The sequence below is a fragment of the Bradyrhizobium sp. UBA2491 genome (assembly GCF_002341725.1).
Taxonomy (GTDB): Bacteria; Pseudomonadota; Alphaproteobacteria; order Rhizobiales; family Xanthobacteraceae; genus Bradyrhizobium.
In genome coordinates, this window is record NZ_DDOP01000066.1 from 166,937 (window position 1) to 265,578 (window position 98,642).

A 98,642-nucleotide genomic window follows, 5' to 3' on the forward strand; every position below is an offset into this window, starting at 1 on the left:
CGCGGCCGACTGGGCGGCACCGCGGCTCCTCCGATGGTACAATGTCCAATAACAAGACGAGGAAACGCCATGAGCCAGACAGTTGCAGCGATCCGCGAAGTCCGTGCGCGAAGCGTCGTCGTGCCGCTCAAGCGCCCCGTGAAGAACGCCTTCGGCGTAATCGATTCCGGCCCGCTGATCCTGATCGATGTCGAGACCGATCAAGGCGTTACCGGCCATAGCTACATCTTCGCCTACAGCAAGCTCACACTTAAGCCACTGGCGTATCTGATCGAGGAGATCGGCCGCGAACTGGTCGGCAAGCCGGTCGCGCCGTTCGATCTGATGAAGGCGATGGATGCCAAATTCCGCCTGCTCGGCTGGCAGGGCCTGGTCGGCATGGCGGTCTCAGGTCTCGACATGGCCTATTGGGACGTGCTCGGCCAGTTCGCCGGCCGTCCGCTGGTCGAATTGCTCGGCGGCTCGGCGAAGCCGATCAAGGCCTATGACAGCTACGGCGTGGTCGACCCTGCCACCGATGAGCGCGCGCTGCGCCGTTCGCTCGACCAGGGCTTTCGCGGCATCAAGATCAAGGGCGGCGACGGCGACGCCGCCAATGACGAGCGCGTCGTGAAGGGCGTACGCGCCCTGCTCGGCCCCGACATCGCGCTGATGATCGACTTCAACCAATCGCTCGATCCGGCGGAAGCGACCCGCCGCATCGCGCGGCTTGCGCCTTACGACCTGCACTGGATCGAAGAGCCGGTGCCGCAGGAGAGCCTGTCCGGACACGCCAAGGTCCGCGAGACCTCGCCGACGCCGATCCAGGCCGGCGAGAACTGGTGGTTCCCGCGCGGCTTCGCCGAAGCCATCGCGGCGGGCGCGTCCGACTTCATCATGCCCGACGTCATGAAGGTCGGCGGCGTCACCGGCTGGATGCAGGTCGCCGGACAGGCCGACGCCGCATCGATCCCGATGTCGAGCCATTTGTTCGCGGAGGTCAGCGCGCATCTGCTCGCGGTGACGCCGACCGCGCATTGGCTCGAATTCCTCGACTTCGCCGGCGCGATCCTGGCGCAGCCCGCAGAGATCAAAGACGGCGCGGTGACCGCCCGCGGTCCCGGCCTCGGCATCACCTGGAACGAGCCTGCGATCGCGAAATACCTGGTGAGCTAGCGCGCTTCACCTTTGCGACGCGTTCATGTAGTCGTCGGGACATCGGAGCGCGCAATGTCCAACAGCAACAAACTGACCCTCAAATTTCGCTGTCCGGCGGAGCTTGAGGGCCTGCTTCCGCCGCCGGTGCCGGCGGCCCAGGGCGTCCCCGACTGGCTCAAGACGATGCCGGCGACGTCCTTCAGCTCGATCAACCAGCACGACGACGACACCATCAAGCGCTGCCCCCCCTTCGTCGATGCGATGACCTGCGGGTTCTTGCTGCCGCTGGTATGCGATCTGAGAATCGAGAATGGCGAGATCACCTGGGACCAGGACCTGCCGCCGGGAGGCACGCCCGAATTTCCGCGTTCACCGATCGGCTTTCACGATCCGGGTCAGGTCAGCGGCACGCCGCTGTTTGAGGCCGGCCGCTTCTTTCTCAAATTCCACAATTTGTGGACCGTCGAAGCCCCGGAAGGCTACGCGATCTACTTCACACATCCGATCAACCGCTTCGACCTGCCCTTCACCACGCTCACCGGCCTGGTCAATTCCGACCTTTATTCCGAGAACTGGGTGCACTTCCCCGCATACTGGCACGACAGGAATTTCAACGGCGTGCTTCCCAGGGGGACGCCGATCGCACAATGCTTTCCGGTCAAGCGCGAGGGCTGGATCGCGCAGGCATCGCCCTTCACGGCGGAAGAGGCCAAACGCGTCGATGAATTCCGCGCCGAGCTGAAACGGCAGCCCAGTCTCTACCGGAGAAATTTCCGGGCCTGACCACGCGGGCTGATCACGGGCGCACCTGCATCGGCCTGCCCCCGCTCATCCGGATTCCACGCCGAAGAATTTCGCCGCCGCATTCTGGTCGAAGAAGAAGCGGCCATGCGACGATGCGGCCATCACGACCGCGGCGCGGCCCAGCAGTTGAGGTTGGCCGCGTGCGACCGCGCGCAGCGCGGCCTCACCGGCATCACGCTCTCCCTGCTCGAGAAGGCTGGTGGCGAGTTGGGCGCGGACCGAGCGATCGTCCGGATACTGCGCGAGCACCTTGCGGAACGCGTCCGAGGCCGCGGCGTAATCCCCGTGGAGGATCAGGATGCGGCCGAGCTCATTGAGCACGTCGGGACGATTCGGTGCGCCGTCACGCGCGCTGGTCAGCGCGACCAGCGCCTTTGCGATGTCGCCGTTCCCATGCAACAGGCGGCCGAGGCTGAGCTTGAGATCGACGTCGCTGGGGGCTAGCGCAAGGCCGGCCTCGATGATCCTGATCGCTTCCTCGCGCTGGCCGGCCTTGGCCAATTGCCCCGCCAGCTCGTGAAAGGCGGGAAAGTAAGGCGGACGACGCGCGGCAGTGCGGCGAAGCTGCGCGATGCCGTCGGCGACGCGCTCGGCACCGCACAGCAACGCGCCGAGCAGGGTCTCGACCTCGCCGTCATCGCCGCGGCGTGCGATCTTTTCCAGCGGCGCAATCGCCTCGCTTCCCCGACCCTGCCCCATCAGGGCATGCGCCAGCAGCAGCGCGGCGTTCCGGTCGGTGCGGTTCGATTTCAGGATGCCGGCTGCGATCTGCTCCGCCTGCGCGAACTGCCGCGCCCGCAATGCCGACACGCCCTGTTGCAGCGCCTGAGCGAAGAAATTGTTCTGCTTGCCACTCACGAGAAAGCTTTTGAAGGAGCGAAAGAATATCGCGGGCCGTAGCCCGACGGGTCACCGGGCGTCCAGCAACAGTCTCGTGAAAACGTGGCGGCAGGTCAACTGGCCGGGTCCTCGTCGCATCCTTCACCTGCTCGACCCAGATGCGCATCGAAATCGCGATGCGAGGCCCGTCAGTGCGAGACAAGCGCAACGGGTGATGTATTGTCGGAGCTGATCGGCATGCGGCCGAACCAACCTGACACCATGTGACTCAGAGCGGAGAACCGGGATGGCGCAGTGCATCGTGATCGTTCAATTCGATCTTCCGAAGCGAACCGAAGAACAGGCCATCAAGGGCGGCATGGCGACCGCCCCGACCTATCGAAATCTCGCGACAAAGGGCCTGATCCGCAAGGACTACCTCAACGGAGAGGCCGGCACCGGAGGTGTCTATCTCTGGGAGAGCCGCGCGGCAGCCGAGGCATGGTTCAGCGACGCCAAGATGGCCGAGCTCACCGAACGGTTCGGAGCCCCGCCGCGGCTGACCTGGTACGACACCTATGTCACCGTCGATAACTTGGCGGGCGAGACCCGCGTGAACCAGACCGCGCTGAGCTCGGCCGCGGAATAGAACAGCCTTGCGGCAATAAAACGTAACGTGCCGACTGGTCCGAAGTGCTCCAAACTGCCGCGATCGGCTGACGATACGGCAAGGAAGAGCTTTCGAATGTCTCGAACCCCAATCATCACGTTCTGTCTCTCGCTGCTCACGCTGTCGGCATGGGCCACCGGTCCGGCCATAGCGCGAGGAGGCTTCAACCCCAATTGCCACGTGCCCAGGATCAGTCTCTGTCCGGGCTGTACGATCACGGCCAAGATCGTCGTGTTGCAGGATCACGAGTGCCGGATCAATTATGGTTCGCTGGGCCCGATGCGCCCGCAAACAATTCTGGTCAGCGCCAAGCATGGGAAGTATCGGGCGGACAACGAAACCAGCACCGCTTACACCCCGAACAAGGGCTTCCTCGGTGACGACTATTTTGAGACGCGGTTTTCCTACGAACTGATGAATGGTTCAGCGGCTTCAGCGGTGCTCAAGGCCAGCGTCGAAGTGGTGCCGAAGCTGTAGCGGACCGAAGTGAGGATATCCGTGATTTTCGACGTCACGTCTTTTGCGATCGTTGCCGCACGCCGCTTGCCCGGGCAGCCAGTTTCGTCTCCTCCCGGATCATGTCGACAAAGGCACGAAGCCCGGCCGTCATGTGGCGATGCCGCGGATAGTACAGACGCAGGCCGGGAAATGGCGGCGTCCAGGCGTCCAGCACCGCTCGCAACGTTCCGGCGGCGAGATGCCCGGTCACCCAGAAGTCGCTGACGAACGCAAGCCCCACGCCCTCGAGGGCGGCTTCGACCATCAGGCTGTCATTGTCGAGGGTCAGCCTGCCCGGCACATCCAGCGCCATCTGCTCGCCGCCGCGCTTCTCGAACTCCCAGTGATAGAGCTTGCCGCTCGGCATTCGTCTGCGAATGCATTCGTGGGCGAGCAGATCGAGCGGAGACCGCGGCACCGACGAGCGCGCGAAATAGCCGGGCGCGCCGACGACGATGAAGCGCGTGTCCGGACCGCAGGGAATCGCGACCATATCCTGCGGCACGGCTTCGGCGAGCCGGATGCCGGCATCGAACCCTTCCGCGACAATATCGATGGGGCGTCCTTCCATCGTCAACTCGACATTCATGTCGGGATAGCGCCGCATGAATTTCGCAACAACCGGGCGGAGGATCTGGTGCGCTGCGCGTTCCTTCAGGTTGATGCGCAGCGTTCCTGCCGGCGTGTCGCGAAATTCGTTCACATCCTCCATCGCGCCGGCAATCTCGCGCAGCGCGGGACTAACCCTGGCGAGGAAACGCTCCCCCGCTTCCGACAACGCGACGCTGCGCGTCGTCCGATTGATGAGACGCACGCCAAGCCGCTTTTCCAGCCCGGCAATGGCGTGGCTCAACGCCGAGGGTGAGATGCCGAGCTCAGTCGCCGCGGCGCGAAAGCTGCGATGCGTCGCGATCGCGACGACGGCGTTCAACTCGAAAAGGCCAGCATGTTGCATTGTGCGATTATCTGCATCAGGTCATGTCATTTTATGCCGATTATTGCACCAATCAAGCCGACTATATCGAGCCCGCGATCTGGATCGCCAACTTGGATCTGAAGGACATCTCCTATGGCAAAGACTTTCCTCATCACGGGCGTCTCGTCCGGCTTCGGCCGCGCGTTGGCCGAAGCCGCGTTGCGTGACGGCCACGCCGTCGCGGGCACCGTGCGCAACGAGAGCGACAGGCGGAGCTTCGAAGCGCTCGGCGAAGGCGCGCACGCGATCATTCTCGATGTCACCAACTTCGCGGCGATCGCGCCCGCCGTCACCGAGGTCGAGAATACGGTCGGCGCGATCGACGTTCTCGTCAACAATGCCGGCTATGGTCACGAGGGCATTCTGGAAGAATCGTCAATCGACGACCTGCGACGCCAGTTCGAGGTCAACGTCTTCGGCGCGGTGGCGATGATTCAGGCGGTGCTGCCTCACATGCGCAAGCGGCGCGCCGGGCATATCCTCAACATCACATCGATGGGCGGGATCATCACGATGCCCGGCCTTAGCTATTATCACGGCAGCAAATTCGCGCTGGAGGGAATCTCCGAAACCCTTGGCAAGGAAGTCAATGACCTCGGCATCAAGGTCACGGCGGTCGAGCCCGGCAGCTTCCGCACCGACTGGGCCGGACGATCGATGGTGCGGGCAGAACGATCGATTACAGACTATGACGCCCTCATCGAACCGATCCGCAAACGCCGCATGGAAATGAGTGGCCGGCAGCTTGGCGATCCCACGAAGGCCGCGCAGGCCATGCTGAAACTCGCACTGTCGGCCGATCCGCCCGCGCACCTGCTGCTCGGCAGCGATGCTGTTCGGCTGGTCGAAGACAAGATGAAACTGTTGCAAGCCGAATTCGCTGCGTGGAAGAGCGTTTCGCTTTCCACCGACATTGCCTGAGTAGCATCGGTCGACGCGGCGGTCCGTCATGGCAGGCGGACCGCCGCGTCTCGACGTTAGCTCGCAACCACTCGGGTCCAGAGATAGCGCACGTCCGGCTCCCGCTCCTCGTTGCGACTGCCATCGGTCTGCTCGACCGCGACAAAGCCGCGCGCCTCGTAGAAGCGGCGCGCCCGTGCGTTGCGCTGGAAGGTCCAGAGTTGCCGCCGGTCCGCGAGCCCGGGCGGCGCATGATCGAACGCGGCGCGATGCACCCTTGCAGCGACGTCCATGTCGGCCAGCGCGAGCCGCCTAATACTCAATGCCGAACTCGTCATAGAGCCGGCGGAACACGGCCGGCAGCACCTCGGTGAGGTCCTCGGCGATCAGACCGGGCCCGGCCTCGCTGGCGCCCTCGCCATGCAGCCAGACGCCGATGCTGGCCGCCTCGAACGCCGCGACGCCCTGCGCCAGGAAGCCCGCGATGATGCCTGACAGCACGTCGCCGGCGCCGGCGGTGGCGAGCCAGGGCGGTGCATTGGCGGCGATGGTGGCGCGGCCGTCGGGCGAGGCGATCACCGTATCGGCGCCCTTCAGCAGCACCACCGCGCCGGAACGCTCCGCCGCCGCGCGCACGCGCTCAAGCTTGGAGCGGCCGGGATATTTGTTGGAGATATCGCTGAACAGCCGCGGAAACTCGCCCTCATGCGGGGTGAGCACCACCCCGAGACCGTCGAATGCCTTGATCGCCTCGAACAGCCGGTCCGGCGAGCCGGCAAAGCTCGTCAGCGCATCGGCGTCGAGCACCAGATGTCGCTGCGCCGTGAGCGCAGTGTGGACGAAGTCGCGGGTGCGCGCGCTGACGCCGGCACCGGGGCCGATCACGCAGGCATTGAGGCGCTTGTCGTCGAGTAGCTCGGCAAATTGGATCGGGTTGTCGACCGGGCGCACCATCACCGCGGTCAGCGCCGCCGCGTTGACCGCAAGCGCATCGCGCGGCGAGACCAGCGTCACGAGACCTGCGCCGGCGCGCAGCGCCGCCCGCGCCGCGAGCCGGGCCGCCCCGGTCGAGGCGAGATCGCCAGACACCACGACAGCGTGACCCCTTGCATATTTGTGGCCATCGATCCGCGGCACCGGGAACGACCAGCGCCAAGCCTGCGGCAGGTTCTCCGTGGTCAGGGGCTTGATCTCGTCGAGCACCTGCGGATCGATGCCGATATCGGCGACGCGCACCCGGCCGCAATAGATCCGGCCCGGCAGCAGCAGATGCGCGGGCTTCTTGCGGAAGAAGGTGACGGTTTCGGTCGCCTGCACGGCCGCGCCCATGACAGCACCTGACGTACCGTTGACGCCGCTCGGCAGGTCGACCGCCAGCACCGGCGTACCGTTGGTGTTGATGGCCGCGATCATCTCCAGCGGGTCGCCCTTCACCGGACGATTGAGGCCGGCACCGAACAGCGCGTCGATGATCAGCGCCGGCTTGCCGAGCGCCTGCGGGTTGAACGGCAGCACCGGATATTTCCAGCCCTTCGCCGCGAGCGCCGCATCGCCCTGTAGGCTGTCGCGCTCGCAGAGCAGGATCACCGAGACCTCCCGACCGCGTGCGGCGAGCTCGGCGGCAGCGACAAAGCCGTCACCGCCATTGTTGCCGCGGCCGGCGACCACGACGATCGGCCCCTCCTCGACCAGGTCCATCGCGGCTTCAGCGACCGCCTGACCCGCGCTCATCATCAATGCGAAGCCCGGCGTGCCGGCTGCGATGGTCAGCCGGTCGGCACGCTCCATCTCGGTGGTGGTCAGAACGTCCATGCCGAATCCTCAATCGCTTCGCCTTTTCGAGAGGCAATTCCTGTGACGTTCGCAGAGTTTGTACTGGCCGACTGCATACGGATTGATCTATTTGCCTATTTGTTGGGCGTGGATATCATAGCCTATCTGGTTCGATATCAGCCGACTGCCTGTTAAAAGGCTGATAACATTCCAAAATCGGGGACCTTAACAACTTGGCATAGACCCTGCTTTTGAGGAAGCCGCGCACAACGACCCTCCATGCGACCGTTGCGCGTGTGTCCGGCCCGTCGCCGGAAGGCTTACGACCAAACCAGACTGCGCCCCACGCGCATCGAATTCGACCCTGCAAACTGCAATGCCCGGGAGGCGCTCAGTGAAGAAGATTGAAGCCATCATCAAGCCCTTCAAGCTCGACGAGGTCAAAGAAGCGCTCCAGGAAGTCGGACTGCAAGGCATCACCGTGACCGAGGCCAAGGGATTTGGCCGCCAGAAGGGCCACGCCGAACTCTATCGCGGTGCAGAATACATCGTCGACTTCCTGCCCAAGGTGAAGATCGAGATCGTGATCGGCGACGACCTGGTTGAGAAGGCGATCGACGCGATCCGCCGCGCCGCCCAGACCGGACGGATCGGCGACGGCAAGATCTTCGTCTCCAACATCGAGGAAGCCATCCGCATCCGGACCGGAGAATCCGGGCTGGACGCTATTTGAGGGCGGTGCTATCCGGATTTTCTGACGGCAAAAGAGAAAAAAGGCTGCTTCGGCAGCCTGATTTCGTTTGAGTAGTCACACGAACCCGCCAAAAGCGGGAATAACGTCGCCCACCGCCGGAAACCGACCCGCACATCCATAAGGGGTATTCATGAAGACCGCCAAAGACGTCCTGAAATCGATCAAGGACAACGACGTCAAATACGTCGACCTGCGCTTCACCGATCCGCGCGGCAAGTGGCAGCACGTCACCTTCGACGTCAGTATGATCGACGACGAGATCTTCGCCGAGGGCACGATGTTCGACGGCTCGTCGATCGCCGGCTGGAAGGCGATCAATGAATCCGACATGTGCCTGATGCCCGACCCGGTCACCGCGACGATCGACCCGTTCTTCGCCGAGACCACCATGGTCATCACCTGCGACGTGCTCGAGCCGACCACCGGCGAGCCCTACAACCGCGATCCCCGCGGCATCGCCAAGAAGGCCGAGGCGATGGTGAAGTCGATGGGTGTGGGCGACACCGTGTTCGTCGGCCCCGAGGCCGAGTTCTTCGTGTTCGACGACGTGCGCTATTCGGCCGACCCCTACAACACCGGCTTCCGCCTCGACTCCTCTGAGCTGCCGATCAACTCCTCGACCGAGTATGAAGGCGGCAATCTCGGCCACCGCATCCGCACCAAGGCCGGCTACTTCCCGGTGCCGCCGCAGGACAGCGTGCAGGACATGCGTTCCGAGATGCTCGGCGCGATGGCCAAGATGGGCGTCAAGGTCGAGAAGCACCACCACGAAGTGGCATCCGCCCAGCACGAGCTCGGCATGAAGTTCGACACGCTGACGCTGATGGCCGACCAGATGCAGGTCTACAAATACTGCATCCACCAGGTCGCCCACATCTACGGCAAGACCGCCACCTTCATGCCGAAGCCGGTCTATGGCGACAACGGCTCGGGCATGCACGTGCACCAGTCGATCTGGAAGGACGGCAAGCCGACCTTCGCCGGCAACAAGTATGCCGACCTGTCGGAGACCTGCCTGCACTACATCGGCGGCATCATCAAGCACGCCAAGGCGATCAACGCCTTCACCAACCCGTCGACCAACTCCTACAAGCGTCTGGTCCCGGGCTATGAGGCGCCGGTGCTGCTCGCCTACTCCGCGCGCAACCGTTCGGCCTCCTGCCGCATCCCCTACACCGCGAACCCGAAGGCCAAGCGCGTCGAGGTGCGTTTCCCCGACCCGATGGCCAATCCCTATCTCGGCTTCGCCGCGATGCTGATGGCCGGCCTCGACGGCATCAAGAACAAGATCGATCCGGGTCCGGCGATGGACAAGGATCTCTACGACCTGCCGAAGGAAGAGCTGAAGCAGATCCCGACCGTCTGTGGTTCGCTGCGTGAGGCGCTCGAGAGCCTCGACAAGGACCGTGCCTTCCTCAAGAACGGCGGCGTGTTCGATGACGACTTCATCGACGCCTATATCGAGCTGAAGATGACCGAGGTCGCCCGTTTCGAAATGACCCCGCACCCGGTCGAGTTCGAGATGTACTACTCGCTGTAAGCTCAACGGCACTCACGAATGCGAAAGGCGCTTCCACCGGAAGCGCCTTTCGTTTTTGTGCTGGCATATCTGTAGGATGGGTAGAGCGCAGCGAAACCCATCATCTCTGACCTTGCACTGGGCGATGGGTTTCGCTGCGCTCTACCCATCCTACGAAGGTCTTCCTCTGCGACCGTCGCGGCTACACCTTGGCCTTCGCGACCCGTCGGCCGCCGGCGTCGAGTGCACCGAATTTGCCCGCGATCATGTCCGGCGTCGGCATCATGCCGCCGAGCGACCAGCTCGCCGGCTCGCCTTCCTCGATCTTGACCCAGACGTTGCGGCGGAAGTCCGGGTCCCCCTGGCCCTCGACCTCGACCATGAGATCGGTGACGCGTTCGAGCAGTTTCTTCTTCTGTGCCACGTCGAAGATGCCGCGGACGGTGGAAATGGTGATGTAAGGCATGGTCTCTCTCCATTGCTGAGGTGGTGACAACGCAGCGAAGATGGACCAGCGCGGGGCGATCAGGCAGTGGCCGATCAGACAGAGATCGGGCAATATCCGCCATGGCCTGATCGCGCCGATCGGGTAGGATGACGGCAACATCAGGAGGTCCCATGAAGCTTGCGATCCTCGCGCTGGAAGGCTGCATGCAATCGGCAGTCGCCGGCATCGCCGACATCCTCACCCTCGGCAACCATGTGATGGCGCTGCGCGGCGGCAAGGCACGCTTCAGCTGGCAGACGCTCTCGCTCGACGGCAAGGTGGTGCGCGCGGGCGGCGGCAAGCTCGTCGCCGTCGATGGCGCCATCAGCAGGCGGACGAGCTTCGACGCGATCATCGTGCCGGGCAGCCTGGTCGATCACCTCACCGCCGAGCGCCTGCAACCGCAATATGACCGCGCCGGCGCCTGGCTGCGCCAGCAGCACGCCAGCGGCCGGCTGATCGGCGCGTTCTGCAGCGGCGTGCTGCTGCTCGCCAATGCCGGGCTGCTCGACGGCCGCCGCGCCACCATCACCTGGTGGCTGCAAAGCGAACTGCGCCGCCGCCACCCGAGGATCGATCTCGCCAGCGACGCCGTCATCACCCAGGCCGACCGCCTGGTCTGCGCCGCCGGCCCGATGTCGTGGGTCGATCTGCTGCTGCGGCTCATCGAGCTGGTCGAAGGCCCCGAGGTCGCGAAGGTCTGCGCCGACTATGCCGTGATCGACACCGCGCAGCGCACCCAGGCGATCTTCATGCCGCTCGGTTACATGCTCGCGCAGGACCCGCTGCTGATCAAGGCGGACATGCTGGTACGCCGCACCGGCAAGGCGCCGATCACGGTGCGTAGCCTCGCGCACGCGCTGGGCCTCAGCGAACGCACGCTGAACCGCCGCTTCCGCGAATTGACCCACGAGCCGCCGCAGGCCTTCATCACGCGCCGCCGCGTCGAGCACGCCCGCACGCTGCTGGAGACGACGACGCAGCCGATCAAGACGATCGCCCGCGCCACCGGCTACGAGGACGAGAGCAGCTTTCGCAAGGCCTTTCGCAAGCTCACGCTGACATCGCCGCAAGCCTACCGCGCGCAGCGATCAATGCGCGCGGCGTGAGGGCGCGAGATGAGGATCGCGTAGGATGGGTGAGCGCAGCGAAACCCATCGTCTTCGCTTCGCGATGCCTGGCTGATGGGTTTCGCTGCGCTCTACCCATCCTGCAGTTCAGCACTACACCCGAAACAGCTTCGCGTACTTCGCCTTGATCTCCTCGCTCTGCGCCTGCACCTGGGCCGGATCGGCCTTCAGCATTTTCAGCTTGTCGAGCGGCACGTGGCCGGCTTTCTCCTTCACCTTGGCGTGGAACGAGCGGTGCGCGAACTCGTCGGCCAGCATCTGCTGGGTCTCGGCACTGAAGAAGAAGCTCTGGAACAGCCGCGCCGCGTTCGGGTTCGGCGCGTTCTTGAAGACGCCGCTCGGCACGATGATCAGCGGCGCGCCCTCTGCCGGATACACCACCTCGACCGGCTTGCCCTGGTCCTTGGCCAGTATGAGGTTGTAGTCGTTGCCATCGGCCATGACGGCCCGCTCGCCGAGCAGGATCTTCTTCGGTGGATCGGCGGCCGACTGCACCTGCATCACCCGCTGCTGCGACAGCTTTTCCAGGTACGGCCAGCCGAGATCGCGCGCCAGCACGAAGGTCGCGGTCATGATCGCGCCGGAATAGCCCGGATGACCCTTGACGATCTTGCCACGCCATTTCGGATCGAGCAGGTCGGCGTAGCTCCGCGGCGCCTCCTCGCGCTTCACCTGCTCGGTGTTGTAGCCGATCACCTCGAACCAGGCGCAGGATGTCGCCGACATGCCGTCGGGATCGATCTGGTCGGCGGGAAAATGCTTCGCAACCTCTTCGGGCAGGTAGGCCGCGAGCCAGTCGTTCTTCTTCCAGTCGAGATAATGCGCCGGATCGGTCGAGTTGGCGACGTCGACGGCGTTGATGCCACTGCCCTGCTCCTGCGCGATGCGCTGGAAAATCCGTTCGGCGCCGGAGCGCTCGACGCGAACGCTGATGCCCGGATATTTCTGCTCGAAGTCACGCGCCAGACGCTCGGCCGTATTCAGCTCCAGCGCGCTGTAGAACGAGATCTTGCCTTCCTTCTTGGCGGCCGCGATCAGCTCCGGCGTCACGGTTTCGGCAGGCGGCGCCGCGGCGCGCAGCGGTTCGGCGAATACCATGCCGGCTGCGGTCGCGGCCGTCACCTTGAGCCAGTCGCGTCGCGACCATTTGCGGTCCTGCATTCAAAACTCCCTGCCATCGGGCCGTTGACCGGCCGCGCCATTGTTGCGCCAGCATAGCGCGCAGGATCGACCGAGCCAACGGACTGCGACCAATCACCGCCAGCTTTGGCGCAGCATTCGCATCCAGTTGTCGAAGGCGATCTTGCGCAACGTGGCCTCATCGAAGCCGTGCGCGCGCAACGCCTGGATCAGGTTCTGGAGCTGGCTTGCATCCCTGAGCGGGTGCGGCATCGTCGCGCCATCGAAGTCCGATCCCAGAGCGACGTGATCGTCACCCATCCGTTCGACCAGATAGCCGAGATGCGCGACGACCGTCTCGATCGGAATGTCCGGATCGCGGTGTCCGTCCGGGCGCACCTCGGACACGCTGAAATTGAAGCCGACGACGCCACCCGATGCCTTGACGGCATCGAGCTGCCGGTCGGTCAGGTTGCGGGTCGCGGGGCAGATCGCATGCGCGCAGGCGTGAGTGGCCACGATGGGCGCGGTGCTGATCGCTACCAGATCCCAGAAGCCGCGTTCGTTGAGGTGGGCTGCGTCCACCATGATCCCGAGTTCGTTGCAGGTCTTCACCAGCGCCTTCCCGGCATCGGTCAGGCCGGGGCCGGTGTCCGGCGACCGCGGATAGGCGAACGGCACGCCGTGACCGAAGATGTTGGGCCGGCTCCACACCGGACCGAGCGAACGCAGGCCGCGCGAATGGAGCCGCGCCAGCCCGTCCAGATCGGCGTCGATCGCCTCGGCGCCCTCGAGATGCAGCACGATTGCAAACGCCGCATCGCGCCGCGCCGCCTCGATCTCGTCCACGGTCGTCGCAAAGCGAATCCGTCCGTTGGCGCGTCCAACCAGGCGTTCCAGCGCGCTCAACTGGGCATCGATGGTGCGGCGGGCGTAGGCCGCATCGAGCGGCTCGGCAAGTCGCACCTCGTATCCATCGGCAGTTTGCGTGAAGTCGCCTTGTCGCGCATGTTCTGCCTTGGCGTACATCGCGAACAGGCCACCGACCATGCCGCCTTCCCGTGCGCGCGGCAGATCGAGATGGCCCTCCTCGGAGCGCACGAGAAAATCGCGGCCGCCCTCGCGGTATTCAACAAGGTGCTGGGCCACGTCATTGTGCCCGTCGAAGATCGCGACTTTACTGCCTTCCTGCATCACGTCGTTCTCTTATCGCAGCCAGTAGCACGGGTAGAGCACAGCGAAACCGATCATTTTCACCACAGAAAGATTTGATGGGTTTCGCTGCGCTCTACCCATCCTACACAGCCTGTAAGCACCGCCCTCAGTCTGATTTCGCGGTGTTGACCGCCAATTGCGCCGCGAATGCCCGCTGGTAGGCGGGCCGCGCTTCGCCACGGCCGACATAGGCAGCGAGCTTCGGATGCCCGTTGAGCATGCCCGAAGGCTTCAGCCGCAGCAGCACCGACGCCATCATCAGGTCGCCGGCGCTGAACGCACCATCGAGCCAATCGGCATCGCCGAGACGCTCCGAAAGCTGGTCCAACCGCTGCCGGACGCGATCCTTGACCAGCAGCAGGCGCGCCTCGTGCCACGACTTGTCGCGCTCGAACAGCCACGCGGTCGAGAATTCGAGGATCGGCGGCTCCACCGTGTTGAGCGCGGCAAACATCCATGCGATCGCGCGTGCCCGGGCATTCGCATCGTCAGGGAGCAAGCCTTTGTGGCGCTCGGCGAGATGGAGCACGATCGCCCCCGTCTCGAACAGCGCGAGGTCGTCCTCTTGATAGGTGGGGATCTGGCCGAACGGATGAATCGCCAGATGCGCGGGCTCCTTCATCGCGGCAAACGATACGAGACGCACCTCGTAAGGCAGGCCGAGTTCTTCAAGCGCCCACCGCACCCGCGTATCCCGCGCCAATCCCTTGCCGCCATCCGGCGACCGCTCAAAGGCGGTGATGGTGATGGTCATGATTGGCCTCCCGGCGAACTCATTGGCTGCGCCACAACGGCCGCGGTCGGGATGATCGCCGCCTGCGCTTGTCAGTGAGTCCCGATGCTAGCTTTTTTCCGGCGGATTCTCGCGCAGAAAACGTTCGAGATCGGGCTGCACGGAGTAAGGCTGCGGAACCGGGTCGCCCTGGAAGTCGACCTGAAGATCAAGGCAGCGCCGCAGCATCCGCGCCAGCTCGCTGCGCCGATAGGGCTTGGTCAGCAGCGGAATGCCATGACCGGCACGCCCCTGCTGCACCGGCAGGACGCCATCGCTGTAGCCTGAGGTGAACAGCACCCGCAGCGCCGGGTGCCCGGCCATCAGCGTCTCGGCCAACTGCCGGCCATTCATGCTGCCCGGCATCACGATGTCGGTGAACAGAAGGTCAAACGCGGCACCACCATTGACGATCGCAAGGGCGGCATCGGCGTTCGCCGCCACCAACACCTTGTAGCCGAGGCTTTCGAGCTGGCCGGTGACATAGTCACGGATCGTGGCGTCGTCCTCGACGCACAGGATGGTCTCGTTGCCGCCCCGGACCGGCTGATCATCCTCCTCGGCTGCGCCTGGCGCGGTGCCGTCCGCCTTGGGAAGATAGATCCTGAACACGGAGCCGCGCCCCTGCTCGCTCTTGACCTCGATCCCGCCGCCGCTCTGCTTGACGAAGCCGAACACCATGCTGAGCCCGAGCCCGGTGCCTTGCCCGACCTCCTTGGTGGAGAAGAACGGATCGAAGATCTTCTCCAGATGCGACGGCGAGATTCCGGTCCCGGTATCGGTCACCTCGATCACCAGATGGTCGCCGGCCCGTTCGACGCCACGCGCCACCGCCTCGGGAATCCCGAGCTGGACGTTGCGGGTCGCAAAGGTCAGCGTCCCGCCGTCCGGCATGGCATCGCGCGCATTGATGGCGAGATTGACCAGCGCGGCACCAAGCTGGCTGCGGTCGACGAACGCGAGCCAGGCGTCGCGGCCGAGTTCCGTCCGGATCTCGGTCTGCGAGCCCAGCGTCTGCGACAGCAGCCGCACCACCTCACCGATCAGGTCGTTGACATCGGTCCCGCCGGGCTGCAACGGCTGCTTGCGCGCGAATGCCAGCAGGCTCGAGGTGAGTTGCGCGCCGCGATCGGCGGCATCGCTGATCAGCTTGGCGATCCCGGCAAGCTGCGGGTTGTCCTTGACGCCGTCGGCGAGGATTTCGATGGTCCCGGTGATCACCGTCAGCATGTTGTTGAAGTCGTGCGCGATGCCGCCGGTCAGGCGCCCCAGCGATTCCGTCTTCTGCGCCTGGATCAGCTGTTCTTCGGCGATCCGCCGCTGGGTGACGTCCCGGACGAACGCATTGATGACGTAGCCGTCGCCGCGGCGCAGCGCGTTCAGCGAAACCTCGGCGAAGAACCTGTGGCCGTCGCGATGCACCGATTCGGTTTCATAGCGCATGCCCATACCGCCGGCCGCGGTCTCCTGAAGGAAGCGGGCGACCCTCTGGCGGTGCGCAAGGCGAAGCTCCTCCGGAAACACCAGTTCCACCACCCGCTGACCGATCGCCTCGGAGCGGGTCCAGCCGGTCAGCGCCTCGGCCTGCGGACTCCAGTCCAGCACGATGCCGTCCTGGTCGGTCTGAACGAACGCATCGAGCGCGGTCCTGACGATGGCCTGCGCCATCTGCTCGCTCTCGACCAGCGCCTGATGCGCGCGCCGCTGCGCGGTGACGTCATGCAGCACCGTAACGGCGCCGCGCAGATGGCCCGCCTCATCGCGCAGCGGGCGGGCGTTGACGATGAAGCAGACATCCTCGGCCGGCGGTTGGGGCCTGACGTTCAGTTCGAAATCATCGACGCTCTCGCCGTACAGCGCGCACACCAATGGCGATTTCGAAATCGGCATGATGGTCACGCCGTCGGCGTAATAGCATGTGAAAGCCCGCACGTCGGTTACGCTGTTGAAGCCAATCTCGACCCCGAGCAGCCGCCGCGCCGCGACGTTGGCGATGACGACCGTGCCGTGCTCGTCGGCGACCACGACGGGATCGCGGATGCTCTCGACGGTGTTCTCCAGCAGGTTCTGCCGGCTGCCCAATTGCGCTGACAACTCGGCGAGCGCCGCGGCGAGCCGCGTGGCCTCGTCGTTGCCGCTGCTGCCCCGGCTGATCGGCACCTGCTCGCCGCGCGCCAGGCCGTCGGCCACCCGCATCAACTGGGCCGGCTTCGAAAGCAGTCTCGCAATCGTCTCCGCAGTCATCAACACCATCGCAACGGCGCCGCCTGCAAGCAGAATGCCCGGCCAGCTGACGCCATGGACAAATCCCAAGGCTAACAGGAGCAGGACCACGGGAAACAGCATCCCGATCGCCAGACGGCCCGACAAATTCATCCCGACCAACTCATCCTGAGCAGTTGCACCAGAAAACCGATAAGGAAAACAATATCGGAAAGGATTGTCGGCCGGGGCAATATCGGGGGCTCGCGCCTTGTTGCTTAGCCGAGTCCGGTCCGGCGATCCGCCACTTTTGTATACGTATAAATACGGAGAATATTGCGTTCCCCGGCGCCGATCGATCCGGATCGGGCGCCGGATAGTCCAAGCCTCAGGTGAGTGGCTGGCCTATCCTGATGCCGACGCCGCATGCCGGGGAGGCATCGTTGCAGATCAACATCGTCTACGACAGCAGCGCGAACAGCGCTCCGGCCGCCTTCAAGACCGCGGTCGCTTATGTCGTGAACCTGCTCGACGCAGCCTTCACCAACAACGTCACCCTCAACATCCATGTCGGCTGGGGCGAGGTCAACGGCTCGCCGATCACTTCCAATGATCTCGGCGAAAGCGAGGAAGCCGAGGCGCCGCGCTACGGCTATGCGACGATCCGCGACGCGTTGATCGCTAACGGCACCGCGGCCGACCAACTCGCCGCCTTTGCGACGCTGCCGACATCGGATCCGACCAATGGCGGCGTGTTCGACATCGGCCGCGCCGAAGCCAAGGCGTTGGGCCTGATCGGCGCCAACGATACTGCCGTCGACGGCTGGGTCGGCTTCAGCACTAGTGCCGAAACGGACTGGTCGTTCAATCCCACCGCTGTTCCCGGGGCCAACCAGTACTACATCGTCGGCTCGATCGAGCACGAGATCACCGAGGTGATGGGCCGCGACTCCCTGCTCGGGGTCAAGGGCGAGCACTATTCCAACGGCTGGGGTGTCCCCGACCTGTTCCGCTTTTCCGCGCCCGGCGTTCGGGAACTGGCGGCCGGCCCGGTCCACTCCACCGGCTATTTCTCGATCGACGATGGCGCGACCAGCCTCGGCAGCTGGAACAACCACATCGCCAAGGGCGATCTCGGCGATTGGGATTCTGGATACGGCTCCGGCGGTGGGGCGGGCCCGTCCGGCAACGACGCCTTCAACAATGAGAGCGATTACGGCGTCATCAACGGGATCACCCAGACTGACCTGACATTGATGCATGTCCTGGGCTGGGATCCGTCGCTTCCGGACAACTTCGTAATCAACGGCGAGATCTACTATGTCGCCTCCGGCCAGACCGCGACCAACCTCGTTGTTCAGACAGGCGGCACGCTCGATGTCTCAGGGATCGCCGACAGCGCAATCCTGCACGGCAATGCCGAAATCTACAGTGGCGGCGTCATTCACGGCATCACAGTCGAACCCGGCGCCACGCTGACCGTCGACGCCGGCGCCACCGCCGACGGCATGATCATCGCGGGAGGGCTTGCGGATTTCAACGACAGCGCCTCGACCGGCATCACCCCGATCGTGTTCGAGGGTACTGGCGGCACGCTCGAGATCGACGGACACGCGGCGCCCGCCGACATCATCAGCGGGTTTGCGATCGGCGACACCATTGACTTCTATGGCGTCAACATCGGCAGCAACGCCACGGTGACGCTGTTGCCCGGCAATGTGCTCGAACTCGCCGAGCACGACAAGACATTCGATTTCCAGCTCGATCCGAACGACAATTTCGCCGGCCAGAGCTTTGGCGTCGGCGGCGACGGCTATGGCGGCACCGCGATCTACCTGCTGCCGTCGGTGCTGTCGGTGACGACGAGTGGCACAGGCATCGCCAACGGCAACGGCGATCTCGACGCAGGCCACAACGTGACCTTTACCCTCAACATGAACGATGCCGTCGCCGTCGACACCACGCATGGCGTACCGAACTTGCTGCTCAACGACGGCGGCGTCGCGACCTATGCCGGCGGCAGCGGCAGCGATGCGCTGACCTTCAGCTACACGGTCGCGGCCGGTGACAACACCGCCGACCTCGCGATATCCAGCATCACGCTGCACGGCGCGTCGATAACCGACAGCTACGGCCACCATGCGAGCCTCGTCGGCGCGGTCACCAATCCCGGCGGCGTCCTGCAAATCGACACCACTGCGCCGGAGGTATCAGGTGTCACCGCGGCGCCGACGACCGGCATCGAGACCGCAGGCGCCAGCATCGCGCTGACCCTCGGCTTCAACGAAGCCGTCACGGTGTCGGGCGGCGCGCCGACGCTTGCGCTCAACAATGGCGGCGGCGCAATTTACGACGCGGCCGCGACCGCAGCGCTGCACGACCCGACCAAGCTCGCCTTCGACTATCTCGCCTCCGGCGGCGACAACCCGACCGCGACGCTCGCCGTGACCGGCGCCAATCTCAACGGCGCTGCCATCACCGACCTCGCCGGCAACGCTGCCGACCTCTCGAACGTGAATACGAGCTTCAATGACCTGTCCATCAACGATGCACCGGCCTTCACGGACGCCGGCCTGACCCGCCCCGAACTGCATCTCGGTGCAGGCGGCAATATCGTGCTCGACGCCAATGCCGCCAGCTTCGCCGCCTCCTACGGCCTCGAATACCTCTATCTCGGCTTGCCCGCCGGCACGCCATATCCCCCGGTGGATGCAGGCAGCGGATTCCATTTGGTCTGACTGAGCTTGGCGTCATTCCGGGGCGGCGCGCGGCGTCGAGCCCGGAGTCCATTGAGCCGTATAACCCATTGGATGAATGGATTCCGGGCTCAGCCCTTCCGGCTGCCCCGGAATGACGAACGGATGCACCGCCCCCAAACACTGATTTGCCCGACGAAGCAAGCCGACAGAAAAGGAAACTCGGCGTCGTCCCTCGACCCTTACGCCGCGCGTCGCCGTTCGCGCAACGCGTCGCCGAACGCCTCGAACAGAGCGCGATTGATCGGATTGCGCTGCGGGTCGTACTCGGCGTGCCACTGCACGCCGAGCGCAAAGCCTGTGGCATCCGCGATGCGGATCGCCTCGATGGTGCCGTCCTCGGCGACGCCCTCGATCACGACGCGTTGGCCGGGCTCGAGGATACCCTGGCCGTGCAGCGAATTGACCCGGATGGTCTCACGACCAAGGATCTTGGCGAATGCGCCGCCTGGCGTGAGCGCAACGTCGTGGCGGTCGGCGAACACCACGGTGGGATCGGGATGGATCTCGCCGTTCTCGAGCCGCGGCATCCGGTGGTTCATCCGGCCCGGAATCTCGCGGATCTCCGGATGCAGCGAGCCGCCGAAGGCGACGTTCATTTCCTGCAAGCCGCGGCAGATGCCGAAGATCGGCACGCCGCGCGCGACACAGGCTTCCGACAACGCCAGCGCGACGTCGTCGCGGGGGATGTCATAGGGCTCATGCGCGGCACAAGGTTCGGTGTTGAAGCGGGTCGGATGGACATTGGCGCGAGCCCCGGTCAGGACGACGCCGTCAACCACGTCGAGCAAGGAACCGACATCGGTGATGTCAGGGGTTCCCGCGAACATCAGCGGGACGGCACCCGAGACTTCGGCAACCGCGCGAAGGTTGCGCTCTCCGACCATCTGGACTGTGAAACGATTTTCAATGCGATGGGCGTTTCCGATCACGCCGACCACGGGCCGTCTCATTATTCAAGTCTCGCGCAATGATTCTTCTAAGTTTGCGACGTTGCGGAGACGATCATGCCTTCGAGTTCCCGCCGGATCAACTGTCTATCTCTGCACAGGTGGGCTTGCAGCCCTGCACAGGCGGGTCCAACCGGACCCAAAAGGCTGCCCGGAGCCCCGAAATGCCTCACCCGGCGGCCTCTCCCCCACAACCGCCGGTCGACGGCAGAGCGGCGCATCGCTCGCAGCTTGATCCCGGCACAATTTTCGCCAAAGACTGCCCTGGACACACCGTCGCGAAGAAGGAATCACCCGTGACAGACTCGGCTGACAATCGCCTGCGGGCCCGTAACGACATGGCGTGGGCGATCGCCGTCGGCGGCATCGGGATAGTGCTGTTTGCAGCCCTGCTGATGTTCGCCTGGCAATTCGCCGCGACCCTCTTCCTGCTGTTCTCAGGCATGCTGCTCGGCGTCGGCCTGAACGCGATGACCACCCTGCTCGGGCGGCTGACCGGGCTGCCGCATGCGCTGCGGCTCGCGATCGTCTGCCTCGCCTTGGCTGGACTGCTGTCCGGAATCGTGTTCCTCGGCGGTACCACCATCGCGCAGCAGGCCACGGTGCTGAGCAACACGATCAAGTCGCAGCTCGGCAGCGTCAAGGAGTTCCTCGAGCAGCGTGGTGTCGATACCAGCTATCTCGACTTCGCCAATGCCGCCGGCGAGACGAAGCCGGAAGGTACCGCCACGGCGACGACGCCCACGGCACCTGCAACGTCGTCGCAGCCCCACGGCATCCCCGGGGCCGGCGCGCTGGCCTCCAGCGGCGGCGCCATCATCAGTCAGACGCTGAAAGTGCTGCTCGGCACCGTCAGCGTCGTCGGCAACTTCTTCATCGTGCTGTTCCTCGGGCTCGCCTTCGCGGCCCAGCCAAGCATCTACCGTGCAGGACTGCTGTTCATCGCGCCGGCCAAATACCGTGGCGAGGCGACCGCCATCGTCGACCGCATCGGCGAGACGCTGGAACGCTGGCTGATCGCACAGATGATCACCATGACCGCGGTGTTCCTGGTCACCTGGATCGGGCTTGCCATCATCGGCATCCCGAGTTCGTTCATCCTCGGCATCCAGGCCGGCCTGCTCGCGTTCATCCCGACCGTCGGGGCGATCCTCGGCGGGCTGATCGTGGTGTTGGCGAGCCTCGCGACCGGATGGATCGCGGCGCTGTCCGCCTTCATCCTGTTCCTCGGCGTCCACGCGCTGGAGAGCTACGTGCTGACGCCGATCATCCAGCGCCAGGCGCTCGACATCCCGCCGGCAACGTTGTTCGCGTTCCAGATCCTGCTCGGCGTCGTGTTCGGCATCTGGGGGCTGGCGCTGGCGCTGCCGCTGATGGCGATCGCCAAGGTGATGATCGACCATTTCAAGGCAGAGGATCCGGCGGCTGCGAAGGCCGCCTGAACCGCCTTAGGAGAACAGCAGCACCGTCCCCACGACCATCAGCAGCACGCCGACCATCATCACGACCGGCCAGCGGCTCGTCGGTTGCTGGTAGCGGCCTTGCGCCCGCCGTTGGGCGACCAGCGCGCTCTCATACTCGTCCGAGTCCGAGAACAGACAGGCGAAGCCGCTGCCTGCCGCAGCAGCGTCGGCTTCGAGCGACATCAGGACGGACTGCGGATTGCGGGTGCGGATCGACTCCATGCCCGAAAGCATGGGATCGAATGGTTAACCAGGCGTTACCTCGCTCATGCCTGGGCAGGTGACGCCTTGTGCCGCGCCGATGCGGGCAGGCCCGCGGTCTTGCGCCGCCAGTTCTCAAGCGACAGCGGCAATTCCGCCGCCGCCTCGACGCGGTTGCGGCCGCCGCGCTTGGCCTGGTAGAGCGCGGTGTCGGCCGAGGCCAGCAGCACCTCGAGCTCGGTCCCGGCCGGGCCGCCGGCCACGCCGATGCTGACCGTGGTATCGACCGGACCTTCCTCGCAGACGATATCGCTGTTCTCGAACGCCTCGCGCACGCGCTCGGCGACCAGCACGCCCTCCTCCAGCGGACACGGCAGCAGCGCGGCGAATTCCTCGCCGCCGATCCGGCCCGACAAGTCGCTGATCCTGAGATTGTTGACCACGACCGCGGAGAACAGTTTCAGGATCTCGTCGCCGGCGGGGTGGCCGAAACGGTCGTTGATCGACTTGAAGTGGTCGATGTCGAAAATCATCACCGTGACCGGCCGGCCGGCCGTGGCCTCGCGTTCGATCACCCGCGCGCACGCTTCGGAGAAGCCGCGGCGGTTGAGCATGCCGCTCAGCGGATCGATCGACGCCGCCGTCTTGTGCACGGCGACCGCGCGGTCCGACACCATCATGAAGATCACGAACACCGTGCCGATCGCATACAGCACGAGCTCGATCGAGAACAACGTGACCCAGAAGCTGGAGACGACAACATTCTGCCCGTTCAGGCGCAGCAGGTCGCCGACCAGGATCGGCAGCATCAGGACGCAGCCATGGGCGACCGGGATCACGATTGCGATCCAGCGCCGCTGCATCGCACGGCGGCGCTCGCTCCAGAGTTCTGAGGCAGTCAGCGCGGCATAGACCGCGACGATCCCGGCGCCGATCGTCAGGCGCGTCGCCGGATCCTCGAGCATCGTCACCGCGCCGATCCAGGCGATCGGGCCCAGCACGAGGCCCGGCAGGTTGGCCTTGCGGCCGTGGAAAATGCGCGAGGCATTCCACACCATGCCGCAGGCGGCGAAGCCGATTGCATTGAGACCGAGCAGGACGAAGGGATCGAGCGTCGAGCTGCCGACCGTCCAGAGCGCGACCGAGGCCGCACCGAGCAGATAAGCGGTGCCCCACCATTTCAGCGCGGGGATATTCTCCTGCCTGCCGAACAACCACAGCATGGCGCCGAGCATGCCCGCGACCATGGTGGCGAACAGATAGAGTGTCGACGGATCGAACGACATGGACTCACCCCAGCCCGGTGTGACGCAACGTTCGCAGGCGCGATTGATTGTGGTGATGCAGCGCCAGTGCGAGTTTGCAGGCTAGAGGCCCCGAGTTCCAATTTCGTTTGCACGCACACGCAAGTTTTCTTGAAAAACTGCGCTAATTCGCGGCGAAGCAGGCGCAGCAAAAAGGGCGCCTCGCGGCGCCCTTTGCAACTCGATGCTCGCGGCAATTGCCGCGAATTTTAGTACTCGAATTAGCGCTTCGAGAACTGGAAGGACTTGCGGGCCTTCGCCTTGCCGTACTTCTTGCGCTCGACGGTACGGCTGTCGCGGGTCAGGAAGCCGCCCTTCTTGAGGACGCTGCGCAGCTCCGGCTCGAAATTGGTCAGCGCCTTCGAGATGCCGTGACGGACAGCACCGGCCTGGCCGGACAGACCGCCGCCGGCGACCGTGCAGATCACGTCGTACTGGCCGTTGCGGGCGGCAGCGACCAGCGGCTGCTGGATCATCATGCGCAGCACCGGGCGGGCGAAGTAGACTTCGAACTCGCGGGTGTTGACCGAGATCTTGCCCGAGCCGGGCTTGACCCAGACGCGGGCGACCGCGTCCTTGCGCTTGCCGGTGGCGTAGGCGCGGTTGAACTTGTCGACCTTCTTGACGTACTTCGGCGCGTCGGGCGCGGCCGGCTTGACCTGCGAGAGCTGGTCGAGGGACTGCAACGTATCGGACATTATGCGGCCCTCGTGTTCTTGCGGTTCAGGGAAGCGATATCGACCTTCTCGGGGCTCTGCGCTTCATGCGGATGATCGGCACCCGGATAGACGCGCAGATTGCCCATCTGCATGCGGCCGAGCGGACCGCGCGGGATCATGCGCTCGATCGCCTTCTCGACGACGCGCTCGGGGAAGCGACCCTCGAGGATCTGCTTCGCGGTGCGCTCCTTGATACCGCCGATGAAGCCGGTGTGCTTGTAGTAGGTCTTCTGGTCGCGCTTGCGGCCGGTCAGCACCACATGCGCGGCATTGACGATGATGACATTGTCGCCGCAATCGACGTGCGGGGTGTAGGTCGGCAGGTGTTTGCCGCGCAGGCGCATCGCAACGAGGGTGGCGAGACGGCCGACGACCAGACCCTTGGCGTCGATCACGACCCACTTCTTCGTCACTTCGGCGGGCTTGGCCGAGAACGTGCTCATGTGTGAAATCCGTGAAAAAGAAATCGGCGCCGTGTGCGCCGAAACTGGGCGGCTTTCTAGAGAAGCCGCGGGCGTGCGTCAACGCCCAGATGCGCAAATTACTTCAGCAAAAACAATGAATTATAAATATGGTGCAATGATACCGTAGAAAAGCCTATTGATTTGGAATGGAATAGGTCGCCGTGACATGGGCGATCGGATCGGGTGAGGTGCCGGACAGCAGGTTCACCTCGCCAACCGCCAGCCGCTTGCCGAGCTTGAGCAGCTTGGCAACCGCGAGAACGTCCTGCCCCGGCTGGCCCTTGCGCAGGAAGTTGATGTTGAGGTTGGTGGTGACCGCAAGACCGATCGGCCCGATCGCCGACAGCAGCACCACATACATCGCGAAATCCGCCAGCCCCATCAGCGTCGGCCCTGACACCGTGCCGCCAGGGCGCAGCATGCGCTCGCTGAAGCGCTGGCGCAGCAGGGCCGTCTCGCCGTCGGCACTTTCGATCCTGATATCGTCGTAGGTGAAGGCCTGCGGAAATTCCTTGCGCAGGAACTCCTCCAGATCAGCTACGCTCATTTTCGCAATCGCCATGCCGTCCCTGCCCTCGCTTCAGTCAGCCTGTTACATTAAATTGTCACAGACACGATAGTGGAATCTCGCCATGACCGCCCAAGCCGCCCGCGCAGAAGCGCCACGACACCAGCCGATCCTGCTGCGCGAGACCGTCGGCAGTATCGCGGTACTGACGCTCAATCGTCCCGCCGCGCGCAACAGCCTGTCCGAGGGCATGATCGGCGAACTGCACGCCGCGCTGAACGACATCGGCGACGACACGAGCATCCGCGCCGTCGTGATTGCGGCGAACGGCTCGGCCTTTTCTGCGGGCCACGACATGAAGGAGCTCACCGCGCACCGCGGCGACGCTGATCGCGGCCGGGCCTATTTTGCGCAGATCATGAACGCATGCAGCGCGATGATGCAGGCGATCGTACACCTGCCGAAGCCGGTGGTCGCGTCCGTCCAAGGCATTGCCACCGCGGCCGGTTGTCAACTCGTCGCCAGCTGTGATCTGGCAATCGCCTCCGAGGCGGCGGCGTTTGCGACGCCGGGCGTCGACATCGGGCTGTTCTGCTCGACGCCGATGGTGGCGCTGTCGCGCAACGTGCCGCGCAAGCAGGCGATGGAGATGCTGCTCACCGGCGAGCCGATTTCGGCCGCAACTGCAAAAGAGATCGGCCTCGTCAACCGCGTGGTGCCCGCTGGCACCGAGCGCGACGCCGCGATCGCGCTGGCCGAGAGGGTCGCGCTGAAATCGGCCTACACGGTCAAGCTCGGCAAGGAGGCGTTCTATCGTCAGGCCGAGATGAGCCTTGCTGACGCCTATCGCTTCGCGGCCGAAGTGATGACCGAGAACATGATGGCGCGCGACGCCGAGGAAGGCATCGGCGCCTTCATCGAGAAGCGCGAGCCGAAATGGCAGGACAAGTAGCATTCCGATGAATCACGACGCCTACGACGACAACTACATCCGCAGCATCCTCAACAACGTCAAATCGATCGCGATGGTCGGCGCCTCGCCGGTCAACGTGCGGCCGAGCTACTTCGCCTTCAAATATCTGGCGCAGCGCGGCTACGACATGATCCCGGTCAATCCCGGCCATGTCGGCAAGACGCTGATGGGCAAGCCGTTCGTCGCCTCGCTTGCGGACATCGATCGGCCGATCGACATGATCGACATCTTCCGCAATTCCAGCCACATCATGCCCGTGGTCGAAGAGGCGCTGAAATTGTCGCCGCTGCCGAAGGTGATCTGGATGCAACTCGGCGCACGCGACGATGCCGCCGCCGAGAAGGCCGAGTCCGCCGGCCTCAAGGTGGTGATGAACCGCTGCCCGAAGATCGAATATGGCCGGCTGTCATCGGAGATCTCCTGGATGGGCGTCAACTCGCGCACGCTGAGTTCAAAGCGAGCGCCAATTCCGACCCAGGGCATGCGGCTGTCGCTCAACCGCACCAGTTTTGGCGGCGGCCAGACCGCGGCATCCGACCGCGCCGCGAAGAACAAGACCGAGACGACCTGACGTCCAAGCGGAATAATCCTGCCGCTCGCGCGGTACGGCATAGAATGCCATTCCAGGGACGGCGGCGTGCCCAACTCGCTTGACGGCGGGCGCGGCCACCATCAGCATGCCGCGCATTTCGACCAGGCCACAACAGGACACCAAGAATGACCGATCGCCTCCCGGGATTTTCCACCCTCGCCGTGCACGCCGGCGCGCAGCCTGATCCCACCACCGGCGCGCGGGCGACGCCGATCTACCAGACCACGTCATTCGTCTTCAACGACGCCGATCATGCCGCCTCGCTGTTCGGCCTGCAGGCCTTCGGCAACATCTACACCCGCATCGGCAACCCGACCAACGCGGTGCTCGAGGAGCGCGTTGCCGCGCTTGAAGGCGGCACCGCTGCGCTTGCGGTCGCCTCCGGCCACGCCGCGCAACTCGTCGTGCTACAGCAACTGCTGAAGCCCGGCGACGAGATCATTGCGGCACGCAAGCTCTATGGCGGCTCGATCAATCAATTCACCCACGCCTTCAAGGCATTCGGCTGGAACGTGGCCTGGGCCGACCCCGACGAGATCGAAAGCTTCGAGCGCGCGGTGACGCCGCACACCAAGGCGATCTTCATCGAGTCGATCGCCAACCCCGCGGGCAGCATCACCGATATCGAGGCGATCGCCGCCGTCGCGCGCAAGGCCGGCGTGCCGCTGATCGTCGACAACACGCTGGCCTCGCCCTACCTGATCAAGCCGATCGACCACGGCGCCGACATCGTCGTGCACTCCTTGACCAAGTTCCTCGGCGGTCACGGCAACTCGCTCGGCGGCATCATCGTCGATGCCGGCACCTTCGACTGGTCGAAGGACAACAAGTACCCGATGCTGAGTGAGCCGCGCCCGGAATATCACGGCATCCGGATCCAGGAGACGTTCGGCAATTTCGCCTTCGCGATCGCTTGCCGCGTGCTCGGCCTGCGCGACCTCGGTCCGGCACTGTCGCCGTTCAACGCCTTCATGATCCTGACCGGCATCGAGACGCTGCCGCTGCGCATGCAGAAGCACTGCGACAACGCCAAGGCGGTGGCGGAATTCCTCTCCACCCACCCGGCCGTGTCGGCGGTGAACTATGCCGGCCTGCCCGGCGACAGGTACAACGCGCTGCAACGCAAATACGCGCCGAAGGGCGCCGGCGCGGTGTTCACCTTCAGCCTCAAGGGCGGCTATGACGCGGGCGTCAATCTGGTGTCGAACCTGAAGCTGTTCTCGCATCTCGCCAATGTCGGCGACACCCGCTCGCTGGTGATCCACCCGGCCTCCACCACCCACAGCCAGCTCGATGACGCCGCCAAGGTGAAGTCCGGCGCGGCACCGGAGGTGGTGCGGCTCTCGATCGGCATCGAGGACAAGGAAGACCTGATCGCGGACCTCGACCAGGCCCTGCGCTCCTGATCCCGGAGCGGTTCCGGAGCGGTGCCCGCATCACTCCGGATACTCCCGGCGGCCCCCTCGATTAACGCTTAATGCCGACGGGCCTCTCGTTAACGTTCAATCCGGCTTAAAGTGGCAGTGATAGGCTCCGGATGATTCGGGAGACCATTGATGCTGCGCTGGATATTGCCGCTTGCGATCGCGCTATCTGCGATTCCGCCCGCTGAGGCTGCCGACAGCCTCGTTCCCCCGAAAAGCGCCACCGTGAAGGCCGCGCGCCAGCTGCCGCCCGGCCTGCCGCGCCGGCCCTACACCTACCGCACCACCATCACAGGGCCGACCTATGTGCGGCGCGGCCGCCAGCTCGTGGTCGTCGAGCCCAAGGTGATCCCGCTCAATTCGGAGCCGTATATCCCGGTCGTGCGCGGCGAGCCGCTGCTGCCCGGATCGTCATCGCTGCCGGGCTATTACGGCAATTCGCGCTCCTACAGCTATCTCGGCCCGTATTATGGCGGCGCCTATGTCGACTACTGGGACCGCCTGCCCTACGCCTGCGGCGTCTACGGCTACTGCTAGCGCGGAACGATCGCGTGGCCAGATCGCCGCAAAAATCCAAAGCACCGGCTTCGGGAAACGCCGTCACCGCCGACCTCGTCGCGGTGCTGGTCGCCGTCACCGACGGCACGCCTGACATCATGACCATCGCCGGCGGCTCGGCGCTGCCGAGCGGCCCGTTCGAGTTTACCCACCGCTCACTGCAAACCGCGTTGCGGGCCTGGGTCGAGGCGCAGACCGGCCACCCGCTCGGCTATGTCGAACAGCTCTACACCTTTGCCGACCGCGGCCGGTCCGGCGACGCCAAGGGCCCGCACAGCGTCTCGATCAGCTATCTCGGCCTGACCCGCGAGGACCGGGTCGGCGAAGGTTTCGAGGCGCACTGGTCCGGCTGGTACGACTACTTCCCCTGGGAGGATCATCGCGACGGCGCACCGGCGTTCATCGCCAAGACGATCGCCCCGAAACTGAAGGCATGGGCGAAGGAAGCCTCCTCACCGACATTGCAGCGCGAGCGCTGGCAGCGCTGCGCCATCACCTTCGGTCTCGACGAGCGCGACTGGAATGAAGAACTGGTATTGCAGCGCTACGAGCTGCTCTGGGAGGCGTCGCTGATCCCGGAAGCCGATCGCGCGCGCGGCCGCGAGGCAACAGTCGTTCCGGGAAAGCCGATGACGGCGGATCATCGCCGCATTCTCGCGACCGGAATCGCGCGGCTGCGCGCCAAGATCAAATACCGTCCGGTGGTATTCGAGTTGATGCCGGCCGAATTCACCCTGCTGCAATTGCAACGCAGTGTTGAGGCACTCGCAGGCCGGCTGGTCCACAAACAGAACTTCCGCCGGCTGATCGAGCAGCAGGAACTCGTTGAAGAAACTGGCGCAATGGCCGCCGATACCGTCGGGCGGCCGGCCAAGCTGTTCCGCTTCCGCCATGCCGTTCTGGCCGAACGGGCCGTCGCCGGCACCAAGCTCCCGCTTTCTCGTACTTGACACGCCTTATGCTCAGGATAAGTATAAGCCATCTTATGCTCATGGAGAGTATAAATGGCTCTGCTCGATACCGACCTTCTTACCCGTACCGCACCGCTCTATGAGCGTGTCAAACGCGTCATCTCGCCATTCGAATGGGCGACCTTCGCCGAGGACGTCGATGCGATCCTCGCGCTGAAACGCCGCCGCAACGCGGTGGTGCTGGCGCACAACTACCAGACCCCGGAGATCTTCCACGGCGTCGCCGATATCGTCGGCGACAGCCTCCTGCTCGCGCGCGAAGCGACTAAGGTCGACGCCGACGTCATCGTGCTCGCGGGCGTGCACTTCATGGCCGAAACCGCGAAGTTGCTCAATCCGGCCAAGACCGTGCTGATCCCCGACCTCAAGGCCGGCTGCTCGCTGGCGGATTCCATCACGGCCGAGGACGTGCGGCTGATGCGCGCGCGCTATCCGGACGCGCCCGTCGTCGCCTATGTCAACACATCGACCGCGGTGAAGGCGGAGTCCGACATCTGCTGCACATCGGGCAATGCGCTGAAGATCGTCGAATCGCTCGACACCGAGCGCGTCATCATGCTGCCCGATGAATATCTGGCGCAGAACATCGCCAAGCAGACCAGCAAGAAGATCATCGCCTGGAAGGGCCATTGCGAGGTGCACGAGTTGTTCACCGCCGATGACGTGCGCCAGCTGCGCGAGAACCATCCTGATGTCACCGTCCTGGCGCATCCGGAATGCCCGCCCGATGTCGTCGCGGAAGCGGACTTTTCAGGCTCGACGGCCGCGATGCAGACATTCGTCGAGACCAAGCGCCCGCCCCGCGTCGTGCTGCTGACGGAATGCTCGATGAGCGACAACATCGCGGCACGCAATCCGGATGTCGACTTCGTCCGCCCCTGCAATCTCTGCCCGCACATGAAGCGGATCACGCTGAAGAACATCCGCCACGCGCTGGAGACCAATCAGCACGAAGTCACGATCGACCCCGAAATCGCCGATCGTGCGCGCAAGAGCGTCGAAAGGATGCTGGCAATATGAGTACCGATCTCTCTGATCTGAACGGCCGCCCGGTCATCATCGGCGGCGGCGCGGCGGGGCTGATGACAGCGCTTCAGCTCGCGCCCGAGCCCGTCGTGCTGGTGTCGAAATCACCGCTCGGCGCGGAAGCCTCCAGCATGTGGGCACAGGGCGGCCTCGCCGCACCGGTCGGCGCGGATGACACGCCTGCCCTGCATCTCGCCGACACGCTCGCGGCTGGTGCCGGCCTTTGCGACGCGGCGGCAGCATCCCGGATCGTTCATGCTGCGCCTGCCGCCGTCGAGCATCTGGCCGAACTCGGCGTCGCCTTCGACCGTCGTGCCGACGGCAGCTGGCGCCTCGGGCTCGAGGCCGCGCACGGCCGCAACCGTATCGTACACGCCACGGGCGACGGCACCGGCCGCGAGATCATGCGCGCCCTGATCGCCGCCGTCCGTCAGACGCCGTCAATCACGTTGCTGGAAGGCGTCGAGGCGCGTCGCCTGATCGTCGATGACAATGCGGTCAGGGGCGTGCTTGTGGCCGGTCAGCGCGGACCGCTGACGATCGCGACCAACCGCGTGGTGATCGCGACTGGCGGCATCGGCGGATTGTTCGCCGACAGCACCAATCCCGGTGGATGTTTCGGCCAGGGCCTCGCGCTCGCGGCACATGCCGGCGCAACCTTGTCGGACATCGAATTCGTCCAGTTTCATCCGACCGCCTTCGACGGGCCGTCGCGGCCGATGCCGCTGCTCACCGAAGCGATCCGCGGCGACGGCGCCGTGCTGATCGACGAGACCGGACAGCGCTTCATGATCGATCAGCCAGGCGCCGAGCTTGCGCCGCGCGACATCGTCGCGCGCGCGGTCTGGCGCCACCGCGCCGCGGGACACCGCACCTTCCTCGACGCGCGCAAGAATCCCGGCGCGGATTTCGCGCAGCGCTATCCGGTGATCAGCGCCTTCTGCAAGATGGCAGGCATCGACCCCGCCCGTGATCCGATCCCGATCCGTCCCGCGGTCCACTATCACATGGGTGGCATCGCGGTTGACGGTTTTGGCCGCAGCTCGGTGCAGGGCCTGTGGGCCTGCGGCGAAGCCGCGCGCACCGGCCTGCACGGCGCCAACCGGCTCGCCAGCAACTCGCTGATGGAGGCGGTTGTCTGCGCGCGCTGGGTTGCCGAGAGCGTCGAAAGCATAAGCGCCGGTCCGCGGGCGATGCTGCGCGACGATGCCATGCCGCCAGCCACCGATCCCTCCGTGGTGCGGCCGATCCTCACCCAGGGGCTCGGCGTGCTGCGCGACCATGACGGGATCGCGCGTGCGATCCGGAGCCTCTATCCGTTCGCATCCGGCCAGAGTGCGGCGTCCGGCGCAGCGTTGGTCGGCCTGATGATCGCGGTTGCCGCGATCAGGCGCGAGGAAAGCCGCGGCGGTCATTTCCGCACCGATTTCCCGCACACCGCCTTGTCGGCAGCACCGTCTTCCCTCACCCGTGCCGAGGCGCTCGCCGCCGCGCGCAACATCGTCGAAACCAGGATCTCAGCAAGGAGTGCCCGCCCATGACCACCCTCAATCCCCTGTTGCCGCTGCTCTATGAACCGATCGTGCAAGCCGCCTTGCGCGAGGATCTCGGCCGCGCCGGCGATATCACGGCGGACGCGATCGTACCGGCCGGCCAGCAGGCCCGGCTGGTGATGCGGGCACGGCAGCCTGGCGTGATCGCGGGCCTCGACGTCGCACGCACCGTGTTCCAGATGGTTTCGCCATCGATCGAGTTGCGCGCCGAGCGGCCCGACGGCAGCGCGGTCGAACCCGACGAAGTCATCGCGATCATCGACGGCCCGGCGCGCGGCCTGCTCACCGCGGAGCGGACCGCACTCAACTTCCTCTGCCATCTGAGCGGCGTCGCGACCGCGACCGCCACGCTCGTCAAAGCCGTCACGGGCACGCGCGCGCAAATCGTCGACATCCGCAAGACCACGCCGGGGCTGCGGGCGCTGGAGAAGTATGCGGTGCGCGCCGGCGGCGGCGGCAATCACCGTTTCGGGCTCGACGATGCGATGCTGATCAAGGACAACCACATCGCGCTCGCCGGCGGCATCCGCACCGCGATCGAGCGCGCCAAGGCCAATGCCGGGCATATGGTCAAGATCGAGGTCGAGGTCGACACGCTGTCGCAGCTCGAGGAGGCGCTCGCGCTCGACGTCGACGCGGTGCTGCTCGACAACATGACGACCGAGCAGCTCGCGCGCGCGGTGGAGATGGCCCGCGGCAAGGCGATCACCGAAGCCTCCGGCCGCATCACGGCGGCGACCGCCGCGGCGATCGCCGCCACCGGCGTCGACCTGATCTCGGCTGGCTGGATCACCCACAGCTCGGCCGCACTCGATATCGGGCTCGACTATCTCACCTGACCGATCAAAGGGACTGGCCGACCGCAACCAAGGTCGGCTGGTCCCTCTCGGTGCGGCGCGCTGCGAAGCGCTCGGCCTGCAATACCGCAAGGGTCAGCACGACGATCGCGACCGCCTGGTGGGTCAGCGCGAGATCAATCGGCACCTGATGCAGCAGCGTCAGGATGCCGAGCGTCGCCTGCAACGTGATCGCCGCGACCAGCCACCACGCGCCGGCGATCACGCCGCCGCCAGCGCGCGACCGCACGGCATCGATCGCATGCGCGATCGCCAGGGCGAACAGCAGATATGCGGTCATGCGATGCTCGAACTGCACCGTCAGCGTGTTGTCGAACAGATTGCGCCACCACGGCGTCTCGAACCACAGCCGGTCGGCCGACGGGATCAGGCCGCCGTCGATCTCGGGCCAGGTGTTATAGACCCTGCCGGCGCGCAGGCCGGCGACCAGCGCGCCGAAATAGAGCTGCACGAAGGTGATCACGAGCAGCATCGCGCTCGTGATCTTCAGCCTGGCGGGCGCGATCACGGACGGGCGGTCCGAAAGCCGGCGCAGCGTCCAGACGATCGCCGCGAAGATCAGCAGCGCCAGCACCAGATGCGTCGCCAGCCGATACTGCGACACCTCGACGCGTTCCGAGAGGCCGGAGGCCACCATCCACCAGCCGACGCCGCCTTGCAGCGCGCCGAGGCCGAAGATCACCCATAGCCGCCGGCCGAGTTCACCGCTCACCGTGCCGCGCCACAGGAAATACAGGAACGGCAGCAGATAGGCGGCGCCGATCACCCGGCCGAGCAGCCGGTGGCTCCACTCCCACCAGAAGATCGTCTTGAACTGCTCGAGCGTCATCCCGGCATTGAGCTCGCGATATTGCGGAATCTTCTGGTAGCCCTCGAAGGCCTTGGTCCATTGCGCCTCGGTCAGCGGCGGCAGCGCACCGGTCACCGGCTTCCATTCGACGATCGACAGCCCGGACTCGGTCAGCCGCGTGGCGCCGCCGACCAGCACCATCAGCGCAATCAGGGCAGCGACCACCAATAGCCATACCTTTACGGCGCGGAGCTGCGATGTTCTTGCGGAAATACCGGCCATTTCGCCCTGACTTGATTGGATTTTCGGGCCCCTTATAGTCCGCCGCGCCCCCGGCGCAAGCGCCGCCGACAACGCTCTGGATCACGAGTTGCACATATCCGCCATGGCCATACGCACCCGCAAACTGCTCGGAACCATCTTCCTGCTCATCCTGGTGGTGGTGTGGTCGCTGCTTGGCATGACGGTCGCGCAGACGCCATGGCTCGCCAATTCCGGGCTGCTGCAGGCGATCTTCTACGTCGTCGCGGGTCTCGGCTGGGTGCTGCCGGCGATGCCGATCGTGTCCTGGATGTTGCGCCCCGATCGCGCTTAAGGCATGGCTGCTGATCATCGCGACCGGCGCGCGACGTAGAGACTGGTCGTCATGTTCCGGACAACCCGTCCGCCGAACTCATCGCGGGCGATGCGGCCGATCTCGGCCAGGACATTGTCGCGATCAGGGTGCGCCGTGATGTTCGAATAGGTCGAGTATAACGCCACCGTCTGCTCGGCATCGAGAACGAGTGGCCATCGGCTGACGTTGTAGTCGATCATGTCGAAGGCGCCGGCAGTCCGCAGCGCAGCCAGGCGCGCCGCGCTGTCGAGGGCAAAAGGTATGCCTCCTTCGCCCTGTGAAGGGCTTATCGGGCCATGCGCCAATCGACTGGTCGCCTCGTGGAAGGGATCGGGCCGGCTGTCGTCGCCGAACACGTTCCAGACCGCGGACCACCAGCCGCCCGGGCGAAGCAGACGCGTGATCCTGGCTAGCGCAGTCTCCTCATCGAGCCAGTGAAACGAGGTGGCGCTGACGCCGAGGTCGAAGGCGCCCTCGTCCAGCTGCGCATCCTCGAACGGAGCGACCACGACCCGCAACGGCTTGCCCACATTGGTCTTGCGCAGGAAATCAGCCAGCCGCGGGTCCGGCTCGATGGCGGTCAGTGGATCAGCGCCGCGTTCAAGCAGGCGGCGGGTCGCCTTGCCGGTTCCTGCGCCGATCTCGAACGTCGCGGTCTTTTCCCCCAGTCCGCATCGCGAGCAGAGCGTATCGAACACCCAGTCCGGATAGTCGGGCCGCGCCGCATCATAGCCTTCGGGATCCGCGCCGAACGCTTGCCGGCCGAACTGCCGTTCTAGTTTAGGCGGTGGTGTCATGCGCGCTCCGCGTCGGCCGAACCGGCGCGAACATCACGCCTGAGAGCAGCACCCGCATCATCCGTAGCGACCGCACGCGGCCGTCCCATGCGATGCGCGGCAATGCATGGAGGTTGGTGCCGCCCTGCGCTTCGACCACGCCGGAGATGGTCGACACCGCGCTGACAATGCCCGTTTCCTCGGCCATCACCACGTGTGAGCGACGGAACGCGTCGCGGTCCCCGAAGGGATACGCGAAATGTCTGACCTCGCGTCGAAGCGCGCTTTCGGCCACGGCTCTTCCCATCGCCATCTCACGCTGCGCGTCGGCATCCCTGAGATTGGACAGCACGAAATAATCTACCGTGGCGCTGCCGAACGTCACGTTCGGATCCGCCGCGAGCTGCACCAGATCAGCCCATTCCAGCGACGCGACGCGAGACAGTTGCGCGGCATCGGCTGCATAGCGTGTGCCGAGATCGTTCACCGCATAAGTGAGCTCCGGCTGCGGCAGCTTGCGCAGCCAGCCGGACAGGAAATCGAACAGCTCGTATTTGTCCGACAGACTGGAGATCGCGAAATGCCGCTCGCGACCCTCGATCATCATGCTGATGCGGTCTTCGCGCGCGATGATGTCCTCGAGCGCCAGCCACCAGGCTAAGCCCACGCCGTCCGGGAAGGCCGTCGGCAGGTAGAGTGTGAAGGGGACGCCGTGCCTCGCGAGCACCGGATAGGCATGCGTGACGATATCCTTGCTGGCGCCGTCGAAGGTCAGGCAGGCAAAGCGCCGACGCTCCGGCAAGGTTACTGCGCGGCGGCAGGCCTCGTCGATCCCAACGATGTCGTAGCGCCAGCGCTTCAGCGCGCGGATCGTGCGATCCAGGAATTCCGGCGTGATCTCCTGCGACCTGAGCGGCTGAAAGCGCGTCCGTTGCGGCGGACGCACGCGCGCGAAGCGCAGGATCGCCCCGGCGCCCCCCGCCTCACCCTCCCGCAGCCTGAAGGCGCCGCTGAAATACGCGAACTCCGCCTTGGCCCGTCGCCAAATCCCGTTGTCCGGCACCTAGATCCCGCCCTCGTGCGGCGGTTCCCACACGCCGCCAAGCATCCCGCCAGGCCATTGTTATTACTCTTTGTTGACATTTCCCTGCGAAGGTCGACCGCAGTCAAGAACTGTAAATTAATACCTTAAGTTATTTTGGGTTCCGAGATGATCATGGCGGCGGCAGTTGAGGGCCAAACGGCCGGGACGCGAACGTGGCCGAACGCAGTCCGCGTTGCCGGCGTCGACATCTTTCATGATCTCGCCGCAGCCGAGGCGACCTGGCGCGGTTTCGAGACCGCGCAACACAGCTTCACCCCCTATCAGCGCTTCGATTTCCTTGCGAGTTGGCAGCGTCAGGTCGGCGAGCGCGAGGGCGTGCGGCCGCTCATCGTGGCGGCCCATGACAGCGAACGCCGGCCGCTGTTGCTGTTGCCGCTCGCCGTCGAATCCCGCCTCGGCGCCAATTGCGCGAGCTTCATGGGAGGCAAGCATGCGACCTTCAACATGGCGCTGTGCGACAAGGATTTCGCCGCCAACGCGACCGAAGCCGACATCGCGGCCCTGACCCGCTCGATCGCCGAGCGCTCGCGCGTCGACGCGCTGGTGCTGTGCCAGCAGCCGCTGCGCTGGCAGGACCTGCCCAATCCGCTCGCCCTGCTGCCGCACCAGCCTTCGGTCAACGACTGCCCGCTGCTGGTGATCGAGCCCGACGCGGCCCCCGCGGCGCTGATCAGCAATTCGTTCCGCCGCCGCCTCAAGGGCAAGGAGCGCAAGCTGCAACCGCTGTCCGGCTACCGCTATCACGTCGCGCGCGAGAGCGCCGACGTCTGCCGCCTGCTCGACTGGTTCTTCCGCGTCAAGCCGCAGCGCATGGCCGAGCAGAAGCTGCCCAATGTGTTCGCCGAGCCGGGAGTCGAGCAGTTCATCCGCAGCGCCTGCCTCGCGCCGCGCGCCGACGGCAAGGGCTATGCGATCGACATCCACGCGCTGGAGTGCGACGAGGAAGTGATCGCGATCTTCGCCGGCGTCTCCGACGGTCATCGCTTCTCGATGATGTTCAACACCTACACGATGTCGGCCAATTCCAAATACAGCCCGGGCCTGATCCTGATGCGCGACATCATCGATCATCATGCCGGCCAGGACTACCGCGCCTTCGATCTCGGCATCGGCTCGGACGAGTACAAGCGGCTGTTCTGCAAGGACGATGAGGTGATCGTCGACAGCTTCATTCCGCTCAGCCTGCGCGGCAAGGCGGCGGCCGGTGCACTGTCGGCCATCAGTCGCGCCAAGCGCGCCGTGAAGCACAATCCCGCGTTGCTCGAGATTGCCCAGAACCTGCGCGCCATGTTCCGCTGAGACCGGCTGCGGGCGACGCTACGCCGTTTCGCTTTCGGCGGCCGGCCGGCTGCTCGTCACGCCGAACCGCATCATCGCATCGAACACCAGCTTCGCGGCCGGCGACAATGCGCGCTTGCGCAGCTTGATCAGCCCGTAGCTCTCGAGCATCAGCTGATCGCGGATGCGGAGCATCTTGAAGCGCTGCGGATCGAGCAGGTCGACAATCAGCAACGGTACCGGCACGATCGCATCGATCCCCGCCGCAATCCCGATCGAGGCGGAGAAGGACTCGGTGTTGATCATGCGTTGCGGCGGCGCGATGCCCCGGCTGTAGAACAGCCGCTCGAGCGCCTGGCGCATGAAGGATTCCCGCGGCTGCGAAATCCATTGCAGGTCGACCGTGTCCTCCAGATTGACGTTCTCGAGATTCGCCAACGGATGCTCGGCGCGAACCAGCAGGCCGGCCTGCTCGGCCCCGATCTCGTGATAGTCAAACTGCGCGGGATCGACGCCGACCGGAATTCGCGCGACGACGAAATCGAGTTCGAGCGCGAGAAGGCGCGTGATCAACGGCGGACTGGTGCTGACATCGAGTGAAATGTTCACCCGGTGCAACTTCTCGCCGAGATACTGCATGACGTCGACGACAAGATCGATGCTGGGCTTTGCGACCGTTCCGACCGAAACCGTTCCAAGCTCACCGGACCTGTAGCCGGCGAATTCATTGGTGACCCGGTCGAGGTCCGCGAGCACGCTCCTGCCGCCACGGATCAGGATGGTGCCATAGGCCGTCGGCTCGACGCCGCGCGCCGTCCGTTCGAACAGCGGAACCCGCGCCACGGCTTCGATCTCGGCCAGCATCTTCGAGGCCGCCGACTGGGTGATGTTCAGGCGCTCGGCTGCCAGTTGCAGCTTGCGCTCGCTGTCGAGGGCGACCAGCAGACGCAACTGGCGCAATTTCAGATTATTGATCACGGCCGACCATCACCTGGGTTCCCGCGCTCATACCGCGCTGCATCATGACAGTTTCGCCGTGGCTCCATTCCCAAATGCCATTAGTCACGCGGCCGTTCATTACACAACAATGAGTGCAAGACTTGCAAGCAGGCTTGCAAGGGCAAGCGACGGACCGTTGCGGGTTTACCAGATGCCACCCCGGATGGCGCGATAACCGTCAGCAAAATCGAAAAACCAGGAAGGATGGGAACGATGAGCGACGATGTCGAGAAGCGCGCGATCGGAAAGATGATGCGGCGGCTGATTCCGTTCCTCATCCTGTGTTACTTCGTCGCCTATCTCGATCGCGTCAATGTCGGCTTCGCCAAGCTGCACATGAACACGGCGCTCGGCCTCAGCGAGGCCGCCTATGGGCTCGGCGCCGGGCTGTTCTTCGTCGGCTACTTCTTCTTCGAAGTGCCCTCCAACATCCTGCTGGAACGGTTCGGCGCGCGGCGCTGGATCGCCCGCATCATGATCAGTTGGGGCATCGTCTCGGCCGCGTTCGCCTTCATCCCGCAGATGTCGGCGGCAACCGGCTTCTCGAGCGAATGGATCTTCTACTTCCTGCGCCTGCTGCTCGGCGCCTGCGAGGCCGGTTTCTTCCCCGGCATCATCTTCTATCTGACGCTCTGGTTCCCGACGATCTACCGCGCCCGCGTCATCAGCCTGTTCATGCTCGCAATCCCGATCTCGAGCATCATCGGGGCGCCGATCTCGGGCCTGCTGCTTAATCTGTCCGGCGCCGGACTGACCGGATGGCAATGGCTGTTCATCTGCGAGGCGCTGCCGTCGGTGCTGGTCGGATTTGCGGTCCTGGTCTTCCTGCCGGACTTCCCGCGCCAGGCGACCTGGCTCGAGCCCGACGAGATCAAGTGGGTTCAGAACACCCTCGAGTTCGAGCGGGAGCGAAAGGAATCCGTTGAGCACATCTCGGTGCTGCAATCACTGACCGACTCGCGGGTGCTCGCCTGCGCGCTGGTGTATTTCTGCCTGAACGCGGCAAGCTACGGCGTTGCCTTCTTCCTGCCGACCATCATCAAGGCGTTCGGCGTCACCGACACCCAGACCGGCCTGATCGCGGCCCTGCCCTTCGTATTCGGCGCGATCGGCATGGTGCTACTCGGTCGCCATTCCGACAAGACCGGCGAACGGCGCTACCATGTTGCAGGCGCGCTGGTGCTCGCCGCCGTCGGCATCGGCCTTGCCGGCCTCGTGTCGAGCCCGGTGCTGATCGTCGGCCTGCTGTGCATCGCGCAGATCGGTGTCTCGGCGGTGCCGCCGATGTTCTGGCCGATGCCGGCCAGCATCCTGACCGGTGCTTCGGCGGCGGCCGGCATTGCCGCGATCAACTCGCTCGGCAATCTCTCCGGCTTCGCCGGTCCGTTCGCGATGGGCTATCTGAAGGACCTGACCGGTGGTTTCACCGCGGGGCTGCTGCTGCTCGCCGTCGTCGGACTGATCGGCGCGCTGGTGACGATCAAACTGCGGATCGATCCGGTGCTCGAGCGATCGATGCGCCAGCCGATGCTGGCGCACTGAGGCATGATCCGGAAAACTGTGAAGCGGCTTTCCGAAGAGATACGGCTTGAGAGAGCAACTCAGGCGGCCACGACCCGCGGGCCCGGCGCGGCCATTTCAGACGGCGCGCAGGGCTTGCTCAGCATCGTCACCTCGGAGAAGCCGACGGCCCTGAGCTGATCGACCATCTGATGGCGCGCGTCCTGCGCCATGGCGGCATCCGGCACGACGACGGCCTGCGCCTTCGTGGTCAGCAGTTCGGCCGGCAGGTCGACGGCCGAGCCGGCGTCGAGCAGCACGTGGTCATAGACCCGCAGCAGCGCGTCGATCGCAAGGACCAGCCGCGGCGATTGCAGGTGGGAGCGATCGAAGCCCGGACGCCCGGCGCTGACGATCTGAACCCGCGACTGCCGGTCCTTGGTGATGATCTGCGCGAACGTCGCCTCGCCCTGCATCAATTCGGCAAGGCCCGGCGCTGCCGGATCAACCGTGGCCGAGGTCAGCACCGGCGAGGACGCGACCAGATCGACCACCACGACCTTGGCCTGCCGCGCCATCAGACGCGCCAGCGTCAGCGTGGTCAGCGTCACGCTCTCGGCCGCAGCCGGACCGAGCACCGTGACCTTGTGGGCGGCGGGACCCGCTGCGACGAGGCGCTCGGCGAGCACATCGATCTCGTCGACGGTCCGGGCCAGCACGGGCTCCGGCTTGTTCATGACTGGCTCAGGCGCGAACGCCGGCTCCAGCGGCAATTCGGGCTCCGGCGGCAGTGCCGACGCGACCGATGATGCGAACTCGGGTTCAGGCGGCAGTGTCGGCGCCAGCGCCGGCGCCTCCACGGTTGCGGCCTCCATGACCGGCTCGCGGCGCCTGATCACGGCAGTCGCCGGCGCGAAGGCACGGCCCACCGCGCCGGGCGCCGAGATGCGCAACAGTTCGCCGGTGATGATGATGCCGGCTGACAGCAGCAGCGTTGCGAGCGTCGCGATCAGCACGATCGGCAGCTTCTTCGGATAGGCCGGCGTGTTCGACACCGTGGCGCGCGAGATGATGCGGCCATCGGTCGGCGCGGCTTCGATGTTCTCACGCGCGGTCGCTTCGCGGTACTTCGCAAGATAGGCTTCGAGCAGGTCACGCTGCGCCTTGGCCTCTCGCTCCAGCCCGCGCAGTTGCACGTCCTGGCTGTTGCTCGACGAGGCCTGCTTCTTCGACTGGTCGAGGCTCGCCTGCAGTGCCTGGACGCGACCATCGGCGACCCTTGCATCATTGTCGAGCGAGCGCGAGATCTTGCCGGCCTCTTCGCGCAATTGCCGGTCGAGGTCGGCGATCTGCGCCTTCAATTCCTTGATGCGCGGATGGTTGTCGAGCAGCGTCGACGACTGCTCGGCGAGCTGCGCACGCAACGTGCCGCGCTGCTCGGCCATGCGGCGGATCAGCTCGGAGTTGAGCACTTCCGAAGCCTCGATCGGCTTGCCGCTCTGAAGCATCTCGCGGATCAGCCGCGCCTTGGTCTCGGCGTCGGCTTTCAGCGCACGAGCGTTGTTGAGCTGCGTATTCAACTCACCCATTTGCTGGTTCGACAACGGAATGTTGTTGGTGCCGACGAACAGGCTCGACTTCGAGCGGAATTCCTCGACCCGCGAATCGGCGTCCGCGACCTTTGTACGCAGCTTGTCGATCTCGCCGAGCAGCCAGGTGCTGGCGGACTTGGCCTGGTCCTGCCGCGCGGCCTGCTGCAAAACCAGATAGCCGTCGGCGATCGAGTTGGCGACACGCGCGGCGAGCTCGGGATCTTGCGACTGGAATTCCACCACGATGACGCGCGACTTGTCGACGGCATAGGCCTGGAAGCGCTCGTAATAGGCATCGAGCACGCGTTCTTCCGGCGTCAGGCTGAACGGGTCGCGGCCGATGCCGAACAGCGCCAGCAGCGATTTCAGCGGCGAGAAGCCGCGCAGCACCGGATCGAACTCCGGACGCTCGGCGAGCTTGTTCTTCTTGATGATGTCGCGCGCGAGATCACGGGACATCACCAGTTGCACCTGGCTGGTGACAGCCTCGGCATCGAGCGAGGTGCGCTCGAGGTCGCGCTCGCCGTTCGGGCGAAGGAAGGCGTTCTCGCGATTATCGATCAGGATTCGCGCTTCGGACTTGTAGCGCGGCGTCACGACGTTGACGGCGGCAAGCGACAACGCGAACACGAGCACGGTCGGCACGATGATCCAGCCGCGCTTGCGCGCCAGCGCGCGGCCGAGCACGTGCAAGTCGAGATCGGCCGCCTCGGATGCGCGCGCCGGCCGGTCAGGCATCGATGTCGGCAATGCCGGCTGCACAACAGCCGGGTCGGCAGCGGGCGCGGACTTCGGCAGCGCCCGCTGCACGACAGCCTTTTCCTTGCCTCGACGCCAGAATTCAAAACGCATAACGAACTCCCGCGGACGCCGCGATTCCACCTCAATGCGGGCGATTACAGTCCATTAAGGTTGCTGCCGGGTTAATCGGCCCGGTTGACGGATAGCGCCGCAACCACCTGACCCTCATCCTTTATTAACCATGAGTGCCGTTAATCGGAGCCGATATTGTCTCGGGATTCCTGACATGCGCGACCTGCGCGCTCCCATTGTTTGTCTGATTGCTGCGCTCGCGCTGTCGGGCTGCATGGGCCGGACCTCGCCGGTCGCCGGCGACCCAGGCCCCGACTCGTTTAGCCAGCCCTTTGCCGCGCCGGTGGCCTATGCCGAGCCGGCGCCGCCGCGCGAGGCCTACAATCTCGGCCCCGGCGACAAGCTCCGCGTCGTGGTCTATGGCCAGGAAGGCCTGACCAACTCCTATGCGATCGACGCCGCCGGCACGATCACCTTGCCACTGATCGGTTCGGTGCCGGCACGCGGCCGTACCCCGGCCGGGCTCGCCGCCGAGATCTCAGCACGCCTACGAAAAGGCTTCATCCGCGAGCCTTCGGTTGCCGTCGAGATCGAATCCTACCGTCCCTTCTTCATCCTTGGCGAAGTGCAGGCTCCCGGCCAGTATCCCTACGTGCCCAACATGACGGTCGAGAGCGCCGTGGCGATCGCCGGCGGCTTCTCGCCGCGCGCCAGGCGCGATGCCGTCACGGTCACCCACACCGACGCGTCGGGCGCAGGCCGCTTCGTCGCGCCGCTCGGCACGCCGATCGGGCCCGGTGACACCGTATTCGTCGGCGAGCGCTGGTTCTGATCGATGGCGCAGGATCAAAATCAGGACCAGCCTCTGCGCATCCTGCATGTCGTCCGCGCCCCGGTCGGCGGCATCATTCGTCACATCCTCGATGTCGCCAACGGCCAGATCGAACGCGGCCATCATGTCGGCATCGTCGCTGACAGCCTGACCGGCGGTGCGCGCGCCGATGCGGTGCTGGCCGAGATCGAGCCGCGCCTGAAGCTCGGCGTCCGCCGCGTGGCGATCCGCCGCGAGCCGCGCTTCGCCGACTTCGCGGTCTGGGCTCAGATCGCCGGCCTGATCCGGCAACTGAAACCCGACGTCGTGCACGGCCATGGCGCCAAGGCCGGCGCCTATGTCCGGCTGCGCCGGCGGTCGAACAAGGTGATCCGGGTCTACACCCCGCATGGCGGCTCGCTGCACTATCCGCTCGACACTCTGAAGGGGCGCTTCTATAGCCAGCTCGAGCGCACGCTGATGAACAGCACCGACCTGTTCCTGTTCGAGAGCGCGTTCGCGCGCGACACCTATCAGCGCACCGTGGGCAAGCCTGCGGGCCTCGTGCGCTGCGTCTTCAACGGCGTCACGTCGGAGGAATTCGAGCCGATCACCAGGGCGGACGATGCCACCGACGTGGTTTATGTCGGCGAGTTCCGGCGCATCAAGGGCGCCGACCTCCTGATCGATGCGGTTGCGAGGCTGCGGGCCGACGGCAAACCTGTGACGTTGACGCTCGGCGGCGACGGCGAGGAATTCGAGCGGCTCAAGGAACAGGTGAAGCGGCTTTCGCTCGGCGAGGCCGTGCGCTTCATCGGCCACGTCAAGGCACGCTACGGCTTCTCCAAGGGCAGCCTGCTGGTCGTTCCCTCGCGCGGCGATTCGATGCCTTACGTGGTGATCGAGGCGGCTGCTGCCGGCGTTCCGATGATCGCCGCCAATGTCGGCGGCATCCCGGAAATCTTCGACACCCACACCGACGCCCTGTTCGCGCCCAGCAATGTCGCCGCCATGGCCGACGCGATCAAGACAGCGCTCGACAACCCCGCCGCGACCGCGGCGCGCGCAGCGAGATTGCGCGAGCGGATATCCGAACATTTCTCACAGAGCGCGATGGTCGAGGGCGTGCTGGCGGGCTATCGCGACGCGTTTGCCAAACGTTAACCATTCCTTGCTCTCGTAACCGTTTCTTCTGATTTGTTCCCTTAAGTCACGTCCAGGGGAATTTCACTGCTGCGCGCGGATGCCCATCTGCAAGCGCAGGAATGGACGTGGAAACGTGGAACCGTTTAACGCACGCTCGATGCTGGATGCCGCTGCGTCTGCAACGGCCGCCCAGCCGCAGGTCGAACGGCGCCGGCGCCTGTCGCCCGCCGCACTCGCCGTCGCCAACCAGAAGGTTCGCAGCGCCTATTCGCCGGTCGTGATCGCCGGCGTGGTCCGCCTGGCCGATTTCGTGCTGCTCAGCCTCGTCGGCGTCGGACTTTACTTTGCCTATGTCCACCCGCTCACCGGCATCCACTGGGGATACATCGTCTCGATCCTCGGCATGTCGGCCGCGGCCGTGGTCTGCTTCCAGGCGGCCGACATCTACCAGGTGCAGGTGTTCCGCGGCCAGCTCCGCCAGATGACGCGGATGATCTCGTCCTGGACATTCGTGTTCCTGCTGTTCATCGGCGCTTCCTTCCTGGCCAAACTCGGCGGCGAGGTGTCGCGCGTCTGGCTGTCGTCGTTCTTCTGCGTCGGCCTCGCCGTCCTCATCATCGAGCGGCTGCTGCTGCGATCGATGGTGCGCGCCTGGGCGCATGACGGCCGGCTCGACCGCCGCACCATCATCGTCGGCGCCGACCAGAACGGCGAGCAGCTCATCGAGGCATTGAACGCCGAGGATGATTCCGACATCCACGTACTCGGCGTGTTCGACGACCGCAATGACAGCCGCGCCATGGACACCTGCGCCGGCTCGCCGAAGCTCGGCAAGGTCGACGACATCATCGAGTTTGCCCGCCGCACCCGCATCGACCTCGTGCTGTTCGCGCTGCCGATCTCGGCGGAGACCCGCATCCTGGAAATGCTGAAGAAGCTCTGGGTGCTGCCGGTCGACATCCGGTTGTCGGCGCATACCAACAAGCTGCGCTTCCGCCCCCGCTCCTACTCCTATATCGGCAGCGTCCCGACCCTCGACGTCTTCGAGGCGCCGATCACCGACTGGGACCTGGTGTTGAAATGGCTGTTCGACCGCGTGGTCGGCGGCCTGGCGCTGATCGCCGCGCTGCCGGTGATGGGCCTGGTGGCGCTCGCGGTGAAACTCGACAGCCCGGGCCCGGTGCTGTTTCGGCAGAAGCGCTTCGGCTTCAACAATGAGCGGATCGACGTCTACAAGTTTCGCTCGCTGTATCACCATCAAGCCGATCCCACGGCCGCCAAGGTCGTGACCAAGAACGATCCGCGCGTCACCCGCGTCGGCCGCTTCATCCGCAAGACCTCGCTCGACGAGTTGCCGCAGTTGCTCAATGTCGTACTGAAGGGCAACCTGTCCCTCGTCGGTCCGCGTCCGCACGCCGTGCAGAGCAAGCTGCAAAATCAGCTGTTCGACGAGGCGGTCGACGGCTATTTCGCGCGCCACCGCGTCAAGCCCGGCATCACCGGCTGGGCGCAGATCAACGGCTGGCGCGGCGAGGTCGACACCGACGAGAAGATCCAGAAGCGCGTCGAATACGATCTGTACTACATCGAGAATTGGTCGGTGCTGTTCGACTTCTACATTCTGCTCAAGACGCCGTTCTCGCTGCTGACCAAGAACGAGAACGCGTACTGAGATTCGAGACTGACTGCCTTCAGTGCGAGCGTAGCGAGGCAATCGATGTCGCAGCTCGAGGATAGGTGGATTGCTGCGTCGTTTCGCTCCTCGCAATGACGGGGCGACGGAGCCAGTGTTTGTACCGCGTTGCGTGAGTATCCGATGGCCTATGCGGCGACAGCCGGAACGTCCCATTTGCCGACCACGGCGCCGTCAGGCGTACTGGCGCTGCAACGGGCGCTGGTGTGGCTGGCCGGGGCGTCGATGGCCATCGTCTTCATCGAGCCGAGCCCGTACGAGCTGGTCACGCTGACCGCCTGCGTGCTGTTCTTCGCCACCGGCCTGCGCATGCAGCTGGTGTTCATGCCGCTGCTGTTCACGCTGATCGTGCTCAATGTCGGCTACAGCATCGGCGCGGTACCGTTCCTCGACAAGCCGGAAGTGGTGAACTGGGTTCTCACCTCCTGGTACATGGCCGTCACCGTCATCCTGTTTGCGATGGTGATGTCGGAAGATACCGAAGCACGCCTGGACATGCTGCGCCGCGGCCTGATCGTCGGAGCGATGATCGCCTCGCTCGCCGGTATCGCCGGCTACTTCCATCTGGTGCCGGGCGGCTACGATCTGCTGACGCTATATGATCGCGCCCGCGGCACCTTCAAGGATCCGAACGTGCTCGGTGCATTCCTGATCCTGCCGGCGCTGTTCACGTTGCAGAGCGTCGTCTCCGACCGGTTCGGCAAGGCGTTCCGCAACGCCATTGCCTTCGGCATCATCTCGCTGGCGATCCTGCTGTCGTTTTCGCGCGCCGCCTGGGGCGGCCTCTTGATCACCGCGGCCTTCATGCTGGCGCTGATGGTGTTCACAAGCCGCTCGCAGGCGCAGCGCTCGCGCATCATCGTGATGACGCTGATCGCTGCGATCCTGGCGGTTGCGCTGATCGCGGTGCTGCTCTCGATCGGCTCGGTCGCCGACATGTTCAAGCAGCGCGCGAGCTTCGACCAGAGCTACGACGAAGGCCGCTTCGGCCGCTTCGGCCGCCACATCCTCGGCGCCCAGATGGCGCTGGAATTGCCGTTCGGCATCGGGCCGCTGCAATTCCACACCTACTTCCCCGAGGACACCCACAACTCCTACCTCAACGCCTTCATGTCGGGCGGCTGGATCTCGGGGGTCTGCTATCCGGCGCTGGTGTTCGTCACCGCGATCATCGGGTTCCGCTACGTGTACACGCGGGTGCCGTGGCAGCGCGGCTATCTCGCGGTGTTCTCGGCATTCCTTGGCTTCGTCGGCGAGAGCTTCATCATCGACACCGACCATTGGCGGCACTTCTGGATGATGCTGGGCACGATGTGGGGCATGTATGCGGCGGCCGAGCGCTATCGCGCGAGGTCGGCCGAGATCAGCGACGAGACTTCGGCGGCAGCTTGAGATTGGCGCGCTGCTCGGGCGGCGTGTCGATCACCGCCTTCAATGCCTCGGTCGCTTCCAGGACGCCCTTGTAGCCATCATTGGCAAAGCGCAGCAGCAAACGCAGTTCGTCGTCGGTGTATCTGCTCCACACCTTGAGCATCGCCTGCTGCATCGGCACGTAGAACTTGCCGATCTCCACCGCCTTTTCCTCCACCACCGAGATGAAGACCTTGCGGCGGTCGCTCTCGTCGCGCTCGCGGCGCACGTAACCCGCCTTTTCCAGGCGATCGACCACGCCGGTGATCGCGCCGGTGGTCAGTCCGGTCACTTCGGCGAGACGCCCCGCGGTCACCCGCCCTTCGAGCTGAAGAATGTCCATGCATTCCATGTCGGAATTGGAAATTCCGGCCATGTTTGCAACGGCTTGGCCGAACATCACGCCCTGCGCGGATGACCGGCGCATCGCCTCCTCGAGTTCCTGCACCAGCGCGTCGCGCGATTTCGCAGTTGACAAAGCAGCTCCCATATCTTACTTGCCAATTATCTTATCAACTAAGATAATCAGCTACTGATCTTTCCTATCTCACACGGCTGCATGGAGCAAGGCATGACCTCTCGTCCCCGTAAAGCTCTGATCATCGGTGCCGGCATCGCCGGTCCGGTGACCGCTATGTTCCTGACCCGCGCCGGCATCGAGGCCGAGCTCTATGAAGCCTGGCCCTACTCCACCGGGATCGGCGGCGGATTGCAGATCGCACCGAACGGCATGCATGTGCTGGCCGAGCTCGGCCTCGCCGACGAGCTGATCCGCAACGGCTCGATCGCCGAGTCGTTCGATTTCTATTCGCAGAGCGGCAAGAAGCTCGGCTCGCTCAACCAGAACATGCAGCAGCGCTTCGGCCAGCCCGCCGTGAACATGTGCCGCGCGACCCTGAACGAGACGCTGATCGACAAGGCCTGGGCCTCCAACGTCTCGGTGTTCTTCGAGAAGCGGCTGGTCAAGATCGAGGACCGCGGCGACCAGCCGGTGATCGCCTATTTTGCCGACGGCAGCACTGCCGAGGGCGATTTCGTGATCGGCGCCGACGGTGTGCACTCTGTGGTGCGGCGGCATGTGATCCCTGACGGCCCGACGCCGTTCGACACCGGGCTGATCGGCTTCGGCGGCTTCGTGCCGCGCAAGGTGATCGAGCACCTGCCGATCGGCCGGAAGGTGGAGACGACATTCGGACAAAGCGGCTTCTTCGGCTACGGGTTGTGTAGCCCCGATCCGGACGCGGGTGCGATGTGGTGGAGCACGCAGCCCTCGCGCGGCATGACCGCGGCAGCCTACCGGTTGCAGAGCCAGGATGCGATCAGACAGCATCTGCGCGACTTCCACGCCGGCTGGCACGCGCCGATCCCCGAGATCATCGCAGCCGCCGAGAATATCATCATGACGGATACGCTCGACGTCGCGACGCTGCCGACCTGGTCGCGCAAGCGCACGCTGCTGATCGGCGACGCCGCGCACGCCACCAGCCCGCATGCCGGCCAGGGTGCATCGCTGGCGCTGGAGGACGCGCTGCGGCTCGGCATCCTGATGCGCGACGGCCAGGAGCTCGGCCTCACGTTCCAGGCCTTCGAGCACGAGCGGCGACCGCGCGCCGAGAAGATCGTGGCGATCGCCCGCCGCAACGGCAACAACAAGCGCGAGTTCAGCCCGACCGGCGCCTGGCTGCGCGATCACATGATAAAGCTGCTGCTGCCGGTGTCGTCCAAGGGCATGGATTTCATGTACGCGTATGATCCGCGGGCAGCGGCGTAGTGCACAATGCGTAGGGTGGGCAACGGCGCGCTAGCGCCGTGCCCACCATTCACGCCGTGCTCGTGCTCGCCGCTACTTCTCGACCTCAAACGTCAACCCGGCGTGGTCGACCAGGCGCTTGATGAGCTTGCCCTGCATCGCCGCTCCCGGCGTCCAGAAGCCGGGCGCGACGTCAGGCGTGTCGCGCAACAGGCAGATCGCGCATTCCGAGATCATCTTCGAGGTCGAGCCATAGCCGGGATCGCGATCGCCCTTGATGCCGGCGCGGACCATACGGCCGTCCGGCGCGACCGCGAGGTAAAGCAGATCGTAGCGGCCGTTCTCGCGCTCTTCCTTTGACGGCCCCTCGCCCGGCTTCGGCGCGCTCGGACCGGTCTTCTCCGAATTCAGCGCCATCACCTTCTTCGCATTGGCCTCGCCCTTCTCGCCCGGACCGGTCAGGACCATCTCGTCGTAGACGAAGTCGCGTCCGTAAGGGAAGCCCATCAGCATGTTGGAGCGGTGGACGTTGCGCGTGTTGATCAGCGCCATCATGAACGGCGCCGTCCATGAATGCAGATCCTTCTCATAGGCCGGCTTGCTGCCGCGCGGCTGCTTGGGCCCCTCGAAGCCCGGCGTCAGTGCAAACGGATTGTTGAGGATCGCGACCAGGCTGAGGTCCTTGGCGACGGCGTCGAAGGTTGCCTTCGCGCTCGCCGCCGTGCCGCCCGACAGCGTGCCGCGCATGTCGCGCACGCGTCCCTTGACGCGCGCGGCCGGCGCGCCGAACACGCGCTTGGCCTCCTCCTGCACGAAGAACGTGCCGAGCTCGAACGGCACCGAGTCGAAACCGCAGGAGAACACGATCCGCGCGCCGCTGGCCTTGGCCGCGGCCTCGTGCTTGTCGATCATCTGCCGCATCCAGACCGGCTCGCCGCAGAGATCGAAATAGTCGGTGCCGCTGTCGACGCAGGCGGTGATCAGCTCATTGCCATAGAGCTGATACGGGCCAACCGTCGAGATGACCGACTTGGTCTGCGCCAGCATCGCCTTCAGCGACGCCGCGTCACCGGCATCGGCGACGATCAGCGGCGTGTCGGCGGGCGCACCGATCGCGTCACGAACCGCGGCGAGCTTGTCCTTGCTGCGCCCCGCCATCGCCCATTTCAGGCTGCCGTCGCGATAATGCGCGGCGAGATATTCGGCGACGAGCTGGCCTGTGAAGCCGGTCGCACCGTAGACGACGATATCGAGTTTCGACGAGGACATGGATCAGGTTCCCAGACAGCGAAATTGCCCCGTTTTGTCATTGCGAGCGAAGCGAAGCAATCCATTTCACCGCGTGTGCGGAACGATGGATTGCTTCGTCGCGTCAGCGCAAAATTGCCTTGCAATTCTTGTCGCGAGCTCCTCGCAATGACGCCAGCCGCTATTTCTTGTAGGACACCCCCATGCCGGCGCGCACATCGGCCTGGATTCCATAGGGCGCGATCGGGTAGCGCAGGCCGTTCTTGGCGAGCTGCTTCATGCCCGCGATCGCCTTCACCAGATAGGCCGGCGGCAGCGCCATCAGCATCTCCTCGTCGGGCACGCCGCCATAGCGGCGTTCCGCGAAGCACGGCAGCGACAGGCTCGGCTCACCGGTTTTCAGCGCCCGCCCCCACGAGTCGGCGCAAGCGGTTTCGCCGACCACGCCCCACTCGAACTTCTTGTATCCGGTGTACTGAAGTCCATTGATCAGGATGATCATCTGGCCCGGCGTCGCGTAGACGAGGCAGATGTCCGGCGGATCGAGACGGCCGCTGGTCAACGGGCTCACCGCCATCGCCTGGTACTGGCCGTAGGGCACCACATCGAGCGCCTCCTGGCGCTTGCGCGCGTCTTCGGCGGTGCCGTGCCAGACGCCCACATAATTCTCGCCGGCGAGCCACTTCTCGTCCTGCGGCGCGAGCCCGATCACCGCGCGGCATTGCGCGCCGACCAGATCGTCACCGGTGATACCGACGGTCCAGCCGAGCCGCGAGGCCATGCTCACGATCTGGTCCGTGGTGTGGACCGCCGACGGGCGACGGATTTTCGGGATCGCCTCCATCTCCTCGACGCGCGCGAACATCTTGATGCCGATGACCGTGGTCTTCAGCCGCAGCAGGCTGTTCAGATCCGCGACGATGGCGGCGAGATCGAACTGTTCCGGCGGTGTCTGTTGCTGCATGCGTAAGCTCCCGTAATCGGCGGCTTGGCGCCGCCTGTTGAGTGGATGTTAGCCGGATTGGCGGGCGGACGCGACAAGTGCCTCGCGCCTACCGTGCCACCGGTCCCGGCAGCAGATCATCGGTTTTACCCGCCAGATGATAGGCTACCAGTCCGATCCATTCCCGCGCGCCGAGATCAGTCCGCGACAGGCCCTCGATCGCAAGCGTCGCGAAACTGAAGACGTTGCCGACACGCCAATCGACCGGATAGGCCTCGACATTGAATCCCGCCTTGCGGAACAGCCCGACCGAGCGCGGCATGTGAAAGGCCGAGGTGACGAGCAGCCAGCGCTCGCCCGGCTTGGGATCGACCAGCGCCCTGGAGAACTCGGCGTTCTCCACCGTGTTGCGCGAGCGGCGCTCGATGGTCAATCGCGATCTGGGAATCCCGAGGCTCTCGAACATCTCGGCGGCGTAGTCGGCTTCGCGTGCGTCGTTCGAGATCAAATTGGAGCTGCCGCCGGTGAACACGAGGCGCGCGTTCGGGTATTTGCGCGCGAGCACCGCCGCCGCGATGACGCGATCAGCCGCGCTGCGCACCACGGGCGTGCCGTGTGCAACCGACAGATCGGCATCGATCGAGCCGCCGAGCACGATGATGCCGTCGGGTGCGCCGCGCGCCGCATCCCATGGCGGGAAGCGCTGCTCGAGCGTCGAGACCAGCACATTGCCGAGCGGCGAGAAGCCGCAGATCGCGAGCAGCAGCGCCGCGGCGACCATCAGCCCGCGGCCGAGCCGCGCAAACCGTGTCAGCAGCAGCACGGCGCCGATCACACCGATCCCGATCAGGAAATTGATCGGCAGCAGCATGATGCCGAGCGTCTTGGAGAGCACAAAAAACAAGGGAAGCCTCTGCGAAGTTCTGCTACAGCGTCATACGCTGCTGGGAAACCAATCAAAAGCCGTCACATGACCCATCATCACCTGAAATCCAGTCCCGAAACCTGCCATTGGGGCTTTTTCGAAGCCAAGCTGAAACCGGTCCTCACGGTCGCGAGCGGCGACGAGGTCACGATCGAGACCGTCAGCGGCGGCGCCGATGTGGTACCCGATCGAAGCAAATTCCACGTCCCGCCGGAGCTCGACGACATCCATGCCAAGAGCGAGCGGATGGTGCCGGGGCACATCCTGACCGGCCCGATCGCAGTTGACGGCGCCGAGCCCGGCGACGTGCTCGAGGTCGACATCCTCGACGTCCAGCTTCGCCAGGACTGGGGCTACAATCTGATCAAGCCGCTGTCCGGCACGCTGCCCGACGATTTCCACGAGACCCGCATCCTCAACATCCCGCTCGATCGCGCGCGCATGGTCGGCCGCATGCCCTGGGGACTCGATCTGCCGCTGAAGCCGTTCTTCGGCGTGATGGGCGTCTCGCCGCCGCCGGCCTGGGGCCGCATCTCCTCGCTGGTCCCGCGCGCGATGGGCGGCAATCTCGACAACAAGGAGCTCGGCGCCGGAGCCAAGCTCTATCTGCCGGTGTTCGTGCCGGGCGCGCTGTTCTCCTGCGGCGATGGCCATGGCGTACAGGGCGACGGCGAGGTCTGCGTCACCGCGATCGAGACCGCGCTGACCGGCCGCTTCCGCCTCACCTTGCGCAAGGATCTCAAGCTCGCCTACCCGCGCGCCGAGACCGCCGACCATTACATGACAATGGCGATGGATCCCGATCTCGACCAGTGTGTGGTGCGGGCGCTGCGCGACATGATCGTGCTGCTCGGCGAGAAGCGCAATCTGTCCCGCGAGGACGCCTACACGCTGTGCAGCCTGGCCGCCGACCTGCGGGTGACGCAGACGGTCAACGGCTCCAAGGGCATTCACTGCATGATCGCCAAATCGGTCGTCCACGGCTGAAACGCGGTCGATAGCCGCACTTGTGCTCCGCGCGCGCGGCTCGATACAATCCCCCTCCCAACGAACAAAAATGGACGGGGATGGATATGCTGAAGGACAGGCTCTCACCGGCCGACGAGGCCGCGCGCGACAAGGAGATGCAGGCGACGCTTGCCGCCTGCCCGCGCATCCTCGATCTCATCGCCCGCGGCCCGCAGAGCGCGCCGGAGGCTGAAGCCGCGATCTATCTGCGCTCGCCGCTCGATCCCAGCCCGGTCGTGATCTCGAACGATCAGCTGATGGGCTATGTCAAGGCGGCCGAAAACTACTTCCGCGGCCAGGGCATCGGCAAGGACGATGCGGTCGCGATCCTGGTGCCGGCCTGTCCCGCAAGCATCGTTGCGATCTTCGGCGCGGCTGCCTGCGGCGTTGCCGAGCCGCTCAATCTGCTGTTCACGCGCGAAGCGATCGTCGCCCAGCTCAATGCCATCAAAGCAAAACTGCTGCTGGCGCCGCCGCCGGGCATGCCGGGTGGACTCTATGAGAGGATCGAAGGCTTGCAGCGCGAGGTGCCGTCGCTCAAGCGCATCGTGATCGTGCCGCTCGACGGCACGATGTCGTTCGACGGCGAGGTGCTGCGGCCCGATCCGGCGTGGCGCGACGACTACGGCAAGTCCACGGACATGAGCGAGGCTGACCGCGTCGCAGTAATGCTGCCGACCGGCGGCACCACCGGCCATCCCAAGGTGGCGCGGCTGACCAACCGCGCGATGGTCGCTTCCACCGTGTCCTCGCGGATGGCGCTCGACTTCCATCGCGGCGAGCGCGCGATGATCACAATGCCGCTGTTCCACGTCGGCGGCCTGTTCTGCACCTCGGCCAATTGTCTGTCCGCCGGCACCACGATGGTGATCCCCGGTCCCGCCGGCGCACGCGATCCGGCGCTGGTCCGGAACTTCTGGCAGATCATCGAGCAATACCGCATCAACATCGCCGGCAACGTGCCGACCATCCTCGGGGCGTTGGCCGATATTCCGGTCGGAGACAGCGACATCTCGACCCTGCGCGTCACCGCCACCGGGGCTTCGATCTGCCCGCCGGAGATCGAGCGGCGCTATCTCGCGACCTGGGGCGGTCCCTGCATCCAGCAGCTCTACGGCATGACCGAGCTCGCCGGCGCCATCACCCACGACGTGCACGGCGTGAAACCGCGCGCCGAGAGCGTCGGCACCCGCAATCCGCTGGTCGAACTCGCGATCCTGGACGGCGGCAGACTGCACACCGGGCCATGGCCCTCGCCGGTCGGCGAACTCCTGACCAGAGGACCGCAAGTGTTCGCCGGCTATGTCGACAAGAAGCAGACCGAAGAAGCTTTCCGCGACGGCTGGCTGCGCACCGGCGATATCTGCCGGATCGACGCCGACGGCTTCGTCTACATCATGGGCCGCGCCAAGGATGTCATCATCCGCGGCGGGCACAACATCGACCCGCGCGCGATCGAGGATGCCGCGCTCGCGTTCCCGGGCGTGGCGCTGGCTGCGGCGGTCGGACGTCCCGACAGCTATGCGGGCGAAGTGCCGATGTTGTTCGTCTCGGCACAGCCCGGCGCGCATATCGATCCGCAGGCCCTCGCCGCCTTCGTGCAGGACAATATCCTCGAGCCGCCGGCGCGGCCGCGTGTGGTATCGGTGATTGCGGAAATGCCGGTCACGCCAGTCGGCAAGATCTTCAAGCCCAAGCTGCGCGAGATCGCCGCCGGCGAGGCCGCGCGCGAGCTGCTGGCACTGGAAGGGCTATCGGGTGACGTCAGCGTCGACGCCATCACCGACCCGTCCCGCGGGCTGTACCTGAGTGTGAGCGCACCTCCGGACAAGGCGGAAACTGCTGAGCGACTTCTCAAGAAGTTCCCGGTCAAGGTCGAATTACGCACGTAACTCATTCATATAATTAGACAATATCAACGTCACGCCGCGCCGAAATTAACCTCTGGCGCGGCGTTCGCATTTTGCGGTCGGCGACTTGACGAACCGCCTAACTCCTAAATAGACTCTAAATAGATACTTTTCAGTACAAGCGTTCAGGGTTAAGCGTTTCCTCATGGCTACGGAAAAGGCCGAAACCGACCGCGTCCCGGTCACATTGGCGCTCTCGACCATCGGATATCTTGAGAAGCTGGTGAGACAGGGCACCCACGGCACGAGCGTCCCGGGCGTTGCACGGACACTGATCGAGGAAGGCATTCGACTCGCCATCAAGGACGGGTTGCTTGCAATCCGCGACAACGGCCGCACGCCCTGAGACAGGGTATGCCGGCGCGGCGGTTCAAAACACAGAACGTGGAACCGTCAGATGATTGCCAACGAACCGACTCTCCAACCAACCTGGACGCCCGAGCGCATCGACCAGCTCAAGATCTACTTCGAGGCCGGGCTCTCCTGCCGCGACATCGCCAACAGCATCGGCGTCAGCCGCAATGCGGTCATCGGCAAGCTGTCGCGGCTCAACCTGACGCGCACCACACCGGACGAGCGCCGGGCACGGCGAAAGAAATCCGCAGCGCACGCCGCGCAACGGGCGACCGCGAAGCAGCAGCTCCAGTTGCTCCAGGCAGTCTACGAACAGGAACCCGAGGACGCGCCTGTCGTCAGTGCCAACAGCTGCTCGCTGTTCGAGCTGAGCGAGCAGCGCTGCCGCTGGCCGCTCAGCACCCCGGGCGCCGACGATTTCTGCTTTTGCGGCAACACGCCGCTCGGCGGCATGCCCTATTGCTCCGGGCATTACCGCCTCGCCTATCAGTCCGGATCGCGCCAGCGCGCAATGCGCGGGTAGAGCCTCGGGCAGGACGCGCATCGGTTCTGACCTCTGTCAGAACCGATGCATTGATCAGCCGACCTTCCAGCCGGTCGCCGCCACCAGGTCCTGATAAAACTCCGGCGTATAGGCCTGCTCCGGCGTCTTGCGTACACGCTCGTCGAGCATATGCGCGTCGTCGCCGACCAGGATACGCCAGCGATCGGCCTTGACGCCGTCGAGGATGATTTTGGCGGCGGCGGCTGCCGTGGTCGGTGCCTCGTCGTGGAAGATGCGGGCGCGGTCGAGCGCGAGCTGCTGGATGTCGGCATCCGACATCTTGGCGACGTCGATGCCCTGCCCTTGCAGCCGCTGACGCACTTGTTTCAGCTCGTCGGGATTGAGTTGATCGGAACCGTTTTGCACCTTGCGCGAGTTCGACACGATCGAGGTGCCGATGTGACCGGGCATCACGACCGAGCATTTGACATGCGGTGCATTGAGGCGGAGATCGTTGATCATCGCCTCGGTGAATCCCTTCACGGCGAATTTCGCGGCGCTGTAGGCGGTGTGCGACACGCCGAGGCCGACCGAGGCCCAGAAGCCGTTGACGCTCGACGTGTTGACGATGTGCGCCTCGTCGGCCTTCACCAGCAGCGGCAGGAAGGTGCGGACGCCGAGATAGACGCCGCCCCAGCAGATGTTGAAGGTGCGCTCCCACTGCTCGCGGGTGTTGGTGAACAGGCTGCCGCCACCACCGATGCCGGCATTGTTGAACAGCAGATGGATCTTGTCGGTCGCCTGCTGTTCGATCAGCTCGTCGCGAAAGCGCTTGTAGTGGTCCTCGATCGAGACGTCGGCGACATGGGTGGTGATGCGCAGGCCCTGCGGCAGCTTCTCGACCTCGCAGAGCCGCTTGGTCTCGGCCATCGCTTCCATCGAGACGTCGCACATCGCGACATTGCATCCCTCGGCGACGAGCTGCCGCGCGAGCTCGCGCCCCATGCCCGTGCCGCCACCGGTGATGACGGCAATCTTTCCGGCGAAATCCTTCATCTGAGATCCGTTCCTTCCCTGCTTCTTCTTTGTTTCTATTGGAACGCGGATCGCTGTCCCAACGCTTGGCAACGGCACTCTACATCACCGATTCATCGCCGGGCAACGGCGCCCGCCTCCTGCGCGCAACCACGTCGCACGCAGCGGATTGAGGCAGCCCGCATCGCGGCGAGATCATTCCACGTCGCGAACAATCCGCTGTGGAGGCGACGATCGACGCGAACGTCTTGTTCGCCGAATACATCGACGTGGCGACGATCGCACTCGATCGGGCGCAGGTCGTAAAGATGATCTTGAGCAGTGACCGCGCGCTATTCGGCGGTCTCGATGTGCACCGGCGCGCGTCGCCGCAGGACGGAAGTCCCGGCGCTCAACACCAGCTTGAGCAGGCCACGCCAGGAGAAGTCGATCAACACTTCATGGTGCCGCAATCCCTTGCCGCCCTTCACCAGCCCGAGATCCCGTATCAAGCAGTAATGGCCGCTGCTCATCCGAGCCAGACGGCTGTTCTTGAAGCGTCCCATGGATGGCGAGAATGCACTGCGGATCGATTCCGTCAAATCTTGACGACGTCGAATCGGCAAGACCACGTGACCCTGCTTGCGGCCTATGCGGTTGGCAACGGACCGCGATCGTCACGACCGGCCGCCCATGAATCAAAAACCTCCGGCAGGGCATTGCCGGAGGTTTGGGAGGCTTAGCAGCAAGCTAAGAGCCATCATTCAATGTGTTGGCTGCGCGTTATATAGTTTAGTAGATCAGGTAAGTAAATAAGTTTGCGGCCAATGAATTGCATGGCTCGTCTTCGTGGTCCGCGTGGAGCGAAATGACGCAGCCTGAGCGATTTCCGTTTCGGCTAAATCGAGGCGCCGAATTCTGGTTAATGCCTTCTTCACGCGAATTCAGCTCGCGCAAAGGCACCGCCTTCTTCCGCGATCGATCCGTCACAAAGAAAAACCCCGGCAGTCGCCTGCCGGGGTTCTATTGGATCGTGATCAGATCAACCGGGTATTACCAGTTGCGCTGAGCGCGGAAGAGCATCTGGACAGTGTCCTGATCCTTCAGCTCGTAGGTTGCGCTCGGCTTGCCGATCGAACCGGACGACGTGGTGATCGTGCCAGCATACTTCTGATCGAGATGGACGTAGGTCACGTCGGCCGAGAAGGTCAGGTTCTTGACCGGGGTCCAACGGGTGATCAGGCCGATCTGCCCGATGTTGTAGTCGGGGTTGCAGTTGGTCACGCCAGCGCCGCCACCGAAGGCAGTGCGGAACGTGCCACCGACGCCGCCAACGCCGCAGATGAGCGACTTAGCCGTGTCGTTGTACATGACCGCAGCGTAAGCACCGTACAAGCTGGTGTTCCAGTAGGGATCCCAGTTGTGGGTGTACGCGCCGCGGAAGCCCCAGGTCTTGATGCTCTGCTGCTGACCACCGGGGCCGAACACCGTATCCGGTGCCGTGCCGAAGCCGACGCTGCCGTAAGCACCCGGGAGGCTCGAACCGCCATAGATCGCAACCGAGCTGAAGGCGCTGGCCAGTTCCTGGATGTTGTAACGGGTCGCACCGTCCGTATAGACGCCCTGGATGTTAATGGTGTCGCCAGGTCCGGTCGGGATGTTCTTGATCGACAGGGCCAGTGCACCAGCCCAGCCCCACTTGTCATCCGGGTGACCGGTGACTTCGGTGCCGCCGTAGTAGGCCGCGTGGTTGTCATGCGCGGCGATCGACGCCTGGAAGATACCCCAAGCCTGGTCGACCTTGAGCGCAGCGACGAAGTCCGGCGCGATCGTGCCAGCATAGTCGCTGGAGCCGTAAGCGCCACCCGCTCCCAGGTTGTTCACGCCAGCCTGCATGTAGGCAGTCTGGTCCTGCGCCGACAGGGCAAGCGACACGCCGTTGCCGAACTGCGCAGTGTAGGTGAACTGGTTGATGCCGTTGGTGGTGCTCACGCCACCGACGAGCGCGTCGTAGTTGTTGCCCGGATAACCGTTCCAGGGAGCAGCGAACTGCGACACCGCCTTACCGATGGTGAAGCCGGCGAACTGGATGAAGGCGTAATAAACGCCGACCGCACCAGCCGCAACCGCACCAGCGTTGGCGTTGTTCGGCGCGCTGACAGCGGCCGTACCCGAGCCGAGCGCCGAGTAGACGGTTCCGCCGGCGCCGTTCGCCGCGTAGCTGTCCGACGTCCAGGTGAACACCGCATCGAAATAGGTGCGGACCACGCCGTACTCGGTCGCGGTGCGCGTATCGATGTTCAGGTCTTCACGCGAACGCCAGGTGTAGCCGTTGGTGAAGCGGTTGTTTGCACCGCTCGCGCCGTTGACGTTCGGGCCGTACACGCTGTTGCCGTTGACGACAACGTCAGCGCGCAGATAGCCGCCCAGCTTGATACAGGTGTCGGTACCCGGGATGTAGTAGAAGCCCGGACCATAAAGGGAGCAGACCTTCACATACTCGACCGCTTTGGCCTTGACAGGAAGATCGGCCGCCTGCGCTCCGCCGACCGCGACCAGCGCAGCCGCCGAGCCCAGGATAAGGCTCTTCACCGAATTCATATTAAACCTCCAAGTTGCTCATATGCGGAGAGTCCGGGCCGCGAACGCCCCGTGATCCTCCCGCATTGTCCAAGACCGCTTTCCCCAAACCCCGCCCCCTCAATGTGAGGGTGCGACGGACTTGAACGATCACCGCAACGGGACGATCGAGATTCCCCTACCGCCGGGTTCAATATGCATGGGCGAGTTCGCCAATCAAAATAGTTTATAAAGTCAGGAATGCGAATGCGGCCACACTGTGGCCCGCCAGCAACGCCCCCGTAAGCGCCTCGACCGATTGAGAAAGTTTGTCACACCCCAATTAGTCTAATCGTCACATGGGCATCATAATTACTTTACGTTCACTTGCGTTCGTGAGCTTCATACGAGAGAAATCGCCCGCCAAGCGGGACTCAAGAAGAATAAATCAGCGCAAAGCTGAGTCGGCACCTAGGGAAGAGGAAAGCTGTGTCAGTGACAAGGAAGGATACGACGCGCCAGCGCGCCATCGAACATCTCGACATCATCAAGCGCTTCACCCTCGAGATTTCGTCCATCAACTCACATCTCGAACGCGTTCGTCAGTTATGGGGCAAGGCGCTTGGCGTCAGCGGTCCGCAATGGATGATCCTGATCGCGATCTCGGATCTCGACAAGGATGACGGCGTGCCGATCAACGTGGTGTCGAAGCTCTTGCATGTCGATCCGTCTTTCGTAACCACACAGTCGAAGCTGCTCGAGCAGAAGGAACTGCTGCGTCGCGCGCCCTCCCCGGCCGACGCGCGCGTGGTCCGGCTGTCGCTGACCGACAAGACGCGGAAGCATCTGGCGGGCCTCGCCGAGCAGCATAAGGCGTTCAAGAAGACCGTGTTCGAGGAGTTCAGCGAGCCCGAGCTCGCCGAATTCACGGCCAAGTTGTCGATGCTCACCAACCGCCTCGAAAAGGCATGTCTGATCGTGGCGATGGACATCGAGGCCTGAACCGACGGCTGCGCCGGGTCGAAACGAGAGGATCGGCTCCTCCGGCCGCACGTGCCGGAGGATCATTGATTCCCGGCTTGCGATATCCCGCAAGCGCGGAACGGGGTGTCTATCCACGGACCATCGCGGGGGCGGCCAGCGGCTTGCGTCGGAAGGCCACGAAGCCTACTCCGGCGAAGCCGAGCAGCAGCATCGCCCAGGTCGACGGCTCGGGCACGGCCGAGACCCCGTCGAACACATAGAGATCGGCGATGTTGGACACATAGCGGCCGCCGGCGATGTCGCCCGGCACCACGAGCCGCGCGAAACCGTCGGCTCCGCCGGCGCCAAGTTGTCCGTTCGTATCGGCATAGGCGACCAGGATCGGCTCATTGCCGAACATCGGGCTGAGTTCGCCAGCCGAGAATGCCACCTGATAGCCGTCCGAACCGGTGACCGTGATCACCTTGCGAAGAATGTCGTTCTTGATCGAGGAGTCGAGCTGGATGCCGGCCAGCCCAAGCACGTTCCACAGCAGCGCGCCGGTATAGGTGTCGGTCACCGAGGTCGATCCGCTCTTGTAGGTGACGGTCTCGGTATAGGCCGGCAACGCCTGCAACGCGGCTAGGTTGAACGTCATGCTGGTGTTCACCGCGCCGTCCACCTTGAAGCTGCTGGTGAGGCCGCCGCCGGTCGAGGACTGTCGGATCGCGCTCGCGACGGTCAGGTTGGTCAGATTGCTGACATAGCGGCCGCCCGCATTGTCGCCCGGAGCCGTCACCCGCGCGAGGCCGTTGGAACCGGGAAGCCCACCTGAGGTGTCCTGGATGGCGACCAGATCCGCCTTGTTGCCAAAATTCGGTGCGATCTCGCCGGCCGAGATCACGGCCTTGTAGCCGTCGGTCCCGGTTGCGATGATGTAGTTGTTCAGCACGTCGTTCTTGACGGCCGGATTGGTCTTGATTCCGCCCGCGCTCTGCAGGACGTTCCACAATGTCGGGCCGGTGAAGGTATCGGTGACCGGCTTTCCTGCGGCCGCGTAGCTGTCGGTTTGCGTCGCCTGCGGCAGCGCTTGCAGGCCGGACGAATTCAGAACAGTCGGACTGTTGACGTTGCCCGTCACCGAGACGGAGGTCGAGACCGTCTGTGCCTGCGCCGACGTTGCGAGGGAAACGGCCAGACCCGGAATGATCAAACCTGGAACGATCGCGATACGAAATATGAGCTGGTGCATGGATTACGCCCTTCCTGCAAAACATGTCGTTGTTTGGCGACTGACGGAAAGGGCGAGGATCCGAACTATGCGACTTACGGTCGGCTCAGTTATCGCAGCCTGACGATATCCAGTTTTGGCGAGCAGGCAAACCGGATTGTTCCCACGGCCAAAGCACCCGATTGCGGCGTTTGAGGGCCTGCTTTGCCTTGCGCGAAGGCGGGATCGCAGCTAATGGAACGGCATCGGAGCGTGGCGCAGCCCGGTTAGCGCACTAGTCTGGGAGACTAGGGGTCGGAGGTTCAAATCCTCTCGCTCCGACCATTTTTCCTCAATCATTATGGTGGTTCTGACCGACCCTGGCGCACGCGGAGGTGTGCCTGGCCGGTTCCCGGATCAGCCGTCCTTCATCGCCGCGTCGATCAGCTGCCGGCAGGCGACCAGCTCCTGCAACACGCGCTCGAGCCGCTCACGATCTGCTGAAGGCACAGCGGTGCGTGCCGGTGGCGCCGCGGCGGTCGCCTTGGCTGGATGGGCGTGCGCCTTGTAGGTCGAGAGGATCGGATCCTCGTCGGGATCGACGAATCGGTAGTCGATACCCTTCTCGTCGCCGTCGCCCTCCTCGCCGTCGAAATCGAGGCCATCGCTGCTCTCGAGGTCGTCCGGCTCGGCCATGCTGTTGCCGACCGCTTCCTCGACCGCGCCGAACGACACGGCGGCGGTCTGGTCGGCGATGCCCTGCACCGACTTGATGCCATGTTCTTTCAGGATCCGCTGCACGCCGCGGATGGTGTAGCCCTCGCCGTACAGCAGCCGGCGGATGCCCTTCAGCAGGTCGACGTCGTCGGGGCGATAATAGCGGCGGCCGCCGCTGCGCTTCATCGGCTTGATCTGCGCGAAGCGGGTCTCCCAGAACCTCAGCACATGCTGAGGGATATCGAGCTCGTCAGCGACCTCGCTGATGGTACGGAACGCATCCGGCGCCTTGTCCAAATGCCCGCTCCTCTAGGCTTGAAAGCCTGTTAATCGGCCTTGCTGCCGTCGCCATTGGTGACGGCATGGCCATTGATCCGCTGCTTCAGGATCGCCGACGGCTTGAACACCATCACACGCCGCGGCGAGATCGGCACCTCGGTGCCGGTCTTTGGATTACGCCCGATACGCTGGCCCTTCTTCCGCACCATGAAGGAGCCGAACGAGGACAGCTTCACCGTCTCGCCCTTTTCCAGGCAATCGGTGATCTCCTTCAGCACCAACTCGACAAACGCCGACGATTCCGTGCGCGACAGGCCGACCTTTTGGTAGACCGCCTCACACAAATCGACGCGCGTAACTGTTTTTCCGGTTCCTGTGGTCATCGCCTGCCCCGCACTCTCGGCGAACAATTTCTTGACTGAAATTAAAAGCTTAGCGCGCAATGGTCAACAGCGACCAGCCCCCTGGCGGAGGAAAGATGCCGGCAACCTGTCGATACTCTTTGCCGCCGCGCTACCAGCGCACGAGCGCCGAACCCCAGGTGAAGCCGCCGCCCATCGCCTCGAACAGCACCAGATCGCCCTTCTTGACCCGCCCGTCCCTCACGGCGACCGACAGCGCCAGCGGGATCGAGGCCGCCGAGGTATTGCCGTGCTTGTCGACCGTCAGCACCACCTTCTGCGGCGCAATATGCAGCTTGTGCGCCGATGCATCGATGATTCGCTTGTTGGCCTGGTGCGGAATGAACCAGTTGATGTCGTCCGCGGTGAAGCCGGTGGCGTTGAACGCATCGACGATCACGTCGGTGATCATGCCGACGGCGTGCTTGAACACCTCGCGGCCCTCCATCCGGAGATAGCCGACCGTCTTGGTCGAACCGGGACCGCCATCGACGAACAGTTTCGACTTGTGGCGCCCGTCCGAGCGCAGATGCGTCGTCAGCACGCCCGGATCGTCGGTGGTGCCGGAATGCTGCTGCGCCTCCAGCACGACGGCGCCGGCGCCATCGCCGAACAAGACGCAAGTGCCGCGGTCGTTCCAGTCGAGGATGCGCGAGAAGGTTTCGGCGCCGATCACCAGCGCCCGTTTGTGGGCGCCGGCGCGCAGGAAATTGTCGGCTGTCGTCAGCGCGAAGACAAAGCCGGAGCACACCGCCTGCAAATCAAACGCGACGCCATGGTTGATGCCGAGCCCATGCTGGACCGCGACCGCGGTAGCGGGAAAGGTATTGTCCGGCGTCGAGGTCGCCAGCACGATCAGGTCGATCGACTGGGCGTCGATCCCGGCATCGGCGAGCGCGGCCTGCGCCGCCTTGATCGCAAGATGCGAGGTGAATTCGTCATCGGCCGCGATGTGACGCTCGCTGATGCCGGTACGCTGCACGATCCAGTCGTCAGACGTGTCGATTCGCTGAGCCAGTTCGGCATTGGTCAAAACCCGCTCCGGCAAGTATGAGCCGCAGCCGAGTACGACCGAACGTATCGCAGTCACGAGACAGCCTCCTGCACGGTCTGCGCCCGTATCAGGGCGCTGCCGTCGCGATTAAGCATCTGATTGATCTTGGTGAGGAGATCGTAGTGGGCCATCTCATAGCCAACATCCACCGCATAGGCAAAGCCTTCCGCGTTGATGCCGCCATGGCTCTTGACCACCACGCCGTTGAGGCCGAGTAGCAGGCCGCCATTCGACTTGTTGGGATCGAGCTTGTCGCGCAGCTTCTGGAACGCGCCGCGAGCAAACAGATAACCGATCCGCGCCAGCCAGCTCGACGACATGGCCTCGCGCAATAGCGTGAACATCTGGCGCGCGGTTCCCTCGGCGGCCTTGAGCGCGATATTGCCGCTGAAACCTTCCGACACGATCACGTCGGCGAGCCCCTTGCCGATCGCATCGCCCTCGACGAAGCCGATATAGTCGAACTGGCTCGAGTTCATCGCGCGCAGCATTTCGGCCGCCTCGCGGATCTCGCCATGGCCCTTGATCTCCTCGGACCCGATGTTGAGCAGGCCGACGGTCGGCCGTTCGAGGTTGAACAGCACGCTCGCCATGGCGCTGCCCATTACGGCCAGCGTCGCCAGATGGCGCGCGTCACCCCCGATCGAGGCTCCGAGATCGAGCACCACCGAATCGCCGCGCAGCGTCGGCCATACCGCGGCAAGCGCCGGGCGGTCGACGCCGGGCAGCGTCCGCAGATTGAGCCCGCCCATCGCCATCAGCGCGCCGGTATTGCCGGCGGAGACCGCGACGTCGGCCTCGCCGTGCTTCACGGCATCGATCGCCAGCCACATCGACGACGCCCTGCGGGTCCGCCGCAGCGCCTGGCTCGGCTTCTCGTCATTCTTCACGGCGACGTCGGTATGGATCACCTTCGACACCGCCTGGAGCGCAGGATGTTTGGCAAGTTCTGGCTCGATCAGGGCGCGGTCTCCGACCAGCAGGAATTCGCTGCCGGGATGACGACTCAGCGAGATCGCGGCGCCGGGAATGACGACGGAAGCGCCGACATCGCCCCCCATGGCGTCAAGCGCGATTCGAACCTTTTGAGGCATGAACGTCCCGGAAACCTGCTCTCCCACAGCCTTCAGTCCAAGGCAGCGAGCTTGAAGTCACCGCTGTCAACGGCGCGCGGCGAAACACCAACTCGCGTCCCGGCCGGGCCGCGACAATAGCGTGTCTTCGGTCCGACACAACCTCTTGACCAACACATGACCAAAGTCGCAACAGAATTCGCCGAACCGCCAAGCGGCACGCCAAAATACACCAGAAATACATTTCATTTCAATGCATTGTGACACTTTTTTGAAGTAACGAAGGATACCTCTCGCGCAGGCTTGCAGGCAAGCAATCCCTCGCAAATGTCGCAGCGACCACTCTGGCCTCCGCTCGATTAGCTCTTGGGCTTCTTGCCATCCTGCTTCGGCTGCAGCGCCTTCAGTGCGGCAAACGGATGATTTTCCGGATCAGGCGCTTCAACCTGCTGTTCAAACACCGCATCCGCCTTGCGCGGATACGGGTCGATGCCGAGAAACAGCGCGTCGGTGGCGAGCCGGCCAATGTCGATGAAGCCGCCCGTGATCGGCTCCGGAGGATCGGGCGTTTCCTCGTCGCCTTCCTCGGCGTCGTCGACTAGGTCGGACATCTCCGGAATCTGCTCCGGCGGCGCGAACACCACGTCGATCGGCTCGATGATCTCATTCTCGATCGGATCGAGCGTCACCACGCAAGTCTGACCGATCCTGGCCTGCACCTGGCCGGTGACGTGGTAGCTGCCGTCGCGCTTCGGCTGCACGTCGAACTCCGCATGGGCGGAGATCACCTCGCGCAACTCCGCGACCTCGGCCATCAACTTGCGCGCGGTCTCGTCGGCCACGATCTCGCGATGCAGGCCGGTCTCCGGGATTTGCGCGACGTTGATCAGCACGCGCCAGGGATCGCGGTCGCGCGGCGTTTCGGGCCGTCCCGTGCCACCGCCACTCATGCCGCCGTCCCCGCAACCTGGGGGACCGGAAAGCGCCAGGCGCCCTTGGTCAGCGCCGCGAGGTCGGCGCGCGCCAGCTCCGCCATGGCCTGCCTGGCATAGGCAACCAGTTCGCGGGCCTTGTCCATGTTCTGGCCATTGAGGATGTTCTTGCAGAACGACTGGGCCAGGGCCTCGTCGCCGTCGGTCAGCGCCAGATCGTAGGCTGCGGTGCGGCCGTAAAAGGCCTCGCCGAACGCCTGCATCCGCTTCGGCACCGTAAGGTCGCCGACGCCCATTTCCCGGAGGTTGTCGTCCATGTCGATGCAGAAATGGTCGAACAGGGCCTGCGACAGGTCCGCGCCGGCCTCGACGGATTTGAGGCGCCGCAGCACCAGCCACAGATGCATCAGAAGCAGGTCAAAACGGCCGTTAACCGTGTCAGGAACGCCCAAGTCACGGTAAAATAACGGTTCTCGCGCCTGCGTCACGATCATGCCATAGATGGTCTCAATGGTGCTCCGCGCGGGCACCCGGGGTCTTCTGAAGTGATTGAACGGCCAAAGCATGACGGGTTCCGGCTGCCGGCCACCCAAGGGACGCCTGTTGAGGGTTCGTCCGTTGGAGCCCGGCATGATTGCAATCCATTGAGCTGCCCGGTACGTCAACGCCACGGCCGATGCAAGGGGACGGATCAGTTCCGCCGATGAACCACACTCTTCCACGACAGTCTCGCGTGGCTTCCGCGCGCGCCTTCCTTTCGCGCTTCCGCGCCTTCGCGGTCGTTGGCCTGGTTTGCACCGCCGCGCTCGGCGGCTGCACCGGCGAGCAATTCCAGAAGGGCTACATCCTGCCCGATGGAGCGCTCGAGCAGATTCCGATCGGCGCCAGCCAGGATCAGGTGCTGATCGTGCTCGGCACGCCCTCGACGGTCGCAACGCTGGATGGCGAGGTGTTCTACTACATCTCGCAGCGGACCTCGCGTCCGGTTGCCTTCATGAACCAGCGCGTGGTCGACCAGCGCGTGATCGCGGTCTATTTCGACAAGAACCGCCAGGTCCGCCGGCTTGCCAATTACGGCCTGAAGGACGGCAAGATCTTCGACTTCGTCAGCCGCACCACGCCGACGTCGGGCCAGGAAATGTCCTACCTGACACCGCTCTTCAAGCTGCTGAGCTTCAACTAGAGCCTGATCCGGAAAAGTGCGAAGCGGTTTTCCGGCGAGATCATGCTCAACGGATAATGCTCAAGCTCCTGCGCCAAGTTGACGCGCTTGCCCGACGGGCAAGCACTCCCCTACGCTCGCGCAAACAAGAAATCCGGGCAGGGGGTAAGCGCGTGAGAACCAGGAGAATCTCCCGTCGTACGATATTGTCGGGCGCGGCCGCATTGTCCGCCGCGTCGATCCTGCCGCGCGCCAGTCTCGGCGCCGGCGACTGGCGACCATCGGAGACGGTTCGGATCATCGTGCCGGCCGCCGCCGGCGGCTCGACCGACGTGATGGGGCGGCTACTGGCGGCGCATCTGCAACCGCTCTGGGGCCAGTCGGTGGTGGTGGAGAATCGCTCCGGCGCCGGCGGCACCATCGGGACCGCGGAGGTCGCGCGCAGCAAGGGCGACGGCCACACCATCCTGATCGGCAATCCCGGCCCCAACGCGATCGCCTTCAGCATCTTCCGCAACCTGAGCTACAGGGCCGACCAGTTGCAGGCGGTCTCCAACATGATCCGGATCCCGAACATCGTCTCGGCGCATCCATCGACCGGCATCAAATCGATCCCGGAACTGATCGCCTATCTGAAGCAGAACCCGGACAAGCTGACTTACGGCTCGTCCGGCACCGGACAGAGCCCTCACCTCACCGGCGCCTGGTTCCTGCAACTGACCGGGCTGAAGATGACGCACGTCCCGTTCCGCGGCGCCGGCCCCGCGTTGCAGGCCGCGCTTGCCGGCGACATCCAGATCCTGTTCGACAATCTTTATCCCTCGCTGCCGCAAGTGCTGGACGGCAAGCTCAACGGGCTCTGCGTCACCACGACCGAGCGCAGCGAGTCCGCGCCGAACCTGCCGGTCATGCGCGAGGGCGCGCCGGAGCTTGCCAAGTTCGACGTCGCGTCCTGGTTCGGCGTGTTCCTGCCCAAGACCGCGCCGGCGCCCGTCGTCGACGAGTTGAACCGCCAGATCAAGGCGATGCTGGCGCGCGACGACGTCAAGAAGAACATCGCGGGCATGGGCGCGCGCGCCGACTACGGCACGCCGCAGCAATTCTCTGATTTCGTCGATACCGAGACGAAGAAGTTCGCCGCCATCATCGAGAAGGAAGGCTTGCAGATGGAGGTCAAGTGACGGCCGCCGTCACGGCTACGAGGACTTGTTGATCTTCTTGACCTTGGCGTCGGTGGCTTCGATCGACATCGCCAGCTCCATGATCGCCTGCGAGAGCAGCTCGATGGCCTCCTTCTGATCCTGCGACTTGGCGGCGCGAAGTGCGAAGTTTCGTGCGGATGACAGCGACATCGATTGATCTCCGTGTTGTTCGCTTCTGGTTCTTTCAACAAAAACCCCGCGGCTTTCACCGCGGGGTTTCGCATTCATTGGTGTCGCGCGCTTAGTGCGCCAGGATCGCCAGCAGCAGCAACGCCACGATGTTGGTGATCTTGATCATCGGGTTCACCGCCGGGCCGGCCGTGTCCTTGTAGGGATCGCCGACGGTGTCGCCGGTCACCGCGGACTTGTGGGCGTCGGAGCCCTTGCCGCCGTAATGGCCGTCCTCGATGTACTTCTTGGCGTTGTCCCACGCGCCGCCGCCCGAGGTCATCGAGATCGCCACAAAGAGACCGGTGACGATGACGCCGAGCAGCATGGCGCCGACGGCGGAGAACGCCGCCGACTTGCCGGCCGCACCGCCGCCCGCGATGAAGTAGATCAGGAAGTAGACCACGATCGGCGACAGCACCGGCAGCAGCGACGGGATGATCATCTCCTTGATCGCCGCCCGCGTCAGCAGGTCGACCGCCTTGCCGTAGTCAGGCTTGTCGGTGCCCTGCATGATGCCGGGCTTTTCGCGGAACTGACGTCGGACTTCCTCGACGATCGCACCGGCGGCACGGCCGACCGCGGTCATGCCCATCGCGCCGAACAGATACGGCAGCAGGCCGCCGAACAGCAGGCCGACCACGACGTAGGGGTTGTTGAGCGAGAAGTCCGGATTGACGCCCTTGAAGTAGGTGTGGGCGTTGGAATCGCTGATGAAGAATTTGAGGTCCTGATTATAGGCCGCAAACAGCACCAGCGCGCCGAGACCGGCGGAGCCGATCGCGTAACCCTTGGTCACCGCCTTGGTGGTGTTGCCAACCGCGTCGAGCGCGTCGGTCGACTTGCGCACCTCCTTGGGCAGCCCCGCCATCTCGGCGATGCCGCCGGCATTGTCGGTGACCGGGCCGAAGGCGTCGAGCGCGACGATCATGCCAGCCAGCGCCAGCATGGTGGCGGTCGCGATCGCGATGCCGAACAGGCCGGCCAGGCTGTAGGTGACCAGGATACCGGCGATGATCACGATCGCGGGCAGCGCGGTCGCTTCCATCGAGACCGCGAGGCCCTGGATCACGTTGGTGCCGTGACCGGTGACGGACGCGGCCGCGATCGACTTCACCGGACGGTAGTCGGTGCCGGTGTAGTATTCGGTGATCCAGATGATCAGGCCGGTGACGGCCAGACCAACCACGCCGCACCAGAACAGCGACATGCCGGTGTAATCGACGCCGTCGAGCTTGCCGAAGCCGATCAGCCAGTTGATGGCAGCGGCAACGCCGATCAGCGACAGGATGCCGGTCGCGATCAGGCCCTTGTAGAGGGCTCCCATGATCGACTGGCTGGCGCCGAGCTTGACGAAGAACGTGCCGATGATCGAGGTGATGATGCAGATGCCGCCGATCGCGAGCGGCAGTGTCATCATGTTCACCAGGATCGGGGTCTTGGCGAAGAAGATCGCGGCGAGGACCATGGTGGCCACCGCGGTCACCGCATAGGTTTCGAACAGGTCCGCCGCCATACCCGCGCAGTCGCCGACATTGTCGCCGACATTGTCGGCGATGGTGGCCGGGTTGCGCGGATCATCCTCAGGGATACCAGCCTCGACCTTGCCGACGAGGTCGCCGCCGACATCCGCACCCTTGGTGAAGATGCCGCCGCCGAGACGGGCAAAGATCGAGATCAGCGAGGCGCCGAAGCCGAGCGCCACCATGGCGTCGATCACGGTACGGCTATCGGCCGGCAGGCCCAGGAAGTTGACCAGCACCATGAAGTAGATGGTGACGCCGAGCAGCGCGAGACCCGCGACCAGCAGGCCGGTGATCGCGCCCGCCTTGAAGGCAAGCTCGAGGCCGCCGGCAAGCGAGGTGGTCGCCGCCTGCGCGGTGCGGACGTTGGCCCGTACCGAGACGTTCATGCCGATGAAGCCGGCCGCGCCCGACAGGATCGCACCGATCGCGAATCCGACCGCGACCAGCATCCCCAGGAAGTAGGCCAGCAGCACGAAGATCACGATACCGACGATGCCGATCGTGGTGTACTGGCGTCGCAGATAGGCCTGCGCGCCTTCGGCCACGGCCCCTGCGATTTCCTGCATGCGCGCATTGCCCGCATCCGCACTCAGAACCGATTGCGTCGCCCAGATCGCGTAGACGATTGAAAGCGCCCCGCAGAGCACAATCACCCATAATGCTGTCATTGAATGTTGCCTCAGATCCTTGATGTAACCCCCGCGCCTTCATTGTGCCGCTGGGGGCGGCAGGCGCTTATTTTTCGAGGTCAATCCTCCCCAAGAACGGATTGCCTCAAATCGGGCGCGACCTTGCCAAAATCGTTACCGCTGCGCAACGCCACCTGTGGCCGAAAACGCCGATATCGGCAGCTATTGGAAGAAAATCGGCGCCGTCTGGTGGAGGACGTCTAAAAATGACTGTAGGACAGCCGCTTCAGCACCAGTTCCCTGCCCTGCCGGTCGAGGAAACGAAGGCTGGCATCACCAGCAACAATCCGGCCGATCTCGGCAACCGCCACGCCCGCAGCCTGCGCCGCCTGCACGAAATCGGCGGCATGATCCTCGCCCACCGTGCAGAGGATCTCGTAGTCGTCACCGCCCGCAATCAATGCCTCGACGCCGATCGCGCCGCGCGACAGCAGCGCGGTCGCCGCGGGCGAGTGCGGGATACGTGACAGTTCGATGTCGGCCGACACCCCCGAGGCCGCGCACAGCTTGGTGAGATCGCCGGCCAATCCGTCTGACACATCCATCGCGGCGCTGGCGTGGTCGCGTACGGCACGCGCCAGCGCATTGCGCGGTTGCGGCACGCGGTAGCGGCTAGCCAGGACCTCCCGCGCCGCCGCATCGTCCGCCAAGGCCAGCGCGGCCGGGCCGCCCCGGAGCACGTCGAGGCCGAGCGCGGCATCGCCGATCGTCCCGGTGACGAACACCAGGTCCCCTGCCCTGGCGCCCGCACGATGCACCATCTTGCCCTGCGGCACCTGGCCAAACGCGGTGATCGAGATCATCAGCGGTCCCGGCGTCGAGACCGTATCGCCGCCGAGCAGCGGGCAGCCGTAATGAGCGGCGTCCTCGCCGAGCGCTTCGGCGAACGGCTTCAGCCAGGTCTCCTCGACCTTGCGCAGTGCCAGCGTCAGCACGAAGCCGGCCGGCGTGGCGCCCTTGGCGGCGATATCGGAGAGGTTCACCCGCAACGCCTTGCGCGCCAGCGTGCCGGGCGGATCAGCGCTGAGGAAATGCACGCCCTCGACGATGGCATCCGTGGTGACCACGATGTCCTCGCCGGCCGCCTGTAGCGCAGCGGCGTCATCGTCGAGACCGAACGCGCCCGGATCGGTCGCAAGCGGCTTGAAATAGCGCGCGATCAGGGAGTCTTCGCCGGAGGGATTATCGTGACGCTCTGCCATATTGTGCGCCTACCCCTCGGCTGTCATCGCCCGGCTTGACCGGGCGATCCAGTACGCCGCGGAAGCTGTTGTTGAAAATAACCGCCGCGGCGTACTGGATCACCCGCATTCGCGGGTGATGACGGCGGAACAAGCGGTTCAGCCCCGCACAAACTCGTCGCCGCGGAACTGGCGTGCGATCTGGTCGAGCACGGCGTTGACCATGCCGGTCTCGTCCTTCTCGACAAAGGCATGGGCGACGTCGACATATTCGGAAACGACCACCCGGCCGGGCACGTCCTTGCGATGCTCGAGTTCGTAGGACCCTGCCCGCAGCACCGCGCGCAGGATCGCGTCGATCCGCTTCAGCGGCCAGCCCTTCGACAGCGCCTCGTCGATCAGGGGATCGAGCTTGGCCTGGTCGCGTACCACGCCGGAAACCACGTCACGGAAGAACGCCGCTTCTGCCGGCAGATATTTGTCGCCCTCGACCTCGTTGCCAAGCCAGTGGCTCTCGAACTCGGCGAAGATGTCGTTGATCCCGGCACCGCCGATGTCCATCTGGTAGAGCGCCTGCACGGCGGCGAGCCGTGCCGCGCCGCGCCGGTTGGCTTTTCTCTCCGGGGCTTTGCCGGGTTTGTTGCTCTCAGCCATGGTCAGGCCTTTGCCAGGCGGCGTTTGATCCGCAGCATCGCAATTGCCGCGCGCGCCGCGTCGCCGCCTTTGTTCAACTCGCTGGCGCGCGCCCGCGCCCAGGCCTGCGCCTCGGTGTTGACGGTGAGGATGCCATTGCCGAGCGGGAATTTCCGGCTGACGGCCAGATCCATCAATCCGCGCGAGGACTCCTGCGAGACGATCTCGAAATGAATGGTGTCGCCGCGCACCACGCAGCCGAGCGCGATTGCCGCGTCATAGGGCTTGCCGTTGGCTTCAGCCGCATCGATCGCAATCGCGATCGCGGCCGGGATCTCCAGTGCGCCCGGCACCGTGATCACCTCATGGCTCGCGCCGGCGAGCTTCAGCTCGGCCAGGGCGCCTTCCAGCAGCGCATCCTGGATGTCGTCGTAAAACCGGGCCTCGACGATCAGCACGCGTGCGCCTGTGATGTCGGTCTGGTCCTTCAGAGGTGCGCGCCGCGCGTCAGCCATTGCAATACCAATCAAACTTTAAAGGGGATGAGTTGAGCTGCGTTTTAGGCGCAGCGCGCGCCAAAGCCAAGGGCCATGCTAGCCCGGAAAGCGCCGCGATTGGCCTGATTTTTCAGGTCGGCGTCGCCCGCAGCGCATGGGCCATCCGGCTGGAGTCGCCCCAGGTCGACAGCCAGATAAGCCCATCCGTGGCGGCCGCAATGGCCCGGCGCAAAATTCGCAGCAACAGGCCGGGCGAAGGCTGCTGCTCCTCCGCGTGCTGGAGGTGCGCCAGTTCCTCCTCCCGGATCGACAGGATGATCCGGTACAGTTCGCGATCACGGTCTTTGACGAAATGAAGCTGATCGTCGAGATGGCGGTGAACCGTGGCCTCGACCGCCGCGGTGCAGGCCCAGATGCCCGGCCTGCCCAGGCACGCGGTGACAAATCCGAGCAGCCAGCCGCCATAGCTCCAGAACTGCATCACACGACACGGCCGCGCCTGCCGCGACGGCATCGCTGCCCGGAAGATCGCGCAGTGATTGCGCTCATCCCCGAGCATTTGTGCCAGTGAAGGGATGCAATCCGGCCAGAACCAGCTCGAAACCAGCAATTGCGCCGAATAGATCCTGATCGCGCCGAACTCGCCGGCATGATTGACCTTGACGATGCGGGCGACCGTCAAGGCCTCGCGTGGGGAAAGCGGGTTCGGAGCGATCGGTGTGGCCGCCTGCCCGCTCATGCGATTGCCCCGATTATTTCATCTCCGACAGCCGCGCGGCGTAGCGCGCCATCAGATCGACCTCGATATTGACCTCGCTGCCGGCCTTCCAGCCGTTCAGGGTCGTGACGGAAAGCGTGTGCGGGATGATCAGCACCGAGAACGTGACGTCGTCGACCGTGTTCACGGTCAGCGAGACGCCGTCCAGTGTGATCGATCCCTTCGCTGCAATGAAACGCGCGAGCTCGCGGGTGGTTCGAAGCTCGAAGCGCGCCATGTCGGGCAGATCGTCGCGCTTGACGATGGTGGCGATCCCGTCGGCATGCCCGGCCACGATGTGACCGCCGAGTTCATCGCCGATCTTGAGCGCGCGCTCGAGGTTGAGCCGACCGCCCTGCGCCCAGTGCCTTGCGGTGGTCATGCCGAGCGTTTCGGCCGCGGCATCGACATCGAACCAGGTCTTGCCGTCGGCGATGCCGGAGGCGACCACGGTGAGGCAGACGCCGTTGCAGGCGATCGAGGCGCCGTCGGCAATCGTGGACTGGTCGTAGTCGCAGGCAATCCGCAGCCGGTGCAGCTGCCCCTGCGCCACGGGCTTCAGGCTAACGATCTCGCCGATATCGGTGACAATTCCGGTAAACATTACGTACGCTCGTAGATATTGAGATTGTCTTTGCCGAGGGTTTCGCTAGCACGAAGCCGGAAAGCGGGCGACTGCGTGATTGCGTCGAGCGGCAATGCGTCCAGCGCGGGAACGCCGTCGGCGCCGATCGCATCCGGTCCGCGCAACAGCCAGATCTCATCGACCAGACCCGCCGCGACGAAAGATCTTGCCACGCGCGCGCCACCCTCGACCATCAGCCGCGTGATGCCTTTCTCCCCCAGCGCATGCAGCACGGGCAACAGATCGAGTCCCGGCGACGCGGTCGACGCAACGCGGATCACCTGCGCGCCGGCGGCACCGAGCTTCACGGCAGCGGGTGCCTCGGCGAGATCCGATGTCATCACCCAGAGCGGTGTCTCGCGCGCGGAATGCACCAGCCGGCTATCGCCCGAGAGCCGCAGCGCGCGATCCAGCACCACGCGTACCGGCGAACGCGCCGCCATGCCGGGCAACCGGCAGGTCAGCAGCGGATCGTCGGCCTGCACCGTGCCGATCCCGACCAGGATCGCATCGTTCTGTGCGCGCAGCAGATGCACGCGGGTCCGCGCCGCCTCGCCGGTGATCGCAACGGGCTTGTGGCCACGAGCCGCGATCTTGTCGTCGGCAGACACCGCGAGCTTGAGAATGACATGCGGCCGCTTGTCGGTGATGCGAAGGAAGTGTCCGGCATGGTCGCGCGCCGCCTCCGTCGCGCACAGCCCGACATCGACTGCGATGCCGGCAGCACGCAATTTCGCATGCCCCTTGCCGCCGACGTCCGGATTGGGGTCTTCGATCGCCGAGACCACACGGGCGAGCCCGGCGGCGACCACGGCGTCCGCGCAAGGCGGCGAACGGCCGAAATGCGAGCATGGTTCGAGCGTGACATAGAGCGTCGCGCCACGGGCAGCGTCGCCGGCGCGCCGCAACGCCTCGACCTCGGCATGCGGCCGGCCGCCCGGCTGGGTCCAGCCGCGGCCGACGATGACGCCGTCCTTGACGATGACGGCGCCGACCGCCGGATTGGGCCAGGTGCGCCCGAGCCCGCGCCGTCCCAGCGCGAGCGCCAACTGCATGAAGCGCAGATCGGCGGCTTTGGCCTCTTTGGATTTCTGCGCGAACTGGTCTTCCAGGATACGGAAGATCATTTGCGCAACGTCGCGAGCCGCGGATCCTCTTCGCCGGTCAGCTCGTCGAGCACCGCCTCGAAGTCCTTGGCCTCACGGAAATTGCGATAGACCGACGCGAACCGCACGTAGGCGACGTCGTCGAGCTGGCGCAGATGCTCCATCACGATCTCGCCGATCGCCTCTGAGGACACCTCCGCCTCGCCGCCGCTTTCGAGCTCGCGCACGATCGTCGACACCATCTTCTCGACCCGCTCGGACTCCACCGGGCGCTTGCGCAAACTGATCTGCAGCGAGCGCACCAGCTTGTCGCGATCGAACGGCACGCGGCGGCCGTTGCGCTTGATCACGGTCAGCTCGCGCAGTTGCACCCGCTCGAAGGTCGTGAAGCGGAAATTGCAGGCCATGCAGACGCGCCGCCTGCGGATGACAGCGGAGTCCTCGGTCGGACGCGAGTCCTTGACCTGCGTATCGAGAGAATTGCAGCTCGGACAGCGCATCCGACGGGACCTCTCGCGGCGAACGACTTATTGATAGATCGGGAAACGATCGGTCAGCGCTTTGACGCGCTCCTTGATCGCGGCCTCGACCAGCGGGGCCTTGCCATCCGGCGACTGCGCCAGCGCGTTCAGCACCTCGGCGATCATGCCGCCGACCTGCTTGAACTCGGCGACGCCGAAGCCACGGGTGGTCGCAGCCGGCGTGCCCAGGCGAAGACCCGAGGTGACGAACGGCTTCTCGGGATCGAACGGGATGCCATTCTTGTTGCAGGTGATGGCGGCACGCACCAGCGCCTTCTCGGAGATGTTGCCCTTCAATCCCTTCGGACGCAGGTCGACCAGCATCAGGTGGTTGTCGGTGCCGCCGGAGACGATGTCGAGGCCGTGGCCGCGCAGCGTTTCCGCCAGCGCCTTGGCGTTCTCGACCACGTTCCTGGCGTAGATCTTGAAGTCCGGCCGCAGCGCTTCCGCGAACGCCACCGCCTTGGCAGCGATCACATGCATCAGCGGGCCGCCCTGCAAGCCCGGGAAGATCGCCGAGTTCAGCTTCTTGTGCAGCGTCTCGTCATTGGTGAGGATCAGGCCGCCGCGCGGACCGCGCAGCGACTTGTGCGTCGTGGTCGTGGTGACGTGAGCATGCGGCACCGGCGAGGCATGCACGCCGCCGGCGACGAGGCCTGCGAAATGCGCCATGTCGACCAGCAGATACGCACCAACCGAGTCGGCGATCTCGCGAAAGCGCTTGAAGTCCCAGGCGCGCGAATAGGCCGAGCCGCCGGCGATGATCAGCTTCGGCTTGACCTGCTCGGCCTGCTTCTGGACTTCGTCCATATCGATCAGATGATCGTCGCGGCGCACGGTGTAGTGCGAAGCCTTGAACCACTTTCCGGACATGTTGACCGGCGAGCCATGGGTGAGATGGCCGCCGGCGGCGAGGTCGAGACCCATGAAGGTGTCGCCCGGCTGCAGCAGCGCCAGGAACACCGCCTGGTTCATCTGGCTGCCGGAATTGGGCTGCACGTTGGCAAAGTTTGCGCCGAACAGCTTCTTGGCGCGATCGATCGCCAGGTTCTCGGCGACGTCGACCCACTCGCAACCGCCGTAGTAGCGCGCGCCCGGATAGCCTTCCGCATATTTGTTGGTCATCACCGAGCCCTGCGCCTCCAGCACGGCGCGGCTGACGATGTTTTCGGAGGCGATCAGCTCGATCTCATGGCGCTGCCGACCAAGCTCGCCCTTGATCGCGGCGGCGATCTCGGGATCGGCCTCGGCGAGACCAGCCGTGAAGAAGGAATCGGGCGCGGAAGCAGTCTTGGTCGAGGAGGTCATCGGCGAAATATCTCCACCGCCGCAAGCCTTTACGGAGGATACGGACGGTCACGAGTGGCGATCGAAGCTGGCCGCAGAGCGTTATCACATCGCCCCAAAATGGCCAAGCGGTTGCGGTCCCCGGCGTTCAATTATGCCAGATATGGTGGGGATGGCGGGGATTGCCAGCCGGCCGGAGCGGCCCCGTAAGGCCCGGTCCCGACCCATCCTGCGGTGTGGCTGCGGCGACCGGCCAGAGCGACGTGACGCCCTTCCCGATTGACCACCACCCGAGGTTGATGACCCGAAAGCGAACAGCACGGCGGGCAGTTCGCCGGAGCCGACGCCAGTCAGCAGATGACTTTGAACCGTTCAATCTTGAATCGTTCAATACTGGATCGATTCAAAATTCTCGCGCAAGGCGTGCAATTGCGCATCATACGCCGTTGTCTCCCGGTCACACCCGCACGCTTTGCGCACAGCTTCGATAGCTTCTAACCGTGCGCGGGCTGTTCCCGAAAATCGCCGTGATAACGACGGCCGAAGAAACCTTTTCTTTGGGGCGTTGAATGTCGGACGGATGGATGCGGCCGCAGCGGATCGCTGCTTCGGCTTTGGTTGTGCTTTCGGTTGCTGGCGTGGACGATGCCTTCGCGCAGACGCAATTGCCGCCGGTCTCGGTCGACGCGCCGCACCGGCAATCGGCGCGATCGCAGCAGCAGCCCTCACAACGGACCACACGCGCGCGGAGCGGTGCGCGCCGCGCGACGGTCGCGCCGGTGGGCGCACAGCCGCAGAGCGCACAGCAGGCCGCAAGCGCAGGCGGCGGGCACGAGCGCGCCAACGGCCCGGTCACCGGCTATCTGGCGCGGCAGAGCTCGAGCGGAACCAAGACCAGCACGCCGATCATCCAGACCCCGCAATCGGTGACGGTCATCGGCGCCGAGCAGATCCGCGACCAGAAGATCGTCAGCAAGTTCGACGAGGTGCTGCGCTACTCGCCAGGCGTCATCGGCGGCACTTACGGCTCCGATTTCCGCAACGACTGGTTCCTGATCCGCGGCTTCCCGGCGCAGAACGAATCGCTGTTCCTCGACGGCCTGCAACTGTTCTACACGTCCTATGGCAGCTGGAAGCTGCAACCCTTCAACCTCGAACGCGTCGAGGTGCTGCGCGGTCCCTCAGGCATCCTGTACGGCGGCTCGGCGCCGGGCGGCCTCGTCAACGCCGTGAGCAAGATGCCGTCGGCCGAGCCCATTCGCTACATCGAGGCCGGCGTCAACAATTTCGGCAACGGCTACACTGCGTTCGATATCGGCGGCGCGGTGCCGCAGTCAGGCAACAGTCAGGTGCTGTACCGCTTCGTGGGCCAGGCCCAGGGCGGCGGCACGCAGACCGATTACACCTACGACAACAACTTCTTCTTCGCACCGTCAGTGACCTGGCGTGATGCCGACACCAGCGTCACGGTGTACGCCACGGCTGCACATAACAACACCAGGGCGGAGAACTTCCTGCCCTATGTCGGCACCGTCACCAACGCGCCGTTCGGTAAGATTCCGACCAGCCTGTTCACGGGCGATCCCAGCGCCGACCAGTTCCGCCGCGAGCAGGAGACCGTCGGCTACAAGGTCGAGAAGAGCCTGACCGACAGCCTCGACTTCCGCCAGAACGCGCGCGCCGCGCATGTCGACGTCTACTACACCGGCCTCTACGGGCTCGGCTACGCCACGACGCCGGCTGCCGCCGATCTCGCGCGCGGCAATTTCTACGCCCGCGGCAACGCGTTGCAGTTCAACCTCGACAACCAGCTCGAGTACCGCTTCAACACCGGCATCTTGCAACACACCGCCCTGCTCGGCCTCGATCTCAAGCACTACGGCATCGACGACCGCCAGGGCTTTGGCGTGGGCACCAATCTCAATCTGCTCAACCCGGTGTACGGCACCAACGCGCCCTACAGCGGTCCGTTGTATCAGAACGCCTATCTCAGCCAGGGCATGGCCGGGCTCTACCTGCAAGACCAGGTCAAGCTCGACCGCCTGACCGTGGTACTGTCGGGCCGACAGGACTGGGTCGATCTCGTCAACCAGAACCGGATGGGGCCCGATCAGAGCCGCGAGGACAGCAAGTTTTCCGGCCGTGTCGGCGCGATCTACAATTTCGACAATGGCGTCGCGCCCTACGTCTCCTACATGACCGGCTACAACCCGATCATCGGCCTCAACGCGCAGAGCCAATTGCTGTTGCCCGAGACATCGGAGCAGACCGAGGTCGGCGTGAAGTACGAGCCGGTCGGGCTCAATGCCCGGTTCAGCGTCGCCTATTTCGACCTGAAGCGGAAGAACGCGCTGACGACGGATCCGAACAACTCGATGTTCCAGACCCAGAACGGCGAGGTCACCTCGCGCGGCGTCGAGCTCGAAGCGGTCGCCAACATCACGCGCAATTTCAAACTGGTCGCGAGCTACACCAACTACGAGCTGTTCGTCAGCAAGGATCTCAATCCGGCGCTGATCGGCACCGTTCCAACCAACACGCCGCGTGACTTCGCCTCGGTGTGGACCGACTACACCTTCCGCGAAGGCTCGCTGGCTGGCTTCGGCTTCGGCGGCGGCGTGCGCTATGTCGGCTCCTCGTTCGCCGACAATCTGAACACCGCGCGCGTTCCCTCCTTCGTGCTCGGCGACCTCGCCGTGCATTACGAATGGGGCAACAACTGGCGCGCGGCACTCAACATCGTCAACGTGACCGACAAGATCTATGTCGCGAGCTGCGCGGTAATCTCTTCCTGCTACTATGGCGATCGCCGCCGCTTCACCGCAAGCCTCGGCTACAAATGGTGAGCCGGCCGCGAAGCGTTCACTGAACGATCATCGCGAGAGGCGGCGTTCAGCCGCCTCGCTTTTTCGATGTTCGTCAGGGTGGTGTCAGCATGTCAGGCTAGGGTCCCGCCGCGGCCGTACTTGCCGCGCCCAGACTGGCCCGCTCCGAAATGCGAGCCCCGGAGCGGGCCTTTTACTTGCCGAGAGTTTACTTGCCGAGAGTTGCCCGAAGACATCCCAGGCTGCGGCTCGGTAGTATCGAACCATCGCCTAATCCAGTCCGACCTTGCCCGGAGCCCAATAGGCCTTGGTTCGTAGCCGCGATGGGACGACGCCGGCGGCCTTCAGCGCCCGGCTGACGCGCTGGATCGAGGAGGCCTTGCCGGTCAGCACGAAATGCGCGCCTCTGGCGGCAAAGCGCAGCAGCTCGGCCTCGGCGTCACCGAGATGGACATCGTCCGCGATTCGCTCGATCAACGTCGCCTCGCGGAGCCCGACGACGTCCAACACCGGCCGCGCCGCCCCGACATCCGAGACCTCGAAGACCTCGACTGCACCGGCCGCCAGCGGACCGTGACGAAGCGCGGCGGCCAAGGCAAACGAAGTTTCATCGCCGAACAGCACCACCGGCGCGTCGAGACCGGACAGGTCGAGCGAACGACGCGGGCCGAAGAATTGACAGTCGTCGCCCACTTGCAAGCCGGTTGCCCAGCGGCTGCCCGGTCCGTCGCCGTGTATGAAAGTGAGCAATCGCATGCTACCCGCGCCAGCGTCCCACGACATCGGTGTGTAGGTGCGCGCCCCAAGGCCGGACCCGATCGATACCTGGACCTTTTGGCCAACGGTCCACGCAACGTCGCGGAGTGCCCCGCCTTCGAGCTGGAGCAGCCGAAACTGCGGCGCGAGCGTCTCGGCCGCAGCGATGCGCGCAGAACGCATCAGCCAACGCAGCAGCATCCGCGTGACCCGACCTTGCGAAACCGGCCGCTGCTGGGAATTTGGCGAAACGAGCTCGATCAACGGCCTATTCCCTTCATCAGAATATCAGCGCCGTGCGGATCACGCCGTCCTGATCGTCAGCTCGTTGCCGCGCCCCGGGTCGAACGGCAGCGGCAATGAGCGATAGCCGTTCTGCGGATCGCGCACGTAGTCGAGATAGCCGGAGCCCTGTTCGAACGCGTTCTCCCCGACGACCACGGCACCCGGCTTGAGATGAGGCTCGAGCAGCTTGAGGATCGGAAGATAAAGTGTGAATGCGCCGTCGAGCATCACCATGTCGATGCAGCCGCCGACGCCGGGCTTCAGCGTTTCCCGGGCATCGCCGAGCCGAAACTCTACCAGATCGTCGAGCCCGGCGGCCGCAACGTTGGCGCGCGCCCGTTCGACCTTGCCGGGCTCGAGATCGGTTCCGATCAGGCGGCCGCCGCCCATGTCGCGCAAGGCAGCCGCCATGTAGATGGCGGAGATCCCCATCGACGAGCCAAACTCGACGATGCGAGCGGCCTTGCAGGTTCGCGCGCACATATAGAGAAATCGGCCAAAATCACGGGAGACGCTTAGAAAATTGCCGGCGAGCCCGTGATAGAGCCCCGCCATGTCCGTAGTCTCGGCTTCGACGAACTTGCTGACCGTTCTCTCGACATCAACGGCTTCATGGGCGTAGGCCTGCATCAGCGGCGCATCCGCCGCTTCCGCTTCCCGATGCAGTCGTTCGAGGACATCAGCAACGAGGCCGTGGCTGAGCGAATCCATATCCATGCTCCTGAGGCGTCAACGTCAGAGCTGGATACGAAATTGTCCCTCTCGCCACATTCCGTAAACGCGACAACCTCTTGCGAGTTCTGGTCAGAGCTCGGCGATGCGGCGCTCGGCCAGATACCGCGCCGGCGGCTTGCCGAGCGCCTTGCGGAACATGGTGACGAAGGCGCTGGCGTCGCCATAGCCGAGATCGAGCGCCACGATCTGCACCGAGACTCCCGCCGCGAGGCGCTGAAGCGCAAGCAGGATGTGGAGCTGCTGCCGCCAGCGGCCGAAGCTCATGCCGGTCTCGCGTTGCAGGATGCGGGTCAAGGTACGCGGCGCCACGCCCATACGGTTGGCCCAATCATCGATCGTCGCGCGATCGGAGGGGGTGGCCATCATCGCGGCTGCAATCCTGCGCAGCCGGGCATCGGCGGGCATCGGAAAGTTCAGTCGCTCGACGGGGGCCTGAGACAATTGGTCCAGCAGCACCGTAGCGATCCGGCCGTCGGCGCCGTCGATATCGTACAGCACCGGGATCCGGGTGACATGCACGAGCAAGCGCTCCAGCAATGGCGAGATCGACAGCGCACAGCATTGCTTCGGCAATGCCACGGCCGCCTCCGGTTCGACGAACAGGCAACAGACCTCGACATGTCCGGCCGCAGTTACGCTATGGGGATAATTGCCCGGTATCCACACCGCGCAGCGCGGCGGTACGATCCAGACACTTTTGCCGGCTTCGCAGCGGACGACACCCCGCAAGGTCAGAACGAGCTGCGCCTTGCGATGCTCGTGCATCGCAACCTCGATGCCCTTGGTAACCATGACGCCGCCGAAGGCCGCGATCGCGCGCGGCACTTCCTCGGGATCGAAATCTGCGGCTTCGACGGTAGGAAGATCGTCTTCGTTGAGCCGGAAGAATGGCATGACAGGCGACGGTCGATCCGGGCACGATGGGGTGACCCAGACAATATCGGTCCGCAATTGCGACTTTCAACACGGCGAGCGCCGGCATCCGCTGCGACAAACAGCGAACGTCGATCGATTCTAATCCTCGTTGGCCTTGAAGCGCCCCAGCCCCCTCAGCACGAACGGCGCCAATAGCGCGATCAGGGCAACGCCCAGCAGCGTCGCCGACATCGGGCTTTGCAGCAGCACCATCGGATCGCCGAGGCTGATCGCCAGCGCGCGGCGAAGCTGGCTTTCCGCGATCGGGCCGAGGATCAGCCCGATCACGACAGGCGCGATCGGAAAATCGAACCGCCGCATCAGGAACCCCATCACGCCGAACGCCGCCAGCATCGACAGCTCGACGACCGAGGGCTTGGCCGCGATCGTGCCCATGGTCGCGAACACCAGGATGCCGGCATACAGCCAAGGCTGCGGGATCGCGAGCAGCCGCACCCACAGGCCGACCAGCGGCAAATTGAGCACCAGCAGCATGCCATTGGCGATGAACAGGCTGGCGATCAGGCCCCACACCAGATCGGGCCGCTCGGCGAACAGCAGCGGCCCCGGATTGAGGCCGTATTGCTGGAAGCCCGCCAGCATCATCGCCGCGGTGGCCGAGGTCGGCAGCCCGAGCGTCAACAGCGGCACCAGCGTGCCGGCGGCGGAGGCATTGTTGGCGGCCTCAGGTCCCGCGACGCCCTCGATCGCGCCCTTGCCGAACTCCTCCGGATGTTTGGTGAGTCGCCGCTCGGTGGAATACGACAGGAAGGTCGGAATCTCGGCGCCACCCGCCGGCAGCGCGCCGATCGGAAAGCCGAACAGCGTGCCGCGCAGCCATGGCTTCCACGACCGCCGCCAATCCTCCCGCGTCATCCACAGCGAGCCGCGCACCGGCTCGAGCTTCTCCTCGGCGTGATGGCGGCGCGAGGCGACATAGAGCGCCTCCCCCACCGCGAACAGGCCGACCGCGAGCGTCGTCACCTCGACGCCGTCGAGCAATTCCGGAATACCAAAGGCAAGCCGCGCCTGACCGGTGAGCTTGTCGATGCCGACCAGGCCGAGTGTCAGTCCGATGAACAGGCTGGTCAGCCCGCGGATTGGCGAGTCGCCGAATGTCGCCGACACCGTGACGAAGGCGACGCACATCAGTGCGAAATAATCCTCCGGCCCGAACCTGACGGCGAAGTCGACCAGCCATGGTGCGAGGAAGGCAAGGCCAATGGTGGCGATGGTGCCCGCCACGAACGAGCCGATCGCCGACGTCGCCAGCGCCGGGCCGCCACGGCCGGCCTTGGCCATCTTGTTGCCCTCGAGCGCGGTCGCCATCGACGCGCTCTCGCCCGGCGTGTTGATCAGGATCGCGGTGGTCGATCCGCCATACATGCCGCCGTAATAGATGCCGGCGAACATGATCAGCGAGCCGCCGGGATCGAGCTTGTAGGTCACCGGCAGCAGCAGCGCGACCGTCAGCGCCGGGCCGATCCCCGGCAGCACCCCGACCGCGGTGCCAAGGAACACGCCGATCAGGGCGTAGAGCAGGTTCATCGGCTGCATGGCGACCGCCATGCCATGCGCCAGCGCGGCGAACGTATCCATCACAGCAATCGCTCCAGCGGGCCGGCGGGAAGGCTCAGCGTCAACAGCTTGTCGAACGCGAGGTAGATGAGGGTCGTGATCACGACCGCGATCACGGTGTCAGCCAGCACCGCGCGGCGGCCGAACGCGGCCGAGGTGGTGACGAACAGCGCCGAGGTGGCGAGGATGAAGCCGCCACCGAAGCCGATGATGGCGATCAGCAGCGCAAGGCCGCCGATGATCAGCCACACCGGCTTCGGATCCATGCTCTCGCGCGCCGGCAATTGGCCGCGCAGCGCGTCGATCAGATTGCCGACCGCCAGGATGACGAGACCGACGGCGATGACGATCGGCATCGCCTCCGGCCCCATGCCGTACATCGTGGTCGACGGCAGCTTGCTCGCGTCCCACACCAGCACTGCGGCCAGCGCGGCAAGCGCGGCCGCGATCACGACACCGGCGCGATCGATCCGACGGCCCGCTCGTTCGGGAGCGCTGTCCGGCGTCATGACTTCACGAGGCCGACCGACTTCAGCACCTCGGTCACCCGCGCGATCTCCTTCTTCAGGAAATCGGCGAAGGCATCGCCGCCGAGATAGGCGTCATCCCAGCCCTTTTGCTTCAGGATTTCCTTCCAGGCGTCGGACTTGACCATCTTCTCGACGGCATCGCTCAGCGTCTTGCGCTGTTCCGGCGTGATGCCGGGCGGTGCGACCACCGAGCGCCAATTCGCCAGCACGAGGTCGATGCCCTGCTCCTTGAAGGTCGGGATGTCGACGCCAGGCAGGCGCTGCGGCGAGGTGACGCCGAGCGCGCGCAGCTTGCCGGCCTTGATCTGGCCTTCGTACTCGCTGAGACCAGAGATCCCCGCCGTGACCTTGCCGCCGAGAATCGCTGCGAGCGACTCGCCGCCGCCCGAGAACGGAATGTAGTTGATTTTCTTCGCATCAGCCCCGACCGTGCCTGCGAACAGCGCCGCCATCACGTGGTCGACGCCCCCGGCCGAGCCGCCGGCGAAGGTCACCTTGGCGATATCGGCCTTTACGGCGGCGGCAAGATCCTGCGCCGTCTTCAGCGGCGAATTGGCCGGCACCACGATGACCTGGATCTCCTCGGTCAGGCGCGCGATCGGCGTCACCTGGTCAAGCGTCACCGGCGACTTGTTCATGGCGAGCGCGCCGACCATGACGAAGCCATTCACCATCATCTGATTGCCGTCGCCCTTGGCGCCGTTGACGAACTGCGCGATGCCGACGCTGCCGCCGGCGCCGGGAACGTTGGTGACCTGCACGCTGCGCGCGACACCGGCGGCAACCAGCGCCTGCTGCATCGAACGCGCGGTCTGGTCCCAGCCGCCACCCGGTGCTGCCGGCGCCATCAGCTTGAGCTCGAGCTGCTGCGCGGCCGCCGGAGCGCTCGCCGCAAGCAACAGCGCGACGACCGCGCCGGCCAGGCGCATGTGGGACGAGAACATGAGGCTTCCTCCTGAATTTTTGAGAGGCAGCCGATCGATCATTGGCCGCATCCGGTCACGTGGCGCAACGCGTCAACCGGGAAGCGAACCACCCAAAGGAATCGCTCGCCGGTATGGCGTCTGGTCGCCCTTAGCGACCATTCGCCACACACTTCGGCAAGCCGGACGGTGCACGAGCGGGTGCGCAAATTGTCGCACCTCGCGGGGCGACCTCACGCGATCACCACCGGTATTTCAATCCGGCATAGATTGCCCTGCCCGTGCCGGGCTCGAACAACGGAGACGCAGCATTGGCGCGATCGATGATGCTGGCGCTTGCGATATAGGCCTTGTTGGCGATGTTGCGCGCCTCGATGTAGCCCGACACCGGACCGCCATTGTCGAAGCCCGCCTTGAAGCCCCAGATCGCGTAAGCCGACGTCATCAGCGTGTTCGCGCTGTCGACGAAATAGGCCTGCGGCACCCATTCCAGATTGGGTCCGGCATAAAGCCCGATCGGATGCTTGTAGAGCAGTTCGGCCCGCACGAAGTGGCGCGGCGCACCGGGCAGCTGGTTGTTGCCGAACACCGGATCATTGTCGAAGCGGAAATCGTTCAACGTATAGGCGATGTTGAGCCAGATCTTGTCCGGCGCCTGTCCTCCCACGAAGAGGTCGCGGACGATGGCCGCGCCCGCGCCGGCCTCGATCCCCTGATGGATCGTCTTGTTGGCATTGGTGACGTTGCAATTGCCGAACGCGCTGTAGAGGCAGAGTAGCTCGTTATCGATCTCGGAACGATAGAGCGTGACTTCCCAGGCATAGTCCGGCCGCTTCATGCGGGTGCCGATCTCGTAGGTCGTCGCGGTCTGCGGCTTGATCGAGAAGAACGGGATGTTCGGGAGGGTGGGATTGAGGAAGTTCGGACTGACGCTCTCGCCGAAGCTCGGCACCTCGGCGCTGCGCGAGACGTTGCCGAACACCTGCCAGCTTGGATCGACCTGCCACAACAGCCCGGTCTTGGGGCTCCAAAGGCTGAAGCTGCTGCGGCCGTTGAGGTCGCCATTGGTCGAGAAGTTGACGTGCTGGTCGCGCACCGCAAACAAATATTGCGTCCCGGCGACGAAGGCGACGTTCGGCAGGAAGTAGAACGAATTCTCCGCGAACGCCGAATAGTTCTCCGGTGTCTGTCGCAATGACGACGTCTGCGCGCCCTTGAAGCCGCCGACATTGACGAACTGCTGGGCATCGATGGTGCCGTTGAGGATGTTGACGCCGGCGACGAACCGGTTGCGGAAACCACCGACGTTACGGTCGTCGGTCAACTTCACGAAGCCGCCATAGTCCTTGTAGCGATAATCGAGCCACTGGAAGATCGGATGCATCAGGTGCCGGTCGACGCCGAACGCGCCGAACTCGAGCTGGGCGTCGTCAAGGCGGATGGTCGTCTTGTTGGCGATCCGCACCGTGTCGATGTTGCGCTGCCAGTCATTGGCGACATTGACCGCGGCGGCCGTGGTCGGCGACGTCAGCGCCGTCGTCCGGTCGACGCTGCCCGGGATGCGCTGGCGCACCTCGTTGGCATTCAAGTAGAACCGGGTCTCGACATCGGGCGATATCTGGTAACCGACATTGGCGCTGAGCTTGTTGCTCGAGCCGAAACTGTGATCGCGGAAGCCGTCCGAGGCCTGCGTGGACGCGGTGACGAAGCCATCCCACGGCCCGTTCGCGCCACCGGCATTGACCTGAAGCCGCCTGGTGTTGAAGGCGCCAAAGTCGAACGATGCGCCGTTCGGATTCGGATCGCGCCCGGTCGGGGTGACAAAATTGATCGCGCCGCCGAGCGAATTGGCGCCGAACCGCAGCGCATTGCCGCCCTTGTAGACCTCGACGTATTTATAGGCGGTCGGGTCGACCTCCTGGAAATCGCCGTAACCATCGGAGGTGTTGATCGGAATGCCGTCCATGTAGAGCTGGATGCCGCGCAGATGGAAATTGCGCGACAGGCCTGAACCGCGGATCGAGAGCCGCGTATCGTCGCCCCATTTCGGCTGCGCGAAGACACCGGGGACATAATCGAGGATGTCCTTGATCGTGTTGGCCACGGTCGAGTTGCGGTAGGCATCGGCCGGCACCAGCGCGACGCCGCCCGGCGTGTTGCTGATCTCCTTCAGCGCCTGCTGCGCCGACAGCACGGCCAGCGCGGCACGGGTGCCGCCGCCCTCACCCGAGGCCGCTTGCACCGGGGCGGCAGGAACGGGCGCCGCCCGCGCCGGCGTACTGCGCGCGGCGCGGCGCTGCGGACGCACCGATGCGTCGCGCCGCGGCTGGGGCGCGTCGACCGTGACGGATGGCAGCGTCGATTGCGATGTGGATTGAGCGTTTACGGGCGAAATGAATGCGACGGTGGTGCCGGCGAGCGCACAGGCTCGCAGCCGCGCGATGGCGGATGACATGACAGGACTCCGGATTTCAACTGACGAACGAATGGCGCCGAAGCGCCGGCAGTCAGGTCAGTGCCGGAGGTCCGCGGGATTGATGATCGTGGGATCGGAACCGTGCAACGAACCGCGCCTCGAACGCACGGATCGTCGCGACCGCGACCGGCAGCCGAGCGCCGAGCGCGAACGCCGGCGGCGGCAGCGCGCCGGTGACGTGATGGCCGATGCACAGCGGGCAATGGATCGCGCCGCTACGCCCGCTCTTGCCGGCGTCATCGTGGGCGACGCCGGCGTCGGCGCTGTTGATGCAGAGGATCTGGCCGGCTGCTGCGGCCGCAGGCGATATGCTGGCGACGAGGAGGCTCGAGAGGATGACGTTGAGGACAAGCGCGTACGCTGCGACAAACGCCGCCGCCCTGCCCACACGCTGCCTGAGAACGAACCGCCTCATCTCATACCCCGCTTCACGCGTATCACAGCGCAACAGCGAGTCAAAATTGCTCGGCGACAGATTCCATCGATCGCGCAACAGTGTTGCACGACGGCCATATGACGAATTGTCCCAGCCTGCCTTTGGCCGTTGCGAGCGCGTCAGCCGCTACTGCCCTGGCCTTCGACCTGATCGAGCCGTGCCAGCCGGAACACCAGCATCGAAATCAGCCACGCCGCGATGAATACGCCGACGATGAGGTATCCGAGGAGACTGAAGTCGTCGCTGATGCGGCCGACAAGATCCCAGAATGGCCCATGCAGGTCGAGCTTGCCGGCAATCAGGCCGAGCGCCTCGATGCCGCCGATCAGCAGGGCCACGACGATGGAGATCAGCGTCATGGTCAGATTGTAGTAGAGCTTGCGCACCGGCTGCCGGAACGCCCAGCCATAGGCCTGCACCATGATGATCCCGTCGGCGGTGTCGATCAGCGACATGCCGGCGGTGAACAACGCCGGGAATACCAGGATCGACCACACCGGCAAGCCGGCGGAGCCTTGCGCCGCCGCGATCCCCAGCAAGCCGATTTCGCTCGCGGTATCGAAGCCGAGGCCGAACAGGAAGCCGAGCGGATACATCTGCCAGCTCCTGGTGATGAGGGCGAACAGCGAGCGCAGCATGCGAGCGAGGAAGTCGCGCTGGTTCAGCACGTTCTGTAGTTCCTCCTCGGTGACATGGTCACCGCGCCGGGAAGCCTGGAAGGCGCGATATACCGAGATCAGGATCATCGTGTTGATGAGCGCGATCAGCAGCAGGAACGCCGCCGAAACTCCTGTCCCGATCACGCCCCCGTATTCCTTGAAGCCTTCGAACCTGGCTTCGAGGGCGCCGACCGACAGTGCGACCAGCAGCGATGCCGCAACGACGACGGTCGAGTGGCCCAACGCAAAGAACATCCCGACCGCGACCGGGCGCTTGCCCTCCTGCATCAGCTTGCGGGTGACGTTATCGATCGCCGCGATATGGTCGGGATCGACGGCATGGCGCAGCCCGAGCGTGTAGGCCAGCGATGCCGTTCCGAGCAGCAACGGATAGTCGCGGAAGCTGAGATAGGCCCACAGCCAGACCGCGACATTCACCAGTATCAGAAGCGCGCCGAGCAGGTATGACTTCGTCCGGGCGTCCGCGGGTGCGTCGTCGAAGACCCGGAAGGCCAGCGGGCGTCGTTCATCGGCTCCGGCCCCGAACTGTTCAGTCATCACTTGGCAACGTTAAACCAGAGAGTGGCATTGTAGAGGTCCGCATTGGCCTGATCGGGCGAAGCCGACGGCGTCACCTTGTGATCGATCACCAGCAAATGCGGACCGGCCTTGACCAGCGGCACCGCGGCGACGCCGTCCGCATCCGTGGAGAAGCGCGGAATATCCTTTTCCGCGACCGCAGTCACCCCGTCCCCGCGTTCGACCTCGGCGCCCGCGAGCGGCTTGCCGTGAAACAGCACCTTGAGGTGAAGCGTCTGCCCAATGCCGGTCTTCGCCGGGTCCGAGAGCGGAACGATTTCGAGTTCCTGGCCCAGGACTGTGTCCCAGGGCGCCCCGGAGCCGGTCAGCGCCTTGGCGAACTTCACCGACCACATGCTGTCAGCGGCGTCGGGAACCAGTCGCCGCGTGGCGTTGCGATAGGAACCGTCCGGCAACTTTACCCAGAAGCCGTTGTCGTACCGCGCCGCCAGCAGCATGTGTGTGTCGTCGGCGAATGGCCTGGTTTCGACCACCAGAATGCCCTTCTCGGATTTCGGTTCGATGCCGGCGAGCAGCGAGACGCGGCCTTTGGCGTTGATCGCGACGAGGTCGACGATCTTGTCGGCGACCGCGGGCGGACGGTCGTTGGGATGACCATAGTTGACGACGGCACGACGGTTCGAAGCCTTGCCGCCGACGGTGAGCCACACGTCATGCGCAAATGCCGATTGCACCGACGCGAAGCCAAGGCCGGCGCCCAGAACCAAAAGTAGAGCAGTTTTCATTTCGTCACCATTGCGGGAGCGCTAGCAGCAACCACGGTCGGGAAGCGATAGGACAGTCCCCCCAGCACGACCAGCCGTGGCTGAGGGCTGACAAAGATGTCGGCCGATGTCGCGGTCACCGCATCGCCGAAATTGAACGCGACCTCGCTCAGGCGGTCGCCCGGATACCATGTGGCCTGCGTGAAAGCGGACCAGCCCTCCGGCCATGAATAGGCGAGCTTGCCAGTGACGCGCTGGTACGGCGAAGTCGTGATCTGGCCATCCTGGGTCATGTATTTCTTGCCGACGAAGGTCACATAGGCTGAGCCTGACAGCCGCTGCGCATTGACGGTCGCGACGTCGAAATCGATGCCGAGATTGGCGACGTATTTCGGAACGCTCGGAACGTATTCCGTGAACGGCGTTCCCAGAATGACGGCCTCGACGCCGCTGTAATTGGCAAACAGTGAGACGCTGTCCGCCCCCTGCTTCACGACATAATAGCGTCCGTCGAGATCGAATCCCTCACGGCGCGTTCGCCCCAGGAATGTCACCGGCAATCCCGGTGCGGCCTGAAAGGACTCGTTCTCCGACTCGGTGGTCCAATAGCTGCCGAGGAAACGGAAACGGCTGAAGGTCAGCTGACCGCCCGCCTCCGCGCTCGCGATCTTGAACGGCTGCAAGCCGGGATTGCCGATCAGTTCCAGCGGGACGTCGATGCTGCGGAAACCCTGTCCGTAATTGGCGAAGACTTCTAGCCAACTCACCGGCGTGATCGCGACGCCGACTTTCGGGCTGGTGATGCCGTTGGAGATATCCGGCGTGCCGCCCGGCGTGATCCGGTCATTGATGTCATAGATGAACTGGTCGAAACGTCCGCCGGCGGTGAACTTCAGCCACGGCAGCGGCTTGACCTGCACTTGGCCGAACGCGGCGAGATTGGTCTCGGTCAGCCCCAGATTGACAACCGGCGCGCCCGTCACCGTTCGCGCCGTCGTCGGCGCCTGGTAGGCATTGATCACGTCGGTACGCCAGTTGCTGCCGACCAGCACCTGAACCGGAATGTCATCGCCGATGGCGCCGGTCCAGACCTTGCTGACCCGTCCGCCCGCCATGGTGCGGTCATCGTGCTGCCAACGCTGCCCGCCGCCGAAATCGGCGTAACGGTTGAAGTAGTCGTGACTGAGAAACAGCGCGCCCTTCAGTTCCTGGTCCGTGGCGCCCGCCGAATAGTTCATGACGAAATTCTGCAATTGCTTGTTGCCGCCATCGGTCGGATTGGTCGCCGACTTCTCCGAGATCAGCCCCGCCTCGATGGCGTCGCGGTTGGCATAGCCGGGCGCGCCGAATTCGGTGCCATAGGCCTGCGCCCGGAACGAGACGGTCGCGCCGTCGGGCAGCGTCGTGGTCACCTTGTTGAAGGAATTGTAGCGGTCGACGAAGCTGTTATCGCGATAGCCGTCGGTGTGATAGCCCTCGAGCGCGAGATACGGCAACCAGGCGCCTTGGGTGGTGCTGTAGGTGCCGACGCCGCGAATCGTGCCCTGGGTGCCGCCGGAGACCCCGACGGTCGCGAACGGCTCGGACTCCTTGGTGACGATGTTGACCGAGCCGCCGAGATTGGAATCGCCGTATTCGACCGAGAACGGCCCTCGCACCACCTCGATCCGCTTGACCGTCTCGGGCAGCAGGATGTTGAGATCGGCATAGTTCGGCGTGTGCAGCGATGACACTTCGTTCAACGGCACGCCGTCGATGAAGTAGGCGATGTCGCGCCCATGCTCCCCGTCGGTGTAACCGCGCATCGACAGGCCGTAGCCGATGCCGCCCTGCCCATAGTTCGAGATATCGAAACCGGGTAGCGACCGGAACAGATCGCCGTAACTTGCCACCGGCATGCGTGTGATCGTCGGAGCATCAACGACAGTGACGGCGGCCGGCAGTGCCGTGACCGCACTCGACACCTCGCCGCGCCCGGGGGACGACGAAAACGCTCCCGGGCCGGGCGATGCCGGCACCGGCAGAGGCCGCCTCGCCGCCAGTTGCGATCGCGGCGCATTGGCTCTGCGCCAATCGCGCTGCGGACTACGCGGAGCGCGCTTCGGCCTCGCCTCGGGTGGCGTCACCGTGACGGCCGGAAGCCGTTCGGGACCTGCCTGCGTTGTTGCGGTCTGTCCGCGGACCGGACAGACCAAGGCGATCATGGATGCCGAGATGAGAAACAGACGCGACGAAACGTAACGCAACTTCATGCCCCCGCATGACGCTACTTGAATTCAGCAGCTTTGTTTGACCCGGCGGGAAAACGGTACCCGGGGATGTATGATGTTTCAATCGAAATATCATACCAAGACCAAGCCAACCGATATGTGAGGAAAAAATGCCACGCTGCGGCCAGAGGAGAGTTGCGCGGCCAGGCAACAGATTATTGAATGGCATCAAGGCAACTCGCAAGCGCCCTCGCCGAGTCGCGGGGCGCTTCGCGAGCGATGCACTCGAATGCAATCAAGCAAGAGGCGTTTGTCGTGAGCGTCCATAGAGCAATGAAACTTGCGGTGGTCGGACGTGGCCTGATCGGCGCCGCGGCGGCGCGCCATCTGAGCAAGATGGGCCACGAAGTGGCGCTGATCGGGCCCGACGAGCCGGCCGACTTTGCGCGCCATGGCGGGGTTTTCGGCAGCCACTACGACGAGGGCCGCATCACGCGCCGTTTCGACGCGCACCCGTTCTGGCGACAGGCCAACAGCGCGGCGATTTCACGCTATAGCGAGATTTCCGCGGAAAGCGGCCTCGACTTCTACCGCGAGGTCGGCGTGCTTCACGTCGGCCCCCGCGACGGCGCGGACGTCGCCGCGGTCGGCAAGATCACCGCGGAGGCCGGCATCCCGGTTGAGGCGTACGATGATGCGGGGCTTGCGAAGCGATTTCCGTTTCTCGGCCTGATGGCCGGAATGCGCGGCTATTTCGAACCGCGCGACGCCGGACATATCAGCCCGCGTCGCCTGGTCCGGGCGCAGACGATCGCCGCTGAGCGCGCCGGCGCCAGGATCGTCGCCGAAGCCGCCGTCGGAATTTCAGAGAACGGCGCTGGCGTGACAATCCGGACCGCATCGGGCAGTGTCGAGGCCGAACGCGTTCTCGTCGCAACAGGCGGACATACCCAGTCACTGCTCGGTCGATCATTGGGTTTCACGGTCTATGCCCGCACCGCGGCGCTGTTCCGGCTCGGCACAGCGGAGGTTCGACGCCTGGCCGACATGCCGTCGATGCGCTGTTTCGGGCCCAAGGGCGACAATCCCTACATCCTGCCGCCAATCCTCTACCCGGACGGTCAAAATTGGCTGAAGCTCGGCGGTGATCCGGTCGACGTTGCGCTCGAGAACGAGACTGACATCAAGGACTGGTTCAGATCAGGTGGCTCGATCGCAGTGGCCGATCGGCTGGAGCAGCAGATCCGCACGCGCATTCCCGGCCTTGATGTCGAGGAGCGTCGCGTCGTGCCTTGCATGACCACGTTCGGCAAGACCGGCCTTCCCTGCATCGGTCCGCTGTCGCAACGCGTGACCGTCGCCTTCGGCTGCTATGGCAAGAGCGCGAAATGTTCGGACGAACTGGGTCGGCTGGGTGGCTTGGCGCTGCTCGGCGAGGTCCAGGCAGAGTTCGCACCGTGACTTCGTGGGATGGCTCAACTCGCTGAAGCAAGAACCTCGCGGAGAATTACCCGATTCACCCGATCGTGGGGCTCCGGCACACGTGCGACGGTGCGCGTTCACGCGCTCAACTTCCCGGACGCGATCGGAACGGCTACGGCTCGCCACGTTCAATTCCGTCGAACGCCAGGAATGACCGGACGAACGGACGCTGCGGCGCGTCGTGTTGCAACAAGACAAGGCACCGACTTCACGCACCTGGTGCGGCCTTGCCGACAGCCGAGCGCAATATGAACTAGGCGGTTGCAGCAAATGCCCTGATCATGCCCACCAGGTGATCCGGATCATAGGGCTTGGCGAGGAACCGGCCGCGGACAGGCAGTTGTTCGGGTGTCAGCGCGATCTCCGCGGAGACCACGATAATCTCGACGGGCGGCCATCGTTCGCGAATGGCCAACGCAAGCTTCAAACCGTCCATTGATCCCGGCATGTCGAAATCCGTCACCACCACGGCAATGTCGTCGCGCTGTTGCAGCAAGGCAATCGCCTGGTCGGCATTGCTGGCTTCGAGCGTGTCAAACCCGGCATCAGAAAGGAAATCCGCAGCTGCAATCAGAAGCAGCGGCTCGTCCTCGACGATACAAACGAGAACCCGCGCCGCCACTTTTTCAGAGGAATGCCCTCGCTTCATGCTGCGCCACTAGAGCGCGACGAGACAAGATTGAATCGGCATGGCCGTTGCGGCTCCTTTGCATATTGTCGGCGCAAACGCCGCGCTGGTGGCAAGAAAAGCCGCTTCACGCCTTCCGGATCATGCCTTAGTTCTCGGTCACGAGTGCAAGAGGCGCACGAAACTCAGCGATGAAGCCCGAAGACGTATAATCCAGCATGCTCTCACCGGTTCCTGCAAGGCCCATGCGAATTATGCGCGAGCCCATGCCTTCGACAGCCGGCTTCGTGGCTGGAGGCCCGCCGGTCTCCTTCCACGTCAGGACGACCGCCGGCTTCGGTGCGGCATGGTCGATCCACCAGGTCAACGTGACTCTTCCTCGCTCGATCGACAACGAGCCATGCTTGACCGCGTTTGTGGCAAGTTCGTGCAAAAGCAACGACAGCGACAGCACGGCTTTTGGTCCAAGCAGGATATCGGGACCATCGATTGCCAGTCGCGCCGAATCCACGTGCAAGGACAGCACGCTTGCCACGAGCGTTTTGATGCGCGCCGCGGACCAGCTCTGTTGCAGCAGGACATCGTGCGCCTTGCTCAACGCCAACAGGCGCTGCCTGAATCCGTTTACCGCCTCCTTGTCGGCCGCGTGCTTCAGCGTCTGGGCGGCGATCGCCTGGACCAATGCAAGGGTATTCTTCAATCGGTGGCTGAGTTCCTGATTGAGCAGGCGCTGCTGGGCCTCGGCCTGCACCTTGGCAAGACCCGCATAGGTGCGGTCGGCCACAGCATAGGTAAAATCCAGCTCCTGCTGATTCCAGGTGCGTGGCTCTGCGCTGTGAGCAAACATCAACCCAACCAGTTCACTGGACCTGAGCAGGGGTACGACGATCTGCGCCTGGACCCCGATGTCCCGATAGGTTGCAAGGTCGGCTTCGAGCCAACCTGCGGAGCGGATGTTGGCGACGGCAAGAGTATCGCCATAACGGATTCGATCGATCGTCGCTTTGAACTTCGACAGCGCCAATTGTCCGGTGATGCTGGCGACGTTCGATCCAGTCCAGTCGCGTTCGACGTCGAAAGTATCGGCGGCGACGTCGACAGCCGCGTAGCCGGCGCGCGCGACCCTGAGCGTTTCGCCGAGCGCGCGCGATGCGGTGGCGATGATCGCTGCCGTCGTGGTGGCGTCGCGAATATCATCGCCGAGCTTGAGAAGCGCGGCCTGCCGCTGCTCCGCCAATTTTCGCTCGGTGACGTCCTGATGCGTTCCGGTAAAGCGACGTGGCTCGCCGTCCGCGCCATACACGAAGTTTCCCCGCCGCTCGACCCAGCGTACCGCACCGTCGCCGGCACGCTTGATCCGATACACCGCCACGGAAATGGCGGAGCCGTCGCGGCGCATCTCCGCGTTCGACGCCAGTTTCGCATCCGCGGCAAGCACCAGCATCTCCAGGTCGGAAACTTTGTGGAGTTCCTGTTCCTGAACACCAAAAATCTTGCAGCTTTCGGCCGACAACCGGATGGTATCGGTTGCAATATCGACGTCGAAGGTGCCGATCTGGCCTGCCTCCTGCGCTTGCTGCTGGCGGACACCTTCCGCCTGAAGCCGCTGATTGAGGGTTTCGCTAGCGCGGGCCCGCGTTTCGATTGCTCTTTGTGACTGCTGTTGCGCAACCAGGACGTCGTCACGGATATCGACGCCGCGACGCAGATTGAGCAGTGCCATCACCTGCCGTGCCAGCGCTTCGATCGCAGCCGTCTGAGGGGCAGTGAGTCCACCCGGCCGCGGCTTGTCATCGATCACGCACAGCGTTCCGAGGACGGCTCCTTCCGGAGAGGTCAGCAAGGCGCCGGCATAGAAGCGCAGCCAGGGTTCTCCGATCACCAGCGGGTTGTCCCTGGTGCGATCGTCAAGGGTGAGGTCCGGAATGATGAGGGTCGATCGCTGGACCACCGCATGCGCACAGACCGATTGGTCGAGCGGCGTTTCCGTGATCCCGAGCCCAATGCAGGCCTTGAACCATTGCCTGTCACGTTCAACGAGGCTCACCAGCGCGATCGGTGTATCGCAGATACCCTTGGCGAGCGAGACGATATCGTCAAAAACGGCTTCAGGCGGCGTCTCGATAACCTGATAGCGCTCGAGCACGGCAAGGCGGGCATCATCTTCGATTGGACTAGAGAGCGCAAGCATTCGAGGTCGATCGGGTAAACGGTGACGGCAATAGACGCTATTTTAGGGGGCGCCGTGATCTTTTCAACAGTCCGCCTTTTCATGAGAATATTGCGGGCGGGTTACGTGAATTGCCGTATCCGGCGCCACCTGACACCCGGCCCGGCGAAATGACGAGAGAGTGGAAGTCTCCGTTGGCATTGAGCTGCCCAACGACGGAAGCCCTCTCTTCAAATATCTTCTGTTTATCGGAAAATCCAATCAGTAAAGACGGAACGAGACGCAAAGCTCGGGCAAATCCTGTCGCGAGCATGCGGATGTGTGTTCTGCAAGCGACGCAGCATACTCAGTGTCCCGGCGAAGAATGGTCGGCCGCCTGCCCCGGCGGCCCTACAGCCCGGTATAGCCGGCCTTGACATGGTCGGTGCTGCCGTCGAGCTGGCGCAGATACGTCAGTCCGCACACCGTCAACCTGTGGGTATCGCGCTCGCCGGCCTCGAACAGCGTCTGCACGTACTCCGTCACCTTCGCCCGCGCTTCGTCGCTCGCGGCGGACGTGCGGTTGAGCAGCAGATCGTATGTCTGCATGATGCGATCGATAGCGGCTTCCATTGAAGTCTCCGGGTTGACGCTCAGGCGACCACCAGCGTCTCGGCCTCGAATTTCGCGATCGCCCTGTTGGCGAGACGGAGGCGATTCAGTTCACCGCGCTGGAACAGCTTCACGATGATGCCGAGCAGGCGCTCGTTGGTGGCGAAAGTGTCGGGGATGACGCCGGATTTGCGCAGATAGTTCGAGGCGATCGCGTAGGCGTCACCGACGACCTCGACATTCAGCACCTCGACCCCGCGTTCGACCAGCATGTCCTGTCTCTCTATCAGAGCGTTTTCAAGCGAAGTGAGTACCGGTTCGCGTGAAGAAAACGCGTC

94 protein-coding genes, 1 tRNA gene and 1 pseudogene (1 of these 96 cut by a window edge) are annotated in these 98,642 nt (G+C 64.6%); 37 read left to right on the forward strand and 59 right to left on the reverse strand.

Features of this window, described 5'->3' with window-relative positions; genetic code table 11:
• The 3 genes in view from B2W55_RS22570 to B2W55_RS22580 are tightly spaced (at most 54 nt apart) and all read left to right on the forward strand, a layout consistent with a single transcriptional unit that may run on beyond the window.
• Nucleotides 1–52 carry the 3' end of a multicopper oxidase family protein gene (locus B2W55_RS22570; RefSeq protein ID WP_043855723.1) on the forward strand. The gene continues 1,286 nt to the left of window position 1, outside the view, so 52 of the gene's 1,338 nt are visible here — the last part of the coding sequence; the start codon falls outside the window, past its left edge; it ends in the stop codon at nt 50–52.
• A gap of 17 nt (nt 53–69) precedes the next feature.
• Nucleotides 70–1,155, forward strand: coding sequence for an enolase C-terminal domain-like protein (locus B2W55_RS22575; protein WP_024583445.1), 1,086 nt, complete (start codon nt 70–72; stop codon nt 1,153–1,155).
• A 54-nt stretch (nt 1,156–1,209) separates the two neighbouring features.
• Entirely contained in the window at nt 1,210–1,920 is a 711-nt protein-coding gene (locus tag B2W55_RS22580; RefSeq protein ID WP_024583444.1) for a hypothetical protein, read from the forward strand.
• 45 nt (nt 1,921–1,965) lie between these two features.
• Here the strand turns inward: B2W55_RS22580 and B2W55_RS22585 are convergent, their stop codons facing one another.
• Nucleotides 1,966–2,799 (reverse strand): tetratricopeptide repeat protein, encoded by an 834-nt coding sequence (locus B2W55_RS22585; protein ID WP_024583443.1) that lies wholly within the window; start codon nt 2,797–2,799, stop codon nt 1,966–1,968.
• A gap of 268 nt (nt 2,800–3,067) precedes the next feature.
• On the opposite strand from B2W55_RS22585, the gene B2W55_RS22590 reads away from it, so the two are divergent.
• On the forward strand, nt 3,068–3,409 hold the full coding sequence (locus B2W55_RS22590; RefSeq protein WP_029879729.1) for a hypothetical protein: 342 nt from the start codon (nt 3,068–3,070) through the stop codon (nt 3,407–3,409).
• 96 nt (nt 3,410–3,505) lie between these two features.
• The gene (locus tag B2W55_RS22595) at nt 3,506–3,907 is read left to right on the forward strand and encodes a hypothetical protein (RefSeq protein WP_192827286.1); all 402 of its coding nucleotides are present in this window, start codon (nt 3,506–3,508) and stop codon (nt 3,905–3,907) included.
• A gap of 34 nt (nt 3,908–3,941) precedes the next feature.
• Here B2W55_RS22595 and B2W55_RS22600 read toward each other — a convergent pair whose 3' ends face one another.
• Nucleotides 3,942–4,883, reverse strand: a complete 942-nt coding sequence (locus B2W55_RS22600; protein ID WP_024583440.1) for a LysR family transcriptional regulator — start codon at nt 4,881–4,883, stop codon at nt 3,942–3,944.
• A 114-nt stretch (nt 4,884–4,997) separates the two neighbouring features.
• Here B2W55_RS22600 and B2W55_RS22605 point away from each other — a divergent pair, with 114 nt between their 5' ends.
• Nucleotides 4,998–5,825 carry an oxidoreductase gene (locus B2W55_RS22605; protein ID WP_024583439.1) on the forward strand — a complete coding sequence of 276 codons (828 nt, stop codon included), beginning with the start codon at nt 4,998–5,000 and terminating at the stop codon, nt 5,823–5,825.
• 56 nt (nt 5,826–5,881) lie between these two features.
• Here the strand turns inward: B2W55_RS22605 and B2W55_RS22610 are convergent, their stop codons facing one another.
• Together B2W55_RS22610 and B2W55_RS22615 are read right to left on the reverse strand one after the other, a co-directional pair.
• A complete protein-coding gene (locus B2W55_RS22610) occupies nt 5,882–6,127 on the reverse strand; it encodes a hypothetical protein (RefSeq protein ID WP_371412433.1) in 246 nt (81 codons plus the stop codon).
• A complete protein-coding gene (locus B2W55_RS22615; protein WP_024583437.1) occupies nt 6,117–7,616 on the reverse strand; it encodes an NAD(P)H-hydrate dehydratase in 1,500 nt (499 codons plus the stop codon). Before B2W55_RS22615 ends, B2W55_RS22610 begins: the two co-directional genes overlap by 11 nt.
• A gap of 355 nt (nt 7,617–7,971) precedes the next feature.
• Between B2W55_RS22615 and B2W55_RS22620 the strand changes: the two genes are divergently transcribed.
• Together B2W55_RS22620 and glnA are read left to right on the forward strand one after the other, a co-directional pair.
• Entirely contained in the window at nt 7,972–8,310 is a 339-nt protein-coding gene (locus B2W55_RS22620) for a P-II family nitrogen regulator (protein ID WP_011441447.1), read from the forward strand.
• Nucleotides 8,311–8,461: 151 nt separating this feature from the next.
• Nucleotides 8,462–9,871, forward strand: a complete 1,410-nt coding sequence (gene glnA, locus B2W55_RS22625) for a type I glutamate--ammonia ligase (RefSeq protein WP_024583436.1) — start codon at nt 8,462–8,464, stop codon at nt 9,869–9,871.
• Between the two features lie 181 nt (nt 9,872–10,052).
• Here glnA and B2W55_RS22630 read toward each other — a convergent pair whose 3' ends face one another.
• A complete protein-coding gene (locus B2W55_RS22630) occupies nt 10,053–10,457 on the reverse strand; it encodes a tautomerase family protein (protein WP_244442287.1) in 405 nt (134 codons plus the stop codon).
• Between the two features lie 11 nt (nt 10,458–10,468).
• Here B2W55_RS22630 and B2W55_RS22635 point away from each other — a divergent pair, with 11 nt between their 5' ends.
• Entirely contained in the window at nt 10,469–11,446 is a 978-nt protein-coding gene (locus tag B2W55_RS22635; protein ID WP_024583434.1) for a GlxA family transcriptional regulator, read from the forward strand.
• A 114-nt stretch (nt 11,447–11,560) separates the two neighbouring features.
• On the opposite strand, the gene B2W55_RS22640 is transcribed toward B2W55_RS22635, so the two are convergent.
• From B2W55_RS22640 to B2W55_RS22655, 4 genes are all read right to left on the reverse strand, one after another.
• Nucleotides 11,561–12,628, reverse strand: coding sequence for an ABC transporter substrate-binding protein (locus B2W55_RS22640; RefSeq protein WP_024583433.1), 1,068 nt, complete (start codon nt 12,626–12,628; stop codon nt 11,561–11,563).
• A 93-nt stretch (nt 12,629–12,721) separates the two neighbouring features.
• On the reverse strand, nt 12,722–13,780 hold the full coding sequence (locus tag B2W55_RS22645; RefSeq protein WP_024583432.1) for a dipeptidase: 1,059 nt from the start codon (nt 13,778–13,780) through the stop codon (nt 12,722–12,724).
• Between the two features lie 127 nt (nt 13,781–13,907).
• Nucleotides 13,908–14,555: a glutathione S-transferase family protein gene (locus B2W55_RS22650; RefSeq protein ID WP_024583431.1), complete on the reverse strand. Its 648-nt coding sequence runs from the start codon at nt 14,553–14,555 to the stop codon at nt 13,908–13,910.
• Between the two features lie 87 nt (nt 14,556–14,642).
• On the reverse strand, nt 14,643–16,949 hold the full coding sequence (locus tag B2W55_RS22655; protein WP_024583430.1) for a hybrid sensor histidine kinase/response regulator: 2,307 nt from the start codon (nt 16,947–16,949) through the stop codon (nt 14,643–14,645).
• Between the two features lie 218 nt (nt 16,950–17,167).
• Between B2W55_RS22655 and B2W55_RS22660 the strand changes: the two genes are divergently transcribed.
• Nucleotides 17,168–19,513 carry an NF038122 family metalloprotease gene (locus B2W55_RS22660; RefSeq protein WP_145987163.1) on the forward strand — a complete coding sequence of 782 codons (2,346 nt, stop codon included), beginning with the start codon at nt 17,168–17,170 and terminating at the stop codon, nt 19,511–19,513.
• 200 nt (nt 19,514–19,713) lie between these two features.
• On the opposite strand, the gene B2W55_RS22665 is transcribed toward B2W55_RS22660, so the two are convergent.
• Complete coding sequence (locus B2W55_RS22665; protein ID WP_024583428.1) at nt 19,714–20,484, reverse strand: gamma-glutamyl-gamma-aminobutyrate hydrolase family protein; 771 nt, start codon at nt 20,482–20,484, stop codon at nt 19,714–19,716.
• Nucleotides 20,485–20,777: 293 nt separating this feature from the next.
• On the opposite strand from B2W55_RS22665, the gene B2W55_RS22670 reads away from it, so the two are divergent.
• Nucleotides 20,778–21,923 carry an AI-2E family transporter gene (locus B2W55_RS22670; protein WP_024583427.1) on the forward strand — a complete coding sequence of 382 codons (1,146 nt, stop codon included), beginning with the start codon at nt 20,778–20,780 and terminating at the stop codon, nt 21,921–21,923.
• Nucleotides 21,924–21,929: 6 nt separating this feature from the next.
• Here the strand turns inward: B2W55_RS22670 and B2W55_RS22675 are convergent, their stop codons facing one another.
• The 5 genes from B2W55_RS22675 to B2W55_RS22695 form a co-directional block, all read right to left on the reverse strand.
• Entirely contained in the window at nt 21,930–22,166 is a 237-nt protein-coding gene (locus tag B2W55_RS22675; RefSeq protein WP_024583426.1) for a hypothetical protein, read from the reverse strand.
• A 44-nt stretch (nt 22,167–22,210) separates the two neighbouring features.
• Nucleotides 22,211–23,431, reverse strand: a complete 1,221-nt coding sequence (locus B2W55_RS22680) for a GGDEF domain-containing protein (protein WP_024583425.1) — start codon at nt 23,429–23,431, stop codon at nt 22,211–22,213.
• A 239-nt stretch (nt 23,432–23,670) separates the two neighbouring features.
• Nucleotides 23,671–24,147 carry a 30S ribosomal protein S9 gene (gene rpsI / locus B2W55_RS22685; protein WP_024583424.1) on the reverse strand — a complete coding sequence of 159 codons (477 nt, stop codon included), beginning with the start codon at nt 24,145–24,147 and terminating at the stop codon, nt 23,671–23,673.
• Nucleotides 24,147–24,611, reverse strand: a complete 465-nt coding sequence (gene rplM, locus B2W55_RS22690; protein ID WP_016840522.1) for a 50S ribosomal protein L13 — start codon at nt 24,609–24,611, stop codon at nt 24,147–24,149. Before rplM ends, rpsI begins: the two co-directional genes overlap by 1 nt.
• 154 nt (nt 24,612–24,765) lie before the next feature.
• Nucleotides 24,766–25,194 carry a PaaI family thioesterase gene (locus B2W55_RS22695; protein WP_024583423.1) on the reverse strand — a complete coding sequence of 143 codons (429 nt, stop codon included), beginning with the start codon at nt 25,192–25,194 and terminating at the stop codon, nt 24,766–24,768.
• Between the two features lie 70 nt (nt 25,195–25,264).
• Between B2W55_RS22695 and B2W55_RS22700 the strand changes: the two genes are divergently transcribed.
• From B2W55_RS22700 to nadC, 8 genes are all read left to right on the forward strand, one after another.
• Nucleotides 25,265–26,092 carry an enoyl-CoA hydratase gene (locus B2W55_RS22700; protein ID WP_024583422.1) on the forward strand — a complete coding sequence of 276 codons (828 nt, stop codon included), beginning with the start codon at nt 25,265–25,267 and terminating at the stop codon, nt 26,090–26,092.
• 7 nt (nt 26,093–26,099) lie between these two features.
• On the forward strand, nt 26,100–26,684 hold the full coding sequence (locus tag B2W55_RS22705) for a CoA-binding protein (protein ID WP_024583421.1): 585 nt from the start codon (nt 26,100–26,102) through the stop codon (nt 26,682–26,684).
• Nucleotides 26,685–26,830: 146 nt separating this feature from the next.
• On the forward strand, nt 26,831–28,111 hold the full coding sequence (locus tag B2W55_RS22710; protein WP_024583420.1) for an O-acetylhomoserine aminocarboxypropyltransferase: 1,281 nt from the start codon (nt 26,831–26,833) through the stop codon (nt 28,109–28,111).
• A 150-nt stretch (nt 28,112–28,261) separates the two neighbouring features.
• On the forward strand, nt 28,262–28,666 hold the full coding sequence (locus B2W55_RS22715; protein WP_024583419.1) for a hypothetical protein: 405 nt from the start codon (nt 28,262–28,264) through the stop codon (nt 28,664–28,666).
• A gap of 14 nt (nt 28,667–28,680) precedes the next feature.
• Nucleotides 28,681–29,637 carry an NUDIX hydrolase gene (locus tag B2W55_RS22720; RefSeq protein ID WP_024583418.1) on the forward strand — a complete coding sequence of 319 codons (957 nt, stop codon included), beginning with the start codon at nt 28,681–28,683 and terminating at the stop codon, nt 29,635–29,637.
• A 54-nt stretch (nt 29,638–29,691) separates the two neighbouring features.
• Nucleotides 29,692–30,678, forward strand: a complete 987-nt coding sequence (gene nadA, locus B2W55_RS22725; protein ID WP_024583417.1) for a quinolinate synthase NadA — start codon at nt 29,692–29,694, stop codon at nt 30,676–30,678.
• Complete coding sequence (locus B2W55_RS22730; protein ID WP_024583416.1) at nt 30,675–32,225, forward strand: L-aspartate oxidase; 1,551 nt, start codon at nt 30,675–30,677, stop codon at nt 32,223–32,225. The genes nadA and B2W55_RS22730 overlap by 4 nt, the downstream gene beginning before the upstream one ends.
• A complete protein-coding gene (nadC, locus tag B2W55_RS22735; RefSeq protein ID WP_024583415.1) occupies nt 32,222–33,076 on the forward strand; it encodes a carboxylating nicotinate-nucleotide diphosphorylase in 855 nt (284 codons plus the stop codon). The genes B2W55_RS22730 and nadC overlap by 4 nt, the downstream gene beginning before the upstream one ends.
• Nucleotides 33,077–33,080: 4 nt before the next feature.
• Here the strand turns inward: nadC and B2W55_RS22740 are convergent, their stop codons facing one another.
• Entirely contained in the window at nt 33,081–34,166 is a 1,086-nt protein-coding gene (locus tag B2W55_RS22740; RefSeq protein WP_024583414.1) for a COX15/CtaA family protein, read from the reverse strand.
• Nucleotides 34,167–34,269: 103 nt separating this feature from the next.
• Here B2W55_RS22740 and B2W55_RS22745 point away from each other — a divergent pair, with 103 nt between their 5' ends.
• Nucleotides 34,270–34,479, forward strand: coding sequence for a DUF2842 domain-containing protein (locus tag B2W55_RS22745; RefSeq protein WP_024583413.1), 210 nt, complete (start codon nt 34,270–34,272; stop codon nt 34,477–34,479).
• A 14-nt stretch (nt 34,480–34,493) separates the two neighbouring features.
• Here B2W55_RS22745 and B2W55_RS22750 read toward each other — a convergent pair whose 3' ends face one another.
• A complete protein-coding gene (locus B2W55_RS22750) occupies nt 34,494–35,297 on the reverse strand; it encodes a class I SAM-dependent methyltransferase (protein WP_024583412.1) in 804 nt (267 codons plus the stop codon).
• Entirely contained in the window at nt 35,281–36,339 is a 1,059-nt protein-coding gene (locus tag B2W55_RS22755) for a polysaccharide deacetylase family protein (protein WP_024583411.1), read from the reverse strand. The genes B2W55_RS22750 and B2W55_RS22755 overlap by 17 nt, the downstream gene beginning before the upstream one ends.
• A gap of 147 nt (nt 36,340–36,486) precedes the next feature.
• On the opposite strand from B2W55_RS22755, the gene B2W55_RS22760 reads away from it, so the two are divergent.
• A complete protein-coding gene (locus tag B2W55_RS22760) occupies nt 36,487–37,680 on the forward strand; it encodes a GNAT family N-acetyltransferase (protein WP_024583410.1) in 1,194 nt (397 codons plus the stop codon).
• Nucleotides 37,681–37,698: 18 nt separating this feature from the next.
• On the opposite strand, the gene B2W55_RS22765 is transcribed toward B2W55_RS22760, so the two are convergent.
• Nucleotides 37,699–38,637 (reverse strand): LysR family transcriptional regulator, encoded by a 939-nt coding sequence (locus B2W55_RS22765; protein ID WP_024583409.1) that lies wholly within the window; start codon nt 38,635–38,637, stop codon nt 37,699–37,701.
• A 225-nt stretch (nt 38,638–38,862) separates the two neighbouring features.
• On the opposite strand from B2W55_RS22765, the gene B2W55_RS22770 reads away from it, so the two are divergent.
• Nucleotides 38,863–40,200, forward strand: a complete 1,338-nt coding sequence (locus B2W55_RS22770) for an MFS transporter (RefSeq protein ID WP_024583408.1) — start codon at nt 38,863–38,865, stop codon at nt 40,198–40,200.
• A 59-nt stretch (nt 40,201–40,259) separates the two neighbouring features.
• Here the strand turns inward: B2W55_RS22770 and B2W55_RS22775 are convergent, their stop codons facing one another.
• Nucleotides 40,260–42,602, reverse strand: coding sequence for a GumC family protein (locus tag B2W55_RS22775; RefSeq protein WP_024583407.1), 2,343 nt, complete (start codon nt 42,600–42,602; stop codon nt 40,260–40,262).
• A gap of 175 nt (nt 42,603–42,777) precedes the next feature.
• Between B2W55_RS22775 and B2W55_RS22780 the strand changes: the two genes are divergently transcribed.
• The 4 genes from B2W55_RS22780 to B2W55_RS22795 all read left to right on the forward strand — a co-directional run bounded on the left by B2W55_RS22780 (nt 42,778) and on the right by B2W55_RS22795 (nt 47,605).
• The gene (locus tag B2W55_RS22780; protein WP_024583406.1) at nt 42,778–43,395 is read left to right on the forward strand and encodes a polysaccharide biosynthesis/export family protein; all 618 of its coding nucleotides are present in this window, start codon (nt 42,778–42,780) and stop codon (nt 43,393–43,395) included.
• Between the two features lie 3 nt (nt 43,396–43,398).
• The gene (locus B2W55_RS22785; RefSeq protein WP_024583405.1) at nt 43,399–44,538 is read left to right on the forward strand and encodes a glycosyltransferase family 4 protein; all 1,140 of its coding nucleotides are present in this window, start codon (nt 43,399–43,401) and stop codon (nt 44,536–44,538) included.
• Between the two features lie 115 nt (nt 44,539–44,653).
• Nucleotides 44,654–46,192 carry an undecaprenyl-phosphate glucose phosphotransferase gene (locus B2W55_RS22790; RefSeq protein ID WP_024583404.1) on the forward strand — a complete coding sequence of 513 codons (1,539 nt, stop codon included), beginning with the start codon at nt 44,654–44,656 and terminating at the stop codon, nt 46,190–46,192.
• Between the two features lie 144 nt (nt 46,193–46,336).
• Nucleotides 46,337–47,605 carry an O-antigen ligase family protein gene (locus tag B2W55_RS22795; RefSeq protein WP_024583403.1) on the forward strand — a complete coding sequence of 423 codons (1,269 nt, stop codon included), beginning with the start codon at nt 46,337–46,339 and terminating at the stop codon, nt 47,603–47,605.
• Here the strand turns inward: B2W55_RS22795 and B2W55_RS22800 are convergent.
• Entirely contained in the window at nt 47,577–48,050 is a 474-nt protein-coding gene (locus B2W55_RS22800) for a MarR family transcriptional regulator (RefSeq protein ID WP_043855760.1), read from the reverse strand. The two genes, B2W55_RS22795 and B2W55_RS22800, sit on opposite strands and share 29 nt — an antisense overlap.
• Before the next feature lie 144 nt (nt 48,051–48,194).
• On the opposite strand from B2W55_RS22800, the gene B2W55_RS22805 reads away from it, so the two are divergent.
• Nucleotides 48,195–49,394, forward strand: coding sequence for an FAD-dependent oxidoreductase (locus B2W55_RS22805; protein WP_024583401.1), 1,200 nt, complete (start codon nt 48,195–48,197; stop codon nt 49,392–49,394).
• Between the two features lie 72 nt (nt 49,395–49,466).
• On the opposite strand, the gene B2W55_RS22810 is transcribed toward B2W55_RS22805, so the two are convergent.
• The 3 genes from B2W55_RS22810 to B2W55_RS22820 all read right to left on the reverse strand — a co-directional run bounded on the left by B2W55_RS22810 (nt 49,467) and on the right by B2W55_RS22820 (nt 52,468).
• Nucleotides 49,467–50,642 (reverse strand): saccharopine dehydrogenase family protein, encoded by a 1,176-nt coding sequence (locus tag B2W55_RS22810; protein ID WP_024583400.1) that lies wholly within the window; start codon nt 50,640–50,642, stop codon nt 49,467–49,469.
• 160 nt (nt 50,643–50,802) lie between these two features.
• On the reverse strand, nt 50,803–51,585 hold the full coding sequence (locus B2W55_RS22815) for a DUF169 domain-containing protein (RefSeq protein WP_024583399.1): 783 nt from the start codon (nt 51,583–51,585) through the stop codon (nt 50,803–50,805).
• Nucleotides 51,586–51,673: 88 nt separating this feature from the next.
• Nucleotides 51,674–52,468 (reverse strand): YdcF family protein, encoded by a 795-nt coding sequence (locus B2W55_RS22820; RefSeq protein WP_024583398.1) that lies wholly within the window; start codon nt 52,466–52,468, stop codon nt 51,674–51,676.
• 66 nt (nt 52,469–52,534) lie between these two features.
• Here B2W55_RS22820 and B2W55_RS22825 point away from each other — a divergent pair, with 66 nt between their 5' ends.
• From B2W55_RS22825 to B2W55_RS22840, 4 genes are all read left to right on the forward strand, one after another.
• Nucleotides 52,535–53,476: an acetamidase/formamidase family protein gene (locus tag B2W55_RS22825; RefSeq protein ID WP_024583397.1), complete on the forward strand. Its 942-nt coding sequence runs from the start codon at nt 52,535–52,537 to the stop codon at nt 53,474–53,476.
• A gap of 80 nt (nt 53,477–53,556) precedes the next feature.
• A complete protein-coding gene (locus B2W55_RS22830) occupies nt 53,557–55,389 on the forward strand; it encodes an AMP-binding protein (RefSeq protein ID WP_024583396.1) in 1,833 nt (610 codons plus the stop codon).
• A 163-nt stretch (nt 55,390–55,552) separates the two neighbouring features.
• Nucleotides 55,553–55,753 carry a hypothetical protein gene (locus B2W55_RS22835; protein WP_016844973.1) on the forward strand — a complete coding sequence of 67 codons (201 nt, stop codon included), beginning with the start codon at nt 55,553–55,555 and terminating at the stop codon, nt 55,751–55,753.
• Between the two features lie 51 nt (nt 55,754–55,804).
• Complete coding sequence (locus tag B2W55_RS22840; RefSeq protein ID WP_024583395.1) at nt 55,805–56,284, forward strand: GcrA family cell cycle regulator; 480 nt, start codon at nt 55,805–55,807, stop codon at nt 56,282–56,284.
• A 54-nt stretch (nt 56,285–56,338) separates the two neighbouring features.
• On the opposite strand, the gene B2W55_RS22845 is transcribed toward B2W55_RS22840, so the two are convergent.
• The 3 genes from B2W55_RS22845 to B2W55_RS22855 form a co-directional block, all read right to left on the reverse strand.
• A complete protein-coding gene (locus B2W55_RS22845) occupies nt 56,339–57,301 on the reverse strand; it encodes an SDR family oxidoreductase (RefSeq protein ID WP_024583394.1) in 963 nt (320 codons plus the stop codon).
• 311 nt (nt 57,302–57,612) lie between these two features.
• Nucleotides 57,613–57,792 carry a hypothetical protein gene (locus tag B2W55_RS22850; protein ID WP_024583393.1) on the reverse strand — a complete coding sequence of 60 codons (180 nt, stop codon included), beginning with the start codon at nt 57,790–57,792 and terminating at the stop codon, nt 57,613–57,615.
• A 520-nt stretch (nt 57,793–58,312) separates the two neighbouring features.
• Complete coding sequence (locus tag B2W55_RS22855; protein WP_024583392.1) at nt 58,313–59,860, reverse strand: porin; 1,548 nt, start codon at nt 59,858–59,860, stop codon at nt 58,313–58,315.
• A 447-nt stretch (nt 59,861–60,307) separates the two neighbouring features.
• On the opposite strand from B2W55_RS22855, the gene B2W55_RS22860 reads away from it, so the two are divergent.
• Nucleotides 60,308–60,820 (forward strand): MarR family winged helix-turn-helix transcriptional regulator, encoded by a 513-nt coding sequence (locus B2W55_RS22860; protein WP_024583391.1) that lies wholly within the window; start codon nt 60,308–60,310, stop codon nt 60,818–60,820.
• Between the two features lie 109 nt (nt 60,821–60,929).
• Here the strand turns inward: B2W55_RS22860 and B2W55_RS34265 are convergent.
• A pseudogene (locus tag B2W55_RS34265) lies at nt 60,930–61,040 on the reverse strand (PEPxxWA-CTERM sorting domain-containing protein); the annotation flags it as partial.
• Nucleotides 61,041–62,258: 1,218 nt separating this feature from the next.
• On the opposite strand from B2W55_RS34265, the gene B2W55_RS22870 reads away from it, so the two are divergent.
• Nucleotides 62,259–62,336, forward strand: a tRNA-Pro gene (locus B2W55_RS22870).
• A gap of 72 nt (nt 62,337–62,408) precedes the next feature.
• Here the strand turns inward: B2W55_RS22870 and B2W55_RS22875 are convergent.
• The 6 genes from B2W55_RS22875 to B2W55_RS22900 form a co-directional block, all read right to left on the reverse strand.
• Nucleotides 62,409–63,005 carry a MerR family transcriptional regulator gene (locus B2W55_RS22875; RefSeq protein ID WP_024583389.1) on the reverse strand — a complete coding sequence of 199 codons (597 nt, stop codon included), beginning with the start codon at nt 63,003–63,005 and terminating at the stop codon, nt 62,409–62,411.
• A 29-nt stretch (nt 63,006–63,034) separates the two neighbouring features.
• Nucleotides 63,035–63,370 (reverse strand): integration host factor subunit alpha, encoded by a 336-nt coding sequence (locus B2W55_RS22880; RefSeq protein ID WP_021079083.1) that lies wholly within the window; start codon nt 63,368–63,370, stop codon nt 63,035–63,037.
• 130 nt (nt 63,371–63,500) lie between these two features.
• The gene (locus tag B2W55_RS22885; RefSeq protein ID WP_024583387.1) at nt 63,501–64,478 is read right to left on the reverse strand and encodes a beta-ketoacyl-ACP synthase III; all 978 of its coding nucleotides are present in this window, start codon (nt 64,476–64,478) and stop codon (nt 63,501–63,503) included.
• Nucleotides 64,475–65,536 carry a phosphate acyltransferase PlsX gene (gene plsX, locus B2W55_RS22890; protein ID WP_024583386.1) on the reverse strand — a complete coding sequence of 354 codons (1,062 nt, stop codon included), beginning with the start codon at nt 65,534–65,536 and terminating at the stop codon, nt 64,475–64,477. Before plsX ends, B2W55_RS22885 begins: the two co-directional genes overlap by 4 nt.
• Before the next feature lie 338 nt (nt 65,537–65,874).
• Nucleotides 65,875–66,465 (reverse strand): YceD family protein, encoded by a 591-nt coding sequence (locus tag B2W55_RS22895; protein WP_029879720.1) that lies wholly within the window; start codon nt 66,463–66,465, stop codon nt 65,875–65,877.
• The gene (locus B2W55_RS22900; protein WP_024583384.1) at nt 66,462–67,013 is read right to left on the reverse strand and encodes a ubiquinol-cytochrome C chaperone family protein; all 552 of its coding nucleotides are present in this window, start codon (nt 67,011–67,013) and stop codon (nt 66,462–66,464) included. The genes B2W55_RS22895 and B2W55_RS22900 overlap by 4 nt, the downstream gene beginning before the upstream one ends.
• A 137-nt stretch (nt 67,014–67,150) precedes the next feature.
• On the opposite strand from B2W55_RS22900, the gene B2W55_RS22905 reads away from it, so the two are divergent.
• The gene (locus B2W55_RS22905) at nt 67,151–67,630 is read left to right on the forward strand and encodes an outer membrane protein assembly factor BamE (RefSeq protein ID WP_024583383.1); all 480 of its coding nucleotides are present in this window, start codon (nt 67,151–67,153) and stop codon (nt 67,628–67,630) included.
• A gap of 152 nt (nt 67,631–67,782) precedes the next feature.
• Complete coding sequence (locus B2W55_RS22910) at nt 67,783–68,790, forward strand: Bug family tripartite tricarboxylate transporter substrate binding protein (RefSeq protein ID WP_029879719.1); 1,008 nt, start codon at nt 67,783–67,785, stop codon at nt 68,788–68,790.
• Nucleotides 68,791–68,805: 15 nt separating this feature from the next.
• Here the strand turns inward: B2W55_RS22910 and B2W55_RS22915 are convergent, their stop codons facing one another.
• The 10 genes from B2W55_RS22915 to glyA form a co-directional block, all read right to left on the reverse strand.
• The gene (locus tag B2W55_RS22915) at nt 68,806–68,961 is read right to left on the reverse strand and encodes a hypothetical protein (RefSeq protein WP_168200203.1); all 156 of its coding nucleotides are present in this window, start codon (nt 68,959–68,961) and stop codon (nt 68,806–68,808) included.
• A gap of 91 nt (nt 68,962–69,052) precedes the next feature.
• Nucleotides 69,053–71,173: a sodium-translocating pyrophosphatase gene (locus tag B2W55_RS22920; RefSeq protein WP_024583381.1), complete on the reverse strand. Its 2,121-nt coding sequence runs from the start codon at nt 71,171–71,173 to the stop codon at nt 69,053–69,055.
• Nucleotides 71,174–71,394: 221 nt separating this feature from the next.
• A complete protein-coding gene (thiL, locus tag B2W55_RS22925; protein WP_024583380.1) occupies nt 71,395–72,396 on the reverse strand; it encodes a thiamine-phosphate kinase in 1,002 nt (333 codons plus the stop codon).
• 138 nt (nt 72,397–72,534) lie between these two features.
• On the reverse strand, nt 72,535–73,029 hold the full coding sequence (gene nusB / locus B2W55_RS22930) for a transcription antitermination factor NusB (protein WP_024583379.1): 495 nt from the start codon (nt 73,027–73,029) through the stop codon (nt 72,535–72,537).
• A gap of 2 nt (nt 73,030–73,031) precedes the next feature.
• On the reverse strand, nt 73,032–73,523 hold the full coding sequence (gene ribH, locus B2W55_RS22935; RefSeq protein ID WP_024583378.1) for a 6,7-dimethyl-8-ribityllumazine synthase: 492 nt from the start codon (nt 73,521–73,523) through the stop codon (nt 73,032–73,034).
• Between the two features lie 112 nt (nt 73,524–73,635).
• Nucleotides 73,636–74,244, reverse strand: a complete 609-nt coding sequence (locus tag B2W55_RS22940; RefSeq protein WP_029879718.1) for a demethoxyubiquinone hydroxylase family protein — start codon at nt 74,242–74,244, stop codon at nt 73,636–73,638.
• A gap of 13 nt (nt 74,245–74,257) precedes the next feature.
• Nucleotides 74,258–74,866, reverse strand: coding sequence for a riboflavin synthase (locus tag B2W55_RS22945; protein ID WP_024583376.1), 609 nt, complete (start codon nt 74,864–74,866; stop codon nt 74,258–74,260).
• Entirely contained in the window at nt 74,866–76,014 is a 1,149-nt protein-coding gene (ribD, locus tag B2W55_RS22950; RefSeq protein WP_024583375.1) for a bifunctional diaminohydroxyphosphoribosylaminopyrimidine deaminase/5-amino-6-(5-phosphoribosylamino)uracil reductase RibD, read from the reverse strand. Before ribD ends, B2W55_RS22945 begins: the two co-directional genes overlap by 1 nt.
• Nucleotides 76,011–76,493, reverse strand: coding sequence for a transcriptional regulator NrdR (gene nrdR / locus B2W55_RS22955; protein ID WP_016844999.1), 483 nt, complete (start codon nt 76,491–76,493; stop codon nt 76,011–76,013). Before nrdR ends, ribD begins: the two co-directional genes overlap by 4 nt.
• Before the next feature lie 27 nt (nt 76,494–76,520).
• Nucleotides 76,521–77,822, reverse strand: a complete 1,302-nt coding sequence (gene glyA / locus B2W55_RS22960; RefSeq protein WP_024583374.1) for a serine hydroxymethyltransferase — start codon at nt 77,820–77,822, stop codon at nt 76,521–76,523.
• A 548-nt stretch (nt 77,823–78,370) separates the two neighbouring features.
• Here glyA and B2W55_RS22965 point away from each other — a divergent pair.
• Nucleotides 78,371–80,647 carry a TonB-dependent siderophore receptor gene (locus tag B2W55_RS22965; protein ID WP_029879717.1) on the forward strand — a complete coding sequence of 759 codons (2,277 nt, stop codon included), beginning with the start codon at nt 78,371–78,373 and terminating at the stop codon, nt 80,645–80,647.
• A gap of 249 nt (nt 80,648–80,896) precedes the next feature.
• On the opposite strand, the gene B2W55_RS22970 is transcribed toward B2W55_RS22965, so the two are convergent.
• From B2W55_RS22970 to B2W55_RS23020, 11 genes are all read right to left on the reverse strand, one after another.
• On the reverse strand, nt 80,897–81,583 hold the full coding sequence (locus B2W55_RS22970; protein ID WP_024583372.1) for a siderophore-interacting protein: 687 nt from the start codon (nt 81,581–81,583) through the stop codon (nt 80,897–80,899).
• Between the two features lie 102 nt (nt 81,584–81,685).
• Nucleotides 81,686–82,378: an O-methyltransferase gene (locus B2W55_RS22975; protein WP_024583371.1), complete on the reverse strand. Its 693-nt coding sequence runs from the start codon at nt 82,376–82,378 to the stop codon at nt 81,686–81,688.
• Nucleotides 82,379–82,471: 93 nt separating this feature from the next.
• Nucleotides 82,472–83,296 carry an AraC family transcriptional regulator gene (locus tag B2W55_RS22980; RefSeq protein WP_024583370.1) on the reverse strand — a complete coding sequence of 275 codons (825 nt, stop codon included), beginning with the start codon at nt 83,294–83,296 and terminating at the stop codon, nt 82,472–82,474.
• A gap of 120 nt (nt 83,297–83,416) precedes the next feature.
• Nucleotides 83,417–84,916, reverse strand: a complete 1,500-nt coding sequence (locus tag B2W55_RS22985; RefSeq protein WP_024583369.1) for a tripartite tricarboxylate transporter permease — start codon at nt 84,914–84,916, stop codon at nt 83,417–83,419.
• Entirely contained in the window at nt 84,916–85,404 is a 489-nt protein-coding gene (locus B2W55_RS22990; protein WP_024583368.1) for a tripartite tricarboxylate transporter TctB family protein, read from the reverse strand. The genes B2W55_RS22985 and B2W55_RS22990 overlap by 1 nt, the downstream gene beginning before the upstream one ends.
• A complete protein-coding gene (locus tag B2W55_RS22995; protein ID WP_024583367.1) occupies nt 85,401–86,369 on the reverse strand; it encodes a Bug family tripartite tricarboxylate transporter substrate binding protein in 969 nt (322 codons plus the stop codon). The genes B2W55_RS22990 and B2W55_RS22995 overlap by 4 nt, the downstream gene beginning before the upstream one ends.
• Before the next feature lie 220 nt (nt 86,370–86,589).
• Nucleotides 86,590–88,803 (reverse strand): TonB-dependent receptor family protein, encoded by a 2,214-nt coding sequence (locus tag B2W55_RS23000; RefSeq protein ID WP_024583366.1) that lies wholly within the window; start codon nt 88,801–88,803, stop codon nt 86,590–86,592.
• Nucleotides 88,804–88,855: 52 nt separating this feature from the next.
• The gene (locus tag B2W55_RS23005; protein ID WP_024583365.1) at nt 88,856–89,239 is read right to left on the reverse strand and encodes a DUF2946 family protein; all 384 of its coding nucleotides are present in this window, start codon (nt 89,237–89,239) and stop codon (nt 88,856–88,858) included.
• 140 nt (nt 89,240–89,379) lie between these two features.
• A complete protein-coding gene (locus tag B2W55_RS23010) occupies nt 89,380–90,477 on the reverse strand; it encodes a HoxN/HupN/NixA family nickel/cobalt transporter (RefSeq protein WP_051404341.1) in 1,098 nt (365 codons plus the stop codon).
• Nucleotides 90,477–91,244, reverse strand: coding sequence for a DUF4198 domain-containing protein (locus tag B2W55_RS23015; protein WP_029879715.1), 768 nt, complete (start codon nt 91,242–91,244; stop codon nt 90,477–90,479). Before B2W55_RS23015 ends, B2W55_RS23010 begins: the two co-directional genes overlap by 1 nt.
• Entirely contained in the window at nt 91,241–93,475 is a 2,235-nt protein-coding gene (locus B2W55_RS23020; protein ID WP_024583363.1) for a TonB-dependent receptor, read from the reverse strand. The genes B2W55_RS23015 and B2W55_RS23020 overlap by 4 nt, the downstream gene beginning before the upstream one ends.
• Before the next feature lie 291 nt (nt 93,476–93,766).
• On the opposite strand from B2W55_RS23020, the gene B2W55_RS23025 reads away from it, so the two are divergent.
• Complete coding sequence (locus tag B2W55_RS23025) at nt 93,767–94,894, forward strand: NAD(P)/FAD-dependent oxidoreductase (RefSeq protein ID WP_029879713.1); 1,128 nt, start codon at nt 93,767–93,769, stop codon at nt 94,892–94,894.
• Nucleotides 94,895–95,168: 274 nt separating this feature from the next.
• On the opposite strand, the gene B2W55_RS23030 is transcribed toward B2W55_RS23025, so the two are convergent.
• The 4 genes from B2W55_RS23030 to B2W55_RS23045 form a co-directional block, all read right to left on the reverse strand.
• Nucleotides 95,169–95,564: a response regulator gene (locus B2W55_RS23030; RefSeq protein WP_029879712.1), complete on the reverse strand. Its 396-nt coding sequence runs from the start codon at nt 95,562–95,564 to the stop codon at nt 95,169–95,171.
• Nucleotides 95,565–95,691: 127 nt separating this feature from the next.
• Nucleotides 95,692–97,734: an HWE histidine kinase domain-containing protein gene (locus B2W55_RS23035; protein WP_043855729.1), complete on the reverse strand. Its 2,043-nt coding sequence runs from the start codon at nt 97,732–97,734 to the stop codon at nt 95,692–95,694.
• Between the two features lie 369 nt (nt 97,735–98,103).
• Nucleotides 98,104–98,325, reverse strand: a complete 222-nt coding sequence (locus B2W55_RS23040) for a hypothetical protein (RefSeq protein ID WP_021078384.1) — start codon at nt 98,323–98,325, stop codon at nt 98,104–98,106.
• Nucleotides 98,326–98,345: 20 nt separating this feature from the next.
• Nucleotides 98,346–98,576, reverse strand: a complete 231-nt coding sequence (locus B2W55_RS23045; RefSeq protein ID WP_024583359.1) for a hypothetical protein — start codon at nt 98,574–98,576, stop codon at nt 98,346–98,348.
• Nucleotides 98,577–98,642 lie beyond the last annotated feature (66 nt).

What these genes read in the sequence shown, in the direction of transcription:
- B2W55_RS22575 (WP_024583445.1), top strand. Translation starts at nt 70, where the DNA reads ATGAGCCAGACAGTTGCAGCGATCCGCGAAGTCCGTGCGCGAAGCGTC.
- B2W55_RS22580 (WP_024583444.1), top strand. Translation starts at nt 1,210, where the DNA reads ATGTCCAACAGCAACAAACTGACCCTCAAATTTCGCTGTCCGGCGGAG.
- B2W55_RS22590 (WP_029879729.1), top strand. Translation starts at nt 3,068, where the DNA reads ATGGCGCAGTGCATCGTGATCGTTCAATTCGATCTTCCGAAGCGAACC.
- B2W55_RS22595 (WP_192827286.1), top strand. Translation starts at nt 3,506, where the DNA reads ATGTCTCGAACCCCAATCATCACGTTCTGTCTCTCGCTGCTCACGCTG.
- B2W55_RS22600 (WP_024583440.1), bottom strand. Translation starts at nt 4,883, where the DNA reads ATGCAACATGCTGGCCTTTTCGAGTTGAACGCCGTCGTCGCGATCGCG.
- B2W55_RS22605 (WP_024583439.1), top strand. Translation starts at nt 4,998, where the DNA reads ATGGCAAAGACTTTCCTCATCACGGGCGTCTCGTCCGGCTTCGGCCGC.
- B2W55_RS22615 (WP_024583437.1), bottom strand. Translation starts at nt 7,616, where the DNA reads ATGGACGTTCTGACCACCACCGAGATGGAGCGTGCCGACCGGCTGACC.
- glnA (WP_024583436.1), top strand. Translation starts at nt 8,462, where the DNA reads ATGAAGACCGCCAAAGACGTCCTGAAATCGATCAAGGACAACGACGTC.
- B2W55_RS22630 (WP_244442287.1), bottom strand. Translation starts at nt 10,457, where the DNA reads ATGTTGCCGTCATCCTACCCGATCGGCGCGATCAGGCCATGGCGGATA.
- B2W55_RS22635 (WP_024583434.1), top strand. Translation starts at nt 10,469, where the DNA reads ATGAAGCTTGCGATCCTCGCGCTGGAAGGCTGCATGCAATCGGCAGTC.
- B2W55_RS22640 (WP_024583433.1), bottom strand. Translation starts at nt 12,628, where the DNA reads ATGCAGGACCGCAAATGGTCGCGACGCGACTGGCTCAAGGTGACGGCC.
- B2W55_RS22645 (WP_024583432.1), bottom strand. Translation starts at nt 13,780, where the DNA reads ATGCAGGAAGGCAGTAAAGTCGCGATCTTCGACGGGCACAATGACGTG.
- B2W55_RS22650 (WP_024583431.1), bottom strand. Translation starts at nt 14,555, where the DNA reads ATGACCATCACCATCACCGCCTTTGAGCGGTCGCCGGATGGCGGCAAG.
- B2W55_RS22655 (WP_024583430.1), bottom strand. Translation starts at nt 16,949, where the DNA reads ATGAATTTGTCGGGCCGTCTGGCGATCGGGATGCTGTTTCCCGTGGTC.
- B2W55_RS22665 (WP_024583428.1), bottom strand. Translation starts at nt 20,484, where the DNA reads ATGAGACGGCCCGTGGTCGGCGTGATCGGAAACGCCCATCGCATTGAA.
- B2W55_RS22675 (WP_024583426.1), bottom strand. Translation starts at nt 22,166, where the DNA reads ATGGAGTCGATCCGCACCCGCAATCCGCAGTCCGTCCTGATGTCGCTC.
- B2W55_RS22680 (WP_024583425.1), bottom strand. Translation starts at nt 23,431, where the DNA reads ATGTCGTTCGATCCGTCGACACTCTATCTGTTCGCCACCATGGTCGCG.
- rpsI (WP_024583424.1), bottom strand. Translation starts at nt 24,147, where the DNA reads ATGTCCGATACGTTGCAGTCCCTCGACCAGCTCTCGCAGGTCAAGCCG.
- rplM (WP_016840522.1), bottom strand. Translation starts at nt 24,611, where the DNA reads ATGAGCACGTTCTCGGCCAAGCCCGCCGAAGTGACGAAGAAGTGGGTC.
- B2W55_RS22695 (WP_024583423.1), bottom strand. Translation starts at nt 25,194, where the DNA reads ATGGCGATTGCGAAAATGAGCGTAGCTGATCTGGAGGAGTTCCTGCGC.
- B2W55_RS22700 (WP_024583422.1), top strand. Translation starts at nt 25,265, where the DNA reads ATGACCGCCCAAGCCGCCCGCGCAGAAGCGCCACGACACCAGCCGATC.
- B2W55_RS22705 (WP_024583421.1), top strand. Translation starts at nt 26,100, where the DNA reads ATGAATCACGACGCCTACGACGACAACTACATCCGCAGCATCCTCAAC.
- B2W55_RS22710 (WP_024583420.1), top strand. Translation starts at nt 26,831, where the DNA reads ATGACCGATCGCCTCCCGGGATTTTCCACCCTCGCCGTGCACGCCGGC.
- B2W55_RS22715 (WP_024583419.1), top strand. Translation starts at nt 28,262, where the DNA reads ATGCTGCGCTGGATATTGCCGCTTGCGATCGCGCTATCTGCGATTCCG.
- nadA (WP_024583417.1), top strand. Translation starts at nt 29,692, where the DNA reads ATGGCTCTGCTCGATACCGACCTTCTTACCCGTACCGCACCGCTCTAT.
- B2W55_RS22730 (WP_024583416.1), top strand. Translation starts at nt 30,675, where the DNA reads ATGAGTACCGATCTCTCTGATCTGAACGGCCGCCCGGTCATCATCGGC.
- nadC (WP_024583415.1), top strand. Translation starts at nt 32,222, where the DNA reads ATGACCACCCTCAATCCCCTGTTGCCGCTGCTCTATGAACCGATCGTG.
- B2W55_RS22740 (WP_024583414.1), bottom strand. Translation starts at nt 34,166, where the DNA reads ATGGCCGGTATTTCCGCAAGAACATCGCAGCTCCGCGCCGTAAAGGTA.
- B2W55_RS22745 (WP_024583413.1), top strand. Translation starts at nt 34,270, where the DNA reads ATGGCCATACGCACCCGCAAACTGCTCGGAACCATCTTCCTGCTCATC.
- B2W55_RS22750 (WP_024583412.1), bottom strand. Translation starts at nt 35,297, where the DNA reads ATGACACCACCGCCTAAACTAGAACGGCAGTTCGGCCGGCAAGCGTTC.
- B2W55_RS22760 (WP_024583410.1), top strand. Translation starts at nt 36,487, where the DNA reads ATGATCATGGCGGCGGCAGTTGAGGGCCAAACGGCCGGGACGCGAACG.
- B2W55_RS22770 (WP_024583408.1), top strand. Translation starts at nt 38,863, where the DNA reads ATGGGAACGATGAGCGACGATGTCGAGAAGCGCGCGATCGGAAAGATG.
- B2W55_RS22775 (WP_024583407.1), bottom strand. Translation starts at nt 42,602, where the DNA reads ATGCGTTTTGAATTCTGGCGTCGAGGCAAGGAAAAGGCTGTCGTGCAG.
- B2W55_RS22780 (WP_024583406.1), top strand. Translation starts at nt 42,778, where the DNA reads ATGCGCGACCTGCGCGCTCCCATTGTTTGTCTGATTGCTGCGCTCGCG.
- B2W55_RS22785 (WP_024583405.1), top strand. Translation starts at nt 43,399, where the DNA reads ATGGCGCAGGATCAAAATCAGGACCAGCCTCTGCGCATCCTGCATGTC.
- B2W55_RS22795 (WP_024583403.1), top strand. Translation starts at nt 46,337, where the DNA reads ATGGCCTATGCGGCGACAGCCGGAACGTCCCATTTGCCGACCACGGCG.
- B2W55_RS22800 (WP_043855760.1), bottom strand. Translation starts at nt 48,050, where the DNA reads ATGCGCCGGTCATCCGCGCAGGGCGTGATGTTCGGCCAAGCCGTTGCA.
- B2W55_RS22805 (WP_024583401.1), top strand. Translation starts at nt 48,195, where the DNA reads ATGACCTCTCGTCCCCGTAAAGCTCTGATCATCGGTGCCGGCATCGCC.
- B2W55_RS22810 (WP_024583400.1), bottom strand. Translation starts at nt 50,642, where the DNA reads ATGTCCTCGTCGAAACTCGATATCGTCGTCTACGGTGCGACCGGCTTC.
- B2W55_RS22815 (WP_024583399.1), bottom strand. Translation starts at nt 51,585, where the DNA reads ATGCAGCAACAGACACCGCCGGAACAGTTCGATCTCGCCGCCATCGTC.
- B2W55_RS22825 (WP_024583397.1), top strand. Translation starts at nt 52,535, where the DNA reads ATGACCCATCATCACCTGAAATCCAGTCCCGAAACCTGCCATTGGGGC.
- B2W55_RS22830 (WP_024583396.1), top strand. Translation starts at nt 53,557, where the DNA reads ATGGATATGCTGAAGGACAGGCTCTCACCGGCCGACGAGGCCGCGCGC.
- B2W55_RS22835 (WP_016844973.1), top strand. Translation starts at nt 55,553, where the DNA reads ATGGCTACGGAAAAGGCCGAAACCGACCGCGTCCCGGTCACATTGGCG.
- B2W55_RS22840 (WP_024583395.1), top strand. Translation starts at nt 55,805, where the DNA reads ATGATTGCCAACGAACCGACTCTCCAACCAACCTGGACGCCCGAGCGC.
- B2W55_RS22845 (WP_024583394.1), bottom strand. Translation starts at nt 57,301, where the DNA reads ATGAAGGATTTCGCCGGAAAGATTGCCGTCATCACCGGTGGCGGCACG.
- B2W55_RS22850 (WP_024583393.1), bottom strand. Translation starts at nt 57,792, where the DNA reads ATGAGCAGCGGCCATTACTGCTTGATACGGGATCTCGGGCTGGTGAAG.
- B2W55_RS22855 (WP_024583392.1), bottom strand. Translation starts at nt 59,860, where the DNA reads ATGAATTCGGTGAAGAGCCTTATCCTGGGCTCGGCGGCTGCGCTGGTC.
- B2W55_RS22880 (WP_021079083.1), bottom strand. Translation starts at nt 63,370, where the DNA reads ATGACCACAGGAACCGGAAAAACAGTTACGCGCGTCGATTTGTGTGAG.
- plsX (WP_024583386.1), bottom strand. Translation starts at nt 65,536, where the DNA reads ATGCCTCAAAAGGTTCGAATCGCGCTTGACGCCATGGGGGGCGATGTC.
- B2W55_RS22895 (WP_029879720.1), bottom strand. Translation starts at nt 66,465, where the DNA reads ATGAGTGGCGGTGGCACGGGACGGCCCGAAACGCCGCGCGACCGCGAT.
- B2W55_RS22900 (WP_024583384.1), bottom strand. Translation starts at nt 67,013, where the DNA reads ATGCTTTGGCCGTTCAATCACTTCAGAAGACCCCGGGTGCCCGCGCGG.
- B2W55_RS22905 (WP_024583383.1), top strand. Translation starts at nt 67,151, where the DNA reads ATGAACCACACTCTTCCACGACAGTCTCGCGTGGCTTCCGCGCGCGCC.
- B2W55_RS22915 (WP_168200203.1), bottom strand. Translation starts at nt 68,961, where the DNA reads ATGTCGCTGTCATCCGCACGAAACTTCGCACTTCGCGCCGCCAAGTCG.
- B2W55_RS22920 (WP_024583381.1), bottom strand. Translation starts at nt 71,173, where the DNA reads ATGACAGCATTATGGGTGATTGTGCTCTGCGGGGCGCTTTCAATCGTC.
- thiL (WP_024583380.1), bottom strand. Translation starts at nt 72,396, where the DNA reads ATGGCAGAGCGTCACGATAATCCCTCCGGCGAAGACTCCCTGATCGCG.
- nusB (WP_024583379.1), bottom strand. Translation starts at nt 73,029, where the DNA reads ATGGCTGAGAGCAACAAACCCGGCAAAGCCCCGGAGAGAAAAGCCAAC.
- ribH (WP_024583378.1), bottom strand. Translation starts at nt 73,523, where the DNA reads ATGGCTGACGCGCGGCGCGCACCTCTGAAGGACCAGACCGACATCACA.
- B2W55_RS22940 (WP_029879718.1), bottom strand. Translation starts at nt 74,244, where the DNA reads ATGAGCGGGCAGGCGGCCACACCGATCGCTCCGAACCCGCTTTCCCCA.
- B2W55_RS22945 (WP_024583376.1), bottom strand. Translation starts at nt 74,866, where the DNA reads ATGTTTACCGGAATTGTCACCGATATCGGCGAGATCGTTAGCCTGAAG.
- ribD (WP_024583375.1), bottom strand. Translation starts at nt 76,014, where the DNA reads ATGATCTTCCGTATCCTGGAAGACCAGTTCGCGCAGAAATCCAAAGAG.
- nrdR (WP_016844999.1), bottom strand. Translation starts at nt 76,493, where the DNA reads ATGCGCTGTCCGAGCTGCAATTCTCTCGATACGCAGGTCAAGGACTCG.
- glyA (WP_024583374.1), bottom strand. Translation starts at nt 77,822, where the DNA reads ATGACCTCCTCGACCAAGACTGCTTCCGCGCCCGATTCCTTCTTCACG.
- B2W55_RS22965 (WP_029879717.1), top strand. Translation starts at nt 78,371, where the DNA reads ATGTCGGACGGATGGATGCGGCCGCAGCGGATCGCTGCTTCGGCTTTG.
- B2W55_RS22970 (WP_024583372.1), bottom strand. Translation starts at nt 81,583, where the DNA reads ATGCTGCTGCGTTGGCTGATGCGTTCTGCGCGCATCGCTGCGGCCGAG.
- B2W55_RS22975 (WP_024583371.1), bottom strand. Translation starts at nt 82,378, where the DNA reads ATGGATTCGCTCAGCCACGGCCTCGTTGCTGATGTCCTCGAACGACTG.
- B2W55_RS22980 (WP_024583370.1), bottom strand. Translation starts at nt 83,296, where the DNA reads ATGCCATTCTTCCGGCTCAACGAAGACGATCTTCCTACCGTCGAAGCC.
- B2W55_RS22985 (WP_024583369.1), bottom strand. Translation starts at nt 84,916, where the DNA reads ATGGATACGTTCGCCGCGCTGGCGCATGGCATGGCGGTCGCCATGCAG.
- B2W55_RS22990 (WP_024583368.1), bottom strand. Translation starts at nt 85,404, where the DNA reads ATGACGCCGGACAGCGCTCCCGAACGAGCGGGCCGTCGGATCGATCGC.
- B2W55_RS22995 (WP_024583367.1), bottom strand. Translation starts at nt 86,369, where the DNA reads ATGTTCTCGTCCCACATGCGCCTGGCCGGCGCGGTCGTCGCGCTGTTG.
- B2W55_RS23000 (WP_024583366.1), bottom strand. Translation starts at nt 88,803, where the DNA reads ATGTCATCCGCCATCGCGCGGCTGCGAGCCTGTGCGCTCGCCGGCACC.
- B2W55_RS23005 (WP_024583365.1), bottom strand. Translation starts at nt 89,239, where the DNA reads ATGAGGCGGTTCGTTCTCAGGCAGCGTGTGGGCAGGGCGGCGGCGTTT.
- B2W55_RS23010 (WP_051404341.1), bottom strand. Translation starts at nt 90,477, where the DNA reads ATGACTGAACAGTTCGGGGCCGGAGCCGATGAACGACGCCCGCTGGCC.
- B2W55_RS23015 (WP_029879715.1), bottom strand. Translation starts at nt 91,244, where the DNA reads ATGAAAACTGCTCTACTTTTGGTTCTGGGCGCCGGCCTTGGCTTCGCG.
- B2W55_RS23020 (WP_024583363.1), bottom strand. Translation starts at nt 93,475, where the DNA reads ATGAAGTTGCGTTACGTTTCGTCGCGTCTGTTTCTCATCTCGGCATCC.
- B2W55_RS23025 (WP_029879713.1), top strand. Translation starts at nt 93,767, where the DNA reads ATGAAACTTGCGGTGGTCGGACGTGGCCTGATCGGCGCCGCGGCGGCG.
- B2W55_RS23030 (WP_029879712.1), bottom strand. Translation starts at nt 95,564, where the DNA reads ATGAAGCGAGGGCATTCCTCTGAAAAAGTGGCGGCGCGGGTTCTCGTT.
- B2W55_RS23035 (WP_043855729.1), bottom strand. Translation starts at nt 97,734, where the DNA reads ATGCTTGCGCTCTCTAGTCCAATCGAAGATGATGCCCGCCTTGCCGTG.
- B2W55_RS23040 (WP_021078384.1), bottom strand. Translation starts at nt 98,325, where the DNA reads ATGGAAGCCGCTATCGATCGCATCATGCAGACATACGATCTGCTGCTC.
- B2W55_RS23045 (WP_024583359.1), bottom strand. Translation starts at nt 98,576, where the DNA reads ATGCTGGTCGAACGCGGGGTCGAGGTGCTGAATGTCGAGGTCGTCGGT.